The 115,343-nt window shown below is 56.7% G+C and carries 107 protein-coding genes and 1 pseudogene (2 of these 108 cut by a window edge); 56 read left to right on the top strand and 52 right to left on the bottom strand.

What is annotated here, in order from left to right; translation table 11 throughout:
- Positions 1–326: the 5' end (the start) of a DUF2156 domain-containing protein gene (locus MWR57_RS06615; protein ID WP_423124013.1), read on the bottom strand. It extends 577 nt beyond the left edge of the window; the window shows 326 of its 903 coding nt (coding positions 1–326); it begins with the start codon at positions 324–326; its stop codon lies off the left edge, out of view.
- Positions 327–597: 271 nt separating this feature from the next.
- Here MWR57_RS06615 and ispH point away from each other — a divergent pair, with 271 nt between their 5' ends.
- From ispH to MWR57_RS06595, 4 genes are read left to right on the top strand one after another with little or no spacing between them, the layout of a single operon-like run.
- On the top strand, positions 598–1,446 hold the full coding sequence (gene ispH, locus MWR57_RS06610) for a 4-hydroxy-3-methylbut-2-enyl diphosphate reductase (RefSeq protein ID WP_423124012.1): 849 nt from the start codon (positions 598–600) through the stop codon (positions 1,444–1,446).
- A gap of 12 nt (positions 1,447–1,458) precedes the next feature.
- Complete coding sequence (gene ftsY / locus MWR57_RS06605) at positions 1,459–2,505, top strand: signal recognition particle-docking protein FtsY (protein WP_423124011.1); 1,047 nt, start codon at positions 1,459–1,461, stop codon at positions 2,503–2,505.
- Positions 2,502–3,338, top strand: coding sequence for a J domain-containing protein (locus tag MWR57_RS06600; protein ID WP_423124010.1), 837 nt, complete (start codon positions 2,502–2,504; stop codon positions 3,336–3,338). The genes ftsY and MWR57_RS06600 overlap by 4 nt, the downstream gene beginning before the upstream one ends.
- A 17-nt stretch (positions 3,339–3,355) precedes the next feature.
- On the top strand, positions 3,356–4,438 hold the full coding sequence (locus MWR57_RS06595; RefSeq protein ID WP_423124009.1) for a tRNA-queuosine alpha-mannosyltransferase domain-containing protein: 1,083 nt from the start codon (positions 3,356–3,358) through the stop codon (positions 4,436–4,438).
- Here MWR57_RS06595 and MWR57_RS06590 read toward each other — a convergent pair.
- Positions 4,435–4,629, bottom strand: a complete 195-nt coding sequence (locus tag MWR57_RS06590; protein WP_423124008.1) for a hypothetical protein — start codon at positions 4,627–4,629, stop codon at positions 4,435–4,437. The genes MWR57_RS06595 and MWR57_RS06590 overlap by 4 nt on opposite strands.
- 12 nt (positions 4,630–4,641) lie before the next feature.
- Positions 4,642–6,837, bottom strand: coding sequence for a 1,4-alpha-glucan branching protein GlgB (gene glgB / locus MWR57_RS06585; RefSeq protein ID WP_423124007.1), 2,196 nt, complete (start codon positions 6,835–6,837; stop codon positions 4,642–4,644).
- A gap of 342 nt (positions 6,838–7,179) precedes the next feature.
- On the opposite strand from glgB, the gene MWR57_RS06580 reads away from it, so the two are divergent.
- The 9 genes from MWR57_RS06580 to MWR57_RS06540 all read left to right on the top strand — a co-directional run bounded on the left by MWR57_RS06580 (position 7,180) and on the right by MWR57_RS06540 (position 17,134).
- Positions 7,180–7,734: a YqgE/AlgH family protein gene (locus MWR57_RS06580; protein WP_423124006.1), complete on the top strand. Its 555-nt coding sequence runs from the start codon at positions 7,180–7,182 to the stop codon at positions 7,732–7,734.
- Between the two features lie 168 nt (positions 7,735–7,902).
- Positions 7,903–8,772, top strand: coding sequence for an agmatinase (gene speB, locus MWR57_RS06575; protein WP_423124005.1), 870 nt, complete (start codon positions 7,903–7,905; stop codon positions 8,770–8,772).
- Positions 8,769–11,552 (top strand): type I restriction endonuclease subunit R, encoded by a 2,784-nt coding sequence (locus tag MWR57_RS06570; RefSeq protein WP_423124004.1) that lies wholly within the window; start codon positions 8,769–8,771, stop codon positions 11,550–11,552. The genes speB and MWR57_RS06570 overlap by 4 nt, the downstream gene beginning before the upstream one ends.
- Positions 11,553–11,554: 2 nt before the next feature.
- Positions 11,555–13,168, top strand: a complete 1,614-nt coding sequence (locus MWR57_RS06565; RefSeq protein ID WP_423124003.1) for a restriction endonuclease subunit S — start codon at positions 11,555–11,557, stop codon at positions 13,166–13,168.
- Positions 13,169–13,242: 74 nt separating this feature from the next.
- Positions 13,243–14,226 (top strand): virulence RhuM family protein/type II toxin-antitoxin system death-on-curing family toxin, encoded by a 984-nt coding sequence (locus tag MWR57_RS06560; protein ID WP_423124002.1) that lies wholly within the window; start codon positions 13,243–13,245, stop codon positions 14,224–14,226.
- Positions 14,227–14,413: 187 nt separating this feature from the next.
- Complete coding sequence (locus tag MWR57_RS06555; protein WP_423124015.1) at positions 14,414–14,617, top strand: GIY-YIG nuclease family protein; 204 nt, start codon at positions 14,414–14,416, stop codon at positions 14,615–14,617.
- An 88-nt stretch (positions 14,618–14,705) separates the two neighbouring features.
- Positions 14,706–16,181 carry a class I SAM-dependent DNA methyltransferase gene (locus MWR57_RS06550; RefSeq protein WP_423124001.1) on the top strand — a complete coding sequence of 492 codons (1,476 nt, stop codon included), beginning with the start codon at positions 14,706–14,708 and terminating at the stop codon, positions 16,179–16,181.
- A gap of 77 nt (positions 16,182–16,258) precedes the next feature.
- A complete protein-coding gene (locus MWR57_RS06545; RefSeq protein ID WP_423124000.1) occupies positions 16,259–16,657 on the top strand; it encodes a YkgJ family cysteine cluster protein in 399 nt (132 codons plus the stop codon).
- Between the two features lie 6 nt (positions 16,658–16,663).
- On the top strand, positions 16,664–17,134 hold the full coding sequence (locus MWR57_RS06540) for a 23S rRNA (pseudouridine(1915)-N(3))-methyltransferase RlmH (RefSeq protein WP_423123999.1): 471 nt from the start codon (positions 16,664–16,666) through the stop codon (positions 17,132–17,134).
- A 19-nt stretch (positions 17,135–17,153) separates the two neighbouring features.
- Here MWR57_RS06540 and MWR57_RS06535 read toward each other — a convergent pair whose 3' ends face one another.
- The gene (locus tag MWR57_RS06535; protein WP_423123998.1) at positions 17,154–17,375 is read right to left on the bottom strand and encodes a NifU family protein; all 222 of its coding nucleotides are present in this window, start codon (positions 17,373–17,375) and stop codon (positions 17,154–17,156) included.
- 221 nt (positions 17,376–17,596) lie between these two features.
- Here MWR57_RS06535 and rsfS point away from each other — a divergent pair, with 221 nt between their 5' ends.
- From rsfS to MWR57_RS06500, 7 genes are all read left to right on the top strand, one after another.
- Positions 17,597–17,983 (top strand): ribosome silencing factor, encoded by a 387-nt coding sequence (gene rsfS, locus MWR57_RS06530; RefSeq protein ID WP_423123997.1) that lies wholly within the window; start codon positions 17,597–17,599, stop codon positions 17,981–17,983.
- A 25-nt stretch (positions 17,984–18,008) separates the two neighbouring features.
- On the top strand, positions 18,009–19,559 hold the full coding sequence (gene gpmI / locus MWR57_RS06525; RefSeq protein ID WP_423123996.1) for a 2,3-bisphosphoglycerate-independent phosphoglycerate mutase: 1,551 nt from the start codon (positions 18,009–18,011) through the stop codon (positions 19,557–19,559).
- A 209-nt stretch (positions 19,560–19,768) separates the two neighbouring features.
- Positions 19,769–21,160, top strand: a complete 1,392-nt coding sequence (gene thrC / locus MWR57_RS06520; RefSeq protein WP_423123995.1) for a threonine synthase — start codon at positions 19,769–19,771, stop codon at positions 21,158–21,160.
- 116 nt (positions 21,161–21,276) lie between these two features.
- Positions 21,277–22,356 carry an ATP-binding protein gene (locus tag MWR57_RS06515; RefSeq protein WP_423123994.1) on the top strand — a complete coding sequence of 360 codons (1,080 nt, stop codon included), beginning with the start codon at positions 21,277–21,279 and terminating at the stop codon, positions 22,354–22,356.
- 92 nt (positions 22,357–22,448) lie between these two features.
- Positions 22,449–23,273, top strand: a complete 825-nt coding sequence (locus MWR57_RS06510) for a purine-nucleoside phosphorylase (protein ID WP_423123993.1) — start codon at positions 22,449–22,451, stop codon at positions 23,271–23,273.
- A gap of 157 nt (positions 23,274–23,430) precedes the next feature.
- Complete coding sequence (locus MWR57_RS06505) at positions 23,431–24,762, top strand: amidohydrolase (protein WP_423123992.1); 1,332 nt, start codon at positions 23,431–23,433, stop codon at positions 24,760–24,762.
- Positions 24,763–24,998: 236 nt separating this feature from the next.
- Positions 24,999–25,664: a class I SAM-dependent methyltransferase gene (locus MWR57_RS06500; protein ID WP_423123991.1), complete on the top strand. Its 666-nt coding sequence runs from the start codon at positions 24,999–25,001 to the stop codon at positions 25,662–25,664.
- Between the two features lie 146 nt (positions 25,665–25,810).
- Here MWR57_RS06500 and MWR57_RS06495 read toward each other — a convergent pair whose 3' ends face one another.
- From MWR57_RS06495 to MWR57_RS06465, 7 genes are all read right to left on the bottom strand, one after another.
- The gene (locus MWR57_RS06495; RefSeq protein ID WP_423123990.1) at positions 25,811–26,302 is read right to left on the bottom strand and encodes a hypothetical protein; all 492 of its coding nucleotides are present in this window, start codon (positions 26,300–26,302) and stop codon (positions 25,811–25,813) included.
- Between the two features lie 75 nt (positions 26,303–26,377).
- Complete coding sequence (locus tag MWR57_RS06490) at positions 26,378–26,794, bottom strand: hypothetical protein (protein ID WP_423123989.1); 417 nt, start codon at positions 26,792–26,794, stop codon at positions 26,378–26,380.
- Between the two features lie 184 nt (positions 26,795–26,978).
- The gene (locus MWR57_RS06485) at positions 26,979–29,018 is read right to left on the bottom strand and encodes an SEC-C metal-binding domain-containing protein (protein WP_423123988.1); all 2,040 of its coding nucleotides are present in this window, start codon (positions 29,016–29,018) and stop codon (positions 26,979–26,981) included.
- 261 nt (positions 29,019–29,279) lie between these two features.
- Positions 29,280–29,732, bottom strand: coding sequence for a DMT family transporter (locus tag MWR57_RS06480; RefSeq protein WP_423123987.1), 453 nt, complete (start codon positions 29,730–29,732; stop codon positions 29,280–29,282).
- A 179-nt stretch (positions 29,733–29,911) separates the two neighbouring features.
- A complete protein-coding gene (locus MWR57_RS06475) occupies positions 29,912–30,928 on the bottom strand; it encodes a zinc-dependent alcohol dehydrogenase family protein (RefSeq protein ID WP_423123986.1) in 1,017 nt (338 codons plus the stop codon).
- A 165-nt stretch (positions 30,929–31,093) separates the two neighbouring features.
- Positions 31,094–31,774 (bottom strand): hypothetical protein, encoded by a 681-nt coding sequence (locus MWR57_RS06470; protein WP_423123985.1) that lies wholly within the window; start codon positions 31,772–31,774, stop codon positions 31,094–31,096.
- A 218-nt stretch (positions 31,775–31,992) separates the two neighbouring features.
- Positions 31,993–32,409: a cupin domain-containing protein gene (locus tag MWR57_RS06465; RefSeq protein ID WP_100120406.1), complete on the bottom strand. Its 417-nt coding sequence runs from the start codon at positions 32,407–32,409 to the stop codon at positions 31,993–31,995.
- A 151-nt stretch (positions 32,410–32,560) separates the two neighbouring features.
- On the opposite strand from MWR57_RS06465, the gene MWR57_RS06460 reads away from it, so the two are divergent.
- Entirely contained in the window at positions 32,561–32,833 is a 273-nt protein-coding gene (locus tag MWR57_RS06460) for a hypothetical protein (protein WP_423123984.1), read from the top strand.
- On the opposite strand, the gene MWR57_RS06455 is transcribed toward MWR57_RS06460, so the two are convergent.
- From MWR57_RS06455 to MWR57_RS06445, 3 genes are all read right to left on the bottom strand, one after another.
- Complete coding sequence (locus MWR57_RS06455) at positions 32,781–33,050, bottom strand: hypothetical protein (RefSeq protein ID WP_423123983.1); 270 nt, start codon at positions 33,048–33,050, stop codon at positions 32,781–32,783. The two genes, MWR57_RS06460 and MWR57_RS06455, sit on opposite strands and share 53 nt — an antisense overlap.
- A 228-nt stretch (positions 33,051–33,278) precedes the next feature.
- The gene (locus tag MWR57_RS06450) at positions 33,279–34,022 is read right to left on the bottom strand and encodes an SDR family oxidoreductase (protein ID WP_423123982.1); all 744 of its coding nucleotides are present in this window, start codon (positions 34,020–34,022) and stop codon (positions 33,279–33,281) included.
- Positions 34,023–34,091: 69 nt separating this feature from the next.
- Positions 34,092–34,433 carry a MarR family winged helix-turn-helix transcriptional regulator gene (locus tag MWR57_RS06445; RefSeq protein WP_423123981.1) on the bottom strand — a complete coding sequence of 114 codons (342 nt, stop codon included), beginning with the start codon at positions 34,431–34,433 and terminating at the stop codon, positions 34,092–34,094.
- 564 nt (positions 34,434–34,997) lie between these two features.
- Here MWR57_RS06445 and MWR57_RS06440 point away from each other — a divergent pair.
- Complete coding sequence (locus MWR57_RS06440) at positions 34,998–36,245, top strand: integron integrase (protein WP_479723949.1); 1,248 nt, start codon at positions 34,998–35,000, stop codon at positions 36,243–36,245.
- A gap of 51 nt (positions 36,246–36,296) precedes the next feature.
- Here MWR57_RS06440 and MWR57_RS06435 read toward each other — a convergent pair whose 3' ends face one another.
- From MWR57_RS06435 to MWR57_RS06420, 4 genes are read right to left on the bottom strand one after another with little or no spacing between them, the layout of a single operon-like run.
- Positions 36,297–37,157, bottom strand: coding sequence for a metal ABC transporter permease (locus MWR57_RS06435; protein ID WP_423123980.1), 861 nt, complete (start codon positions 37,155–37,157; stop codon positions 36,297–36,299).
- On the bottom strand, positions 37,144–37,923 hold the full coding sequence (locus tag MWR57_RS06430; protein WP_423123979.1) for a metal ABC transporter ATP-binding protein: 780 nt from the start codon (positions 37,921–37,923) through the stop codon (positions 37,144–37,146). Before MWR57_RS06430 ends, MWR57_RS06435 begins: the two co-directional genes overlap by 14 nt.
- A 10-nt stretch (positions 37,924–37,933) precedes the next feature.
- Entirely contained in the window at positions 37,934–38,845 is a 912-nt protein-coding gene (locus MWR57_RS06425) for a metal ABC transporter solute-binding protein, Zn/Mn family (RefSeq protein WP_423123978.1), read from the bottom strand.
- Positions 38,833–39,108, bottom strand: coding sequence for a hypothetical protein (locus tag MWR57_RS06420; RefSeq protein WP_423123977.1), 276 nt, complete (start codon positions 39,106–39,108; stop codon positions 38,833–38,835). The genes MWR57_RS06425 and MWR57_RS06420 overlap by 13 nt, the downstream gene beginning before the upstream one ends.
- Before the next feature lie 222 nt (positions 39,109–39,330).
- Between MWR57_RS06420 and tatA the strand changes: the two genes are divergently transcribed.
- The 3 genes from tatA to MWR57_RS06405 all read left to right on the top strand — a co-directional run bounded on the left by tatA (position 39,331) and on the right by MWR57_RS06405 (position 41,828).
- Complete coding sequence (gene tatA / locus MWR57_RS06415) at positions 39,331–39,525, top strand: twin-arginine translocase TatA/TatE family subunit (RefSeq protein WP_423123976.1); 195 nt, start codon at positions 39,331–39,333, stop codon at positions 39,523–39,525.
- 49 nt (positions 39,526–39,574) lie between these two features.
- Positions 39,575–39,802, top strand: coding sequence for a Sec-independent protein translocase subunit TatA/TatB (locus MWR57_RS06410; RefSeq protein ID WP_423123975.1), 228 nt, complete (start codon positions 39,575–39,577; stop codon positions 39,800–39,802).
- 280 nt (positions 39,803–40,082) lie between these two features.
- Complete coding sequence (locus MWR57_RS06405; protein WP_423123974.1) at positions 40,083–41,828, top strand: eIF2A-related protein; 1,746 nt, start codon at positions 40,083–40,085, stop codon at positions 41,826–41,828.
- 93 nt (positions 41,829–41,921) lie between these two features.
- Here MWR57_RS06405 and MWR57_RS06400 read toward each other — a convergent pair whose 3' ends face one another.
- The 6 genes from MWR57_RS06400 to MWR57_RS06375 form a co-directional block, all read right to left on the bottom strand.
- Complete coding sequence (locus tag MWR57_RS06400) at positions 41,922–42,455, bottom strand: peptidylprolyl isomerase (RefSeq protein WP_423123973.1); 534 nt, start codon at positions 42,453–42,455, stop codon at positions 41,922–41,924.
- A gap of 36 nt (positions 42,456–42,491) precedes the next feature.
- A complete protein-coding gene (leuB, locus tag MWR57_RS06395) occupies positions 42,492–43,571 on the bottom strand; it encodes a 3-isopropylmalate dehydrogenase (RefSeq protein WP_423123972.1) in 1,080 nt (359 codons plus the stop codon).
- A gap of 187 nt (positions 43,572–43,758) precedes the next feature.
- Positions 43,759–44,247, bottom strand: a complete 489-nt coding sequence (locus tag MWR57_RS06390) for a QcrA and Rieske domain-containing protein (protein ID WP_423123971.1) — start codon at positions 44,245–44,247, stop codon at positions 43,759–43,761.
- 56 nt (positions 44,248–44,303) lie between these two features.
- Entirely contained in the window at positions 44,304–44,720 is a 417-nt protein-coding gene (locus tag MWR57_RS06385) for a hypothetical protein (protein ID WP_423123970.1), read from the bottom strand.
- Between the two features lie 22 nt (positions 44,721–44,742).
- The gene (locus MWR57_RS06380; RefSeq protein ID WP_423123969.1) at positions 44,743–45,768 is read right to left on the bottom strand and encodes a helix-turn-helix transcriptional regulator; all 1,026 of its coding nucleotides are present in this window, start codon (positions 45,766–45,768) and stop codon (positions 44,743–44,745) included.
- Between the two features lie 124 nt (positions 45,769–45,892).
- The gene (locus tag MWR57_RS06375) at positions 45,893–46,396 is read right to left on the bottom strand and encodes a Crp/Fnr family transcriptional regulator (RefSeq protein WP_423123968.1); all 504 of its coding nucleotides are present in this window, start codon (positions 46,394–46,396) and stop codon (positions 45,893–45,895) included.
- A gap of 147 nt (positions 46,397–46,543) precedes the next feature.
- Here MWR57_RS06375 and MWR57_RS06370 point away from each other — a divergent pair, with 147 nt between their 5' ends.
- The gene (locus tag MWR57_RS06370; RefSeq protein WP_423123967.1) at positions 46,544–48,448 is read left to right on the top strand and encodes a YgiQ family radical SAM protein; all 1,905 of its coding nucleotides are present in this window, start codon (positions 46,544–46,546) and stop codon (positions 48,446–48,448) included.
- Here MWR57_RS06370 and MWR57_RS06365 read toward each other — a convergent pair.
- Entirely contained in the window at positions 48,344–49,240 is an 897-nt protein-coding gene (locus MWR57_RS06365; RefSeq protein ID WP_423123966.1) for an AEC family transporter, read from the bottom strand. The two genes, MWR57_RS06370 and MWR57_RS06365, sit on opposite strands and share 105 nt — an antisense overlap.
- Positions 49,241–49,445: 205 nt before the next feature.
- Between MWR57_RS06365 and MWR57_RS06360 the strand changes: the two genes are divergently transcribed.
- Positions 49,446–49,763, top strand: coding sequence for a P-II family nitrogen regulator (locus MWR57_RS06360; RefSeq protein WP_423123965.1), 318 nt, complete (start codon positions 49,446–49,448; stop codon positions 49,761–49,763).
- 41 nt (positions 49,764–49,804) lie between these two features.
- Positions 49,805–50,281 (top strand): hypothetical protein, encoded by a 477-nt coding sequence (locus MWR57_RS06355; protein ID WP_423123964.1) that lies wholly within the window; start codon positions 49,805–49,807, stop codon positions 50,279–50,281.
- Positions 50,282–50,498: 217 nt separating this feature from the next.
- Here MWR57_RS06355 and MWR57_RS06350 read toward each other — a convergent pair whose 3' ends face one another.
- From MWR57_RS06350 to glgP, 9 genes are all read right to left on the bottom strand, one after another.
- Positions 50,499–51,782 carry a class II fructose-bisphosphate aldolase gene (locus MWR57_RS06350; protein WP_423123963.1) on the bottom strand — a complete coding sequence of 428 codons (1,284 nt, stop codon included), beginning with the start codon at positions 51,780–51,782 and terminating at the stop codon, positions 50,499–50,501.
- Positions 51,783–51,968: 186 nt separating this feature from the next.
- Complete coding sequence (locus MWR57_RS06345) at positions 51,969–52,343, bottom strand: response regulator (protein WP_423123962.1); 375 nt, start codon at positions 52,341–52,343, stop codon at positions 51,969–51,971.
- A 111-nt stretch (positions 52,344–52,454) separates the two neighbouring features.
- Positions 52,455–52,874 (bottom strand): response regulator, encoded by a 420-nt coding sequence (locus MWR57_RS06340; protein ID WP_423123961.1) that lies wholly within the window; start codon positions 52,872–52,874, stop codon positions 52,455–52,457.
- A 77-nt stretch (positions 52,875–52,951) separates the two neighbouring features.
- Positions 52,952–53,752 carry a response regulator gene (locus MWR57_RS06335; protein ID WP_423123960.1) on the bottom strand — a complete coding sequence of 267 codons (801 nt, stop codon included), beginning with the start codon at positions 53,750–53,752 and terminating at the stop codon, positions 52,952–52,954.
- A gap of 50 nt (positions 53,753–53,802) precedes the next feature.
- Positions 53,803–55,674 (bottom strand): bifunctional acetyl-CoA hydrolase/transferase family protein/GNAT family N-acetyltransferase, encoded by a 1,872-nt coding sequence (locus MWR57_RS06330; RefSeq protein ID WP_423123959.1) that lies wholly within the window; start codon positions 55,672–55,674, stop codon positions 53,803–53,805.
- The gene (locus MWR57_RS06325) at positions 55,671–57,776 is read right to left on the bottom strand and encodes an acetate--CoA ligase family protein (protein ID WP_423123958.1); all 2,106 of its coding nucleotides are present in this window, start codon (positions 57,774–57,776) and stop codon (positions 55,671–55,673) included. The genes MWR57_RS06330 and MWR57_RS06325 overlap by 4 nt, the downstream gene beginning before the upstream one ends.
- Before the next feature lie 22 nt (positions 57,777–57,798).
- Positions 57,799–58,464, bottom strand: a complete 666-nt coding sequence (locus tag MWR57_RS06320) for a CBS domain-containing protein (protein WP_423123957.1) — start codon at positions 58,462–58,464, stop codon at positions 57,799–57,801.
- A complete protein-coding gene (locus MWR57_RS06315) occupies positions 58,443–59,438 on the bottom strand; it encodes a histone deacetylase family protein (protein WP_423123955.1) in 996 nt (331 codons plus the stop codon). The genes MWR57_RS06320 and MWR57_RS06315 overlap by 22 nt, the downstream gene beginning before the upstream one ends.
- Before the next feature lie 296 nt (positions 59,439–59,734).
- On the bottom strand, positions 59,735–62,278 hold the full coding sequence (gene glgP / locus MWR57_RS06310; protein ID WP_423123954.1) for an alpha-glucan family phosphorylase: 2,544 nt from the start codon (positions 62,276–62,278) through the stop codon (positions 59,735–59,737).
- A gap of 323 nt (positions 62,279–62,601) precedes the next feature.
- On the opposite strand from glgP, the gene MWR57_RS06305 reads away from it, so the two are divergent.
- The 19 genes from MWR57_RS06305 to MWR57_RS06215 all read left to right on the top strand — a co-directional run bounded on the left by MWR57_RS06305 (position 62,602) and on the right by MWR57_RS06215 (position 90,058).
- Positions 62,602–63,771, top strand: coding sequence for a deoxyguanosinetriphosphate triphosphohydrolase family protein (locus tag MWR57_RS06305; RefSeq protein WP_423123953.1), 1,170 nt, complete (start codon positions 62,602–62,604; stop codon positions 63,769–63,771).
- A complete protein-coding gene (locus tag MWR57_RS06300; protein ID WP_423123952.1) occupies positions 63,768–65,546 on the top strand; it encodes a chloride channel protein in 1,779 nt (592 codons plus the stop codon). Before MWR57_RS06305 ends, MWR57_RS06300 begins: the two co-directional genes overlap by 4 nt.
- Before the next feature lie 139 nt (positions 65,547–65,685).
- Positions 65,686–67,752, top strand: coding sequence for an ATP-binding protein (locus MWR57_RS06295; protein WP_423123951.1), 2,067 nt, complete (start codon positions 65,686–65,688; stop codon positions 67,750–67,752).
- Positions 67,749–68,360, top strand: coding sequence for a response regulator (locus MWR57_RS06290; protein ID WP_423123950.1), 612 nt, complete (start codon positions 67,749–67,751; stop codon positions 68,358–68,360). The genes MWR57_RS06295 and MWR57_RS06290 overlap by 4 nt, the downstream gene beginning before the upstream one ends.
- A 173-nt stretch (positions 68,361–68,533) precedes the next feature.
- Positions 68,534–68,752 carry a hypothetical protein gene (locus MWR57_RS06285; RefSeq protein WP_423123949.1) on the top strand — a complete coding sequence of 73 codons (219 nt, stop codon included), beginning with the start codon at positions 68,534–68,536 and terminating at the stop codon, positions 68,750–68,752.
- 549 nt (positions 68,753–69,301) lie between these two features.
- Positions 69,302–70,666, top strand: coding sequence for a sigma-54-dependent transcriptional regulator (locus tag MWR57_RS06280; RefSeq protein WP_423123948.1), 1,365 nt, complete (start codon positions 69,302–69,304; stop codon positions 70,664–70,666).
- Positions 70,667–70,909: 243 nt separating this feature from the next.
- Positions 70,910–71,455, top strand: a complete 546-nt coding sequence (locus MWR57_RS06275; RefSeq protein ID WP_423123947.1) for a hypothetical protein — start codon at positions 70,910–70,912, stop codon at positions 71,453–71,455.
- 12 nt (positions 71,456–71,467) lie between these two features.
- Positions 71,468–72,397, top strand: coding sequence for a sulfite exporter TauE/SafE family protein (locus tag MWR57_RS06270; RefSeq protein ID WP_423123946.1), 930 nt, complete (start codon positions 71,468–71,470; stop codon positions 72,395–72,397).
- A 1-nt stretch (position 72,398) separates the two neighbouring features.
- Positions 72,399–73,193, top strand: coding sequence for a TIGR02186 family protein (locus MWR57_RS06265; RefSeq protein ID WP_423123945.1), 795 nt, complete (start codon positions 72,399–72,401; stop codon positions 73,191–73,193).
- 91 nt (positions 73,194–73,284) lie between these two features.
- Positions 73,285–75,873, top strand: a complete 2,589-nt coding sequence (locus tag MWR57_RS06260; protein ID WP_423123944.1) for a PEP/pyruvate-binding domain-containing protein — start codon at positions 73,285–73,287, stop codon at positions 75,871–75,873.
- A gap of 19 nt (positions 75,874–75,892) precedes the next feature.
- Complete coding sequence (locus MWR57_RS06255; protein ID WP_423123943.1) at positions 75,893–76,279, top strand: response regulator; 387 nt, start codon at positions 75,893–75,895, stop codon at positions 76,277–76,279.
- Positions 76,276–77,778, top strand: coding sequence for a sensor histidine kinase (locus MWR57_RS06250; protein WP_423123942.1), 1,503 nt, complete (start codon positions 76,276–76,278; stop codon positions 77,776–77,778). The genes MWR57_RS06255 and MWR57_RS06250 overlap by 4 nt, the downstream gene beginning before the upstream one ends.
- 1 nt (position 77,779) lies before the next feature.
- On the top strand, positions 77,780–80,326 hold the full coding sequence (locus tag MWR57_RS06245; RefSeq protein WP_423123941.1) for a PEP/pyruvate-binding domain-containing protein: 2,547 nt from the start codon (positions 77,780–77,782) through the stop codon (positions 80,324–80,326).
- A complete protein-coding gene (locus tag MWR57_RS06240; RefSeq protein ID WP_423123940.1) occupies positions 80,327–82,909 on the top strand; it encodes a PEP/pyruvate-binding domain-containing protein in 2,583 nt (860 codons plus the stop codon).
- 32 nt (positions 82,910–82,941) lie between these two features.
- On the top strand, positions 82,942–84,468 hold the full coding sequence (locus tag MWR57_RS06235; protein WP_423123939.1) for a DUF202 domain-containing protein: 1,527 nt from the start codon (positions 82,942–82,944) through the stop codon (positions 84,466–84,468).
- Entirely contained in the window at positions 84,455–85,669 is a 1,215-nt protein-coding gene (locus MWR57_RS06230; RefSeq protein ID WP_423123938.1) for a GspE/PulE/PilB domain-containing protein, read from the top strand. The genes MWR57_RS06235 and MWR57_RS06230 overlap by 14 nt, the downstream gene beginning before the upstream one ends.
- A 6-nt stretch (positions 85,670–85,675) precedes the next feature.
- Positions 85,676–87,097, top strand: coding sequence for a sensor histidine kinase (locus MWR57_RS06225; protein ID WP_423123937.1), 1,422 nt, complete (start codon positions 85,676–85,678; stop codon positions 87,095–87,097).
- Positions 87,084–87,452, top strand: coding sequence for a response regulator (locus tag MWR57_RS06220; protein ID WP_423123936.1), 369 nt, complete (start codon positions 87,084–87,086; stop codon positions 87,450–87,452). The genes MWR57_RS06225 and MWR57_RS06220 overlap by 14 nt, the downstream gene beginning before the upstream one ends.
- Before the next feature lie 35 nt (positions 87,453–87,487).
- On the top strand, positions 87,488–90,058 hold the full coding sequence (locus MWR57_RS06215) for a PEP/pyruvate-binding domain-containing protein (protein WP_423123935.1): 2,571 nt from the start codon (positions 87,488–87,490) through the stop codon (positions 90,056–90,058).
- Between the two features lie 12 nt (positions 90,059–90,070).
- Here the strand turns inward: MWR57_RS06215 and MWR57_RS06210 are convergent, their stop codons facing one another.
- The 4 genes from MWR57_RS06210 to MWR57_RS06195 are packed head-to-tail and all read right to left on the bottom strand — an operon-like array spanning position 90,071 to position 92,618.
- Complete coding sequence (locus MWR57_RS06210; protein ID WP_423123934.1) at positions 90,071–90,727, bottom strand: metallophosphoesterase; 657 nt, start codon at positions 90,725–90,727, stop codon at positions 90,071–90,073.
- Between the two features lie 36 nt (positions 90,728–90,763).
- Positions 90,764–91,156 carry a hypothetical protein gene (locus MWR57_RS06205; RefSeq protein ID WP_423123933.1) on the bottom strand — a complete coding sequence of 131 codons (393 nt, stop codon included), beginning with the start codon at positions 91,154–91,156 and terminating at the stop codon, positions 90,764–90,766.
- A gap of 24 nt (positions 91,157–91,180) precedes the next feature.
- Positions 91,181–91,927 (bottom strand): pirin family protein, encoded by a 747-nt coding sequence (locus MWR57_RS06200; protein WP_423123932.1) that lies wholly within the window; start codon positions 91,925–91,927, stop codon positions 91,181–91,183.
- 34 nt (positions 91,928–91,961) lie between these two features.
- Positions 91,962–92,618 (bottom strand): class I SAM-dependent methyltransferase, encoded by a 657-nt coding sequence (locus MWR57_RS06195; protein ID WP_423123931.1) that lies wholly within the window; start codon positions 92,616–92,618, stop codon positions 91,962–91,964.
- Positions 92,619–92,842: 224 nt separating this feature from the next.
- Here MWR57_RS06195 and MWR57_RS06190 point away from each other — a divergent pair, with 224 nt between their 5' ends.
- The 3 genes from MWR57_RS06190 (at position 92,843) to MWR57_RS06180 (ending at position 97,849) form a co-directional block, all read left to right on the top strand.
- Positions 92,843–94,936 (top strand): hypothetical protein, encoded by a 2,094-nt coding sequence (locus MWR57_RS06190; RefSeq protein ID WP_423123930.1) that lies wholly within the window; start codon positions 92,843–92,845, stop codon positions 94,934–94,936.
- A 40-nt stretch (positions 94,937–94,976) separates the two neighbouring features.
- A complete protein-coding gene (locus MWR57_RS06185) occupies positions 94,977–97,148 on the top strand; it encodes a thioredoxin domain-containing protein (protein ID WP_423123929.1) in 2,172 nt (723 codons plus the stop codon).
- A gap of 287 nt (positions 97,149–97,435) precedes the next feature.
- A complete protein-coding gene (locus tag MWR57_RS06180) occupies positions 97,436–97,849 on the top strand; it encodes a chemotaxis protein CheX (RefSeq protein WP_423123928.1) in 414 nt (137 codons plus the stop codon).
- 209 nt (positions 97,850–98,058) lie between these two features.
- On the opposite strand, the gene MWR57_RS06175 is transcribed toward MWR57_RS06180, so the two are convergent.
- The 12 genes and pseudogenes from MWR57_RS06175 to MWR57_RS06120 form a co-directional block, all read right to left on the bottom strand.
- Complete coding sequence (locus MWR57_RS06175) at positions 98,059–98,964, bottom strand: TIGR01777 family oxidoreductase (protein WP_423123927.1); 906 nt, start codon at positions 98,962–98,964, stop codon at positions 98,059–98,061.
- A gap of 42 nt (positions 98,965–99,006) precedes the next feature.
- On the bottom strand, positions 99,007–99,279 hold the full coding sequence (locus MWR57_RS06170; RefSeq protein ID WP_423123926.1) for a GIY-YIG nuclease family protein: 273 nt from the start codon (positions 99,277–99,279) through the stop codon (positions 99,007–99,009).
- Complete coding sequence (locus tag MWR57_RS06165) at positions 99,279–99,644, bottom strand: translation initiation factor Sui1 (RefSeq protein WP_423123925.1); 366 nt, start codon at positions 99,642–99,644, stop codon at positions 99,279–99,281. Before MWR57_RS06165 ends, MWR57_RS06170 begins: the two co-directional genes overlap by 1 nt.
- Before the next feature lie 5 nt (positions 99,645–99,649).
- On the bottom strand, positions 99,650–101,422 hold the full coding sequence (locus tag MWR57_RS06160; protein WP_423123924.1) for a M3 family oligoendopeptidase: 1,773 nt from the start codon (positions 101,420–101,422) through the stop codon (positions 99,650–99,652).
- A pseudogene (locus MWR57_RS06155) lies at positions 101,419–101,673 on the bottom strand (Fic family protein); the annotation flags it as partial. The gene MWR57_RS06160 and the pseudogene MWR57_RS06155, both read right to left, overlap by 4 nt.
- An 82-nt stretch (positions 101,674–101,755) precedes the next feature.
- Entirely contained in the window at positions 101,756–101,941 is a 186-nt protein-coding gene (locus MWR57_RS06150) for a hypothetical protein (protein WP_423123922.1), read from the bottom strand.
- Positions 101,938–102,510: an ATPase gene (locus tag MWR57_RS06145; protein ID WP_423123921.1), complete on the bottom strand. Its 573-nt coding sequence runs from the start codon at positions 102,508–102,510 to the stop codon at positions 101,938–101,940. The genes MWR57_RS06150 and MWR57_RS06145 overlap by 4 nt, the downstream gene beginning before the upstream one ends.
- A gap of 51 nt (positions 102,511–102,561) precedes the next feature.
- Positions 102,562–102,909 carry a DUF3024 domain-containing protein gene (locus MWR57_RS06140; RefSeq protein WP_423123920.1) on the bottom strand — a complete coding sequence of 116 codons (348 nt, stop codon included), beginning with the start codon at positions 102,907–102,909 and terminating at the stop codon, positions 102,562–102,564.
- A 245-nt stretch (positions 102,910–103,154) separates the two neighbouring features.
- On the bottom strand, positions 103,155–103,508 hold the full coding sequence (locus MWR57_RS06135) for a type II toxin-antitoxin system PemK/MazF family toxin (protein WP_423123919.1): 354 nt from the start codon (positions 103,506–103,508) through the stop codon (positions 103,155–103,157).
- Complete coding sequence (locus MWR57_RS06130) at positions 103,502–103,759, bottom strand: ribbon-helix-helix domain-containing protein (protein ID WP_423123918.1); 258 nt, start codon at positions 103,757–103,759, stop codon at positions 103,502–103,504. The genes MWR57_RS06135 and MWR57_RS06130 overlap by 7 nt, the downstream gene beginning before the upstream one ends.
- 212 nt (positions 103,760–103,971) lie before the next feature.
- Positions 103,972–104,502 carry an REP-associated tyrosine transposase gene (locus tag MWR57_RS06125; RefSeq protein WP_423123917.1) on the bottom strand — a complete coding sequence of 177 codons (531 nt, stop codon included), beginning with the start codon at positions 104,500–104,502 and terminating at the stop codon, positions 103,972–103,974.
- A gap of 124 nt (positions 104,503–104,626) precedes the next feature.
- Positions 104,627–105,310, bottom strand: coding sequence for an HNH endonuclease (locus MWR57_RS06120; RefSeq protein ID WP_423123916.1), 684 nt, complete (start codon positions 105,308–105,310; stop codon positions 104,627–104,629).
- A gap of 1,063 nt (positions 105,311–106,373) precedes the next feature.
- On the opposite strand from MWR57_RS06120, the gene MWR57_RS06115 reads away from it, so the two are divergent.
- From MWR57_RS06115 to MWR57_RS06090, 6 genes are all read left to right on the top strand, one after another.
- Positions 106,374–108,212 (top strand): DNA topoisomerase IV subunit B, encoded by a 1,839-nt coding sequence (locus MWR57_RS06115; RefSeq protein ID WP_423123915.1) that lies wholly within the window; start codon positions 106,374–106,376, stop codon positions 108,210–108,212.
- A gap of 2 nt (positions 108,213–108,214) precedes the next feature.
- Positions 108,215–110,278 (top strand): DNA topoisomerase IV subunit A, encoded by a 2,064-nt coding sequence (locus tag MWR57_RS06110; RefSeq protein WP_423123914.1) that lies wholly within the window; start codon positions 108,215–108,217, stop codon positions 110,276–110,278.
- Positions 110,279–110,819: 541 nt separating this feature from the next.
- Positions 110,820–111,905 (top strand): glucosaminidase domain-containing protein, encoded by a 1,086-nt coding sequence (locus tag MWR57_RS06105; RefSeq protein WP_423123913.1) that lies wholly within the window; start codon positions 110,820–110,822, stop codon positions 111,903–111,905.
- Between the two features lie 283 nt (positions 111,906–112,188).
- Positions 112,189–112,404, top strand: coding sequence for a hypothetical protein (locus MWR57_RS06100; protein WP_423123912.1), 216 nt, complete (start codon positions 112,189–112,191; stop codon positions 112,402–112,404).
- A 131-nt stretch (positions 112,405–112,535) separates the two neighbouring features.
- A complete protein-coding gene (locus MWR57_RS06095; protein WP_423123911.1) occupies positions 112,536–113,066 on the top strand; it encodes a V4R domain-containing protein in 531 nt (176 codons plus the stop codon).
- 26 nt (positions 113,067–113,092) lie between these two features.
- Positions 113,093–114,004: a GGDEF domain-containing protein gene (locus MWR57_RS06090; protein ID WP_423123910.1), complete on the top strand. Its 912-nt coding sequence runs from the start codon at positions 113,093–113,095 to the stop codon at positions 114,002–114,004.
- Between the two features lie 6 nt (positions 114,005–114,010).
- Here MWR57_RS06090 and MWR57_RS06085 read toward each other — a convergent pair whose 3' ends face one another.
- Positions 114,011–114,589, bottom strand: coding sequence for a class I SAM-dependent methyltransferase (locus tag MWR57_RS06085; RefSeq protein WP_423123909.1), 579 nt, complete (start codon positions 114,587–114,589; stop codon positions 114,011–114,013).
- 97 nt (positions 114,590–114,686) lie between these two features.
- A protein-coding gene (locus MWR57_RS06080; protein WP_423123908.1) for a M20 metallopeptidase family protein crosses the window boundary here: on the bottom strand, positions 114,687–115,343 show its 3' portion. Its footprint extends 552 nt past the window's final position; 657 of the gene's 1,209 nt are visible here — the last part of the coding sequence; its start codon lies beyond the right edge, outside the window; its stop codon occupies positions 114,687–114,689.

Here is a 115,343-nt window from a genome sequence, read left to right as displayed (position 1 = left end):
CGATCCTCGACAACCACTGCCCCGTTTAAAGCAACATCCGGGAGCCTCTCCTTGGGAAAGCGGTCCGCTCCCGCGATCCGGCTGGTGTATTCAGTGAAAACCTCGGGCAGAGAGACCAAGCCCACCGGGTTTCCCAAGATGGCCAGCCCTGTTTTTGTTTCGGCAAAAAAGAGCAGTGACTCCCTGAACTCGTCGACCCAGATCGGTCGGCTATGGCGCCAGGCAAAAAGATTGGTGAAGGTCAGCTCCGAGATCTCAGGGGGGAACCGTCGGAGATATTCCGTAACAGGCTTTCGGTCATCAAGGGTGAGCGGGCGCAAGTTCATGGGGCTCCTGTGAGAGGGTGGTTAGGATCAGTATAGAGGCGTCGCAGGATTCTCGCAATTGATTCCCTTGCCAGGGGGGCGTTGCTTTTCTTGCAAATACGGAGAAATCCGTATAGATTGTGCCTCTTGTGAAAATGGAAAAAGGCCCTTCGACAGGCTCAGGGCGAACGGTAGGTATCTTGAAATCATTATGGTTTCTTCCGTTCATGCTGAGTCCTTCGACGTTGCTCAGGAGAGCCTTATCGAAGTACCATAGAAAAAAGGTGAACAGATGGAAGTGGTGCTTGCCAAGAACGCAGGCTTTTGTATGGGGGTGCGGAGGGCGGTTGATACCACCCTCGGCATGGTCCAGAAGGGCGAGACAACCATTGCCACCTTTGGCCCGCTGATCCACAACCCGCAGGTTCTGAAGCTGCTTGAGGAGCAGGGGGTGAGGATTCTCACTGAGATTCCCTCCCAGGCCAGCGGCGCCATAATCATCCGGGCCCACGGCATTCCCCCTGAACAGAAAAAGAAGCTTGAAGCCACCGGCGCCAGGGTGGAAGATGCCACCTGTCCCCGTGTTCTCAAAGTTCAGGCCATCATTGCCAGATACAAAAAAGAGGGCTTTGCCACGGTGATCATCGGCGACCGTGACCACGCCGAGGTGGAAGGACTCATGGGCTATGCCGGCAACAACGGGCAGGTGGTGAACAGCGAGGCGGATGTGGCGGCCCTGCAACTTGATGGGCCGTACATCATCGTCAGCCAGACCACCCAGGACGAGCGCCTTTTTGAAAGGCTTAAGGAAGCGATCCTGCAAAAATATCCCCAAGGCGAGGTGTTCAACACCATCTGCGATTCCACCCATAAACGGCAGGAAGAGGTCCGCCAGCTCTGTCAGGAAGTCGAGGCGCTGGTGGTGGTGGGTGGCAAGACCAGCGCCAACACCAAGCGGCTGGGAGAGATTGCCGAAAGTCTGGGTTGCCCGGTGTTCATGGTGGAGTCGGAACAGGACCTCGATTCCCAAATGTTGGAGCATTATGGCCGGGTAGGGGTTACGGCTGGGGCCTCCACCCCGAATTGGGTGATCAGCCGGATTGTGGAAGTGTTGGAGAATATAACGGCGAAAACGCCTTGAGAGGGATGAAGTATGCTGAGTTGGTTTAAGAAGAAAATCGGCGGCGCGCAATCACTGCCGCCGGAACAGGGCGCTGGATCAGAAGCCCTCACGCCTGCCGCGGAAGCTTCGGGGCAACAGGAGGATGGGGCCGGCTTTTTCCTGCGGCTCAAGGATGGGTTGTCCCGCACCCGGAAAACCTTTGTCCGTCAGATTGACGCGCTTTTTTTGGGCAAGAAGCAGATCGACGCCGAGCTGCTTGAAGATCTGGAAGAGATTCTGATCATGGCGGATATCGGCGCCAACACCACCCAGGAACTTCTTGAGAAAACCAGGGAGCAGGTGCGGCGAAACGAATTGGCGGATGGGCAGGCCCTCAAAACGGCGCTCAAGGAGATGATCCTCGGCTATCTCATCAATGCGGATCGGCCCGCGGATCTTGCCCTGCCTGCGCAAACCCCCTTTGTCGTCATGGTGCTGGGGGTCAACGGGGTGGGCAAGACCACCACCATCGGCAAGCTGGCCCATAAGTTCACCCAGGCAGGGCAGAAGGTTTTGCTGGTGGCCGCCGACACCTTTCGGGCCGCGGCCAGCGAGCAGTTGCAGATCTGGGGCAAACGGGTCGGGGTGGAGGTTGTGGCCCAGCAGGCCGGAGCTGACCCATCCTCCGTGGTGTTCGATGCCCTGGATTATGCCAAGCCGCGCAATTTTGACGTGGTGCTGGTGGACACGGCCGGCCGCTTGCATACCAAGGTCAATCTCATGGAAGAGCTGAAAAAGATCAAACGGGTCATGGACAAGAAGATCCCGGGCGCGCCCCATGAGATTCTGCTGGTGCTCGACGCCACCACCGGCCAGAACGCCATTTCCCAGGCGCGGTTGTTCAACGAGGCCGTGGATGTCACCGGCCTGGCCCTGACCAAGCTGGACGGCACAGCCAAGGGCGGCATCGTCATCAACATCTGTCACGAGTTCAATATCCCCATCCGTTTCATCGGCATTGGCGAACAGATGGAGGATCTGCGCGATTTCGAGCCGAACGAGTTTGTCGAGGCCCTGTTTGCCGAGGGTGAGGCATGATCGTGTACCGTTCCCATAAGCCCCCGGGGTGTGGCGGGTTTTTACTGGTTGCTGCCCTGCTTCTGTTTCTCATGGGCGGCGCCCCCCTCATCCTTGATGTGCTGGGATTTCTCTTTTTTACCGGGGTCTTCCTGGTGCTCATGGTCTTTGTCGGGATATGGGGCTTCTCCCAGTACATCCGGCGCATGGCGAGCCGGTACGAACGATCCCAGACCGAAAGCCACAACCAGTTCGTCTTTCTGCTGGTCAATATCCTGATCCGCATTGCCCAGGCGGACGGGGTGGTCACCAAAGCCGAGCTTGCTCCCATTGAGAATTTTTTCCGCGTGCATCTTCGCTACAACCAGAGCCAGATGTACTGGGTGCGCGACCTGATTCAGGACGCGCTTGCCTCCAAGGCCTCCCTCGAAGCGATGCTGGCCGAGTTCAAGAGCCATTTTGCCTACGAGCCCCGGCTGATCCTGGTGGAGCTGATCTATCAGGTGCTCTACACCAATGATCAGGTCTCTCCTCAGGAACTGGCCATGGTGCAGACCATTGCCGATTTTCTCGAGATTGCCGCCCACGATCACCACGCCATCCGCAGCAAGTACGTCGGCCCCGGCCATGGCCGCACCTTCCCCGGCCAGGGGAGGAGCGAGCGCCAGTACTATGAAATTCTCGGCCTTGAGCCGGGGGCAACGCCTGAACAGATTAAAAGTGCCTACCGGAAGCTGAGCATGCAGTATCACCCGGACAAGGTGGCGCATCTGGGCGAGGAGTTCCGGAGGGTGGCCGAGGAGAAGATGAAAGAGCTGAATGAGGCGTACCAACACCTGAAGAAAACAGCCTGATCAGGGGAGGGACAACCGTGAACATCCTTGTCCTTGAGCCCTATTACGGCGGCTCCCACCGGAGTTTTCTCTCCGGCCTGATCCACCATCTTCCCCATAACTTTGACCTGCTGACCCTTCCGGCCCACAGTTGGAAATGGCGGATGCGTCTTGCTGCCCCGCATTTCGCCGCGGTTCTCGCTGAAGATCCGCGCTATGCCGGCAAAACCTTTGACCGGATTCTCTGTTCCTCCCTGGTCGATGTCGCTGCCTTGCGCGGCTTGCTGCCGCCACATTTGCGTGGGGTTCCGTTTCTTACCTATTTCCACGAAAACCAGTTCGCCTATCCGGTGCAGGTGACCGAACCGCGGGATGTGCATTTCGGCTTGACCAATCTCACCACCGCCCTGGCTTCGGACAGGATTGCCTTCAATTCCCACTATAATCTGGATTCTTTCCTCGCCGGTTGCCGGGAGCTTGTGGACAAGATGCCGGACATGTCCTTGTCCGGTTACGAAGAAACGATCCGCGCCAAGGCGGCCATTCTCCATCCGGGCCTGAATTTCAGCGGGGTTGATTCGTGCAAGGACGAGAGGCGGACGGGCAAGGGAACGGTGCTGGTCTGGAACCACCGTTGGGAGCACGACAAAAATCCGGAATTGTTTTTCAATACCCTGTACGAGCTGGCCGGGCAGGGGGTTCCCTTTAGCCTGATCGTGCTGGGCGAGTCCTTCCGGAATCAGCCCCAGGTTTTTGCCCAGGCAAGAGAGCGGCTTTCCGGGCGGATACTGCATTTCGGCTATGCGGAAGACCGGCAGGAGTATTGCCGGTTACTGTGTCAGGGGGATCTTGTGGTTTCCACCGCCAACCATGAGTTCTATGGCATGGCCGTGCTTGAGGCGGTGCGTGCAGGCTGCCGTCCCCTGGTGCCGGATCGTCTGTCCTACCGAGAACTTTTTGCCCCACTCTTTCGCTACGGGGATGTTGACTTTACCGGGAAACTCCTGGCTGCCATGGCGGCGGGAAGGCTCACGGAGGATGAGGCGCATGCCATGACCAGCGGGCTTTCCTGGCCGGAACAGGCCGCTGGTTATAGCCAATGGCTTGAAGCGCAGGGTTAACAGGGGGCGGAGTCGCCGAAGTTTTTTGAAAGGAATTCACATTCGGCCGGGGAGAGATCAAACCGGATCTCCGCTTCCCGGATCACCGCACCCCTTTTTTTCTGCGGATTATGGAGCAACTCTTCGCTCATCCAGCAGATGGCTTTTTTTACCTTGTCGCCCCCGGTCGGTCCCTTGCAGTCGCATCCCATGTCCGTTCTCCTTTATACAGGCTTCACGATGATTCCGCCCAGGGGCGGGACCGAGACCATGATATGGCACGGCGCTTCGCCGAAGGGCTCGGCAATGGCCTGCTTGCGGTCCGGGTTGAACACGTTGCTGCCGCCGAACTCGGCGGTGTCGGTGGAGAGGATCTCCTGGTACCAGCCCGGTGCAGGCACCCCGAGTTTATAGTCGTGCAGCACCTGGGGGGTGAAGTTGAGCAGGCAGACCACATGATCCTTGGGGTCTTTGCCCTGGCGGCAGAAGGCGATGATGCTGTTGTCCACGTCCCTGAAATCCATCCAGCGAAAGCCGTCGAAGGAAAAATCGACCTCCCAGAGGGGACGGGTCTCCTTGTACACCGCGTTCAACTGCTGGACGAATTTCTGCAACTGTTGGTGCATGGTGTTTTGCTCGGTCAGATGCCAGTCCAGGCTCACCTTGCAGTACCATTCGGAGATCTGGCCGAATTCAGCCCCCATGAACAGGAGCTTCTTGCCCGGATGGGTCCAGAGGAAGAAGAAGAGCAACCGCAGGTTGGCGAATTTCTGCCACATGTCGCCGGGCATCTTGAAGAGCAGGGAGCGCTTGCCATGCACCACCTCGTCGTGGGACATGGGCAGGATGAAGTTTTCGGTGAAGGCGTAGAGCAGGGAAAAGGTCAGGGCGTTGTGGTGGTATTTGCGGAAGATCGGCTCCTTGCTGAAATAGCCCAGGATGTCGTTCATCCAGCCCATGTTCCACTTGTAGCCAAAGCCTAAGCCCCCCCAGTTCAGGGGCTTGGAAACCCCGAAGAAGCTGGTTGATTCCTCGGCGATCATCAGAGCCTCGGGAAAGCGGCCGTAGATGATGGCGTTCATGTGCTTGATGAACTCGATGGCATCGATGTTTTCCTTGCCGCCGTAAATGTTGGGGATCCATTCCCCTTCGTTGCGGGCATAATCGAGATAGAGCATGGAGGCCACCGCATCGACCCGCAACCCGTCGATGTGGAACTTGTCCATCCAGAAGAGGGCGTTGGCAATGAGGAAGTTCTGCACCTCCTTGCGGCCGTAGTTGAAAATCAGGGTGCCCCACTCGGGATGCGCGCCCTGCCTGGGGTCTTCATGCTCATACAGCGCGGTGCCGTCAAAGCGGCTCAAGGCATGGCCGTCGGAGGGAAAATGCGACGGCACCCAGTCGAGGATAACGCCGATCCCGTTTTGATGGCACTGGTCCACGAAGTACATGAAATCCTGGGGCGTGCCGTGGCGGCTGGTCACGGCGAAATAGCCGGTGACCTGATACCCCCAGGATTCATCCAGGGGATGCTCCATGATGGGCATCAGTTCGATATGGGTAAAGCCCATCTCCTTGACGTATGGGATCAGGGAGCCGGCCAGCTCCTGATAGGAGAGCAGCCTTGTGGGGTCTGCCGGATCGCGCCGCCAGGAACCCAGATGGACCTCGTAGGTGGACATGGGCTGGTCGTAGCTTCTTAATTTTTTGCGCTTTTTGAGCCAGGCTGCGTCATTCCAGGCATAGCCGTCCAACCCCCAGACAATCGAGGCGGTTTTGGGCCGGATCTCCGAGAAAAACTGGAAGGGGTCGGCCTTTTCGAGCAGCGCGTCCTGCTGGGTCTTGACCTCGTATTTGTAGGGCTCTCCCTGGCCGATGTCCGGAATGAACAGCTCCCAGACGCCGGAATGGCCCAAAACCCGCATCTGATGGACCCTGCCGTCCCAGTAATTGAAATTGCCTAAGATGCTGACCCTTTTGGCGCTCGGCGCCCAGACGCGGAAGATGGTGCCGCTGACGCCGTCGATGGTGACGAGCTGCGCGCCAAGGGTGTTGTAGATTTCGTAGTTGGTGCCGTTGTTGAAAAGATAGCGGTCGTATTCGGACATCTGGGGGAGAAAACGGTACGGATCCTTGAACACATGGTGGTGCTCATCGTAGAAGGATGCTTCAAACTCATAGGGGAAAGGCTCGTTACAATTGGTGATGACAATTTCGAAAAAGCCTTCGGGCCTGGTCTTGTACATCTCCTTTCGTTCTCCGCCGGCTATCAGCCAGCAGGTGTTGGCGTTGGGCTGGAAGGTTCTGATGACCGAGGAGGCGCCGTCGTGGTCCAGAACGTGGAAGCCCAGAACCTGAAAGGGGTCGTGGTGTTCGGAGGCAATGATCCGGTTGATTTCGGAATTTATATCACAGTTCATATGCGTGGCTTCTGTCTGTAGGGGTTATTGGCTTTCGCAAGTTGCCGCACGAGCGGCTAGGGGGCCGTTAGTACTAAAATAATGCCGTCATCGTATGTAACCAAACGGCATAAAAAACCGTAACGAAAAGGTCAAAAAGGCGCAGACCCTTTCGTAACGGTTTCTAAATTCTAGCACGGATCAGTAAGGAAACTCCAACTCTTTTCCGGAACCGGGCTAAATTTGTTGGAAGTACGGGATTTCTTGACTGACAGCCCGGGCAGGTGCTAAGTTGCAGGCGGATTTAAACCGGTCGCTACGGCGATCAACGACACGCAACGCAACCATGGGGCTTTCTCCCGGATGATTGAAACCCTGCAAGGCTATTTTCTCATTGCCACCCCCCAGATGGAAGACCCCCGTTTTGCCGGCAAGGTTGTCTATCTCTGCGCCCATAACGACGACGGAGCCATGGGATTGGTGGTGAACGAGCCCATTACCGATATCAGCCTGGCGGATGTTTTCAAGAGCGCCGATATCCCGCTGCCGCCCGGGCTGATGCCTACGGTGTATCTGGGCGGGCCGGTGGAGGTGGCAAACGCCTTTTTTCTCTACAGCTCCGAGTATCGGGCAGAGCATTTTTTGGCGGTGAGCAAGTCCGTTCATCTCACCAGTGACCCGCGGCTGCTCTATGATCTCGCCGCAGGCCAGGGGCCGCGGAATCTGCTGGTGGCCCTGGGCTATTCCGGCTGGGGGCCTGGACAGCTTGAAGCAGAACTCACCGTGGACGGGTGGCTTACTCTGCCCGCGGATGACGACATCATTTTTCATACGCCGGACAGGTTGCGGTGGCAAAAGGCGGCCCAGCGGCACGGCATCGATATCGCCCTGTTCGGCGATGTGGTTGGTTCGGCCTGAATGACCGGAAGCAAGCAGAATACGGGGGGCGCCCGTGATTTTTTATTATTGACCCGGCGATTAAACACGTCATGCCGAATGCTTTAGTCGGGCATCCACTCCCTTGGATTCCCGCCTTCGCGGGAATGACGGTTTAGATATTTAAGCAACGAAGCAATTGGAAAAACTATGACGCACATCTCGCAATTTCTTGGGGAAGAAGCCGATCTCGGCCCGGAAAAACGCATCGCCATCCTCTCCGCGCCGCTGGCCTCCTCGGTGAGCTGGCTGGGCGGCACCGAGCTCGGGCCGCAGGCGATCATCGACGCTTCCCCGGCCCTGGAGGTGTTTGATGACGAGCTGTTGGCCGAGACCGTGCGGCTCGGCATCGCCACCCGGCCGGTGCCGGATTTCACAGGCCTTGCCGCAGCCGAGGCCTGCCGCCGGATCCAGGCTGGAGTGGCTGCCGAACTTGCGGGGGGGATGTTCCCGGTGTTGCTCGGCGGCGAGCACACCGTGACCGTGCCCGCGGTCAAGGCGTGTCTGGCGAAATACCCGGATTTGCATGTGGTGCAGATCGATGCCCACCTTGATCTGCGCGACCAGTATGATGACAACCCCGACAGCCATGCCTGCGTCATGCGACGGCTCGACGAATTGGGAGTTCCCTTTACCCAGGTCGGCATCCGCTCCTTTTCCAAGGAGGAATACGCGCTCGTCCAGGCCAAGGGGTGGCGCCCATTTTTCATGCACCGCATCCATGCCGAAGCGGATTGGATCGAACAGGTCTGCGCCGAAATCAAGGGGCCGGTGTATTTCACCTGCGATGTGGACGGGTTGGACCCGGCGATCATGCCGGCCACCGGCACCCCGGAGCCCGACGGTCTGAGCTGGCGGCAAACCATCGGCCTGCTGCGGGCGCTTGCCGCCAAGCATCGCATCGTGGGCATGGATTGTGTCGAGTTCTCGCCGCGTCCCGGTGCGGAGCATGCGGCCTTTACCGTGGCCAAGCTGATCTACCGGACCCTGGGGTATGTCTTTCAATCGAAGGCGCCATGAGCGAAAACCAGAATCCAGAACAGAAAGCCCGCGACGCCATTGATGCCCTGTTGCGACAGGCGGGCTGGTCGGTGCAGCACAGCAAAAAAATCGACCTGGCCGCCGGGGTTGGTCAGGCGGTGCGGGAGTATCAGACCGATGTCGGCCCGGCGGATTATGTGCTCTTTGTCGATCACAAGGCCGTGGGGGTTGTCGAGGCAAAACGCGCCGAGGAAGGGCAGCGGCTTACCACCCATGAATCCCAGACCGATGGCTATGCCACGGCCACACTCAGATGGGTTAATAACAAGGAGCCCTTGCCCTTTCTCTATGAAAGCACCGGCATCCTGACCCGCTTTACCAACCGTTTCGACCCTAGGCCCCGTTCCCGCGAGGTCTTCAGCTTCCACCGCCCCGAAACCCTCAAGGAATGGCTGGCCCAGGGCAGCAGCCTGCGCGAGCGGTTGCAGCACCTTCCGTTGCTCAACCCGGATCACCTGCCTGCCAAGGAGTTGCGGTTGCGCGATTGCCAGGAAATCGCCATTGCCAATCTGGAAGCCTCCTTCAAGGCCGACCGCCCCCGGGCTCTGATCCAGATGGCCACCGGCGCGGGCAAGACCTACACCGCCATCACCGCCATCTATCGGTTGCTCAAACACGCCCACGGCAAACGGGTCCTCTTTTTGGTGGATACCAAAAACCTCGGCGAGCAGGCGGAGCAGGAGATGATGTCCTACACGCCGCTCGACGACAACCGCAAGTTCACCGAGCTCTACAACGTGCAGCGGCTCAAATCCTCCTTCGTTGCCAAGGACAGCCAGGTCTGCATCAGCACCATCCAGCGGCTCTACTCCATTCTCAAGGATACCCCGCTGGATGAGGCTGCCGAGGAGATCAACCCGGCGGAGCTGGCCCAGCCCAAAACGCCCATGCCGGTGGTGTACAACGAAAAGGTTCCGCCGGAGTTTTTCGATTTCATCTTCATCGACGAGTGCCACCGCTCCATCTACAACCTGTGGCAGCAGGTGCTCGACTACTTCGACGCCAGCCTGATCGGCCTTACCGCCACGCCGGACAACCGCACCTACGGCTTTTTCAAGAAGAACGTGGTCAGCGATTACAGCCACGAAAAGGCAGTGGCCGACGGCGTCAACGTGGGCAATGAGATCTATGTCATCGAAACCGAGATCACCCAACAGGGCGCGAAGATCAGCGCCCGCCAGCAGGTGGAAAAGCGCGAAAAGCTCACCCGCCGAAGGCGCTGGGAGCAGCAGGACGAGGACGAGGCCTATTCCGCCACCCAGTTGGACCGCCACATCGTCAACCCCGATCAGATCCGCACCGTCATCCGCGCTTTTCGCAACAAACTGCCGGAGATTTTCCCCGGCCGCACCGAGGTGCCTAAGACCCTGATCTTCGCCAAGACCGACAGCCACGCCGACGACATCATCCAGACGGTGCGCGAGGAGTTCGACGAGGGCAACGCCTTCTGTAAAAAGCTCACCTACAAGAGCGAGGAAGACCCCAAGTCGGTTTTGCAACAATTCCGTAATGAGTACCACCCGCGCATCGCCGTCACCGTGGACATGATCGCCACCGGCACCGATGTCAAGCCGCTGGAATGCCTGCTCTTCATGCGCGACGTGAAAAGCCGCAACTACTTCGAGCAGATGAAGGGGCGGGGCACCCGCACCCTGGAGATGGACGACCTGAAAAAGGTCACCCCCTCGGCAATCAGCGCCAAGACCCACTATGTGATCGTCGATGCCATCGGCGTAACCAAATCGCTCAAGACCGCCAGCCAGCCGCTGATCACCAAGCCCAGCGTGCCGCTGAAAGACCTGGCCATGAGCGTGATGATGGGGGCCAGCGATGCAGACACGGTGAGTTCCCTGGCCGGCCGGTTGGCCCGGCTCAACAAGCAACTGAACCCGGATGAGCAGCGGCAAATCCGGGAGGCTGCCGGAGGCATGGAGCTGACCCAGCTCATCGGCAAGCTGTTCGGGGCCATCGACGGTGACAACATCGAGGCCCGAGCCCTGGAGCTGACGGGTCTGCCCGCAGGCAGCGACCCCGGCGACGACAAACGGGAGCAGGCGCAACAGCAACTGGTGCGCGAAGCGGCCCGGGTGCTGAACGGCGATCTGGTGGAACTCATCGATACCATCCGCCGCGACAAGGAACAGACCATTGACCACGACAACCTCGATACGGTGTTGCGCGCCGAGTGGGACAAGGATGCAGCCAACAACGCCCAGGCCCTTACCGACGAGTTTGCCGAGTACCTGAAAGCCAACCAGGACAAGATCGCGGCCCTTACCATCTTCTTCAGCCAGCCGTACCGGAGGCGCGAACTGAGCTTCGAGCTGATCCGCCAGGTGCTGGACAAGCTGAAAAGCGACAAGCCCAAGCTCGCCCCCCTGCGGGTCTGGCAGGCGTACCGCCAGCTCGACGATTACCAGGGCGCCCAGCCCATCAGCGAACTCACCGCCCTGGTCGCCCTGATCCGCCGCGTCTGCGGCATGGATGCCAGGCTGGCCACCTTCGACGACACCGTGCGCCGCAACTTCCAGAACTGGATTATGCAGCACCATTCCGGCTCCGGCGAAAAATTCAACGAAGCCCAGATGGAGTGGCTGCGCATGGTCCGTGACCATGTGGCCAACTCCTTTCATATCGAGCGCGACGATCTGGAGATGTCGCCCTTTGACGGGCAGGGCGGGCTGGGCAGGATGTACCAGTTGTTTGGGGCGCGGATGGATACGCTGCTGGATGAGTTGAATGAAGTGCTGGTGGCGTGAGTATGAAAACGACATACCCTCAAAGTTGGGCGGTCCAGAAACTTGGTGATGTGATGGATGTCCAAGGCGGAAGTCAGCCACCAAAATCCGAATTCATCTATGAACCTCATGGCGATTTTGTTCAATTGCTGCAAATACGAGATTTTGGTGAAAAGACGGTCCCGACCTATGTCCCAAAGAATAAAGTAACCAAGTTTTGTACGAAAGATGACGTGTTAATTGCAAGGTATGGCGCTTCTCTTGGGAGAATCTTAACCGGGTTGGAGGGTGCGTATAACGTTGCACTCGCCAAAACCATTTTTGACAAGAGGCTGTTCTTTAATAAGTATTTATTTTACTTATTGAAGACGTCGGTTCTCCAATCGCCTCTGAAAATGATTTCGCGATCTGCCCAAAATGGATTTGCTAAGCATGAAATTGCGCATGCCCAATTACCCATTCCCCCGCTCAACGAACAACACCGCATCGTCGCCAAGATCGAGGAGCTGTTTTCCGAGCTGGACAAGGGCATCGAGAACCTGAAAACCGCCCAGGCGCAGCTCAAGGTGTATCGCCAGGCCTTGCTGAAACACGCCTTCGAGGGCAAACTCACCGCCCAGTGGCGCGCGGAGAATTCCGTCATTCCCGCGCAGGCGGGAATCCATTCAAACGAAAAGCTGGATTCCCGCCTGCGCGGGAATGACAGTATGGGGGGCGGGAATGACCGGAGGGTTGAAACCGCCGAGGCCTTGCTCAAGCGCATCCAGCAGGAACGCGGCCAACGCTTTCAGCAACAACTCGCCGACTGGGAAGCCGCAGGCAAACAGGGCAGCAAGCCTAAAGCCCCGAAACCCCTGGAACCGCTCACCGCCGAAGAACTGGATGAATTGCCTGAATTGCCGGAGGGGTGGGGGTGGGAAAAGCTTGGAAATATTGCGGAGTTAATTGGAGGCGTTACAAAAGGAAAAAATCTTGATGGAAAAGAAAAAATATCTCTGCCATATCTGCGGGTTGCAAATGTCCAGGACGGATACCTCGATTTAACGGAGATTAAGAATATTGAAGTTGAAACGCGGGACAAAGACAAATATCTATTGGAATTCGGTGATGTTCTTTACACTGAAGGTGGAGACAAAGATAAGCTTGGCAGGGGCGCAGTGTGGCGCAGTCAGATTGAGGCATGCATTCACCAAAACCACATTTTTAGGGCTCGGGTATTTGGTGGTGTAATTATCCCCGAAATTCTTTCGCTATACTCCCAGACAAAAAGCGCGAAGAAATATTTCTTTCGACACGCCAAGCAAACGACAAACTTGGCGTCAATCAACTTAACTGTATTGGCAAATTTGCCGGTAGTCATTGTTTGTCAAAGTGAGCAAAAACAAATCTTGCTAGAAATCGAAGCGCGCCTTTCCGAAGTTGACCAACTCGACCAAACCATCACCACCTCCCTGCAACAAGCCGAAGCCCTGCGCCAATCCATCCTGAAAAAAGCTTTCTCCGGCCAACTGGTGGAACAAGACCCGCATGACGAACCCGCCTCGGCCCTGCTGGCGCGGATCAAGGCGGAGCGGGCAGTAGGTGCAAAAAATGCACATACTGCCGCCAAGTCCCACAAGACGGCAGGGAGGAAGTAATATGCAAGAAATGCATATTGCAAATTTGAACTATACGGAATTTCCGTATAGTTGCCTAATAGTGAGGTGAAGCCATGAGCCAAATAGAAGCGCAAGTCGCTATTTATCAGACTGCAGATGGTCAAGTACAGCTTGATGTGACGCTTGAGCAGGATACGGTGTGGCTATCGCAGGGGCAGATGGTGGAGTTGTTTGGGCGGGATGTTTCAGTTATTTCGCGCCATATTAGCAACGCCTTAACTGAAGGGGAAATTTCCCAAAAAAGCAATTTGCAAAAAATGCAAATTGCAAATTCCGACAGGCCGGTCGTTTTTTATGACCTTGATGTTGTCATCTCGGTCGGTTATCGCATCAAATCGGAACGTGGTGTGCAATTCAGACGTTGGGCAACCAATGTGCTGAGGCAACATCTGGTGCAAGGCTATACCCTGAACACCCAACGTCTGCAAACCCAGCAAGAACATATCAAGCAGCTTGAGCGAACCCTGACCCTGTTTCAGCAAAATCTGATCGAGCAGGCCAGCCTGCCGGAGGCGCGCGGGCTGGTGAGCGTGATTGCCGGGTATGCCCGCACCTTTGTGCTGCTCAACCAGTTCGACAGCGAGCGGCTGCCGCTGGGTGATTTTGCCACGGCGATACGCTATGAAATTCAGCCTGCGGAAGCGGTGGCGGGCATTGCCGCGCTCAAGGCGGATTTGATGGCGAAAAACGAAGCCTCCGAGCTTTTTGGCAACCAAAAGGACGACAGTTTTGCCGGTATTCTCGGCAACATCGTGCAGTCGTTTGGCGGGGAGTTTCTTTATCCCAGCATCGAGGAGCAGGCTGCGCATCTGCTGTATTTCGTCATCAAGAATCATCCGTTTTCCGACGGCAACAAACGCATCGGCGCCTTTCTGTTTATCTGGTTTTTGCAGCGCAACCAGCACCATCTCAAAACCGACGGCGAGTTGAAGATCAACGACAACGCCCTGGCGGCAATCGCCTTGCTGGTGGCGCAAAGCGATCCCGGCCAAAAACAACTGATGATTCATTTGATCATGAATCTGATTCGAGGTTAAGACATGCACAAAATACAAATAATCCGTCATTCCCGCGCAGGCGGGAATCCAGCTTTTAAACCGAATGGCTTCCCACCTGCGCGGGAATGACGGGCGTTTTATGGAAAAACACCCTGCGGTTTATATTCTGACGAGCGGATATAATGGCACGCTTTATATCGGTGTAACCAGCAATCTTGTGTAGCGCATTTGGCAGCACAAAAATGATCTGGTTGAAGGATTTGCAGAGAAATATGCGGTTCATTCACTGGCGTATTACGAATTTCATGAACAGATGCTGTTAGCGATTCAGCGAGAGAAGCAGCTCAAGAAATGGAACAGGCAATGGAAAATAAATTTGATCGAGAAGACGAATCCGACATGGAAAGATTTGTGGGAAGAGTTGCTTTAAACAGAGCAGTCATTCAAAAACTGGATTCCCGCCTGCGCGGGAATGACGGGCATAGTGGACGGAATGACAGCCTATTCGAGGTTAAGACATGACCCCCGCAGCCATTATCTCCAAGGTTTGGAGTTTCTGCACCACGTTGCGCGACGACGGGGTGAGCTATGGCGACTATTTGGAGCAGCTCACCTATCTGATCTTCCTCAAGATGGCGGACGAGTATAGCCGGCCGCCCTACAACCGCAAGGTGGGTATTCCCACCGAGTACAATTGGCAGAGCCTCAAGCCCATGCGCGGCGCGGAGTTGGAGGTACATTACGTGACCCTACTCCGTGAGCTGGGCAACAAGCCGGGGATGCTGGGGCAGATCTTCACCAAGGCCCAGAACAAGATCCAGGACCCGGCCAAGCTCTATCGCCTGATCGACATGGTGAACGAAACCCAATGGGTGACCATGGGCGCGGATGTGAAGGGCGACATCTACGAGGGGTTGCTGGAGAAAAACGCCGAGGACACCAAATCCGGGGCAGGGCAGTACTTCACGCCGCGCGCCCTGATCCGTGCCATGGTGGAGTGCGTGCGGCCGGAGCCGGGCAAGACCATCGCCGACCCGGCCTGCGGCACGGGCGGTTTTTTTCTGGCGGCCTATGATTTTCTGGTGGCTGCCCACCGGCTGGACAAGACGCAGAAGGCCTTTCTCAAGCACGAAACCTTTTTCGGCAACGAGATTGTCGCGGGCACCCGCCGCCTGGCCTTGATGAACATGTTTCTGCACAACATCGGCGAGATCGACGGCGAGAGCATGGTGTCGTCCAACGATGCGCTGGTGGCTGACAGCGGCCAGCGTTTCGACTACGTGCTGGCCAATCCGCCATTCGGCAAGAAAAGCTCGATGAGCTTCACCAACGAGGAGGGTGAGCAGGAAAAAGACGACCTGACCTACAACCGTCAGGATTTCTGGGCTACCACCTCCAACAAGCAGCTCAACTTCGTGCAGCACATCCGTACCATGCTGAAAACCACCGGGCGCGCGGCGGTGGTGGTGCCGGACAACGTGCTGTTCGAGGGCGGCGCGGGTGAGACGGTGCGCAAAAAGCTGCTGGAAACCACCGAGCTGCACACCATCCTGCGTCTGCCCACCGGCATCTTTTACGCCAACGGGGTGAAGGCCAATGTCCTGTTCTTCGACAACCGTGCTGCCTCCAAAGAGCCGTGGACCAAGGAGGTCTGGTACTACGACTATCGCACCAACATCCACCACACCCTGAAAAAGAAACCGCTGCGCTTTGCGGATTTGCAGGAGTTCATCGCTTGCTACAACCCGGAAAACCGCCAGGCGCGCAAGGAACTGTGGAGCGAGCAGGACAATCCGGAAGGGCGCTGGCGCAGATTCGGCTACGAGCAGATCATCGGTCGTGATAAAACCAGCCTGGACATCTTCTGGCTCAAAGACAAGAGCCTGGCCGATCTGGACAACCTGCCCGAGCCGGACGTGTTGGCCGGGGAGATCATCGACAATCTTGAGGCGGGCTTGAACAGCTTTCGGGAAATTGCGGCGGCTTTGACGTAATTGGTGTATGTTTTTGCGCTGAAATGCGCCTGGAACATGGTGCTGGTGAAAAATAAGGCAAGGGCAGGTGATTGAATATGGTTGAGGAACAGGAAATTTTTCAGTGTCGGCAGTGCGGCCATTGCTGTCAGGGCGAAACCACGGTCTCTCTGGACCCCGATGATGTCGCCCGGCTGGTCGCCTATCTGCATCTGCCCATTGCCGAAGTGCAGGAGAAATATCTGCGACTTACCGGCAAGGTGGTGCAGATGAAGATCGTGGATGGTCACTGCATCTTTTTTAACGAAGGCTGCACGGTGCATGAAGGCAAGCCTTGGCGTTGCCGGCAATGGCCCCTGCATCCCAGCATGCTCACCGACCAGAACAATTTCGAGGCCATCCGCCAATCCTGCCCCGGCATTAAAGGAGAGCTCGGCTATGAGGAATTTCGCTCCCGGTTTGCCGAGCTTCTCAAGCAGCAGGATGCGGGAAAGTAGGGGAAGGTGAAGATCATCCTGCCGCTCTTGGGCAAAACCAGGGAGCAGTACCTTGGCGCCGGAATCGATGATTTTGCCGGGCGGCTCAGGCGTTTTGTCCAGCTTGAGCTGCCGGTTTTGAAGGAAAAGAAGAGCGGGGCCAAGGAAGATGCGGCGCGGCTGCAGAACGAGGAAGCGCAAATATTGTTTGGCAGTGTTCCGCAATCTGCCAAAGTCGTAGCTCTGGCTCCGTTAGGACAGCAGCTCAGCTCGGAAGAGCTGGCCGATCTGCTTTGCCGCTGGGAGGATCAGGGGGTGCGGGAGATTGCCTTTTTGATCGGCGGTCCCACCGGCCTTGCGCCGAAGCTTGTTGAAAAGGCGGATTATGTCTTATCGCTCTCGCGGATGACCTTTACCCACGAGATGGCTCGAATGCTGGTGCTCGAACAGTTGTACCGGGCGTTTTCCATCAAGGCCGGAACCGGATATCATAAATAAGGCAACAACTCCGGCCAGGTCAAACGGATTCCACGGAACGGACCTCCGGAACTTCGCCTTTCAAGAATTTTTCAATCCCGTTTTTGAGCGTATTTCTGGACATGGGGCATTCCTTGCAAGCCCCGGTCAACTGGACCGTGACCACCCCGTCCTTGCTCACATCAACCAGGGTCACATCGCCTCCGTCCGCCTGGAGCGTGGGGCGAATCTTTGCCAGAGCCGCCAGAATTCTGTCGCGCATCGTTATTCCTCAAGCTGGATTGTCAGGTGAAAGCGTGTAACAATCTAACACAGCTCTTTCCCGCCGACAACCTTGTAAGCGATCACAGGACGGCGCATCTGCACTGCCCTGTGATTGCTTACGGAACTAACCGATTGCCAGATTAGCCGTTGTTGTAGTATGATAGCGCTCCCATTTTGTTCATGGCGAACCATGGGCGCCTACCCCAACAAGGAGTCACAATGAAAAAGGTCCATAAGGATATTCAGGATGCGTCAAGTATGGAGCTGGCTCGTTTTGCAGCCCTGGCAGCCCTGGAAAAAAAAGCGGAGGACCTGGTCGTTCTTGATGTGCGTGGCCTGTCTTCCTTTACTGATTTTTTCGTCATCATGAGCGGACGCTCCACCCGCCACGTGCAGGGGTTGGCCCAGTCCGTGGACGTGGCCCTGCGTCACAAAAACGTCAAGACCGGCAACACCGAGGGCCTGGGCGAGGGGCATTGGGTTCTGCTCGATTATAACGATGTGGTCGTGCATATTTTTTACAACGAAGACCGCAGATTTTACGATATTGAAGGGCTGTGGCACGACGCACCCAGGGTGGAGATAACCCCGGAAGCAGCGTCCTGAAGCAGATCGAGGCACGGGAGAAACGATGAAAAAGATCACGCCGGTGTTGCTGGCCATTCTCGACGGCTGGGGAATCGGGGAGCCGTGGGAGGGCAACGCCATCCATCTTGCCAGAACGCCCAACATGGACCGCTGGCAGGCCAGTCAGCCCGCCACCACCCTGGTTGCCCATAATGGCGCGGTGGGTCTGCCGGAAGGGCAGATGGGCAACTCCGAGGTGGGGCATCTCAATATCGGCGCCGGCCGCATTGTTTACCAGGATTTCACCCGGATCAACCGGGATATCGAAAACCGGGATTTCTTCAAGAACGAGGAGCTGGCCAAGGTTTTCTGCCGCGCCGCTGGGCAGGGCACGGCGGTGCATCTGCTCGGCCTTGTTTCCGACGGCGGGGTGCACAGCCACATCCGTCATCTCATCGCGCTTTTGGAAATGGCCAAACAACTGGGCCTTGCCAAGGTGTATGTCCACGCCTTCATGGATGGCCGCGACACCCCGCCCCGGAGCGGTGGGGGGTACATGGCTGAGCTTGGAGAGGCCATGAAACGTATCGGCGTGGGCCGGGTCGCTTCGGTGTGCGGCCGCTACTATGCCATGGATCGCGACAATCGCTGGGACCGGGTCTCCCTGGCCTGGCAGGCCATGGTGGATGGCCGGGCCCAGCATACGGCCACGGACGGAGGGGAGGCTGTGGCCGCGGCCTATGACCGCGGCGAAAACGATGAGTTCATCAACCCCACGGTGATCACCAACAACGGGCAGCCGGTGGCTACCATCAACGATGGGGATTCGGTGATTTTTTTCAACTTCCGGGCCGATCGGGCCAGGCAGATGACCCATGTCTTTGTCGACCCGAATTTTGCCGGGTTCCCGGTGCGGCACCGTCCTTGTTTGGCCGAATATCTCACCTTCACGGTGTACGAGAAGGATTTTGCTTTGCCCGTGGCCTTTCCCCCGGTACCCCTTACTCATATTCTGGGAGAAGAGGTCAGCAGTCACGGCTTGCGGCAGCTCCGCATCGCCGAGACGGAAAAATACGCCCACGTCACCTACTTTTTCAATGGCGGCCGGGAAGCCCCCTTTGCGCTGGAGGACAGGGCGCTGCTCCCATCCCCCCGCGAGGTGGCCACCTACGATCTGAAGCCGGAGATGAGCGCGGAAGCAGTGACCGGGGAGCTGCTGCGCCGGCTTGCGGACAACCCGTACAGCCTGGTGGTGCTCAACTTCGCCAACTGCGACATGGTGGGGCATAGCGGGATCATGCCCGCGGCCATCGCTGCGGTCGAGACCGTGGATAGGTGCATTGGCCAAGTGGCCGAGCGTTTCACCGAACTCGGCGGGGTGGTGCTGATCACCGCGGACCACGGCAATGCCGAGGTCATGATCAATAAAAAGACCGGCGGCCCGGTGACAGCGCATTCCACCAACCCGGTGCCCCTGGTCATGCTCGGCAATCAGCCCGGCCTTGGTCTGAAGGATGGCGGCACCCTGACCAATATCGCCCCCACCATTCTCGACCTCATGGGGCTGCCGATTCCGGCTGAGATGGAAAGCGCCAGCCTGCTGGTGCGGAAATAACATAATGATAATTTTCTAAAAAGCCCTTCGACAGGCTCAGGGTGAACGGTGATTTTCTTAATATATTGAAATTCCGTTCGTGCTGAGCCTTTCGACAAGCTCAAGAGGGCCTTGTCGAAGCACCTGCTGTTGTGTAGTGACACGTCCAGAAATAAAAAGGCGGAAAAGTTAGAGTAACGACGAACAAGAGTGTTCAGGGGTAATTTATAATGCAATACATCAGCACCAGGGGCGGCATTGCCCCCGTATCCTTCAAACAGGCCGTGATGATGGGCCTGGCCACCGACGGCGGCCTGCTGCTGCCCACCTCGATTCCCGAGATTTCCGCCGAAACCCTGGTCCAATGGCGCCAGCTCAGCTATCCGGAGCTGGCAACCGCGGTGCTCGGCCTTTTCATCGACGATATTCCTGCAAACGACCTGCGCGAGCTGGTGGCACGATCGTATCAAACCTTCAACCACCCGGAGATCACCCCGCTGGTCAAGCAGGGCGACTGCTACATCCTTGAGCTGTTCCACGGGCCGACCCTGGCCTTCAAGGACGTGGCCCTGCAATTTTTGGGCAATGTCTTTGAGTACCTGCTCAAGGAGTCCGGCGGCAAGATGAACATCCTCGGCGCCACCTCCGGCGACACCGGAAGTGCGGCGATCTACGGGGTGCGCGGCAAGGAGCGGATCAACATCTTTATTTTGCACCCCCACAATCGGGTCAGTCCCATTCAGGAACTGCAGATGACCACGGTCACCGACGCCAATGTCTTCAATCTGGCGGTGCGCGGCACCTTTGACGACGGGCAGGCAATAGTCAAGACCATCTTCAACGATCTGGCTTTCAAGGAGAAGCATCAGCTGGGCGCGGTCAATTCCATCAATTGGGCCCGGATTGTGGCCCAGGTTGTCTACTATATCCATGCCGCGCTCAAGATTACCGCGAGCGCTGGAGTGGACAAGGTTGATTTCTCGGTGCCCACCGGCAACTTCGGCGATATCTTCGCAGGCTTTGTGGCCCGGCGCATGCTGCCCAATCAGATCCGCCACCTGATTCTGGCCACCAACGAGAACAACCTGCTGACCCGTTTTATTTTAAACGGCGATTATTCCCTGGGCGCGGTGGCGCAAACCTCAAGCCCCTCCATGGACATTCAGGTGGCCAGCAATTTCGAACGGTATCTTTACTACTTAAACGGCGAGGATGCCGAACGGACCCGCCAGGACATGGATCGCTTCGCGGTCAGCGGCAGCCTCCAGTTCGACGAGCTTGCCCAGGAACGGGTGCGGGCGGATTTTGCCTCGCGCAGCGTGAATGAAGAGGAAACCATCGCCACCATCCGCGATTTTTACCAGCAGCACGGCTATGTGCTCGATCCGCATACCGCCGTGGGCGTCAAGGCCGGCCTGGCTGGACGTGAGGAGGGAGTGCCGATGATCTGCCTAGCCACTGCCCATCCGGCCAAGTTTGGCGCGGCCGTCGAACGCGCCATCGGCCACGAGCCTGAGCTGCCGCCAAGCCTTGCCGATCTGGCCGACAAGGAAACCCGCTGTGAGGTGATCCCGGCCGAGGTCGGGGCTGTAAAGGCATTTGTCGAGCAGCACGCCCTGTAATTTTTCAGGGGAAGCGGTTTTTTCAAGGGAGACGCGTCTTTTCTCTGCTATAGTGAGACGGATAGATGAGTGGTCGTTGAAAAAAAGCAGTTGGAAGTCAACTGAACGAGGGTGCAGTGAATCCAACCGAACTCCTGCATTTTTTGCGCACGATAGACCTGTTCCATTTCTTTTCCGATGAAGAGCTTGCGGCTTTTCTGGAAAAGGCCAGGGAGGTGCAGGTAGCCAAGGGAGAGATTCTCTTCCATGAGGGCGAGCCCGGGCAGGATATGTATCTCGTCCTGCGGGGCATGGTCAAGATTTTTCGCGGCAACCGGGTGATTGATGTCATCAAGCCCGGCGACTATTTCGGCGAAATGGCCATCATCGAAAACCAGCCCCGTTCCGCCAGCGTCGCGACTCTGGAAGAATCCCTGCTTCTGCAGGTTCCCCTGGCAGTGTTCCATGAGTATTTCTCCCGGCAGCCGAAATCGCTGGTCGCCATGATGCGGACCCTGAGCCAGCGGGTTCGTCGCGATCTTCACATTCTCGGACATGATTATGAGCAGATCAATATCATGGTCCATGATATGAAGAACCTGCTTACTCCCTTTCATCTGCTGGAGGTTTTGGAGAAAACCGTGCCCGGACTTGCCGGAAACAGATATCTTGCCTGCATGGTCAAGGCGCGGGGAGACCTGCTCGTGCTCATGGAAAATGCCCTGGCCCAGGCCCGACGGCGCCAGGTTGCCACCCCGATCCATACCGACTCCTTGGACAAGTTGATCGCTGATCTTCTGGAATCGGCCTGGATGGTCCATCCGGACATTGGCGGTCGTGGGATTCGGGTCGAGGTGACAGGCAGTCTGCCGGAATTCCCTTTTTCTTCCCTCGGTCTCTGCCGGGTGTTTTCAAATCTGGTGGTCAATGCCGCCCAGGCCAGCGAGGCCGGGGGGCTTATTGCCATTGCCCTTTCCCGCGAGGCGGACGAGGCAGTGGTCAAGATCATCGACCAGGGGCATGGTATTTCCGATGAGGTCCGGGAAAAAATCTTCCAGCCCCATTTTACCACCAAGGGCGACGGCAATGGGATCGGCCTTATCTCCTGCAAGCAGATCATCGAAGAAACCCATGGCGGCAGCCTCTCCTTTGCATCCACGCCCGGCCAGGGCACGACCTTTACCATCCGCCTTCCCATCTCCGTTTCAATCGGGTAAACAAGTGCATGCAGCAAGTGGTTCCGGCAAGGCGCTGACCTTGGCCGCGGCCTTGTTGTCTTTTTTTGATCATTCAGCAGGGGCGGAGGGGAATGGAAAGTTTCAAACAGAGGGTTGATGAGGCTGTCGGTTTTTTACGGGACAAGATGGTGGAACCGCCGGAGATTGTCCTGGTGCTCGGCACCGGCCTGAGCGGCCTGGGAGAACAAATTGAATCGCCGCTTGTCCTGCCCTATGGCGGGATTCCCAATTTTCCCAAGGCAACCGTGGCCAGCCATGCCGGTAATCTTATCTTCGGCAGGCTCTGCGACAGGCCGGTGGCCGTGCTGCAGGGCAGGTTTCATTATTACGAGGGGTATTCGGCCCGTGAGTTGACCATGCCGATCCGGGTTCTCGCTCTGCTTGGGGCGAAAACCCTTATTGTCTCCAACTCGGCAGGCGGCCTCAACCCGGCCTTCGCTGCCGGCACCGTGATGGTGGTGCGCGATCATCTGAACTTCATCCCGGACAATCCCCTGCGCGGCCCCAATGTTGACGCCTGGGGTCCGCGCTTCCCAGATCTTTCCGCCCCCTATGACCGGAGCTTGATCGATACAACCCTGGCCTGCGCGGCCAGGGAGCAGATCGCTCAGGTTGCCACCGGCGTCTATGTGGCCATTCCCGGCCCTAGCCTGGAAACCCCGGCGGAAACCCGCTATCTCCGGCAATGCGGCGCCGACGCTGTGGGCATGTCCACCGTGCCCGAGGTGATCGTGGCCATCCATGCCGGGATGCGGGTCTTGGGCCTTTCGGTGGTGGCAAACGTCAATGATCCGGACAATCTCAAGCCCATCATCCTGGAAGAGATCATCGAGGAAACCAAACGGGCGGAAGACCGCTTGACGCGGCTGCTTCTCGCGGTGCTGCCTGAAATTTAGGTAAACGCTCAGCAGCACCACATCTGCTTTGTCATCGCCCGGCTCATGTGCACTAGCACACTTCGCCGGGCTCTTCCGCGCATCTGCGGCACTGTTGAGCGTTTACCCTTTCAGTGATTGAGCCGTGCTTTTTGTTTACAGATTTAGAGAGGGATTCATGAACACTAAAGCAACTCTGCTGGTCTGCGGCCAGATCCTGACCCTGGACCAGAGCAACACCGTGATCGAAGACGGCGCCGTGGCCATTGCCGGCGACACCATTGTCGAGGTGGGGGAGCGGGCAGCCATGCTTGGCAAGTACCCCGGGGCGGAGCAGCTCGTCCAGCCCCACGGCCTGGTCATGCCCGGCTTGGTCAACAGTCACACCCACGCGGCCATGGCCTGCTTTCGCGGGCTGGCCGATGACCTGCCCCTGATGACCTGGCTTACCGAGTACATCTTTCCGGTGGAGGGGAACCTCGATGCCGAGATGGTCTATCACTCTTCGCTGCTTTCCATGGCCGAAATGATCAAGTCCGGCACCACCAGCTTCTGCGACATGTACCTCTTTGCCAAAGAGGTGGCCCGGGCCACGGCGGATTCCGGGATGCGCGGCTGGCTGGGCGAGGTGCTGTACGATTTTCCCTCGCCCAACTACGGCGCGCCGGAAAACGGCATCGTGTACCTGGAAGAGCTGATGGCTCAATATCGCAATCATCCGCTCATCTCCATTACCGTTGACCCGCATGCCGTGTACACCTGCTCCCCGGATCTGCTCAAACGGCTCAAGACCGTGGCGGAAAAGCACGGAGCCGCCTATGTGATCCATCTCTCCGAAACCAGGGACGAGGTGGAGGGGTGCCGGGCCAAATACGGGCACACCCCGGTCATGCACCTGGATGCCCTGGGGATTCTCGACAGTCAGGTGGTGGCGGACCATTGCGTGGTGCTGACCGAACCGGAGATCGACCTCCTTGCCCAGCGGGGCGTTAAGGTGGCCCATTGCCCGGAAAGCAACATGAAACTTGCTTCGGGCGTGGCGCCGATCCCGGAGCTGCTGGCGGCCGGGGTCACGGTGGGGTTGGGCACCGACGGCGCGGCCAGCAACAACGATGTGGATATGTTCGGCGAGATGGACACTGCGGCCAAGCTGCACAAGGTGCATCGCCTCGACCCCACGGTGATGAGCGCCGAAACCACTCTGCGCATGGCCACCCTGGGCGGCGCCAAGCTGCTGGGGGCGGAAAGCCTGATCGGCAGCCTGGAGGTGGGGAAAAAGGCGGATCTCATCGTGCTGGATATGAACAAGCCGCATCTGACCCCGATGTACAACATCCCCTCGCATTTGGTCTATGCGGCCACCGGCGCGGATGTGGCGCATTCGGTGATCAACGGCCGGGTGGTGATGCGGGATCGGAAACTGCTCACCATGGACGAGGATGCGGTGCTGGCTCGCCTGCGCGAAATCGGCGCGCATATCTCCGGGTTGGTCCGGCTGGGGCGGCGATAACCGCCGGGTCAGTAGAAAACAATCCTGATTAGCGCTAATCTTCCGCAAGACGTAATTTGTACATCGGAGAGCCCCTACGAAATGCTCCCTCTCCCCCGTTTTGGTGGGGGAGAGGGCTGGGGAGAGGGGGTACACGGCGGCTGTTCACCCTCTCCCTGACCCTCTCCCTCGAGGGCGAGGGAATTTGCGGAAGATTAACGCTAATCAGGAAAACAATTAATTTGTAAGGGAACTCAATGGATCTGCTGACAAATATCTGGCTGCATATACAAGAAAAAGGACTCGTCCGCACCCTGAGCATCATCTTTAACAGGATGGTCGATTTCCATTTTGACTTCAAATACAAGACCGACACGAGGAATAAAATCAGCCTGCACGATCTCACCGTCACCGGGGAGAACAAGGAGCACGGCTCGTTTTATCAGCCGACCATGGCCCTGTCGTTCAATCGGTTGCTGGAGAGGGTGCCGCTCCCGCCGGAAAGTGTGCTGGTGGATTTCGGCTGCGGCAAAGGGCGGGTCTTGCTGCTTGCGGTGTTGCGGGGGATAAAAAAGGCGGTGGGGATTGAATTTTCCCCGGAACTCTGCGCCATAGCGCACAATAATATCAAGATCGTGGAGCAGGCAACCGGATCGCGATTGGATATCTCGGTGATCGAGGGGGATGTCACCCATTACGAGATCAAGGACGATCAGAATGTGTTTTTCTTCTTCAATCCCTTTGACGATGTTGTTCTTGAAGCGGTTGTGAAAAATATAAAGAAATCGCTGCAAAGAAAACCACGGGAGATTGCCGTCATCTATTACAATCCGGTCCACTCCCACATTCTCGATAATGCGTTTCTGCCCAAGAACGGCTATATTATCGGCGGTGAAGAGTATATGCTCTATGCGAATTGCTGATTCCCATCGAACTTCAGCCACTGTCGCGGGTGGCATGATAACTGGCGGCAACCTCCAATACCAATCGATGCCTCTGCTGTCTAACGTCCGGCTCACCGGACCCGCGCTGTTTGCGGGGTCCGAGTGGAGCTGGTGGTTATAAAAAATTATAATATTTCAAATGGTTGTTTTCTGTATTTCAATTTTTCCCAATCATTTGAACTAGGCACAAGAAATTGAATTATTAGATACTCTCTATCTGGTTGATAAGATACAAGGCAACCTAGAGAGTAATTAAAATTTTCTGATAGAACTAGGTGTTCTATTTTTTCTTTGTCGTGTTTGCTTGAATACTCTTTTTTTGCTTCAATAGCCAAATAGTTGTTTGAGTTACCGCTTTGTCTTTTGTGGACTATTATGTCTGGGCGGATAGGGGTTTGCCCCATCATTTTTTTTGGATCATGTTCATACTTATTATATTCAACATCAACATCAACATCAATATGAGGTAATGATTGTTTAGTAATATACTCGATATATTGAGCGAATTTGTGATTGATACATTCTTCTTTGACAGAACTTTCAATTAATAGATAATCATTTTCACATAATTTTGAGAGTGACTCAATTACTACCTCTTTTAGTTGTGCAGGTGTCATTGTTTTTATTTATAACGTAAAAGTGAGGGGCTGCGCGCTTTTGCGCAGTCCCTCTCGACTGATGGGTTGGGCGTTTTAGACAGCGACATATATGCCGACGGCTACTAAACCACCGCCAATGAACGCGCAAGCGGTAGAGAAAATAAGAATCCCCCAAACAATTTTGTGCAAAGTTTCCCAGCCGTTAGGATTAGCATTTGTGTAAGCGTCACGAATGGCCTTGTAATGAAAGAAAAATACGATGGCGGAAGAAAATGCTCCCAAGAGGAAAAATGACAATGCGCTAAGTGCATAGGATTTGAAACAGCAGTACACGGGCTTGTCGACCAGAGCTTGAATGAAGGCGAGCATAGCTACAACCGCACCTCCATTCAAAAAAGCCAATCCTTTCGCTCCCTGTCCAATGAGATCGTGAAGGCGGTCAGAGACCCTCATCTGTCGGTCATGTTCAAGTTGCTGCGCGAGGAGGGTTTGCTGGCTATCACGTTCCATTTATGTTCCCCTTTGGTAAAAAATGGCGAGCCGGCATGACGCCCAACGTGAAAATCACCGGTTTATCCGGTGCATTTTATTGTTGGAACTATTTGTATTAAATACTTATTCCTTGAAATTATATGGCCCTTTTATCTCTTGTGTTTTGACCTTACATCTGGTCTTTTCTCCAGTATTACGAGGCCTATGGCAAGCAGCATTTCTTGTACTTTTTCCCACTTCCGCAGGAGCAAGGATCGTTTCTTCCAGGCTTGCGTTTCTTTCGTGATTTTTTGAGAATATCTGCCATTTTGCTCGGTGCAGCCATTCGTCGGGTTGCGGCCTCCATAGCCTTATCGTACTGCCACTTGTTTTGTAGGTTTACAACAAACCTTAGTTCTCCATCATAAGGTGACAGGCAGACGCCGAACCAAGTGCCTGCCTTCTGCTTGTACATACGTCTTTGACAATAATCTCGGAGACGTGCCATAGAAATTTCTTTTGGATAGTCATTGCAGTGAACCGTGAAGCCAGTATCGGACTCACCCACGGCGACTGTGAAGTCATGATGTTGGCCATCCTTTTGTGCTTCACCAACGATTTTGTCTATGCCACTACTAATATTGCGAACTGAATCTTCACCGATAGTAAGCAACATGAAGCCCAACGCAATAGTGGCAGGATGAGGCTCTCGCTCAATCGATGTTATTAATCTACCCAGTGAAAGCTTAGAAAGCCGAGTCAAAACACCGTCGGGAGTTGCTTTTCCAGAAAACCCTTCTCGTCGAACCATCATTGCCGCATCGAGGTCTATTGAAAAGTTATCCTCAAGCGTGATCATGTCATATCGGTCCTGTAACCAGAGATTGTATTTGAGATGGTACGAGAGAACTGTGAGCTCGTTTGTTGCCATAAGGCGTCCTGTATATCGCGTGCGACGGTTAACATAGCTCAGCAGTTGTAAAGGAGTAGAAACCATTTCAGTTAGCGCATCGAGCGTGAATATATCCATCACGAAGGGCGGCGCTATTTGGTCCGTTGTTTCAAACTTTAGGAACTGCCTTGCCTGGAACGCAAGAGCAGGATAGTGATCCGACACCACGCAAACGATGTAAATCTCTTTGAATGCGGACAGATTGATCGGGCTCCCATCTTTGGGAACAAATTTGTATTGGGTATTGCCAAGTGCTTTTGCACAGATAAGTCCTTGGTCATAGGCATCTTGAACGCTCTTCTTGAAGTCGTCCTTAATCTGCAGATCATTTCCTTTTCGAGCTTCAAGTGTCAGCTTTTTGGATTTTGCTTGCAACAAAATTGACCGGTTACCAAAGACGACGAGGACATCAATCTCGCCGATACGTTTTCCTTTAGATTCGTAAATTTCGACATTTGCAAAAACGTGTTTGTTGCCGAATACTTGCGATAGGCGTTGCTTACAGAACTCCTCGGTAAATAGTCCTCGGTTTTTGGTTGCTGTGCCCCAATACGCTTTGTCGGAGGTCATCCAATAGTACGGTGACTCATAAAGGGCTTCGAGGATATTATATTGCTGAAATAGAAGGAATGAGCCTGTGCTGGTTGGGATTAGTGGAAATGCGTTAGCAATATTGAAATCACTAAGCGACTGAAATTCAGTGTTTATTTCGCCTTGCGGAACAGCGAAGGCCTTGACAACCGCATCCGCAGTCTCTTCGGTAATACCTGCATGAGCAGCTAGTTCCTCTACAGAAAATTTAAAGCCCTCGATTAGTGTCCAATCTTCGGGAGGTAAATCCACAAAGGAATCAAGTACTCGAGGTATTTTGGTTGCTTGTAGATCGCATATTGCCTTTACCACTTCCCTTGCGGTATGAATCGAGAAATCTTTCGTTTTCTTGATCCATTCATCATCCTTTTGGTATTTTCTGACAGAAAAGTCACGATATTGAAATCCATACGCCGACTCGCTACCGTAGAAGATCGGTTCCCGGAGAGAGTCTCCACTAGCGAATGGATCAAAGCCTCCTTTGATCTTTTCTGGTGTCAAATGTGCGAGCCAGGGTGCGCACATCGCTTCATGAATCTCATGCAAGAGGGTTTCGGTTTTTTCGATGTACTCCTGCAAGGTATCAGGTGCGGGAAGTGAGAGGTCCATCGGACCTTTTAGAGCTAGACCGATCAAAGTGGATATTTCGGTACGGACCAACCTATCAAAGCCGTACAGGTTTTCGAGGTTCTTCGCTTCTAATTTCTCACCGACCTTCACGAGGTTATCCCGGAAGCAAAACCAGCAAATGGCATGAACGTATCCTGGCTGTGTACAAAGAGACGTTAGATCATCAAAGATTTCTTGCTCTCTCCTCACTCTCAATATCCTCAATGATTGTACTGTCGAATTTTGAAAAGTTCACTTCATTCGTTGTGAGCCAACGAGAAGGCTCACCGGAAAACTGGCCGTAGGCCAGATTTTCCGTGTGCAGCCGTTTGTTATGCCTAATTTCTTTATACATAATCGCCTGGATAAAATTTACCACCGAATCAATATTGCTCCGATTAAAAGAAATCCTGCGCCAATTCCTCGTGTAATAGTTATGGGTTGAATTGGCACATTCATAACGCCGAAATGGTCAAATGCGACTGATGTTATTAACTGGCCAACTACTATTAATGCGACAACGGTGAAGATACCCAGTCGGGGTAATAGCAGGATCGAAATAGCTATGTAAATGGCTCCAAACAGACCTCCTGTCCATGACCATAATGAGCTACGTAAAGTCAGGTTGGCAGTCACAATTGGATCTCGCATCAAAAAAATCATAATGAGCATAACGATTGTGCCGCCAAGATAGCTAAAGAATCCAGCCCACCAAGGTGATCCAATTTCAAAACGAAGATTTGAATTGACTGCCTGCTGGATTACAAAGCTTGCTCCTGCAAATAGTGCAATTAACATAAGTGAGATATTCTGTAAGGTTAACAAACGTCTGCCTCCACATTAATTGTTTGTTGCTAAATGACCTTGTGAACACATTTGTATCTTATCTTTTAAGTTCGGCATAACGCGGAGTTAACCGGCGCGCTGTTTTCGCGCGTCCAGGTTAAACGCCTTGTTGGGCGGCCATACGTAATAAAATACCCTTTCCATTACTTTTTCTCGATCTAGAATTCGATCACAATTTTGCCGAAATGCCTGGCTGATTCGAGATAAGAAAATGCTTCCGCTGTTTGATCCAGCGGAAATGTTCTGTCAATAACAGGCTGAATCTTATTTGCTGAGATAGCTTTCAGCATATCTGCAAAATCCTGTCGGCTTCCAACACTCAATCCGTTGATCTTGGCGCGTTTCAGATTCAGTGAAATCAAATTGATCGGACTTTGCACTCCATCCAGAAAGCCCACGACAGAAATATGCCCATCCAGTCTTAGCGCCTCAAGACTTTTATTAAGATTGCTTCCCCCCACAGTTTCAACGACAACATCTGCACCCTCACCATCCGTCATAGCGAATACGTCGGAAATCCAATCGGGTGTTTGCCTGTAGTTAATCAGGTAATTGGCTCCAAGCTCACGAGCCTTCGCCAGTTTCTTGTCATCGCTTGACGTAATGATTATCCTTGCGCCCATCGCTTTCGCAAACTGAAGCGCAAAAATTGAAACGCCGCCGGTTCCATGTAGCAATACCGTATCACCGGCTTTGGTTTTTCCATACGCAAGCGCATTCCAGGCGGTCAGTGCAGCGATGGGAAGCGTGGAAGACTCCGCGAAGCTCAATGATTCCGGCACTTTGATCAGCTCATTGTTGCGAAAAACCTTGTATTCAACAAGTTGTCCGGGTGATGTTCCTGAGCCAGGGCGGGTTTCAAATCTGGAGTTTTCCGGGGTATAACGCCCATCGATCCATTCCGGAATATAAGTCGTCGCTACATGATCGCCCGGCTTGAAGTCCTTGATGTCAGGCCCGACTTCTTCAATGATACCCGCGCCATCCGAAACGGGAATAAATGGGGGCTTGATATTGGGGTTGAGCTGGCCTTTGACCAGAAGGAGGTCGACATAATTGAGCGAGACCGCCTTCATCCTGACAAGAATCATTCCCGGCCCAATATCCGGCGAAGGCGCGTGGGTTATGGTGAGCTTGTCGATACCAAACCCATCTTTGAGAACAACTGATTTCATATTCTTACCTTTCTTAAATTCGCGAGCTTACTAATGACGCCCAACGCAAAGCTAAGACGCGCGCCTAGCAGAGGTTGAGTAAGTTCGTGTTGTAGTGAGTTGGCCGAAGCCGTTAAAACTGGCGTGCTCGCGCGTCGTGCTTGAGCGGATTGTTAGGTGGTTGTTTTAATTCGCTATTTCCAGCATTTCATTGCCACCTTTCTGAAATTCATAGGCGACTTTCTTCAATTTCACTCGGAAATTTTCTTTTTCCAATCTTTTGATGATGGCTTCAAGGTGGCGTGATTTGACAGAACCAAGCTCAAGCACCGGAAATATTTTTACAATTTTAGCCACTCTACATAACTCTTTAATTGATTCAAAATGAAATTTTTCAGTTAATTGCTCACTGTACAGAAATAGGAAATGTGAACAGAGGGCAATATTGAATTTTTTGTCACGGAATGGCAATTGAGGCAGGGAGGCATTTATATACCTTTTTTCTTTTTTGCCTTTCTCATAATCTTTCATGAACTCATTCATTGCTGCCATTCGGATTTTGCCTAATTCCTCGACGGTGGCGATGTGGTTCCAGACAAATTCATTTTGATTTTCCCGGGTTTGCTCGAGAACTGTGTTGTATGTTTCGTCTATTCTTTTTTGAATTTGTTCAGGGGTACATGAGTAGAGTGGATCGACAGAGACAATTGAGCCGTTTTGTTTGTTTAAAATGCTGTTGAAACTGGCTGGGCCATCGCTACACCCTAAAATGGGTTTAGAAAGCTCAGAAGGGGATAATGAGAACATTGAAATGTATTCTTCATATGATCTTCCCCAGGGGACAACTTTGGATAATGTGAAGGACATGCTGTTATTTCTTTTTACCACCTAACGACCCAAGCTCAGCGACCCGGCGCACGGGACGCGTGGATTGCAAACCACGACGTCATGCCGGGTTCGCTGCAGCGCATGGTTATGCGGCACTTGGTTGTGTACTTCATGGGCCTCTACTTTTCTGCTTACGACCAAAGGCGGCTGGTCGCGGTTACATTTTCCTTTCGTGATTATGAGGCGAAACTTTCTATTCAAGGCTTTCGGATGGATCTTCCTTTACCTTTTTCAGCCACGATGAATTCCAGCCATCGAACACCTTCAGTCTTACTAGGGTTCCAATGGGAATGAGTGGTGCCGGCCGGAACGAGTAGGCTGTCACCGGGTTTTAGGGTAATGGGTTCCTTGCCCTCCTGCTGGAAAACTGGTGTCCCAGAAACTACATAGAAGGTGACCGCCGCCGGATGAAAATGGCGACGGTTGACACCACCTGGCTCGTACTTCACATCTATGACTGTGAAGTCCAGATTCGCTGTGCCGTCCACTCCGCGTACTATGAGATCCGTAGGTGTTACCCCAGATTTTTGTGGGATGTCTTTCGGATCTTGTGCGTGAGCTACAGACGCAGCTAGAGCCGCCCCGAATAAGATGAGTTTAGTTAGTCTGTTCATTTTCAATCTCCATTTCGATGAGTGCCGCATAACGCCAAGGATAACCTGGCCGCGCCGAGGACTGGCAGGAAGCAACGCGGAGCTTCACGCGGTCAGGTTAATTTTATTGTTGGGCTATGCCCCTTTCTACTTTATTTAGGAGGTCTTTTTCATGATTAAAACTGTTGGCGATCTGGTGAAGGAATTGGCAGTTTATAATCAAGAAATCGAGGTAACGGTGCTAACATATGCTCATAATGGGCAGAATGGTTTTGGTGTGGGATGCCTTGAGCCTTATAAAAAAGAAACTGGCAAGACTGGCTTGGCCATTATTGCCCTCGGAGAACCGTGCTGCCAGGTGCGCCATGCCCGTTCTGTGTTAGATGCCTTTTTCAATTCTTTCCACCCGACAGCACCCCTCGAAACCAATCAGGACGAGGGGTAGGGTTATCGTCGCTGAGTATGGAAGCAAGTAATTCTAAAGGCTTGATGTCATCCGGGAAGTCGTTATCTAGCTTCTGCGCCTCTTCTACCCAAGATTGCAGTTTTTCTATGATGATTTTCTTATCTATTACTTTTGCCTCATGGAGTGCATTAATGATGATTGCCTGCGACAGAATAGAGCCGCCGCTCAAGTGCAGTAATGTCTCGTTTGATACCATGACACCCTCCTCTTTTTGGGATGTATGTGTGTTTTGAAGCCCAACGTTGAGCTGAGTGGCGCGCCACCTGAAGTTGCCGCTTCAGCGCCGCCGAAGATCACCGCGTCCACTCAAGCGCCTGGTTCGGCGCTCTCTTTTATTTTGATAATCTTTGGGACATGTTACTTTTGGATGTGAAAATGTTCCAGAGGTGTCCGCAACACTATAAACAAGAAGACATTGTTCAAATTAAGGTAAATAAGCTCCGCCACACACAGGGGTGTACGTGCCTGTTACATGGGAACTGTTATCACTTGCTAAAAATGTAATTACATTAGCAACATCTTCGGGGACTGCAATCCTTTGAGTTGGTGTATGCATTCGAACCATCTCTTTAAAATCATCCGGTGCATGTTTTGTTGCGTCAGTAAGTACCAGTCCTGGGGCAACAATATTTGAAGTAATTCCATAAGGACCTAGTTCTTGAGCGAGGTATTTACTAAAACTATCAAGTGCTCCTTTTGCTGAACCGTGAGCAATAAAGCTTGGTACTGGACTTTCAGATAATGTACTGGAGATAAAAATCAAGCGACCAAATTGCTTTTCTTTCATCTTTTCGCCAGCATATTTTGCTGTCACATACGAGGCATGCATTTCGTCATTTAATTTTTGAGAAAATTCTTCCCATGTTTGCTCCATAAAAGGCTTAGCTGTAAAATTCATATTTGCGTTTGATACAAGTATATCGACCCCACCGCATTGGTTGTTTATTTTATCAAACATTGCTTTAACTTGATTGTCATCTCGAACATCTGCCTGCACAGGGAATGCTTCACCCCCATTTCTCTTAATGTCTTCGGCAAGGTCTGTTGCAACCTTAGTGCTGTTCACAAAGTTAATAAAAATTCGATGTCCAGCTTCAGCCAAAGATTTTGCCGTCGCTGCACCAATTCCTCTTGCACCACCAGTAATCAGGGCATTACGTTTTATCATGTCAACCTCCGGATTAGTAAAAATTGTTCTATGTTAATGCTTACAGCATATCGGGGCAAAAAATATCACCTATTTTTGCAGTTTCTTTAGATTCTTTATAGTTTTTGATAAGAGAGACCTAAAGACCAGCATCTCATCCTCAGTCATACCTCGTTGTGCTTCTTCAAGAATTCTCCTAGCTATAACCGCACAATGTTCTGCCGTCTCAAGAACCTTCTGTGTCGGCGTAACGATATTCTGCCTGTTATCCTTCAGGTTCTTGGCTCGTTCAACCCAGCCTCGTTTTTCAAGTCCATTTACCAGGCGACTCACACTTGATTTTTCAAGGCATAGCTGTTCTCCGAGGTGCATCTGAGTCATGGCCCCACCATTAAGCAGCACGATTATGGCTCCCCACTGCTCGGATGTCATGTCGATTCCAGCTTCCTGGAACCGCTTAGCGAGTAGATTGCCAAGCAATCTATTTGTCAAGCCACTTAAATACCCTAAAGAATGATTGTGATTATATGTAAACTTCATACGATAGTTGTATACACAACCATCTGCGCAAAGTCAAATAATTTTGCTACAGGTTAGACTTCTTCTTATTTCTCAGGAAAATTCGATTAATGTGCTGTTAAAGTTAGGGAATGAAGGGGCAAGAGAAAGAAGTTTTCTTGCAACACAATAGTGGAATTGAGCATTTAAAAAAATATAGTTGGTTATTTTGAGCCGCCATGCTTCTTAACTTTGAATTTCTTGAATCAGTCTATCGAACATCTTTACTTTTCCCCAATAATTTTCATGTTCATGGGTACTATCTTCACCGCCGAACTATATTATTATCTAGCGCGAGATTTTGTGACCCTCTTGCCTGCCTAACAACTTTCCTTGCAATAAAATGTAGCCTATTTTATCATTATCTCGCACCGACGCTAGATAACGATAAATGTTTATCATTATCTAGCGCTAGATAATCTCGCTGGAGAATTATCCATGACCTCGCTGCATGATTTCGAAGCGTATCTTACGGATAGGCGGCTTGTCCAGAAAAAACAGCTCCCCTATTTTCTCCGCTGGGTTGCCAACTATCTTTCTTTTTGTGAAAAATCCGCTTCCGTGCCGAGCAACGAAGGCCAGGTGCAGGATTTTCTCCAGTTTATGGGTAAAAACAAGGAAGAGTGGCAGGTCAAGCAGGCGCGGGAGGCGATCCGGCTTTTCCTCTTCCATCTCTCCCGGACAGGCCCGGAGGCAAACGGCGCAACGGCTTCGTCTTCCGCCGCATCTTGGCAAGAGGCGGCCACGCTGATGCGCGAGGCTCTGCGTCTGCGGCACCGTTCGCTGCGGACTGAAAAATCATACCTGCAATGGCTGCGGGTATTTCGAGGGTTTTTGGCGGGGAAACCTCCCCTCGAAATCGACTCTTCGGACGTCAAGCGCTTCCTCAGTTATCTCGCTGTTGAAAAGACGGTCTCCTCTTCGACTCAAAACCAAGCTTTCAGCGCTCTGCTCTTTTTATTCCGGCATGTCCTCGACCGAGATCTTACCGATATCAGTGAAACCGTGCGGGCCGGTTCCAAGCGTCGTCTGCCGGTGGTTTTAAGCCGCCGGGAAATCCAGCGTATCTTCGCGCACCTGCAAGGCGTTTACTTGCTGATGGCCAAGCTGATCTACGGATGCGGCTTGCGGATTCAGGAATGCGCCGATCTGCGCACAAAGGATCTCGACTTTGAGCGGGGCACCCTGACGGTCCGTTCCGGTAAGGGAGATAAGGATCGGGTCACTGTTCTGCCCGAGTCTTTAAAGAATGACCTGTTGCGCCACTTGGACGAAGCTCGTCTCATTTTTGATCAGGACTTCCGCGACGGCAAGGGCGAAGGGGTGGCTCTGCCCGATGCCTTGGCGCGGAAATATCCCAATGCAGGCAGGGAATGGGCATGGTTCTGGGTTTTTCCTGCTCCGACTTTGTCCGACGATCCTCGGTCCGGCAAACATCGGCGGCACCACATCCACATCTCCAACCTGCAACGCTCTTTTAAGGGGGCGGCCCGCCAGGCCGGGGTAGAACGAAACGCCTCGGTACATTCGCTTCGTCACAGTTTCGCCACCCATCTTCTCGAAAAGGGCTACGATATCCGAACGATCCAGAATCTGCTCGGCCACAGCAATCTGCAAACCACTATGATATACACCCATGTGGCGGGCAAAAACCTGCTTGGCGTCACCAGTCCTCTGGATGGGTAGCGGGGGAGATACCAGGGAATTCTGGAAGGCAACATTTTGCCGAGGTGAGTTTTAAACTGCGGAGCGTAACCTGCTGTTCTTGCGGAATTGCCGTACGCAAGCGGCAGCCAGGTAGATCAACCCCGCAATCACGATGATGGTCGGGCCGCTGGGCAGATCGAAGTTGTAGCTGATCGCCAACCCCGAGCCGATGAAACCGATGCAAAACAGGGTGGCCAGCACCATCATCTGCCAGAGCCCCTTGGCAAAGTTGCTCGCCACTGCCGCAGGCAGGGTCAGCAGGGCAATGACCATCACAATCCCCACCACCCGGACCAGCAGCACCACGGTCAAGGCAGTCAGGCAGAGGAGCAGCAGGTAGTACAGGTCGGTGCGCACCCCGCGCAGCCTGGCATACTCCTCGTCGAAACAGACGGCCAGAAATTTATGGTAAAACAGGGTGGCGGTTCCCACCACCAGCGCGTCCAGCACCAGCACCATCCAGAGATCAAATTTCGAGATCAACAGAATATTGCCGAACAGATAGCTCATCGGCTCGATGTAGCCCGGGGTTTTGGCGATGAACAGCAAGCCGATGGCCATGCCGATGGCCCAGAGGGCGCCGATGGCCGTGTCTTCCCGCTGGTTGGCGTGCAGGCTCACCAAACCGATGATGATCGCCGCCAGAAGCGCCGCAGCGATGGCGCCGGACAGGGGCCCGAACCAGGTGATCCCCAGCTTATGCTGGCAGTAGAGCCCGGCCCCGATGCCGCCGAGCACGCAATGGGCAATGGCCCCGGCGATGTAGGTGATGCGGCGGGCCACCACATAGGTGCCGATGATGCCGAAGGAGAGGCTGGCCAGGATGCCGGCGGCCAAGGCGTAGCGCAAAAAGGGGATGGCCGGGTCGGCCAGGGCCTCAAGAAATTCCATGGGTGCAGTGGCCCTCCGGGGAGCAGCGGTGATCGTGGCGGATCATGCGAATGTCGCCGCCGTACATGTTGCGGATCAGTTCGCCGGTCAGCTCGCTGGTGGGGTGGAGCACGACCTGGCGGTTGACGCAGACGATGCTCTTGAAGAACTTCGAGGCAAAGCCGACATCGTGGGTGACCAGCATGACGGTGAGCCGTTCGTTGAGCGTGGTGAGCAGTTTAAAGAGCTGCTCCTCCGAGGCGGCGTCGATGTTGGCCGTGGGTTCGTCCAGGATCAGCAGCTCGCCTTCGGCGGCCAGGGCCCGGGCAATGAGAACCCGCTGCCTTTGCCCTCCGGAGATTTCGGCAAACAGGCGGTCGGCCAGATCCGCCAGCCCCATTTCCGCCAGGGCTGCCAGGGCGGCCTCATGGTCGGCCTTGGCGTAGGCGCCGCAGAAGATCCGGTCCAAGCGGCCCATGAGCACGACATCGAGCACGGTCACTGGAAACTGCGGGTCGTAGCGCGCGTACTGCGGCACATAGCCGATGCGCAAGCGGCTTTTTTCCGGGGGAAGCCCCAGCACCTCAATCTCGCCCCGGTTCGGTTTGAGCAACCCGAGGATGAGCTTGAGCAGGGTGGTCTTGCCGCCGCCATTGGGACCCACGATGCAGAGGGAATCGCGGGCCATTATATCCAAGGTGACATTTTCCAGGATGGGCGTTCCGTTGTAGGCGAAATCAAGATCCCGGATGCGGACGGCTGTTTCCTGCGTGCTGGTGGCACTCATGGCTGTTCCTTCACTGCTGCAGCGATTGGGCGATGGCTTCGGCGCTGGCGGCGAGACTGCGCAGCACCTCCCGGTCCAGGGGGTCGATGGGGATCACGGTTCCGTTGATGGCCCGGGCCACGGTCTCGGCGCTCTTGCGGTCGAATTGCGGCTGAACAAAGATGGTGCGCACCCGCTCTTCCTTGGCTTGGCGGATAAGGGCGGTAAGCTGCCTCGGGGTGGGTGATTTGCCGCTGATCTCCACACTTTTTTGTTGTAAGCCATAGGCTGCGGCAAAATAGCCGAAGGCCGGATGGAAGACGTAAAAGGTTTTGCCCCGGTGCGGAGCCAGGAGACTGGTCAACCGTGTGTCCAGAGCGCTGATCTCATGCTGGAGCGAGGCGAGATTTTTTTGTACAACTTCTCTGCGCTCCGGCATGGCGTCAATCAGGGCGCTAGCCATATTGTCGGCCATGATCCGCAGGTTGTTTGCGGACAGCCAGAGGTGGGGGTCTGCTTCGTTGCCGGAGTGGGCTTCCCTGGCATGTGTTTGGTGATGGTCCGTTTCCGTGGGGGGTAAACGGACGATGCCCCGGGTGGAGTCCACGATGCGCAGATTGCGATTGTTGGCCGTGACCTTGGCCGCAAGCTGCCTCTCAAAGGGGATATCAACCGTGAAAAACAGGCGGGCTCCGGCCAGGGCCGCTGCCTGGCGCGGGGTTGGCTCGAAGGTGTGCGGGTCTTGCCCCTTGCCCACCAGGGTATGCACCTCAATCGCCTCGCCGCCGATTCTTTGGGCAAGATATGCCTGGGGCGGCACAGTGACAAAGATCGCCATCTTCGTCGTTCCTCCTGCTGCCGAAGCGAAACTGGCAGTCCCGCAGGTGAGGGCCAGAAACAGAAGCGCGGCGGGAAAGAGTCTGGAAAGGTTCAATGCCGGCATGGGTTGTCGTTGCTCCCGCAGACAAGATGGACGGCCTTGCACTCCTCGCATTTCTGCAGGGAATGGGTGTTGAGGAATTTGGCCCAGTGGGAGCGTTGCTCGGAAGTGAGAATGCCGGTGCCTTGGCAGAGCGGACAGCCGTTTTCCAGGGCGTTCAGGATGGCGTTTCTGATGAATTCGGATTTGTTGGGCACCGTGTGCAGGGCTTTGGCCAGTGCTTCATCGGCTTTGAAGGTGATGGTTTCCTGTTTTTTATTGCGCATGGTGTTCCCCTGGCTGCATTCCGGTGTGGTCTGATCGTAATACAAAGTATTACCTGTGTAAATGGGGAATGTGTCTTGGCGCGCACCCGGCAGAGCCGGGGAAGGCGATCGAAAAGGAGGGTTGCTTCTTCATCTTCTTATGGTATACATAACTCATATGGTTTTTTCATCGTAGCGTTGTGACATACACATATGTTTGCCGTCAGGTGAAAGGGGTTTTACATGTTTGGACTTGGAATGCCGGAGCTCATCGTTATTCTGGTGATAATCGTCATCATCTTTGGTGCGGGCAAGCTGCCTGAAATCGGCGCGGGAATCGGCCAGGGCATCAAAAATTTTAAAAAAGCCACCCGCGATGCGGACAAGCAGGAAAAAATCGAGGAAAAAGATAAGGAAGGGGGCTCCGGCCCCGCCTGACCTGATACAGCACGCCTGATTGGCGCGAATTTGCAAAAGGAGAATGGATATGTTTGGCTTGGGTACTCCGGAATTGGTTGTTATCTTGGGCATCGCCTTTTTGGTTTTTGGCGGCAAAAAGCTGCCGGAACTCGGCTCCGGCCTCGGCAAGGCTATTTCTTCCTTCAAAAAGGGTCTGCATGAGGTGGAAGAATCCGTGCCGGGCGTGAAAGAGGTTGCTTCCCTTAAGGAAGAAGTCGGCAAGGTCAAGGAGCTGGCCAGCCCATTTTCCAAATAAGCGGGTAACCAGTGTTGGACCCACAAGGCAGGCGGATACTCGGTATCTGTCTGCCTTTTTTTATGCGCAAGATCCTGCTTGTATTCCGGAACGTTCTGTATATACAATGATGCGTTGCCGGCAGAGATGGCACCCTGCCGAGGCGCTTCGTCTTTTTCCGATCCTTGCCATGCAAGAAAAATAGTTTGGAGGTGGCATGACTGTGTTGCATCGCATTTTTTCGCGTTGGGGGATAATTCCGGTGTATCGGGCTGCGGGTGTTGTTTTTCTGGTGGGTTGCATGGGTATTGCGCTTTTCGCCGCCCCCTCCCGCGCCTCGGGAAACCCTGATCTCGTCAAAACCATTCCCGGCCAAAAAACAGACATTATCAATGGGGTGGCTTGTTCCGCCGACGGAAAAAAAATTGCCGCAGCCGGGGATAATGGAACCGTCACGGTATGGGACAGTACTTCCGGCAAGCTTCTGCTCACCTTGGGCAAGGATCTGCAAAGCGCCGATGCCGTGGCCTTTTCCCCGGATGGGCTGTTGCTCGCCGCCGCGGTGGCGGCGGGAGGGCGTCGTGGCAATGCCGTGCAGGTGTGGGATCTGGCAAACGGGCAACTCGTGCAGGACATGCGGGAACATACTCAATTGATCACGGATCTGGCTTTTTCGCCGGACGGCAACCGCATCGCCTCGGTGGGCAACGACAACACCCTCCGGATCTGGAACGTCAAATATGGAACCCTGGAAACGACCCAGAAGGAAACCAAGAATAACCTCCTGGCCCTTGCCTATTCGCCGGACGGCAAAAATATTGTCGCCACCGAAAACTGGGACGGCAAGATTCAGATGTGGGATGCCGTTAATGTGCGCTTGATCCGCACAATTCCGGGGCATGGTGATTGGGTGCTCTGTGTGGCCTATTCACCCGACGGCAAGGAGTTTGTCACCGGCAGCCGCGATGGCTCGGTATATGTTTGGGATGCCGAATCCGGCGCGCGTCTGCGGGTTTTGCGAGACCCGGAGCTCGATCCGGTGAACAGCGTGGCCTATTCCCCGGATGGCCGGTACGTCATGGGTGCCACCCAAAGCAGGCATATTTTGTCCTGGCGGAAAAGCGGGGGCGCGCTGTTCAATTTTTATGAAGGGCATGACCTTTCCGTGACCTCACTGGCTGTTTCCCCTGCCGGAAAACATCTTGTTTCCGGGGGGTTGGATGGCGCAATCCGGGTCTGGACCCCCCCCGGTCAAGGCGGCCCGGATTCCCTCCTTGCCCAGGCCATGAAGTTTGAGGCAGGCACGGATCCCATGGAGCAAGATTTTGGCCAGGCCGCGAAGCTCTATCAGCAGGCGGCGGAAAGCGGCCAGTTGGAGGCCATGTTCCGGCTTGGCGCCATGTACAATCAAGGGAAAGGGGTGGCCAGGAATTTCGATGAGGCCAGGAAATGGTGGTCCCTTGCCGCGGGAAAAGGGCATTCCGCAGCCCGGGCGCAGTTGCAGGCGGAACAGAAGGTTGCCGTGGCTGTGACGCCGCCGCCCCAGGCAAAGAGCGAAGAGGTGCGCACCCAGACAGAGCCCAAACCCTTGGAGCCTGAAGAGAAAAAAACCAAGATTGCGGCAAAGGAACCGGCAAAACCGGAGCCGGTGGTCAAGGTTGCGCCGCCTGCGCCGGTGGCCAAGGATAAAAACGGTCTGTACGAGGAAGGCTTGCGCTTTTTTAAGGGAGAAGGGGTGCCCCGGGATTATGCCCAGGCCCACAAGCTTTTTGTCGAGGCTGCGGCGATGGGACATGCCAAGGCGCAGTACCGTCTTGGCTTCATGTACAGCCTGGGCAGGGGCGTGAAGAAGAGTGACCAGGAAGCGGTCAACTGGTGGCAAAAGGCTGCCAAGCAGAATGATGCCGAGGCCCAGTACTATCTGGGCTACATGTACGAGGTCGGGGGCGGGGTGAAGCAGGATATGGAGGAGGCGAAAAAATGGTATCAGAAGGCGGCGGCCAACGGCAATGTCAATGCGGCGCAAAGCTTAAAGATGATGCCCTGATGTAATTGTGTTGCGGGAGAATAAAAAAAGGCGGGGAAACCCCGCCTTTTTTTATGTCTGGAACCGAAAGCAGAAGCTCCGGCTCATGCCTTCTTATTCCGCCTGGGGAAGCTGGGGGAAACGCATGCTGATCGCGAGATTCCAGGTCTTGAGCTTGTCCTTGGTCTTTTCAAAAAGTTCGGCCACATCCCCGTCGATGATCACCGTGGTGATGGTGTCGCCCTGTTTGATGCTGTTGATCACTTCCTGATCCTTGTCGCTGGCGACTTCGCCGAAAACCGTGTGTTTGCCGTCCAGCCAGGGGCAGGGAACATGGGTGATGAAAAACTGGCTACCGTTGGTGCCAGGTCCGGCATTGGCCATGGAGAGGATGCCCGGCTTGGTGTGGCCGAGGCTTGCGTCGAATTCGTCCTCAAAGTCATAACCCGGGCCGCTGGTGCCGGTGCCCTTGGGGCAGCCGCCCTGCACCATGAAATCCGGGATTACCCGGTGGAATTTGAGGCCGTTGTAAAAGCCGCGCCGGGCAAGATTGGCGAAATTCGCCACGGTTACGGGGGTTTTATCGGCGAACAGCCGGAGGGTGATGGTGCCTTTGCTCGTGGTCATTGTGGCGGTCAAGTCGCTCATGGTGGTCCTCGTGATTTGGTAGAGTTATCTAAGATATTACTTCTGCAATTCTGTAACTATTGCGTCGCCCATGGCAGCGGTGCCAATAGCCTTGCTCTTGTCTACGGCAATGTCCGGGGTGTGCACGCCCTTGTCCAGCACCGCGGCAACCGCCTTTTCGATGGCGTCCGCCGCTGCGCCCTGATCCAGGCTGAAACGCAGCATCATCGCGGCGGAGAGGATCTGGGCGATGGGGTTGGCGATGCCTTTGCCGGCAATGTCCGGGGCGGAGCCGCCCGCGGGCTCGTAGAGGCCGAAGCCTTTTTCGTTGAGGCTCGCTGAGGCGAGTAACCCCATGGAGCCGGTGATCATGGCGCATTCGTCGGAGATGATGTCGCCGAACATGTTGCCGCAGAGCATGACGTCGAACTGGTGGGGATTTTTGACCAGTTGCATGGTGGCGTTGTCCACATAGATGTGGTTCAGGGTTACATCCGGGTATTCCTTGGCGATCTCGATGACCACCTCCCGCCAGAGCACCATGGTGGTCAGCACATTGGCCTTGTCCACCGAGGTGACGAGCTTGCGGCGCAGCCGGGCGGCGTCAAAGGCGCGGCGGGCGATGCGTTCGATCTCCCAGCGGTGGTAGACCATGGTGTCGTAGGCCTTTTCGTTGGGGCCGGAACCTTCCCTGCCCTTGGGCTGGCCGAAGTAGATGTCGCCGGTGAGTTCGCGCACGCAGAGGATGTCAAAGCCGTCCCCCACGATATCGGCGCGCAAGGGGCTGGCCGCGGCCAGGGATTTGAAGATCCGGGCCGGGCGGAAGTTGCAGAAGAGCTCGAAATGTTTCCGCAGCGGCAGCAGGGCGGCGCGTTCCGGCTGCTGGGCCGGGGGCAGGGATTCCCATTTGGGGCCGCCCACCGAGCCGAAGAGGATGGCGTCGCTGGCCTCGCACACGGCAAGGGTCGAGGCGGGCAGGGCCTCGCCGTGGTTATCAATGGCGCAGCCGCCCACATCCGCGTGTTCATAAGCAAGGCTGAAGCCGAATTTTTGCTGGACCGCGTCCAGCACCTTGATCGCTTCCTGCATGACTTCCGGGCCGATGCCGTCGCCGGCCAATACTGCTATCTTTTTCATCTGGCATATCCTTGGGTTGTATTAGGAGCCGTTTTGGTCGCCGGGAGGACGACCGTGTTCTCTTCCAACGGCTTGGGTTCTCAGGCACTCCCCTTGCGAGGGAATGTACGGGGCAACACCATACCTGATCAGGGTAAAGATGCGCAAGATCAATGTGGTTGTTCCCGTGAAACCCTTTCTAGCAGGATCAGCCAAAGGGGTAGGCGACATACACCCGGTTGGCGATCAATTGAGCCGGGTAGTGCGGCAGATTGCTCTTGGCCGGTCCGGCCAGCACCCTGCCCTCCAGGTCAAAGATGCCGCCGTGCCCGCTGGCGCAGGCAAGTATCCCCTGCTCGGGCAGTAAAATTTCGTAGCCGGCGTGGGTGCATTGCGAGGAAAAGGCGGCGACGCGTGTCTCCGAGACCCTGGTGACGAGGAGCGGTTTTTCCTGCAGGGTAATCTCTATCTTCAGGCCGCTGCCGATGGTTTTGAGTGCCTGATAGCGGTTTTCCCCCAGATCAAGAACAAGTTTGCCCTGTTCGATGACAAGATCGGTGAGTCGACGTTCCTCTTCTTTTTCCCGGGTGCAGGCGCAGGCCAGGGCGGTGAAGGAGGAGAGCATGACCAGCAGTCTTGCGGAGCCGGAGAGAAATTTCCGGCGATTCAGCAGATCATCAGGGGGCATATTTCCCATGCGTTTCGCTCGGGTTTTCAGGCGCGCCTTTCGGGTAGTGCAAGGCGCGCGGCAACTCATGGCCTGATCGGCAGATGGGTCAGCCGTCCGCTGGCCGGATCCTTGTAGCGGATCTCCCCGCTAATCGCGCCATCTGGCACGGGACGCAACAGGCGCAGGCTCAGGAGGTAGCTTCCCGGGCTGACCTTGGTCAGCAGCCATTTCACCTCGCCCTTATTGGCATCGTACTGATGGAAAGCGGGCGAGGCAGTTTCGATTGCCGTGCCGGGTGGCAGGTTCTGGATGACAATCAGGGTGCTGGGGGCTGGGCCGGCAACGGTGATCCGTAACTGGATGTCCTGCCCACCGCTGCTCAAGTATTGGCCGCTTACCAGAGCCTCGCCCGCCCGCAGGGGCATCGGCATGGCCAACAACAGGAACAATGCCAGGAAGAGCAAGCCAGGCGGGCGGGAATGGTGTTTTGTAGCCGTCATGTGTGTTCCTCCTGGTGGATGATCATTGGAGAATATCATAGCCGCGCGTCTCCTGGTTCCATCTGTAGCCTTTGGCGGTCCAGATCTCCTCGATCAGTTTTTTGCCGAACTGCAACCCTTCAATTCCTCCGTATATCTCATACACGGAAAGCAGCTCCTCGTCGTCTATCCGGCCATCGCTGTTGCTGTCCGCCCAATGAAAGGGGCTCGCCTGCAGGGAGTCGGTTCCGGAAATGGGGATGCTGGGATTGTCGTCCGAGCGGACCGTGACGCCGCCGCTGAATTGATGGGCGGTTTCCATCTCGGTTTCCGGCTGGAGCTTGGCGAGATAGCTGTACACCGCCTGCTCGCCGCTGATCTTGTCAATCCACTTGAGAACCGGTGGGTCGCTTGCCTGGGAGACAAACCGCGGTTTGCCCTGAGCCGGGATGCAGTCTGGGGGCAGGGTTTCCTTGAGAATCAGGGAAAACGGCCTGGTGGCGCTGGTTGTCACCTCAATGACAACCGGAAAGGGAATGCCCGGGGTTGCGTGTTCCGGCACGATTCTGTAGGCCGCCACCTGGCTCTCGCCTTCGCTTGGCCCATACCACCGCAAGATGGCGAGAATCGCAAGGGCAAGCAGGATAAAACCAGCGAGCCGGACAGGGACGGGGAAAGAGGCGAAACGGGCTTTAAACGATGCGGCTTGCGGCGCTGCCGGGGCAAGGGCTGGAGGGGGCTCGGGTTCGGGGGGCTGGGGCACGGGCTCGTCTTGCTTGGGCGGTTCGGAACTTTGGAGGGATGAAGGTTCTGTTGGAGATGCGGGTTGACCGTGGTCAACAATGTCAGCCACCTGGGTTTCCAGGGCTTCTGCCAGTTTGAGGGCGTTTTCTTTTTTGATGTTGGGGTAGCGGCGGTTTTCCCAGCGGGAAATCGTATCGGTGGTGACCCCGACCACCGTGGCGACATAGAGCTGGGTTAACCCTTTTTCTTCCCGGAGCCGCCGGATTCTGGCGCCGTCGATGTTGACCATGGGGACGCCGCCGGCCAAGGGCTTTGTTGAATCCATACCAGGTGTCCTACAGGTTGAGTTTCGGAGGTGACGAATGAAGCGGCATACTACCAAATCCTCAAGGGAAGCAAAAGCCCCTTGTGGCTTGAGCGGAAATATACCGCAACCCCGGGCCGGGGAGTTATCGCTGGTTTTTTTTCAGCCGGTCAAGCTCCGAACGCACCCTGACCAGCTCCTCGTTTGAAGCGCGCAACCGCTGGGCAATGACCTCGGTGAACAGGCGGTACATGACGGAGACAAAAAGCGCCTGCTCCAAGGGCTCGGCAGCCTCGCTCATGAAGGAGGCGTCGATGGCCAGGCAAACCGTGGGGCCGATGGCCTGCACCGAGGCGGAGCGGGCCTTGCCGTCGACGGCGGCCAGTTCGCCGAAGGCGCCGCCGATCTCTTCTATCCTGGCGATCTCCTTGCCGTGTTTTTCCACCCGCACCGCCCCGGAAAAAAGGATGTAGACCCAGTTGTCGTACGCCCCTTCCGGGGTGATGATTTCGCCGTCTTCAAAGGTCCGGATCTTGCTGAGGCGCAGAATATGCTTGATGTATTTTTCGCTCAGCGAGCCGAGGAAGGGAAGCCGGTGCAACTTGTCCACCAAAAAGCCGCGGCCTTCCAGATAGGGGGATTCCTGCATGGGGATGTCTCCGGTATGTTGGTCCATGGTGCAGGTGAAGGCAAAACCTGCTTGCCCCACAGTGTCTACTTTATATCATAATGGAATTGGATTATAAACAGAAGGGATCCCGGCTCAATTCATTTCCCGGGAAGAGGAGAAAAAATCTTGGCGCACGAAACAACAGGCAACTTCCTGCCGGCCTCCCGGGCGGAGATGGCTGCACGAGGCTGGAAGCAGGTTGATGTGGTCCTGGTCACCGGGGATGCCTATGTGGATCATCCCTCATTCGGGGTGGCCCTGATCGGCCGCCTGCTCGAGGCCAACGGCTACCGGGTGGCCATTCTCTCCCAGCCCCGTCACCATCTCCCCGATGATTTCCGGCAATTCGGCGCGCCACGCCTTTTTTTCGGCATAACCGCGGGCAACCTGGACTCGGTCGTGGCCAATTACAGCGGCAACGCCAAGGTCCGGGACCGCGATGACTATTCCCCGGGCGGCAACCCCTATTTCGGCGATCAGGCGGAAAAAAAGCTGCGCCGGCGGCCGGACCGGGCCACCATTCTGTACAGCAATCTTGCAAAGGCCGCTTTTCCGGATGTGCCGGTTGTTCTGGGGGGGATCGAGGCGTCCCTGCGCAGGTTCGTGCATTACGATTATCAGCAGCAGCGGTTGCGGGGCTCGGTTTTGACCGACGCCAAGGCGGATCTCCTGATCTATGGCATGGGAGAGCGAGCGGTGCTGGAGGTGGCGGCCCGGCTTGCCAAGGGCCTTGATCTGGCCGGTATTCCCGGCACCTGCGAACGGTTGAGCCACAAGGAAATGGCGGCCCGCCGGATTTCCGCGCCTCTGGTTCTGCCTTCCTGGGCGGAAATTCAGGCGAAGCTGCCCCTTTTCCTTGAGGCGGAGCTGATTGTGGACCGTCAGGCCAGGGCATATAATGATGCGCCTCTGCTGCAGTACCAGCAGGCCGCCTGGGTGGTGCAGCACCAGCCTGCCCAGCCGCTGGATACGGCGGCACTGGATGGGCTGTACAGCCTGCCTTTCAGCCGCATCCCACATCCTGCCTGCGGCGATGTCCCGGCCTGGCGGATGATCCGGGACTCGATCACCATTGTCCGCGGGTGTTGCGGCAATTGCTCATTCTGCGCTATCTCCCGGCACCAGGGGCCAAAGGTCATCAGCCGGAGCAAGGAATCCGTGGTGCAGGAGGCGCAACGGCTTGCCGGGCGGAAGGATTTTTCCGGCACCATCAGCGATCTGGGCGGCCCCACCGCCAACCTGTACGGCACGGGCTGCAGCAGTCCGCAGCCATGCACCCGTCATGATTGTCTGTATCCCAAGGTGTGCAAATTCATGAAGATAGACGAGCAGGCGCTGCTTGGCCTGCTGGAGGCGGTGGAAGGATGCGGCGGGGTCAAGCATCTCTTTGTCTCCTCCGGGTTGCGGATGGAGCTGTTGAGCAGGACGCCGCGGTTGTTGCGCAAACTCCTGCTGCACCATACTCCGGGGGCGATGAAGATTGCGCCGGAACACACCGAGGACAAGGTGCTGCGGCTCATGCACAAGCCCGGTTCCGCGGTGCTGGAGGAATTCCTCGCCCTGTGCCGGGAAATCGGCAAAAAAGCGGGGAAGAGTTTCCATTTCACCCCCTACCTGATTGCCTCGCATCCTGGCTGCACCCTTGCCGACATGGAGAGGATGGCGGTGCGTCTTGCCGCGCTCGGTCTCGCTCCCCGGCAGTTTCAGGATTTCACCCCCACGCCGGGAACGATCTCCACGGCCATGTATGTCACGGGCTTGGATTGCGAGAAAATGGCGCCACTTCCCGTGGCCAAGAAGGACAGCGAACGGCGCGCCCAGCGCCAGGCCTTGGGGTTCCAGGGTGATGATCTTGCGAGCTCGCCAGGAAAAAGCCGGCAACCTCCGGGCCCGGGCCACATGCGGCCCGGGGCAGCGCGCGGTCGGTCAGAGAAGCCGGGAGAGCAGCGGCAGGGTAATAAAGGAAAGAATGATGCCAAGGCCGATCAGGGCCGCGGTAAGCTTCGGAGAAAGACCGGCCATGATGGCTAGAGCGCCTGCGGAAACCATGGGCGGCATCCCTGCCTCGAATACGGCCACCCGGGCGGCAAGGGTGTCAAGCCCCAGGATGCGGCAGAAGAGCAGGGCGATCAGCGGCGCAACCACGAGCTTGATACTCAGTCCTGCCCCCAGGGGTTTGAGCGTTTCCGGGCTGAGGCGCAGGGTGAGTTGAAAGCCGACCGCGACCATGACCACCGGGACGAGGGTCCCGGACAGGGCGTTGAGCAAGGCCAGCAGTGGCGGGGGGAAGGTCAGGGAGCGGCTGGCAAGGGCCACAATCAGGGCGATGAATGGCGGAAAGCTCGCGACCCGGGTAAGCACCGAGGCAGGGGTCGGTTTACTCCCGCTGCCATAGAGGGCCAGCACCACGGCCCCATAGGTGGCCAAGGCCAGGAACGAGCCAAGCTGGTCATAGAGGAGAGCGTAGGGGATTCCCTCGTCTCCGAAAAAAGCCCGAACCATGGGAATGCCGAAAAAGGAGGTGTTGCCCAGGGGAATCAGAAGCAGAAGGACGCCGACGCTCTCTTTTTCCCAGCGGAGAAACTTGCCCAGGGCAATGATCATCAGGGCGGAAGCGGCGAGCATACCCCAGGGCATGATGACCGGTACAAGGATGTCCCCGGAAAAAGCAAGCTGCGGGACCTTGAGCAGGATAAGGGCCGGAAGGGAAAGGGTAATGGCAAACAGGTTGAGCACCTGCGCGGTTTCCTTGGGGAAACTGGGAAGACGGCGCAATCCCATGCCCATGAGCAAAAAGGAAACCGTGAGAATGAAATTTTCCATGACTGGGTTGCGAGGCTCTCGGAAAAAACAGGGGAAGCAACCTCCCCGGGAAAGGATATTTTTTTGCGCGGAGGCCAAGATTTCTTGACAACAACTTGTGGCCGCTCGATACTTAATCTTACAACCGCACTATATTTTGGAAATTGACCGGTGTCAATTTCGTTCTGGGATGCCGCTTCGGCATTTCAGCAGAGAAGGGGGATGTATGGAAAATGTGAATCCGAACCTGATAACCTGTATAGTTCAGCGCGGCGAGGCAGACCGGGTGGTGAAGGCGGCCATGCAAGCCGGCGCGGAAGGGGCGACCCTCTATTATGGCCGCGGGACCGGCATCCGCGAAAAACTCGGCTTTGCCGGGATGTTCATCAAGCCGGAAAAGGAAATCATTCTGATCATCACCAAGAATGAACAGACCGACGCGGTATTTGACGCAGTGGTCAAGGCGGCCGGCCTTGAGAAAAAAGGGCAGGGTTTCGCATTCCTCCATAAACTTGACCGCGCCATCGGCTTTGTGGACAAATGAGTTCCCGGCTGGCTGGATCAACGCATATGGTGTGTGCATAGATGGGCCGATATTTCTTTATTTCCGGCTGCGTGGTTGCGGTTCTCCATCTCGCCGAGCTCACCTCTTCCGAGGCGCTTGCCCAGTTGGTCGCCCTCCTTGCCGCCCATCAAACAGTGTTTCTCGCTTCCGGCCTGCTCGGGGCTCTCGCCCTGGTCTGCGCGTCGCTGCTTTTCGGCGGAATTGGTTTTTTTAATATCCTCTATATAATGGCCAAGGTGGTGAATGGACTGGCGCAGCTTCTTCTTTGCGCCATGAGCCTGGCCTCGCTGCTCTTCTGGTTTGATAATCCCGGGGTGAATCTCTGGCTGGAGGCCGGAGGCACCCTCTCTGTTGTCCTGTACGCCTGGCTGTACGGCGCGGCCTTCAGTCTGCGCATTTTCGACTTCAACTATCCGATCAAAGATGTCCTGCTTTCCTATAGTGTTCTGCCCTTTGCATGCATGGCGGTGTTCTGGCTCGGTGGATTTGTTCTGTAACCAGAGCCTCTTGCAAAAAAAGAGGGAAATCCCCTTCGACAGGCTCAGGGAGAACGGTATATTTCTGAAATCATTATAGTTTCTTTCGTTCATGCTGAGCCCGTCGAAGCATAACAAAGCATTTTGCAAGAGTTTCACCAGACTTCAAAAAAAACGCCGTTGGTCACGGGACCAGCGGCGTAAGTGGCTACAGGGAAATGGGGTTCTTTGTCTGGGATCAATCGTCGAAATCACCGGCCGGACCTTTGTCGGTACCGAGGCTTGCTGCCCGGTGGGCGATCTTTTCTCCGGTCCATTGGGCCGGATCCTCAATGCGGCCGACCTTGGGCCCCATGTCGTATGAGTTTTTCTCCATAATGGCCTTGATTCCCAGAGGCGCGCTGTCCTGGGCGTTGAAGACGTTGACCAGCAGATTGTAGACAAACTCCTCCACCCGCCGCACCATCCGTTCCCGGACCGCTTTGGGCTGGCCCATGAGCTTCGGCTCAAAGGGCAGGTTCAGGCTCTTGTAGTTGCCCTTTTTCCAGCCGTTTGCCTCGGCGTAACCAACCATCTCCCGCCACATGTTCTCGGTGACTCCGGCATCCTTCACCTTGATGAAGTTGCCGTCCGCGTCCAGGATGGCATTGCCGTAATCGTTCACCTGCAAGCCCCAGGAAACCATCTGCAGGGCCGTGGCCACATTGGCCTTGGTGGTGGAGGTTTTGGCGGCGATTTCCCGCAGCCTTTCTGAGCTGTTGCCCGAGGTGCCGTGCTGGGCGCCGGAGACATGATACGGCGCGAGGCCGGCATGGACTTCGGCGGTGAGCCCCACCTGGATGCCTTGGCCGCTTTCCTCGATGCCGTGGGTGGTGCCGTTGTTCAAGGCGATCCAGTCGGGGAAGATGTTGTGGGCGTTGAGCCCCTGGATGAGGAAGAGCGCCTCCGCCGGGGTGGAAAGGCCTTGGTCGCCCTTGATTTCGCCGATTTCGGTTTCAAGCCCTGCCCAATCCGGCACCAACTGGGCCAGGGCCAGGTTGGTTAAAAGGTTCTTGTCGTCCGGCAGATGCGAGGCGTCGATGGCAATGGAGGTGATGCCCGCCTCGAAGATGGTGGGGATCTCCACCTTGGCGAAATCAAGGTCCGTTTCCTTCTTGATTCCGTAATGGTCGGCATGGATGGCCACCGGCACGGTGATACCCAGCTCGTTCATGGCCTGGTCCACTTGCATGGCCATGTTCCAGTAATTCACCGGGCAGTAGGCGTTGGCCCCGCCCTCGGAACGCGCGATTTCGATGATGATCGCGGCGTTGGCCCGTTGCGCGGCAAGCAGGGCCCCGCGGATGATGAAGTTGTTGCGGCCGTTGGCCGCGATGGTCATGGCTTTACCCTTGGTTCGCAAGGCCCGGTCGATGACCTTGCCGCTGACGATCAGCGCCTGGGAGTGAGGGAAGAGCTTGACAATATTGGGCGGCCGGCCGACGGCGAGAGCCTTTGCAAAATCTGCCTGGGAGACAGACATAAGGAAACCTCCTTGCTGTGCTGGTAGTCTTTTTGGATTATGTCCGAGGGTATTGGCGTATTATAGTGGATACAAGGAAAGCGTCATCAAAAAAATCAAGGGGAGAATGCGGGAAGGAAAATGGAGCAATTGCTCTTTTCGGGACAGCGAATAGCAGGCCCGGGCGAACACAGCCAGAGCCGCAAATCACAGCAGGGTTTTCAGCCGTTCGATGGTGGCCTGGGTGATGGGCTTGGGGATAACGGTTTCCACCGACGGCCTGCCTGAAACCTCAAGCAGTTTGCCCGGGTCGTCGAAGCTGGTGATGACGACGACCTTTGGCTCTTTTTTGAGAAAGCCCTTCTGGAAGGCGTCCTCAATGATGGTGAGAAAGGTTTCGCCATCCACCACCGGCATGACGAGATCGAGGAGAACGATATCCGGCTGGTATTTGAGGTAGCGAAATATTGCTTCGGTGCCGTTTGCCGCCTCAATGAGCTGGCACCCCGGCATATGTTGGAGCAGGTGATTCTTGAGAATGGTTCTGGCGGTTATTTCATCATCGACGATGAGTATCTTCATGCAACCCCCCCGAGGGATACAGGCTTTGTGGTCCGGAAGCGGGAATCGGTCAATTTTGCGTATTGTTATTATAATACATATCGGCAGGTTTGGGAATGAACAGCATTTTCTTTATTGCCGTAACAGGGTGGTGGTCAGTTCCGGAAACCAGGCGCTGATGAAGTCTGCCGCATGCCAGTTTTCCCTGAGCCGTGTTTTGGGGATAACCGGAATATTCAACCCGGTTCCGGCCAGCGCTGCCGTGATTTTTGCCAGGGGGGTGCCGCTGAAGAGGACAAAGCGAATATCCTGCCGCTGCTCCGTAATGAGGAGTTTGGTGGCCAATTGTATTCCATCCATAACCGCCATTTCATAATCGCAGAGGATGTTGGGTATTCCCTGTGCGACCACAAGGTCGTATGCCTCCTGTCCGTTTTCCGCTTCATGGATGTTTTTGGGCGCAACTCCGGCCCCCTCCAGGCGCAACCGCGCAATCATGCGGATAAATTCAGCATTGTCGACAATCAGGATGCTTGAATAATCTGGATGCATGCATGCCTTCGGGGATTCTTTTTCGCGGCGGGAAACGGGATCCCCGTGGTTGAAAATCAAGGGGTGGCTGTTCAGCGCTATTGGTTATTCCACGTCATGGTGAGTCGATGTGTTACGATTTCGCGCAGCAAGTCATGGGCGGCGACCACCCTGTGCCAGGCCGGCTCAATCCCGGTCTTGTTTCCCTGGTGGATGCAGTCTTCCAGCTCTTTGCTCACCGTGGCGAGCTTTTTTGCGGTAAAGATTGCGGCCGAGCCCCTGAGGCTGTGGCAGCAGGCCAGTATCCCCGCCCGGTCACCCGAGGCCATAGCCTTGTCAAGACGCTGGAGCTCCGTGTTGGTGTCGGCAAAGAAGGCCTTGGCTATCCGGCAGAGGAGAGTTTCGTCACCGTAGGTGGCGAGCAGGGCCTCGAAATCCAGGTCGAGAAGCGTTGAGGGGGGCGTGACGGCAGGCGCAGGCTTTCGTCGGGTGCCGCCCGCAGGGGCAAGGTGCGTTTCAATGGCCGCGAAAAGCTGGTCCGGGTCGAAGTCCTTCTCCGCATACCCGTCGAACCCTGCGGCTAAAAACCGTTTCCGTTCGGTCGCGCTGTCGGCCGTGAGGGCGATAACCGGAATGGCCCGGCAAGCCGGTTTTTCTTTGAGCCGGCGCGTGGTTTCAAGCCCGTCAATGCCGGGCAAGCCGATATCCATCAAAATGATCTGGAAATCGCAATCCGCGGCAAGGATCTCCAGCGCGGCTTCGCCGCTGGTGGCGGTAACTGCCTGCCAGCCGCGCTCGGCAAGGATGGCGGTGAGGATCTCCAGATTGAAATCCACATCCTCGACCACCATGATTCTGACGTTTTTTTGGGTATCATTTTCCGCAAGCGGGGAAACCATCTCTCCCTCCGTAGCCTTTATTTTTACCCCCCCGTGGACATGATAGCCGATCAGAAATCGATCTGGAAGCTGTAAACGTCTTCCTCCAGGCTGCTTTTCACGGTGAAGCCGCAATGGAGGAAGATGGCCTGCATGCGTTTGTTGTCCCGGAGCACCTCGGCGGAAAAACCTCCAATGCCGTTTCGTTTGGCGATGGTGACCAGATGCCGGAAGAGAAAGGAGCCGATCCGCTTGTTCTGCCATTCGTCGCGGACGATAAAGGCCACCTCGGCCCGGTTGGTTTTTTCGTCCAGGTAGTAGCGGCCGATGGCGATGATCTCCTCGCCGTGCGCCTCGGGCACGGTGCCGACAATGGCGGCGTCCTTGCGGTGGTCGATGTAGACGAAGTTCTGGATCTGCTTGTGGCCGAAGCGCTGGCTGTGGGTCATGAAGCGGTAATAGAGGGTTTCCTGGGATAACGCGTAGAGGATATCCCGCATCCGGGGCTCGTCGGTGAGATGCACCGGCCGGAAATTGATCTGGGTGCCGTCTTCGAGCAGCATGGTGGTGTTCATCTCCTGGGAGGCGATCATGAAGCGGCCTTCCACCTCGCCGAGATCCTGGCGAAGATATTTTGCCTCGATGGCCTCCCGGAAGAGTTGTTCCCGGAAATTTGGGTGGGCGATGCTGATCAGGGCAACGGCCCGTTCCTGCACGCTCTTTCCGTGCAGGTAGGCAATGCCGTATTCCGTGGCCACGTAATGCACCTCGCCCCGGGTGGTGACCACCCCGGCCCCCGGGGTTAACCGGGTGACGATGCGGGAGATGGTCTTGTTCTTGGCCGTTGATTCCAGGGCGATGATGGGCTTGCCGCCGATGGAGCGGGCTGCGCCCCGGTTGAAGTCCACCTGGCCGCCGATGCCGGAATAGAAGAGGGAGCCCAGGGAGTCGGCGCAGACCTGGCCGGTGAGGTCGATTTCCAGAGCCATGTTGATGGAGACCATCTTGTGCTGCCTGCCGATGATGTGGGCGTCGTTCACATATTCCGTGGGCCTAAAGCAGAAGAGGGGGTTGTTGTCTATGTAGTCGTAGAGCCGCTGGGTGCCCATGCAGAAGCTGGCCACGATCCGCCCTTTGTCCGTGGTTTTTCGGCTGCCGGTAACAGCGCCCGATTCCACCAGGTCGATGATGGAGTCGGTGAGCATTTCCGTATGGATGCCGAGGTTTTTCTTGTCGCGCAAAAATTCCACCAGGGCGTGGGGAATGCGGCCGATGCCGAATTCGATCGTTGATTCGTCTTCGATCAGGGCGGCGATATGCTCGCCGATGCGGCGGGTGTCCTCGGACACTTGCGTGGATTCCCGTTCGATGATGGGGCTTGCCGCAGGCACCAGAATGTCGAGGTCGTAGATGTCGAGAAAGCTGTCGCCCAGGGTTTTCGGCATCAAGGGGTTCACCTGGGCGATCACCAGGGAGGCGTTTTCCGCCGCGCTTTTGACGATGTCCACCGAGACGCCCAGGCTCACCTTGCCGCGCATGTCCGGGGGGGTTACCTGGATGAGGGCCACGTCGATGGGGAGCTGGCCGGAGTTGAACAACTGGGGAATGTCGGAGAGCAGGGTGGGGGTATAGTTGCCCAGTCCCTGCTGGATGTGCTCCCGGATGTTGGCGCCGATGAAAAAGCTGTTCACCGAAAAGCAGTCGGCCAGGCCGCGGCTGGCGTATGGGGCATCGCCCTTGGTCAGGAGCTGGATGATCTCCACGTCGGCCAGCTCGCTTGCCCGTTCGGTGAGAGCCTTGACCAGCAAGACCGGCTCGGCGCAGGCCGTGCCGATGAAGACCCGCTGGCCCGGCTTGATCTTGGCTGCCGCCTGGTAAGGCGTGGCGATCATGTCGCTGTATTTTTCCTGCCAGTCGGGATCGTAATTCTTTGCATTGCTCATCGCGCCACCTCAAAGCTCTGCAAGGTCATTCTCGCATCCGCCACCACCGGCTCGGTGCCGGTTTCCCCAACGATGAAGGGGTTGATGTCCAGTTCGGCAATCTGCGGGAAATCGGTGGTCAACTGGCTGATCCGCTGCAAGCCGTTGGCAATGCCGGCAAGGTCCACGCCCTTGTGGCCGCGTTTTCCCTTAAGGATTTCGTAGGAGCGGGTGCTCATCAGCATCTGGATGGCCTCTTCGTTGGTAATGGGCGCGAGATAAAAGGTGACGTCCTTCATTACCTCGACAAAGATGCCGCCCAAGCCGAACATGAGCATGGGGCCGAATTGGGGGTCGCGGTTCATGCCGATGATTACCTCAAGGCCGCGGGAGAGCATCTTTTCCACATAGATCCCTTCGATCCAGGCCTCCGGCGCCCGCTGGGCAATGCGGAGCATCATGAGGTCGTAGGCGTCCGCCACCGCATCACCGCTGGTCACGTTGAGCCTCACCCCGCCGAGATCGGATTTGTGGATGATGTCCGGGGAAACGATCTTCATGGCCACCGGATAGCCGATGCGCTCGGCTATTTCCATGGCCTCGTCCACATTGGTGGCCAGATACCCCTGGGGAATCTGGAAGCCGTAGGCCGCCAGGATGCTCTTTGCCTTGACCTCGCCGATCTGCAGTCGGTTGGTCCGCAAGCGGCGGGTGATGATGCGCTCCACCCGGCGCCGGTTTACCGGGAAGCGGGCCACCATCCTGGGCGGGCGCTTGCGCCAGGCGCTGTATTCCGCCATGGCCTTGAGCGCGGCCACGGCCCGTTCCGGGGAGGGATAATCGGGCAGCCCCGCGGCCACCAGCTCATCGCGGCCCGGCATGACCTCGGCCCCGCCCATGAAGGCGACAACCACGGGTTTGTCTCCCTTGTGGCAGCCGGCAATGGCCCGGGCGGTTTCCGCCGGTTTGGTCATGGCCTGGGGGGTGAGGATGATGACTATTGCGTCCACGGCCTCGTCTTCCTGGGCCGCCTCCAGGGCGGCCACATAGCGGGCCGGTTCCGCATCGCCCAGCACATCGATGGGATTGCCGATGCTGGCCGCACTGGGCAGTTTTTGGCGCAGAGCGCTGGCGGTGTTGCGGTCCAGGGTGGCCACGGTCATCCCTGCTTTTTCCACGGCATCGGCGGCCATGGTGCCCGGGCCGCCGGCATTGGTGATGATCAGCACCCGCTTGCCCTTGGGCAGTGGCTGCATGGCAAAAAGAGCGCCATAATCGGCCAGGGCCTCGAAGTTGTCGGCCCGGATGACCCCGGAGCGCATGAAGGCTGCGCCATAGGCGATCTCCTCTCCGGCCAGCACCCCGGTGTGGGAGGAGGCGGCCTTCTGCCCGGCCACGGTGGTGCCGGCTTTCAAGATGATCACCGGCTTTTTGCTTGAGGCCTCGGTGGCCGCCTTGACAAACTCGTCCCCGCAGGCAATGTCTTCGAGATAGGCGATGATCACCTTGGTTTGCGGGTCGGCGGCCAGGGCGATCAGCAGATCACCTTCGTTGAGGTCCGCCTTGTTGCCCATGCTCACCATCTTGGCGATGCCGGTATGGCGGGCGGCGGCCAGGTCCAGCAGGGCGGTGCAGATGGCGCCGGACTGGGAGATAACCGAGATGCACCCAGGTTGCGGCATGCGGCTGGCAAAGGAAGCATTCATCCGGTGCTCGGTGTTGATCAGTCCCAGGCAATTGGGACCAAGCAGGGGCACCTTGTGGCTTTGGCAGAGTTCGGCGATCCTGCGTTGCAGTTCCGCGCCTTCCGCGCCCGTTTCCTTGAAGCCGGAACTGATCACGGCGATCGCCCCGGCCCGGGCCTCGAGGCAATCCCGCACCGCCTCCAGAACCATGCCGCTCGGCAGGGCGATGATGCAGAGATCGATTTTTTCTTGTGTCTTTTTGATCTCGGCCAGGCAGGGCAAGCCCAGGATTTCCGGGGCGGCCGGATTCACCGGGATGATCCGTCCGGCATAGTTGCCGGCCAGCAGGTTGGCGACAATATCGTGGCCGACCTTGCCCGGGGTGCGGGAGGCGCCGAGCACGGCGATGGATTCGGGATAGAAAAGCGGGGTGAGCATAATGTTTTCCTGTAAAGGATTACTACCCGATAAATTCGGGGATTTTCGGCAGGACCACGGAAAAGCCCGCCTCGCCCAGGGCTTGGTGCACGGCGCTGATATTGTAGGTGTTGACCCGCAGATAGATGCGTTCCGGCGCGGCCTCCTCCGGTTCGGTGCGGATCAGGCGGGTGAAGCGGATGCTGTGTTCCTCAAGCACCTTGGCGATGCGGGAAAGCGGTTTGCGCTTGCCGTCGTGTTCCACCACGATCATGGCGCTGCCCCGTTCGCCCAGGCCGAAAAGGCGGCGATAGGCAGCCATGAGGTCGCGCGTGGAAAACATGCCGATGACCCGCTGCTCCTGATCCACCACGGGCAGGGCTCCGATCTTCTCCCGGTCGAGGAGGATCAGGGCGTCGTCCAGGGTGGACATGGGGGTCAGGGTGAAAAAGGCGCGGCTCATGATGGCGCTCACCGGGGTCTGATCGAATTCCGAATGGCAGGCTTTGAGCCGTTCCTTGGGAAGCACCGAGGAGGGGGCGGCGGAGCGCAGATCCCGGTCGGTGACAATGCCGATCAACCGGTTTTCGCCATCCACCACCGGCAGATGGCGGAATTTGCCCTTTCCGAGAATTTCCCGCACCGCGGGGAGAGTGGTTTCCGGGGAAATAGTCACCGGGTTTCTGGTCATGTGCTGGGTGATGAACATGGTTCTTCCTCAATACTGTGGTTGCTTAAAGCGGTGAGATAGGTGGCCGTGCTGTCGGCCAGGCTTTCCAGGTGATAGCCGCCTTCGAGAATGGACAACAGCTTGCCCTGGCAGAATTTTTTCGCCCAACCAGCCAGGTGTTCCCCGAGCCTGCCGTAGAGTTCCGTGGAGTAGGCAAGGCCGGACATGTCATCGTCGCGGTGTCCGTCAAAACCCGCGGCCACGATGATCCGTTCCGGTGCGAAGGCGGCGAGGGCCGGTTCAACCCTTCGGGCAAAAGCGTTGAGCACCAGTTGGTCGTCCGCCCCGGGAGGCAGGGGGATATTCAGGGTGGCGCCGCGCCCCGGTCCGGTGCCGGCTTCTTCCGCATAGCCGCTACCGGGAAAGCTGAAGGTGGGATGCTCGTGCAGGCTGAGGTAAAAAACGTCAGGGTCTTCCTCAAAGGCGCTTTGGATGCCGTTGCCGTGATGGGCGTCAAAATCGAGGATCAGAATGCGCTTGCGGCCATACTGCTGCTGCCAGTAACGGGCGGCCACCACGCAGTTGTTCAAAAAACAGAAACCCAGGGCCAGGTTGCTTTCCGCGTGGTGCCCAGGGGGGCGCACCGCGCAGAACACCAGATTTTCCTCGCCTTCGAGCAGGTCGATGCCGGTGAGACCTGCTCCCGCCGAGAGCAGAGCAGCCTCGTAGGATTCAAAGCAAAGCTGGTTGTCCGGATGGTCTATATGGGTCTTGCCGGAAAGGGCGCACTCTTCCAGGCGAAAGAGGTAATGTTCGGCATGAAAGGTTGTCAGCCAGCACCGTTCCGCCTTGCGGGGTTCGATAATGGTGAGCCGGTCCTTGAGCGGCGAGGCCTGCAGCTTGGCCAGCAACGCAGTGAGGCGGTTCGGCGCTTCCGGATGCTCACCGCCGCCGGTGTCGTGGGCAAGATACAGGGGATGGGTGACAATGGTTATCGGGCGGGAGACAGGCACAGGGTATCCTTCCGAAAAATTCCCCCCCTGGCGGGGGAGGGTTAGGGTGAAGGGAGCCTTGGGCACAAAGTTACGAGTATAGGCCCTCTAGGTATTGTTACCTAATTATGTGAAAATCGCACGGGGAAAATGCTCAGGTGGAAATTTGCAGGCCTATTCTTGCGCAAAGGCGATACAGCATTGTACATGGCATTGAACGGAGGGAATGCCGGGAGAGTGTAATCTTTCGTCACCCACTGCCACGATGGCGACGACCGCGAGGACCTCAGAAAGGATGGCTGCCAATTCCTCCCCGTTCATCGTTGCCACAGGATATGGGCGGCTTCCAAAGGAACCGCAATGCCTGCGCGGTGCGGCACCACGCGCGTTGTATAGTCCTGGGCCGGTCGTTTTGCCTGAACCTGGGCGCCATAGACGTAGCCGTTTTCCGCGCCAACCAATTGTGGCCCGCGGGTCATCTCCTTGCGCACATGCGCAAAGCCGTTGCCTCCTTCCGCATATAACTCGACCCGTACCGCATTCGGGTCGAGGCCGTTCAGATAGACTTGAACCTCGAAGACATGCCGATTCCCTTTCTGCGTAATCTTTGTCTCGCCGAAGCGCAGGTTGCTCCACCCTCGATCCAGGCCGTCCCGCCAGTTCACTATCTGTGCCCCCATTTTCCCCTGATCCGTGGCGCGCTCACGGTAGGCCGCGGCGGCAGGGAGATAGTAATCCTCGGTATACTGGCGTACCGTGCGATTACTGGAAAAATGAGTTGTCAGGTGTGCCATGCTCTCGCGTATGCGTGCGACCCAGGCAACAGGAATACCGTTCCGGTCACGGTTGTAAAACTCGGGGATCACCTCTTGCTCAAGGAGGGAGTAGAGCGCTTCGGCTTCGACTGCATCCCAGTCTGGGTCGCTGTCGTGCTCCTTGCCGTCACCCAGCGCCCATCCCACTTCCGGGGTGTAGGCCTCCGCCCACCAGCCGTCCAATTCCGAGAGATTGAGGCCGCCATTGACGAGCACCTTCATGCCGCTGGTTCCACACGCCTCCCATGGCCGCCGGGGTGTGTTGATCCAGACATCGACCCCCTGGACAAGGTGCTCGCTCAAGAGCATGTTGTAGTCACTGAGGAAGGCCACATGCCGGCGGGCTTCGGAATGCCGGATAAACTGCGTCCACTGTCGAATGAGGGCTTGGCCTTCCAAGTCGGAAGGGTGGGCCTTGCCAGCTATAATGAGCTGTACCGGACGTTGCGGATGAGTCAACAGGCGCAGCAGCCGCTCCGGATCGTGCAGCAGCATATTGGGTCGTTTGTAGGCGGCGAAGCGACGGGCAAAACCCAAGGTCAACACGTTGGGATCAAAAAAATGTCCCGCCTCCGCCACCTCTTCGGGCGAGGCGCCGGAGGCAGTCAACTGTCTCGACAAGCGGTCGCGCACATAGGCCACAAAAGATTGGCTGGCGTCGAAGCGAAATTGCCAGAGTCTGGCGTCGGAGACGCGGCGTATTTCGTGCCCCAGGGTTTCCGTTGTCCCCAGCCAGCGGCACTTGCCGCAGGTTTCCGTCCACAGGTCATCCGCCTCTGGGGAGTCCCAGGTCGGCATGTGAACTCCGTTGGTGACGTGGCCGATGGGCACTTCCTCCTCGGGCCAGCGCGGGAAGAGCGGCTCAAAGAGATGTCGGCTCACCTGCCCATGCAAACGACTTACGCCATTGACCGCCCCGCTCCCGTGGATCGCCAGATAGGCCATGTTGAAACTCTCAGACGGATCATCCGGATTCCGGCGACCGAGCGCCAGCAGGTTGTCCAGGGTAAGGCCGAGCTTTGCCCCGTATCCTTCAAGGTACTGCTCTATAAGGGCCGGAGCAAAGCGATCAAAGCCGACCGCCACCGCAGTGTGCGTGGTGAACAGATTGCCCGCTCGCGTAACGGCCAGAGCCACGTCAAAAGGCTGATCTGTTTCCGCCATGAAATCCCGGGCGCGTTCCAACACGGCGAAGGCCGCATGGCCTTCGTTGAGGTGACAGACTTCCGGCTGGAGGCCGAGCGCGCGGAGCAACCGCCACCCGCCGAGCCCGAGCACCAGCTCTTGTTGCAGCCGCAACTCCGGTCCGCCTCCGTACAATTCGCTGGTAATGCCCCGATGCGTGGGGCAATTCGCGGCGTCATTGCTGTCCAGCAGATACAGCTTCACGCGACCGACCTGAACCTGCCAGGCACGCAGCCAGACCGAGTACCCGGGTAAGGCGATCTCTAATCGCAACCACTCCCCATTCGGTTTCCGCAAGGGGATGATCGGCAATTGCCCGGGATCGTTGTACGGAAAAATGGCTTGTTGCGCGCCGTCCTTGTCGAGCACCTGGCGAAAATAGCCTTGTTGGTAGAGCAGCCCCACGCCGACCACCGGAACGCCCAGATCGCTGGCGGTTTTGAGCTGATCGCCGGCCACATTGCCCAAGCCGCCAGAATAGATTGGCAGGGCTTCGCTCAACATGAATTCCATGCAAAAATACGCCACACAGGTCAGGGGCGTTTCGGGATGGCCGTGTTGAAACCACGCAGGCGCCTCCTCCGCCTGTTTTTTGGCCTGCACCAGGGCATCGATTTTGTTGCGGAAGATCGGATCGGCCAGCACTTCCTGGATCTTCTTCCTGGAGACGGTCTGCAGGATATCCCAAGGATGATGAGTCAGTTTCCACAGCACCGGATCAAGCTGCCGCCACACCTCGTCGGTGGCATGATCCCATGACCAACGCATATCCAAGGCAAGCTCGGTCAAGGAATCAAATCCCGCGATGTCCGTGGGTAAAAAACTGTAACCCAACTTGGTGACCGGTATTTTCTTGGTCATGGATTTTCCTCCAAGCCTTCTCTGCTTGCCTGTTAGGGAGAAGCAAAGACGATGGCGTTGTGCCGTCTGATGGTGTAGTGGGTCTCAATGTCTTGTATTTTCCGGCAATTCAGCGTGCCTTGTCAAGGGAAAGCGGGATTACGGGACGAAGGTATGCAGCCTTGATATCTTTTGTGGAATCGATCCAGCCTGCCGGATGATTTTTTTTTGTGTGCGATTGGGAGGCTGATTGCAGCGTAATCACGACAAGGCATTGTGTGGATGGGATTGCTGGGATATACTTCACTATCTTTTAACTTACGACACCATCGGATCATCCTGCCATGCGCCATGTTGCCACCCCGCATTTGCTTGCCTTGAAAAATCAGTTGGACGCCCTGGAGGCCGAGCGTTTGTCGCCGTTTGCCAGCCTGAGCAAGGATGGCCTTCGGCGGCGCCTTGAGGACGGGCAGGCCGAGGACCACCGCCAAGCCTTTGCCGTGGATGGCGACCGGATTCTGCATTCGCATGCCTATACGCGGTATATCGATAAAACCCAGGTCTTTTACATGGTCAGGAACGACCATATCACCCACCGGGTCTTGCATGTGCAGTTGGTCTCAAAAATCGCCCGGACCATCGGCCGCTATCTGCGGCTGAACGAGGATCTCATCGAGGCCATCGCCCTGGGCCATGATATCGGGCATCCGCCCTTTGGCCATGACGGGGAAAAGGTTCTGGACGCCCTGTGCCGCGGGCATGGGCTGCCTTCGTTCCAGCATAATCTGCAAAGCGTCCGGTTTCTGGAGCGCATCGAACGGCAGGGCAGGGGGTGGAACCTGACTCTGCAAACCCTGGACGGCATCATGTGCCACGATGGGGAGATCCACAATCGCCAACTTGCGCCCCAGCGCGGCAAGACCTTTGCCGACCTTGACCGGCATGGCGCGGCCAAGGGGCAAGATCCTCGCCATGAGCTGATTCCCATGACCATGGAAGGCTGCGTGGTCCGGTTTTCCGACACCATTGCCTATATCGGCCGGGATATCGAGGATGCCATCGAATTGAAGCTCATCAGCCGGGAGGATATTCCCCTGCGCTGCCAGAAGCTCTTCGGCCGGACCAACGGCAGCATTGTTTATCGTTTGGTTACCGACCTGATTGCGGGCGGCATCGAGGATGGAGCCATCGCCTTCAGCGAGGAGGTTTCCGAAGGGCTGAAGGCGATGAAGGGATTCAACTACGAACGGATCTACCTGAACCCGGCCATCAAGAAGGGGCTGGCCAAGATTACCACCTGTTATAAGGTGTTGTTCGAGTCCTGCCTTGACCAATTTGCCAGGCCGGAGCATCATGGGGAAATGGTTGCGAATTTTTTGCATGAACAGGGGCGGGAGTATGTCGAGGGCAGGCAGCCTGCCGCCCTGGCGCGGGATTTCATCGCCGGAATGACCGACAAGTATTTTCTCCGCCAGGCAAGGCGGTTGGGTTGCGAGACCCCGGAAAAAACATGAAAACGAAAATCAGAAGAATCCTGCCGGGGGAGAGTTTTCGGGTTCTCGCCATTGCCGCCTGTATCGGGCTGATGGCCGGGGCGGCGAATATCCTCTTTCGCACCACCGTCGGTCTGGTCCACGAGACGATTTTTGTCGGCGGCTCCGAACTGCTCGGTGTGGCGCAAGGCGGGTTGTATCTCCTGCTCCTGCCGCTGATTCCCCTGTGCGGCATGGTGCTGCTCATTCCCCTTTCCCTGCTGTTTCCCGGCGAGATAAACGGCTACGGCTTTCCGAAATTCTTGCGCCAGGTCAATCTGGAGGGCGGCATTGTCCGCTTTCGCACCATTCCCCTCAAGATCCTTTCCTGCGCCCTCACCATCGGCTCCGGCGGTTCCGCCGGGGTCGAGGGGCCCATTGCCCAGGTGGGCGGAGCAGTGGGCTCGCAGGTGGGCCAGTTTTTTCGGGTTTCCGGCAGCCGGATGAAGGTGTTTATCGCCGCCGGTTGCGCCGGCGGGGTGGCGGCCATGTTCAACGCCCCCATTGCCGGGGTCTTCTTCGCCGCCGAGATCGTTCTGCTCGGTACCTACGAAATCGGCTCCTTTGCCGCCCTGGTGATCTCCTCGGCCATGGCCACCGTTGTTTCCCGAGGGTACTATGGCGGCTCTCCCGCCTTTCCCATCCCCGCCTATGAAATAGTCAATTCCCTGATCGAGATCCCGCTCTATTCGCTGATGGGCGTGGTCATGGGCTTGGTGGCCGTATTGCACATCCATGTATTTTATACGATCCGCGACCGTTTTGCCGCGCTCTCCCTGCATCCGCAACTCAAGCCCCTGGTCGGCGCCCTGGGGCTCGGCGTGCTGGCCATGGGCTTTCCCCAGATCATGGGCGACGGGTACCATTATCTGGAAGAGGTGCTTGCCGGGCACGGTGTGTTTTGGGTGATGGTCGCGCTGATTTTTTTAAAGATCGCGGCAACCGCCCTAACCTTGGGCTCCGGCGGCGCGGGCGGGGTGTTTGCTCCGGCGCTTTTTATCGGCGCCGTTACCGGCGGGGCTTTCGGTTCCGCGGCCCATTCCCTGCTGCCCCAGTATACCGCCAATCCCGGCGCCTATGCCGCGGTGGGCATCGGCGCCTTTCTTGCCGCCGCCACCCATGCGCCGCTCACCGCCATCTTTTTGCTCTTTGAGATGACCGGCAACTACCTCATCATCATCCCCATCATGCTCTCCAGCATCATCGGCACCGTGGTGGCCTCCCGCCTGAATCCCGATTCCATCGACACCGTGGATTTCAGCCGCGACGGCATCGATCTCCATGAAGGCAGGGAGATCTCGGTGATGAAGTCCATCAAGGTCGGCAGGGTTATCAGCGAGGATGTGGATTTTATCAGCGAGCAGGCCAATGTGGACCAGTTACTGACCATCTTCAGCATGGCCAGGGACAGCTTCTATTTTCCGGTGGTGGATGAAAGCGGCAGGATGACCGGGGTTGTCTCGTTGCAGGATGTGAAGAGCATTCTCCACGACGAGGAGTTGCGGCTTTCCGCCCGGGTGGGCAATATCTGCACCCGCAAGGTGGTGGTGCTCACGCCGGAAGACAACCTCCACACCGCCATGGCCCTCTTTGATGCCAAGGGACTGGAAGAGATTCCGGTGGTGGAAGCGGAGGATAACCGCTGGGTGGTGGGGATGCTCAAGCGCCGCGAGGTCATCGCCGCGTACAACAAAGAGGTCCTCCGGAGGGGAATCAGCGAACGGGTTGCCCCGGTTTCCTCTGTTTCCGCGGAATAGCGAGGGTTGGTTAGGCGTTTTTTGTTCTTTGACTTTCCTGGTCAAGGACTCCTATAATCAAAATACAGTTTTTCTATTTTTTGGTTTCTCTGAGAGGGAAGGCTGTTCTCAGGCGTTTGTCAGACGGGAGAAGCGCCCCATGCCCAAAAAGATTCTGGTGGTGGACAACCACCCGCTCATCCTTGAACTCCTTTCCAGTTTTCTAGAAAAGGAGGGGCATGCGGTGCGCGTTGCCCAGGATGGCCTTTCCGCTCTTGATGTCCTAGACGATTTTACCCCGGACATCATGTTTATCGACCTGGTCATGCCCAACATCAGCGGGGACAAGCTGTGCCGCATTGTTCGCGCCATGCCCCATCTTCAGGATGTTTTCGTGGTAATCCTTTCCGCCATTGTCAGCGAAGGGGAAACGGATTTTCTTTCCTACGGCGCCGATGCCTGCATTGCCAAAGGGTCGGTCAAGAATATCTTCCTCCATGTGCAGGAACTCATCGCCGACTCCGGGAAACGGGCAACGCGGGAGTGGGAGCCGCGGATTTTCGGGCTTGAGGGGATCTGTCAGCGGGAAATCACCAAGGAACTCTTGCATTCGCAACGGCATCTGGAGCTGGTTCTTGATCACATGTCCGAAGGCGTGGTCCGGATTACCCGAGAGCAGAAGATCATCTATGTAAACGCCAGCGCCGTGGATTTGTTTGAGCAACCGGAAGAAAAGATCTTGGGCGTGAATTTCCCCGGCCTTTTTCAAGAGCCGTATGCCTCCTCGGTGCGTCATCTGGTTGAGAATGTTAATCATCATTCTGTTCATGTCGGGGAGGATGAGGAAATTCTTCTCGGGCACAAGCGACTCCTGCTCCATTTTCTTTCCATTCCGGAAGACGAAAACGGGGCGATCCTCGCCCTTGTTCGTGATATTACCAAGAGCAAGGAGGATGAAGCGCGGATGCGGGAGTATGGCGAGCATCTTTCCGGGCTGGTTGAGGAGCGGACCCTCAGCCTGACCGAGACAAACAAACGGTTGCAGAAGGAGATTGTCGAGCGGACCAAGGTTGAAAAGAGCCTGGCCAGAGCGCATAGTAGGCTGCTTACCGTGCTCGACAGCCTTGACGCCATTATTTATGTGGTCAACATGACCAGCTATGAAATACTTTTTATGAATCGTCATGCCCGGGAGACCTTCGGGGAAGGGGCAGGGCGGATATGCTGGACAGTCATGCAGTGCGGTAAGGACGGGCCTTGCGATTTTTGCAGCAACGAAAAGGTAATGGCCATCAACGGCGTCACGCGGGACAGGGGCGGCGGCGTTTACGTCTGGGAAAATTGCAACAGCATAACCGGACGCTGGTATGAGCACCATGACCGGGTTATCAAGTGGGTTGGCGATCTTCGGGTAAAACTCAGTATCGGCACGGATATTTCGGAGAGGAAGAGCGAGGAGAACCAGGAACGGGAATTGCGGGAATTGCTGGAGGAGCGGGTCAGTCAACGCACGGCGGAGATAGAAAAAATTCACCGGCAGTTGCTCCATGCGGAGAAGTTGAGCGCGGTGGGCAAGCTGGCCGCTTCCATCGCCCACGAATTCAATAATCCCATCTGCGGGATTCGCAATGTGCTGGACGGTTTGAAGCGGCAAAGCTGCCTGGAAGGGGAAAATCTTCAGATGGTGGAACTTGCCATCCGTGAATGCGAGCGCATTGCCAAGCTCACCAAGGATTTGCAAAGTTTCAACCGGCCGACCAGCGGCATAGAAACCCGGGTGGATGTGCATGCCGCCCTGGAGGATATTCTCTTGCTCTGCCGGAAGAACCTCAAGAACAAGGGGATTTCGCTGCTTAAGGAATTCGCTTCGTCATTGCCGAGGGTCCAGGCGGTGGAGGATCAGCTCAAGCAGGTTTTCCTGAATCTTCTCACCAACGCCGAGGAGTCTATAACCGGTAAAACCGGCACAATAACGGTGCGAACCGAGGGCAGGGGAGGATTTGTCGCGGTGCAGTTCCAAGACACCGGCCACGGTATTGCCCAAGAAGATCAACCCAGGATTTTTGAACCGTTTTTTTCCACAAAGTCAGCGGCCAAGGGCACCGGGCTTGGCCTGGCGGTAAGTTACGGTATCGTGACCAGGCATGGCGGAACAATCGAGGTTGAGAGTGCCATTGGCATCGGCTCCATCTTTACCGTTCTTTTGCCGGTGGAGGGGCGGACATGAAAGAAAAAACTGGCCAATGGCGGAAAAACATCCTCCTGGTCGATGATGAAGAGATCATCCGTTGCACCCTGCGCCGGGATATCGAGGAAATGGGATATGGCGCCACGGCGGTTGCCGATGGGAAAACCGCGCTTGCCGCCTTGCAGGAAAATTACTACGATCTGGTGCTGACCGACCTGTGCATGGAAGGAATATCGGGAATAGAAGTTCTCAAAGGGGCAAAGGCCAGGAGCCCGGAGATCGGGGTGATCATCCTCACGGGCTTTGGGGATATCTCTTCTGCCATTGAAGCCCTGCGAAACGGGGCTGATGATTATCTGCTCAAGCCCTATGCCTTTACGGATCTGGCTCTGCGCCTGCGGAATTGTTTTGAAAAACAGGAGATGAAAAAACGCCTGAAGGTCTATGAAGGTTTTTTGCCCATCTGCTCGGTATGCAAGAAAATCAGAAACGACAAGGGGAAAGAGCCTGGCAGCGGTGACTGGCTGAGCGTCGAGGAGTATATGCAACGGGAAGCCGGGGTTCTGGCTTCGCATTCCTATTGTCCGGATTGTTACGAGAAGGCCATGCAGGAGCTGGAATCCTACCAGTCTGCCCACAAAAAATAGGGAGGTGTATCCGGCAAGAGCGTACTATCTTTTGTCTGTTCGTGAATTTTTTTCCTGTGCGGAAAGCAGGGGAATGCCCCGTATTTTTTCCGTATTGTGCTTGAGGGATGCCATGTGATAGGGTTCTGCAATTCTGCAACCCAAGCGGTAACCCAAGCGGTAGGAAAAGTTGAATGGACGAAAAGAAGAAGCCCCTCGCCTCTCTGTGCAAAAAAGCGCATGCCTGCCGGGATGCGCATAACTATTGCCGGCCGGCTTTTCCCATTGACGGCGATAGTTTTTATTTTGTTGGCCAGGGGGAGAAGGATTGCCCCTACCAGCGGAAATATGGCAGCCTGTACACCTGTGACTGTCCGGTACGCATAGAAATCTATCAGCGCTACAAAATCTGACCGCCCCCGTCGTTGCCTTCCCTCCCCGTTTTCGGTTGAGTCTCAAAAAAATTCTGTAAGCCCAGCCTCCTGTTTGCCCAAATCTAGAGGGTTCCTCCCTGCGTCAGGCAGCGGCAGACGTTCTCCTGCCACTGTTCGATCTGTTCCCGGTGGAGTGCCGCCGAAGATTCCATTCCGCACACCGTGCAGAGCACTGTGGCGTTGTGTCAGCGTCCGGTAAGAATCGACTCGCCCCCGCAGAAGAGGCAGGCAAGGCGAAGCTGTGGACATTCTGTTGCGGGGGCGGTGGTGTCTGCTTGGTTGTTTGGGGGCATGGGCATGCTCGGCGCATATGTTTCAGGGGTGTTGGCAGGGAGAGGAAGCCATAAAAATACGCCAGGTCTTCAAGAAAACCAAGGTGTTTTTTTCTGTCTCAGTGAAAGCAGTGCGCCATTCTCTTTCCGTAAAATTCGCTTTGCAAGGTGACGGAGAGCGTGCTAGTCTGGCCAAGCCTCTGTTGTTTGAGATGCGTAAGTCCGCCTCCGCTACTTTCTTGGAAAAACCTGGCTCATGACAGAAAACGTTCCGCAAAAAATCCGCATCTATATCCTTGACGATGAAATAGTCACGGTCCGCCGGCTGGTGCAGGCCTTGGGCAAGGATGGCTATGAGGTCGAAGGCTTTGTCTCCGCTTCCGAGGCCATGGAGCGGTTTTCGGAAATACCCGCGGAGGTTTTGGTCACGGACGTTCGCCTCAACGATGCCGACGGCCTTGACATTCTCCAGCGGGTCATAGCTTTGGCCCCGGCGACCAAGGTTATCCTGATGACCGGCTATGCCTCGGTCGACCACGCGGTCCGGGCCATGAAGGCCGGAGCCTATCACTATCTCGCCAAGCCTTTCCGGCTTGAGGAGCTGCGCAATGCCGTGCGTGACGCCCTGCAGGATGCCGGCGCGGGCGGAGGTCTCGAGCCTGAGCCGGGAAGTGGCGACCGCTTTGCCGGGATCATCGGCTGTTCCCCGGCCATGCAGGAGATATTCAAGACCATCCGTCAGATCGCGCCGCTTAACTGTAACGTGCTCATTCAGGGGGAGTCGGGCACCGGCAAGGAGCTGGTGGCCAGGGCGCTCCACAGCGCCAGCGGACGAGGCCGGCAGCCCTTTATCCCCTTCAACTGCGGGGCCTTCAGCGAAGAGCTGGTGGCCAACGAGCTCTTTGGTCATGAAAAAGGGGCTTTTACCGGCGCGGTGAGCACCAAGCTAGGATTGCTGGAGGCGGCCAACGGCGGAACGGTTTTTCTCGATGAGGTTGGCGAGATGCCAATCCCCATGCAGATCAAGCTGCTGCGGGTTATCCAGGAACGAACGCTGTTGCGGGTGGGGGGCATCGCCCCGGTCAGCATCAATGTGCGGCTCATTGCCGCAACCAACCGGGATATTGAGAAGATGATCGCCGCCGGAGAGTTCCGCCAGGATCTGTTTTACCGTCTCAAGGTGGTGATGATCAATATCCCCCCCCTGCGCAAGCGCCAGGAGGATATCCCGTTGCTTGTGGAGCATTTCGTCTCTTTTATCGCCGAGCAGTTCGGCAAGCCCGTGCCGGAAATCGGCGCCGATTTTTTGGGGGCGCTCTCGTCGTATACCTTCCCCGGCAACGTCAGGGAGCTGCAGAATATCGTGGAGCGGGCGGTGGCTCTTTCCCGGGAATCGGTGCTCACGGCCAGGGATCTCCCGCCGGATATCTTTTTCGCCGAAACCAAACCCTCGGTTCCGGAAAAAAACACTCACCACCTGAAGGTTTTGGAGCAGGAACACATCACCGAGGTCTACCGCCGCACCGGCTTCAACCAGACCGAAACCGCCCGCCTGCTCGGCATCTCTCGCACCACCTTATGGCGACGTCTCAAGGCGCTCAATCTGTTTTCCGGGAAATAGCCGGTTTTTGCGTTTCCTTTCCGCAGTACTGTTTCCCTTTGAAACATCTGTTGCACCTATTAAAAATCATTTCAAAACAAGGAGTTACTTGTTTGCCGTTTCAGATGTGAACAGTTTTCTTTGCTCTTTCCCCCCCAATTTCTTGAAAAAACACACAGAAACAAGATGATGACTACTGTGGCATGATTCATGCTAGCTTGCGGTGCCGTAACGATTGCCTGCACAGGCATCCGAGGAGCATCCATGGAAGCTGGTATCGCACTCCTCCTGACTGGCGCCGTCGCCGATCCATCCGCCGTTGTCCATGCCGTTGAGCTTGCCCGGCGGACCACGGGAATTCTGCACACCGCGTACAAGGCGGAGCGAAAGGGTGAAGAGGCCAGCGAGACTCAGAAACAAGCTGTTTCTTTGCTCTCAACGCTTGGCGACCAGGCAGGGGTAAGGATTCATACGCACATCCTGGAAAGGTTGACAGGGGAGCCCCTGATCCGCTTTCTCTGCGCGCACCGGATATTCTGCCTTGTTCTCGGGGTTACTGACCGGAAAGGCTTGAAGCGTAAGAGCGCTTGGGTCAACCTGCTTCGCAAGCAGCTTCAGACAGAGAAAAACTGGTATCTGCCGGTCCTGTGGTCTGTTATCATGACTCCATGGGACGCATCTACCCTTGAGTGCGTTATTTTCGAAATCAACGGCCGGTCCCGGGCTGTGATGCCGGGGGGATCTTCCCTGGCGGATGGTGAAAGGGCCGACATTTTTTCAACAGTATTGCAACACAACAAGAATGAGTAAGGGAGGAAGAAGATGTACATGTATTTGCCAATAGCCCTCACCAGCGTAAATTATCTGGTGGTAATGGGCCTGGGACTGGCGGTCGGGTTGTTATCCGGCCTCTTTGGTGTGGGCGGAGGGTTTCTCATGACCCCGCTCCTGATGATGGTCGGCATCCCGCCGACAATTGCGGCGGCAACGGACGCCAACCAGATCGTGGCGGCTTCCGCTTCCGGAACCATTTCCCACTGGCGCCTCGGCAACGTCGATTTCAAGATGGGCCTCTATCTTTTGATCGGCGGGTTTGCCGGCGGAGCGGGCGGGGTACAGGTTATCAAATTACTGCGCGCCACTGGCGGCGCGGATTTTCTCATCAAGATGACCTATGTGGTTATGTTGGGTGGAGTCGGCAGTTTTATGTTCGTTGAAAGCCTCAATGCCATGCGGAAAACCAAGAAGGCTTCAGCCACATCTGCTCCGGCGGCTGCCCCGAAGGAAAAGAAGGGCGGCTTCTTCGCGGCCCTGCCCATGCAGACCTATTTTGAAAAATCAGGGGTCACCCATTCGGCCCTGGTCCCGCTTTTTCTTGGCACCTTTGTCGGCGTGCTTGCCGCAATCATGGGAGTCGGCGGCGGCTTTCTCATGGTGCCGGTAATGATCTACATGCTGCGGATGCCCATGCATGTAGTGGTTGGAACCAGCTTGTTCCAGATTCTTTTTACCTGCATTGAGGTTACCTATCTCCAGGCCTACTCCAATCACACGGTTGATTTCATCCTGGCCATTATTCTTCTGGTGGGTTCCGTGTTCGGCGCTCAGATCGGCACCGTTCTGGGTCGTAAGCTCCATGGCGATCAGTTGAAAATTCTCCTTTCCATCATCGTACTTGCCGTCACCGTTAAGATTGTTCTCGAGCTGGTGATGGAGCCTTCCATTCTTCTTTCCTATGCGGGAGGCCACTAAAATGAAACGTGCCATCATGAATTCCACTCGATTTTTCATGGCCATGGCTCTGGTGCTGTTCGGCCTTGCCACCGTGTCTGTTCCCGCGGCCCAAGCGCTTACCTGCTCGGTCACTCCGGACAATATTCCCATAACCTTCACCTATCATGGAGCGCAATTGGCAATCACCGGCCAGAGCGCGAGCACCGACGACCTGATCGTCACCATCACCAGCGAACCTGTTGATACTGCCTTGAGAAACTATGAAAAGGTAGGCGGGCTGGTCTGGATGAAAAAGGGGTCCCTTGAATTCAAGGATGCACCGCGCGTGTATCTGTTAAGCAGCACCGCCGATCTCAGCCGTATTCTGGACGCAGCGGAACTCAACCAGAATCTGCTCGGTTTTGAAGCCCTGCGCGGACATATCCGGATTGAAGACAGCAAGGGGAATCCCGCGGACGGAAAATGGTTCGACGAGTACCTCAAATTCAAGAAGGAGGAGAATGTCTACGACATGCGGGAGGGGGCCATTGTCCGCCAGCATGGGGAAAATGGCAACACCTATACGGTGGACGTTGCCTGGCCGTATCAGGCGCCTCCGGGAATATATACGGTGAATGTGGTTGCCGTCAGGAACGGCAAGGTAGTGGAGCGGGCTTCGGCCAATATTGAAGTCAAGAGCACAGGGATGGTTGCGGCCCTGTCAAAAATGGCCGTTGATCAGGCTGGATTGTATGGCATCATGGCTGTTATTGTCGCTCTGCTCGCCGGCTTGGGTGTGGGCGCGATCTTCAAGAAGGGTGGCGGTAGCCACTGATTTTATTTTTTAGTTTTTTTTTTAGTCGGCGTGGGGTAGAAAAAGAGAACCTTATCTACTCTCCACGCCGATTTTTTCAGGAGCGCAACGCATGGCCCTCCGTGATCTCCTGAAAGGATTTCCCTTCCAACGCTGGCTCACGCCAAAGGCCTGCCGGCCTCTGCCCCTGGTCTTTTCCCAGTTTCGCGAGGTGCTCAAGGCGAACAACCAGGCCCTTGAGATCATCGCCGACATGGGGGAGAAACTGAGCGGCGAGTATCTCTTCGATCTCCGCTATGTGGAAGCCACGGTCGAGGAGATGATCGCGGCCATGCGTCGAGCCATTGGCGCGATCAACATCCTGACCCAAGACCAGTGCGCAACGCTCCACGAGGTTTTTGCCTCCATGGAGGCAAGGGTCCGGGCCATTCTCACCAAGCGCGACGATAGGGAAGGCCCGCCCCTGCTTTGGCTTGCGGAGGTCGAGACCAGGCATTGGCCCCTGGTGGGCGGCAAGGCCGCGCATCTTTCCGAGTTGCTCAACAACCCCAAGGTTCGCGTCCCGGAAGGGTTTGTTATTACCAGCCGCCTGTTCCACGATTTGCTTGATCTGAACGGAATCCGCCCCGAATTTGATCTTTTTGAACAGGCGTTGGCAGAGTCCGACATCAATGAAGACCAACTTGACCTGCTGCGTCAGGCTTTGCAAAAAAAGGTGCTTAGCGCCGAGCCGCCTTCAGGATTTCTTGATGCCTTGGCCGGGTTTCTGAAGCGTCTCGCGGATCTGGGCGGTCCCCCGCTTTTTCTCGCGGTTCGCAGCAGCGCCCAGGAAGAGGATATGGATTTTTCCTTTGCCGGGCAGTTTCATTCCGAGTTACAGGTCCCACCCCAAGCAGAGCCGGTGTATCGCGCCTATCTCCAGGTCGCGGCCAGTCTTTTTGGCGCCAAGGCCATCCGTTACCGGCGGCAGGTCTTCCCCGAAGGCGGACCCATGTCCATTGCCGCCTGCTGCCAGCGCATGATTCCTGCCCGCGCCAGCGGCATCATCTATTCCGTTGATCCCATGGAACCCGGCTCGCAGAAAATGGTGGTGGTGGGCGCTCTGGGACAGGGGCAGGCGGTGGTCGAAGGGCAGGTGCCCACGGATTTTTTCAGACTCAGCAAGGAGGAGGCGCCGCGGATTGTTGAACAGATAATCGCCGCAAAACACGAGGCCTTGCTGGCGACGGGGGGCATGGACGGCGGGCTTGCCATGCAAGAGGTGCCGGAGGGGCAAGTCGAGGCCCCTTGTCTTGACGAGCCGATTCTTCTGGAGCTTGCCGCCGCTGCCATCCATCTGGAAACCTTTTTCAAAAGGCCCCAGGACATCGAATGGACCTTGGGGCAGGATGGCGTTCTCTACATTTTGCAATCCAGGCCTCTGTTGATCACGGAGAGCGCAAGGGAGAAGCATCTGCTTTCCGAAAAACTCGAAGGCTATGAGCTTATCGCGGCGGATTCCGGACGGGTGGCCCAGCAGGGCATCGGCGCCGGTCCGGCCTTTTGGGTGGAGACCCTGGCCGATCTCAAGGAGTTCCCCGAGGGCGCGGTGCTCATCAGCCACCGCGATTCCTCCCAATTCGTCCAGGTCATGCACCGGGCCTCGGCCATTGTCACCCAGGTGGGCAGCCCGACAAGCCACATGGCCACCCTCTGCCGGGAGTTGCGGGTTCCCTGCCTGGTCGGGGTTTCCGATATCATGGACAAGGTGGCGAATGGCGAGGAAATCACCGTGGACGCCGAGGATCGCCGGATCTACCGGGGCAGGGCGGTGGAACTGCTTACCTACCAGGCGACCACCACCATGGACCTGCACATGGCCCCTGAGTTTCGCATGTTGCGCCGGATTCTCCGGGAGGTTTCCCGGCTGAATCTGGTTGACCCGCTGATGCAGGAATTCAGTCCCGAAGGCTGCAAAACCTTCCACGATGTGCTGCGTTTCATCCATGAAACCGCGGTACTGCATCTGGTGGAGCTGGGGCGGGATGACCGCTGCCTGCCCGGCGGCTTGGCAAGGCGGTTGGATCTGCCCATTCAGGCCGGGATTCTTGCCATCGACATCGGCGGCGGCATTGCCCCGGACGCCCCGCGGGATCAGATTCCCTTTTCCGCCGTCCGCTCGATTCCCTTCCGGGCCATTCTCCAGGGCATGCTTTTCCCGGGGGCCTGGCACCAAGAGGCCATGCAGGTGAGCTTTCAGGACATGATGCACAGCATGATGACCACTCCGCAGGACACTCTTTCCGGGCAGTACACCGGGCACAACATCGCCATCATCAGCGAAACCTATGTGAACCTCTGCTTCCGTTTTGGGTATCATTTCAATATCATCGACGCCTTTTGCCACGATGTGGAGCGCGACAATCATATCTATTTCCGGTTTCTTGGCGGGGCCACGGACATTGCCAAGCGTTCGCGGCGGGCGACCCTCATCGCCACCATCCTTGAGGCCTTTGATTTCAGCGTGAAAACCAAGGGGGACCTGGTGATTGCCCGCACCGGCAATCTGGCGCAACCGGAAATGGAGCGCACCCTCGATATTCTTGGCCGGTTGATCGGTTTCACCAGGCAGTTGGACGTGCAGATGACCGACGACCAGGCCGTTGCCAGGTATGCCGAGGCGTTTCTCATGGGTGATTACGGTATTGTCGCCGGTAAATAATAGCAGGGAGGGAGAAGCAATGAGTGAGACGAACATGCGGCTGCTGGTGGTGGACGACGAACCCATTGTCGGCAAGCGGCTCAAGCAGGTGTTCGGCAAGATAGGTTTCGCCATTGAGACCTATACCGATTCGGTGGCGGCCCTCGCGGCCATGGCGGAAAAACCATTTGACATCGTGGTGACCGATCTGAAGATGGAAGGGATTGACGGCATCGAGGTGCTCAAAAGGGTCCGGGCCATGAATCCTGAAACCCGGGTGATCATCATCACCGGCTATGCCTCGCCGGATACGGCGGAACTGGCGGACCGGGAAGGGGTATTTGCCTTCCTGGCCAAGCCTTTCCGGCTGGATGAGCTGAAGCAGGTTATTTACCGCGCCATGGAAACCGACGGACTGAAAGCATGAGTCCCACTCTCCCTGCCTCCCAAGACCCAACCGATCAGGCGGAAGGTGCTCCGGCCCCGTCCCCTTGCCGGTTCCTCTTCCCCGGAATCCGTTCCATCCGGGGGAAACTCCTGGTCATGATCTCCATTGTCGCGGGCCTTGGCATCATCGCCACGGCCACCGCCAGCTTTGCCCTGTGGCGCATGGAGGATAAGATCCGGATCATCGAGTCGTTTTATGAGCTGAACCAGAAAGTGCTCGAGATCCGGCGGCATGAAAAAAATTATTTCCTGTTCAATGACCGGAAGGATTTGCTGAACGCCCTGGATTATGTGGATCAGGTCAGGGCGTCCATCGTCGCGGTGAAGGCGGTTCTTCTTGAAAACAAAAGCGAGCTGGAATTGCTCTACGACGAGGAGCTTGGCCGGTACGAAACCATTTCCCGGCAACTCCTGCGGGACGAATTGTCTCCCCGGAACAAACAATCCCTGGAGAATGCCCTGCGCAAACACGGCCAGAACATCACCAAGAGTATCTTCGAGATGGATACCAAGGCGCGGATCCGGGTGGAGCGCGAGGTCGCGGGCTATCAGAAAACCGCGGTGCTCATTCTCGCCCTGGCCGTGGGGCTTGGCTCCGTGCTGATTCTCTATATGATGCGCTGGATCATGCGGCCTCTTACCGCCATCCGCGAGGCCTCGTCCAGGATCAAGCAGGGGGAGATGAGCTCCATTCCGATGAACAGTGACATCCAGTGTTCGGTGGAAGGGATCGAGCTGGTCAATTCCCTGAATCTCATGCTCCAGGCCCTGAATGCCAAGCAAAATCAGTTGGTGCAGTCGGAAAAATTGGCGGCCATCGGCAAGGTCACCGCCGGCATCGCCCATGAGATCAACAATCCGTTGAACAATATCTCCCTCACCGCCGAGGTGCTGCTGGAGGATCTTCCCAACCTGGCCTGCAGCGAACGGATGGACATGGTGCGCGACATTCTGGTCCAGTCCGACCGGGCCCGGGAGGTGGTGCATCATCTGCTTGAGTTTTCCCGGACCCGCAAGTCCAATATCATGGTGCCGGTTGATCTCGTGGCGCTGATGGAAAGCTCCATTGCCCTGGTGAAGAATCAATTCCGCCTGGGTGGAATCGTCCACAATTTCCACCATCCCGATGAGCCGGTGCTGATCAGCGGCACCCCCAATCATTTGCAGCAGGTACTGGTCAACCTGATGCTCAACGCGGTCCAGGCCATGCAGCCCGACGGCCGTCTTGATCTTGCCGTGAGCGCCCAGGGGCAAGAGGCGCGCGTCGTGGTCAGCGACACCGGGGCGGGCATCGCCCCCGAGGCCTTGACCCGTATCTTCGACCCGTTTTTTACCACCAAGAACGAGGGGACCGGGCTAGGCCTCTCCTTGAGCTACGCCATCGTCAAGGACCATGGCGGCGACATCGAGGTGAAAAGCGAGCCGGGCAGGGGCACGACCTTCACGCTCATCTTTCCCCGCCTGTCCAAGGACCTCTGAGATGGCTTTTCCCTCTAATCCTTTCTCCAGCGCGGCAAAGGCAGATCATTCCTCGTTCGCCGCCTCCTTCCGGCTTTTTCGCCGGTTGCTTACCCTGAACAACGCGGTGTTGGAAAAGATCGGCCGCATGGAAGGGGCCCTGGCCGGAGAATATGTCTTTGACCGGAAATTTTTAAGCGAGGCGGTGGCCGGGTTGAACGAGCTGGTGCGGGAAGTGGTCTCCTGCCTGGGCAGCCTGACCAGCAACCGCTACCTTGTCCTGTACGACTGCTACGAAGAGATCGCCGGCAAACTTTCCGGCCTGGCCCTGGAATATGCCGGTCCGTATGACTCTCATCGGACCTTGACCTATGATCTGCTCAACAGCGATTTCGAGGAGCTGGTGGGGAGCAAAAACGCCACCTTGAGCGAGATTCGCAACCGGCTGCATCTTAGGACCCCGGATGGTTTTGCCATCACCGTTGCCGCCTACCGCGAATTCATGGAGGCAAACGACCTTTTTGCCCGGATCGACGCCATCCGCGCTGCGCCGGGCAGCAGCCGCAAGCACAGCGAACGCATCGCGGGATCGCTGCGGCAGGCCCGCTTTCCGGAACAGTTGGTGGCGGCGGTGCAAGACGAGCTGGCCCAACTGCTCAAGCGGGCTGGGGGGGCGGTGCCCCTGGCAGTCCGCTCAAGCGGGATGGGCGAGGATGCCGCAACCCGCAGCTTTGCCGGGCAATTCCATTCGGTGCTCGAGGTGCGGCCCGATCTGACTTCGGTGCTCGACGCCTACCGGCGGGTGATCGGATCGCGCTTTTCCGTCGCGGCCCTGGAGTATCTCGGGTCAACGACCGGCAGCAGGGAAGTCCCCATGGCAGCCGGGGTGCAGCCGATGATCACCTCCCGCGTCGCGGGGGTAACTTACAGCCGCGACCCGGAAGCACCCGAGAAGAACCAACTGCTCATCACTTCCCTGCGCGGCGCGGCCCATGATCTGGTGTCCGGGCACAGACAGGCCGACCGGTTTGTCATGAGCCGGACCTGGCCTTTCACGCCGCTGACCAGCGAAATCGTCATGCCGGATTCATTTTTAGCCGCCAGGGAAGCGTTCGATCTGCTACCCAGCGGTCTGCGGCGCGGCTCGGCAACCCTCGCGCCCAAGGAGCTTTCCAGGCTTGCCGAGCAGGCCCTGTTGCTGGAAAAAACCTTTGGCGAGCCCCAGGATATCGAGTGGGCCTTGGAAGACGAGCCGGTGATCCTGCAAAGCCGTCCCCTGTCCTTGCCCGCCAAACCGCCGCCGCTTCCCGGCGAGCTGGCCGCCGAGCTGGCCGCGGCCATCCCGTTGATGTCTGGCAAAGGGCAGGTCGCCCACCTGGGCATTGCCGCGGGAAGAGTGGTGCATGTCGATCAGAACACCGACCCGGAACAGTTTCCGGTGGGGGCCATCGCCGTGGCCCGTTTCCCCAGCCCGCAACTGAGTCCCATTGTCTGGCGGGCCGCCGCTATCATCACCGAAATCGGCGGCCCCACCGGACATCTGGCCACCATTGCCCGGGAATACCGGACTCCGGCCCTGTTTGGAACCGGCGAGGCGGTAAAGCTTCTCGCCGAGGGGGCGGAGGTTACGGTGGATGTGGAAAACAAGCAGGTTTACCAGGGGATCATCGCAGGGCTGGTACGCTTGCATGATGCTGAACAGGATGACTACCGCAGTTCGCAGGAGCTCCGGATTCTCCGCCGCATCCTGCGTTGGGTGGCCCCCATCACCCTGGCCGATCCGACCTCCGTTGACTTCAAGGCGGAAAACTGCCAGACCTTCCACGATATCCTCCGTTTTGCCCATGAAAAGGCCATTGACGCGCTGATTCATTTTCATGCCGAGCAGAGCGGCTCCCAAGAGGAACTGAGCCGGCCGGTGCAACTGCCGATCCCGCTTAAATTGCGGGTCATCGACCTGGGCTCGGGATTCAAGCCGGAAGTGCCCAGCAGTGGAGCAATCGGCATGGAGATGCTGAACAGCCGGCCGCTGATCGCCATTCTTCAGGGGTTTCTCAAGGAGGATCAGGCTGCCAGGGAGCCGGTGGTGCTGGGACTCAGGGATATTCTCTCCGGGATCGGCAAGCCGCTGGCCCTGCTCACCGGCCCGGCCTATCCCGGGGACAACCTGGGGATCATTGCCGAGCATTACTGTAATCTCTGCCTGCGTCTGGGGTATCATCTCAACGTGGTGGACGCCTACATGTCGCCGGACCCGGACAACAACTACATCTACTTCCGTTTTGCCGGCGGGATGGCGGAGAAGGCCAAACGCGAGTGGCGGGCCCGGTTGATCAGCGCCATTCTCTCCGGCCTCTATTTCAAGGTGGAGCGCACCGGCGACCTGGTGATCGCCAAGGCCAGGAACCTTGATGTCCCGAGGATGGAGCGGGTGCTGGTCCGGCTGGGCGAGCTGATCTCCTTCACCCGTCAGCTTGACGTGCGGATGCGCGACGAGGCGGCCATCGAAGAGTTTTTTCAGCGTTTTCTCGTAAGCATCAGGCAGGAGCAGGCAGGGGAGGAGGGGTAGGTGCGCCGCTGGTTCAGCCAAAAAATCGCCAAGTTGCGGGAGGTTCGCCAGCAGCGGAAAACGGATTCGCAACACCTGCTCAAGGCGCGCTACCATGTGTTCCGTTCTCTTCTTGCCGGCAACAACCGGGCCGTGGATTGCCTCACCGAGATCAGCATCCATTTGCGGATGCAGGGGGACCCCGCAGGCCTTACGAAGCTTGTCCTCCGGCTCGTCGAGGAAACCGCCGAGATGGTCGCCCAACTGGAAACCCTGGCCGGCAGCCGCTACAGGGGGCTGTTTGCCGTTCATCAGGCAATCGCCAAACGCGTTCAGGATACGCTCGCCCGTCTTGCCTCACCCGAAAATCGTCCCTGCGTCTTGCCGCTGGCCCAAATCCACGGCGGCCTCAAGGGCCAAACCGGCAATAAGGCCGCGGCCCTGGCGGAATTGCGCAAGAATGGCCTGCCCGTGCCGGACGGCTTTGTGGTTACCCTGGCAGGCTGCCGCTTTTTTCTCGAACACACCGGACTCTCCCTGGAATTGGTCCATCTTCTGGCCACCCACGGCGCGGATAAAGAAAAGCATGTTTCCGGTGCCATTGCCGCCAAGGTGCAAGGTTTGATCACCCAGGCGTCGATCCCTCCGGCCCTGGCCGAGGAAATCACGGCGGCGGCCCGCACATTCCTTGAAAACGGCAAACCGTTGGCGGTGCGCAGCAGCAGCATCAGCGAGGACGGCGGCCGCCATTCCTTTGCCGGACAATTCAGCTCGGTGCTCAATGTCCGCGATGAGGCGCAGTTTCTCACGGCATTCAAAGAGGTGGTGGCCAGTAATTTCAACGCCCGCAGCCTTGCCTACCGGCTCAACGCCGGGCTGGACCCCCTGCGTTTTGACATGGCGGTGCTGTGCCTGGAGATGGTGGAGGCCAGGGCGGCAGGCGTGCTGCTGACCCGCTCTCCCCAAGAGCCGGAAAGCGGGTTGATGCTGGTCAGCGCGGTGCCCGGCTTGGGCGAGGCCGCGGTTTCCGGCAGCGCTGCCGCGGATCTCTATCTGGTCGGCGCGGACGGCAAGGTGGATTGGGAGCGTTCCACCATCGCCAGCAAGGAACGCCTGCTGGTCTGCGAGGAAGCGGGCGGCGTGGCCTGGCGCGAGCTTGGGCCGGAGGCCCGCCTACAGCCGGTGCTCAGCGAGGCGGAACTGCAGGCCCTGGCCGGGTGGGGCAGGGAACTGGAAAGGCGCGAGGGTCTTCCCCTGGACCTGGAATGGGCGGTGGACCGGACAGGGGCGGTGGTCATTCTCCAGGTGCGGCCCATGACCACCATGGGCCTTCCGGCTACGGACGACCGGCGGGAAGTGTCCCCGGTTCTGGCGCAAGGGGTAAGAGCCTCGGGGGGAAGGGCTGCCGGCCGGGTCCTGGTGGTGAAAGGGAGAAAGGATTTCGAGAACATCCCCCAGGAACCGGTGGTCCTGGTCATGCAGCAGAGTTTTGTCGAAGCGGTCAACCTCCTGGGCCAGGTGGCGGCGGTGCTGGTGGAGTTGGGCAGCCCGGCCGATCATCTGGCCTGCGTGGCCCGTGAACAGCAAACTCCGATGGTGTGCGGCGTGCACGATGGTTCCACTCTCTTGCCTGACGGGCAGTGGATCACCGTGGACGGCAACCAGGGCAGGGTGTGCGAGGCCAGCCCCGAAGAGATCAGCGCCGCGGAGAAGGCGTGGCAACATGGCCCGCCCGGTGTCCGCAGGATGCGGGTGCCCTTGCCGCCGCTGCATCGGGAGCTGCAGGAACTGGTTACGGTGCTCCACCTCACCGATGCCTACGGCCCCACCTTTTCCATTGTCGAATGCAAATCGCTCCATGATATCGTCCGCTTTGTCCATGAAAAAGCGGTGTTGTCCATGTTCCATGCCGGAGACGAGATGCTGGAGGAAAACCTCGGCGTGGTGCATGCCATCGATTCGCCGGTGCCTTTCTTTGTCAGCGTCATCGATATGGGCGGAGGAGTGGTTGTGACCGGACCAAAACGCCGGAGAATTCCGCCGGAAGCGGTGGTTTCCCACCCCTTTCAGGCGCTGTGGCAGGGGATCACCACCCCTGGCCTGCATTGGGGGCCGCCGCCCGGCGGGACGCCCATGGGCTCGGTGATGTCCTCCTTTATTACCGACCAGAAGTCGGAGCGGCCCATCGGCATGCCCAATTACGCCATGGTCAGCCGCGATTACTGCAACATGAATGCGCGCATGGATTTTCACTTCATCATGATCGACGCGGTTGCTTCCCCGGAGCCGCGCAGCAACCATATCAAGTTCCGCTTCAAGGGCGGCGGTACCTCTCTTACACGGCGGCGGCGGCGCGCCCTGTGCATCGGCGAGATCTTCGAGCACTATGGCTTTTCCGTGAATGTCAAAGAGGATCTGGTCAACGCCTCGCTACAGGGGGCGGCCAGGGAGGCCATCGAGGAAAAGCTGGTGATGGTTGGCAGGATTCTGGGCTTTACCAGGCTGCTGGATGCGGCCATGGGCGACGATGCGATGATCGGCAGGGTGGCTCGTGCTTTTATGGAAGGCAATTATGCACTGTCCGGGCTGATGGACAAAGAATAAGTTGTGCGGGCGGTTATATGAGAACAGGATTGATGCGAGGGTTGGATAAATATCAAGCGCTGGCAGGGCTTGGAGAGCGGTATGGCTGTTCATGGGTGGAGTATCAGGAATCGGTGACCGGCCCCCAGCTTCTTTTGTGGAAACTGGATATGGCGCAGCTTCGGGCGGAAGGCTGGTTTCCGCGTGCCGTTGATGAGGGCAGGGCCACGGTGATCACCACCGAGCCAAGTGCCGCACTGGCCGCCAAGGTCTGCAAGACCCTCGGCGTGCAGGAGATCGAGTTCCAGGTCACCCTGCCCGACGACCTCATGCGCATCCTTGAGCACAATCAGGATCTTAACCCCAACTTTCCCTCCACGGGGGGAAGAACTCCGCTGGCCAAGGTTCGCACCTATCTGGCAGGCCGCCGTTCCCTGTTCGCCCATTACCGGACCTTGCTGGCCAAGAGCCGTACCGGCCTTGCCTTTATCCGCACCGGTCTTTCCTTTATTACCATTGCTTTGCTCTTTTTCAGGCTGGTGGGGGCCGGGTATTACCTCTTTATGGAGGTGCCCCTTTTGATCAGCGGGATCATCATGGCGTATGACGGGCTCAAATGGTATCTGCCTGCCCGGGCTATTTACGCGACGCTTCCTCCTTGTGTCGATAGCGGTGCCACTGGCGGAACTACTGTTCTTGAGACATGTGACGAATACCTTGCCCCGGAGTTTCGTCGCAGCGATCCAGTGGTGGGAGCCAAGGCACAACGGGACAAATGGACCAGTATGTCTCCGGTGATGCGGCGTCGCTTTCTGGCCAGTGATCGCACTGACCTGGCGGAAGAGCGGACGGTGCTCGCCTGTTTCCGGACCAGGATGGCCAAGGTCCGTACCGGTCTTGCATTCACCCGAACCGGCTTTGCTTTTGTCAGTCTCGGCCTTGGCATGTTGCGGCAGTTTCAGACCAGCCGCTGGCTTATCTTTGATCTCGGGCTCATCGGCATCGGCGCTGTTATGGCGTTGGAGGGATTTTTTTGGTATCTGCGCGGCCGGAATGCAGGGGTGGAAGGGCTGGCCTCGGTGCGTCAAAAGGGCAGTATGTCCACTATTTGGGATTATTTTTTCCCCCACAGCCATGTTTTGCCCGGTGTCGTGAAAAATCCCATGGCCCTGCCAGTGAAGAGCTCCCATGCCCCGGGTATCTGGGCCACCACCGGGGTTGCGTTGGAGCGGACTGTGCTGGCTGAACGTCGTAACGTCATGGCCCGTCTGCGGACGGTCATGGCCCGAGCCCGTACCGGTTTCGCCTTTATCCGCACTGGCTTTAGCCTGTTTTCCATTGGGGTGGTATTTTTGCTCTTCTTTAAAGATACCGGCGGCACCGGTTGGGCGGTATTTAATTACTTGATGATAGTTTTAGGCCTTTTTCTTGTGGCAGATGGTTTTGCCTGGAGCGTTCCGGCCGAACGGACTCGCCGTCAATTTCCATACTGCTATGGTGATATGGAAATTACCATTCCCGATTACGGTATACCTGCACGATTCTGGAAAACCGTGGTGTTCAGCAATGACGAAGCCTAAGACGGAGATCTTGATGCAGCCTTATGCCGGAGTAATCATGTCCGGACCAGGGCTGCTTGAAGAGGCAGCCAAAGCGGCAGTGTTGCGAGGGGTGCCTGTATCCCGAATTCTGCATATCGAATATGGGGTGCCGCGGGAGAATTTGCTCGCTGCCCTGCGGGATTACTACCATTGCGCCGCCATTGAATACGACGAGCGTCTGCCCATCCCTCCCGAGTTGCTCAACGACCTGTCAACCAGTCAGATTGGGCAAAGCGATTGGTTTCCGGTGATCAAGGACGCCGACGGCACCATCGTCATTGCCGCCTGCGACCCATCGGATCCAGCCATGCGTTCGGAGGTGGAAAAGACTTTCGGCCCAGCGCCCTATGAGTTCCGGGTGGCTTTGCAAGACGATATTTCCTGGTATATTCAGGATTTTCTTCATGCCAAGCCTGGAGGGCTCATCGGTACCGAACGAACCGGGCTGGCCTTCTGGCGAAATACCATGGCCCAATGGCGGACCAGGCTGGCCTGCTATCGCACCGATCTGGCTCGGGCCCGCACCGCTTTGGCTTTTGTCCGGACCGGGCTCGCCCTCGCCGCCATTTCCCGCACCCTCTTGAGCAGCGAAGGGTATGCGGCTCATCCTTTTTTTGCCTATGGCGCCTTGACCGTCGGGTTGTTTTTTCTTGTGGTTTCCTTGCCCACCTATTTCCGGGTGCGGCGTTCGCGTCTGACTCCGCCCCGGGATCAGACCCTGGTGGAGGTGAGTGGTGCCACCTTGAGTTTTTTGGAGAATTACCAGAGTATTGAGCATGCCGAGTCGGAAAAACGGATCAAGGAAACCATGTTGGCGCGCTTAGGAGATCTGCTTGGCAATTACTGCACCATTTTGTACCCCTTGCCTGCCAGCCGGGAAAGGACCCACCTGGCGCGGGAACGGAACGTGCTCGCTGCCCAGCGCACCATCGCGGGCTGCTACCGGACCATCTACGCCCGGGCCCGAACCGGTCTGGCCTTTATCCGTACCGGCGTCTCCTTTATGAGTCTCGGTGTCGGGTTGATCGGCTATTTCGGCCTGGGCTTCAAAACCTTTTTTGATGGGATGCTGATCGTTATCGGTCTGTTGATGATCGTCGATGGAGGGCTCTGGTACCTGCCGGTTCGCAAGGAACAGGCGGAGTTGCCCAGAACACGAAGCGGTGTACTGGCGGGGTGAAGCGGCATGAAAATCGAACATAAGATCTATCTTTCCAACGCGGTCCATATCTTGCTCATCGTGCTGATCGGCATGTTTGCCTTGCAAAATCTCAACGAGATTCTGACCAAGTTCCGCTTTACCGTGATTGCCGAGGGGCTCAATGCCAACTTTCTTGAGATGCGGCTGGCCGAGAAAAACTATTTCCTCTACGGCGATAACGAGGCGTTGAGCAATATCAAGATTCGAATCGACCAGACCCGCGAGACCCTGCTGCAGGTACGGCCCGACATCATTCGGGCCGTGGGGGCGCAGAAGTATACGACCCTGCAGGATCAGCTTTACGCCTATGCGCAGTTGGTCGATTCGAGCAGCAAAGCCAGTCATCGGGACGGTGCGGTTCAGCAGAAGCTGCGGGAGGCGGGCCAGAGTCTCAAAACATTTTCTGAAAATATCACCGCCCTTGAGAGCGACCGGATCGGCGCGATCATTGTCCGCTCCAAGAATATCCTGCTCTATTCTTTCTGGGCGGTGGTGCTTTTCGCCTTTCTCTTCAGCAATCTCATTGTCCGAAACATCGGTCAGTCGCTGCGCAAGGTGGTCGATCTCACCCGGACCATATCCACGGGTAATTACCGCAAGATCGAGGAAAACCCCTCCAACGACGAGATCGGCGCGGTGATCAACGCCATCAACGCCATGGCCGAGGAGCTGCACAAACGAGAAAAAGAGATCGTCCAATCGAAAAGGCTCGCCTCCATCGGTGTGCTGGTGGCAGGCGTTGCTCACGAACTCAACAACCCGCTCAACAATATCTCCATGCTCGCCCAGACCTACGCGGAGGTGTACGATAGACTGAGCAAGGAGGATAGGATAACCTTCATGGAGCGGGTGGATGAGGAGGTCGAGCGGCTGCGAGTGATCATTCACAATCTGCTTGATTACGCCAAACCAAAGGAACAGCATCTGGCCAAAGCAACCACCAATCAGGTCATCCAGAAGATCCTGGCCCTGGTCCAGAATATGCTTGATGTCTCCAATATCAGGATCAAGCTCATCCTGGCCGACGATCTGCCCGATATCTACATCGATGAACACCAGATCCAACAGGTGCTGGTCAATATGGCCACCAACGCCATCCAGGCCATGGGCAAGGGTGGCGAACTGCGCATTGCCTCCCGTTATCTGCCGGACCATGACGAAATCGAGATCGAGATCGGCGACAACGGAAAAGGCATTGCCCCGGAGTTTCTCGACCACATCTTTGATCCGTTTTTTACCACCAAGGAAGAAAGCGGCACCGGCCTGGGCCTGTGGGTCAGCTACGGGATCATTAAGAACCACCAGGGAAACATCCGGGTGGCAAGCCAGGTCGGAGTCGGCACAACCTTTATCATAACACTGCCCAGTTGCAAAAAGTTAAAGAGGTGTACAGATGGCGAAGCATAGCATTATGGTCATTGATGATGAAAAAATCGTGGGGGATATGGCAAAACTCTCCTTCGAGCAAGACGGCTACGAGGTGGAGACCTTCCTCAATGGCGAGTCTGCCCTGGAACGTCTGAAGGAAAGGCGCTTCGACGTGGTGGTCACGGACTTGAAGATGAAGGGTGTGGACGGCCTTGAGGTGCTGCGCACCGTCAAGAAGCTGTACCCTGGGGTCAAGGTGATTATGATCACCGCCTTTGCCAACCTTGATGTGGCCATTGAGGCTTTGCGGGATGATGTGCACGATTTCTTCCCCAAGCCGGTCAAGATCAAGGAGCTGAAGGCTTCGGTCAAGAGAGCTCTTGGGGAGGAGTGAGCCCTGCCGGGTGATGCCCCGCGTAATCACTGACCATGAAAAAACCTTTTTTCCGCAGACTCAAAGAGGTGTTTGCCCCCGGGCAAACCGAAGCCTCCAGCGACCTGACCACGCATTTCCGCGACTTCCAGGCGGTGCTCGACGGCAACAACCGCGCCTTGGAAGCCATGACCGAGATGGGGGAAAAGCTCGGCGGCGAGTATCTCTTTGACGTCAATTACACCCGGAGCGCCTACGCCACTCTGTTTTCGGCAATCTCCGGGGCGCTCGACCATTTTAACTTGCTGACCGATGGCCAATACCCCCAGCTTGCTGGAACCCTGGCCCGTATCGACACCTTGGTGCAGCGGATGTTGCGCGGGGGTGCCTCCCTTTCCAGCCCCTTGGTGGTCTTTTATCCGGAAATCACCTGGGACCAGGCCGAGGAGGTGGGGGGTAAGAATTACCACCTGGCCGAATTGGCTAATGCCCTGCATCTCCGTATTCCCCATGCCTTTGCCATCACCACCACCGCCTTTACCGTTTTTTTGCACCATAACGGCTTGGAGGCGCGTCTTGCCGCGTTGGCCGAGGCCGATACCGCTACCCTTGCCGAGGTGCGCACCGCCATTCTCGCTGGCGGGTTTCCGGAGGATTTCAGCGCGGCGTTGGGTGCGGCTTTGGAAAAGCTGCGGGACCGGCTTGGCCACAACGCAACCTTGGCGGTGCGGAGCAGCGCCGAGGAGGAGGATGGAGAATATTCCTTTGCTGGCCAATTCGAGACGAGGCTCAATGTTCCCTGCACGGTAGAGGCCGTGCAATCCGCCTATAAGGAGGTGGTGGCCAGCCTTTTTCAGGCCAATGCCACCAGCTATCAGCGCCAGCTTGGCTATGATCTCGGGACGCTGAAGATGGCGGTGGGCTGCGTGGCCATGATCGACGCCAAGGCCAGCGGGGTTATTTATACAGCCGCGGCAGGCAAGGACAGGAGCAGGATGGCGATCAGCGCTGCCTGGGGGCTTGGGCCCGGCGTGGTCGACGGCCTGACCGATGCCGATCTCTACACCGTAGCCAAGGAGGAGATGCTCCGGGTCGTCGAGCGCCGCATCGGCGCCAAGGCGCGGATGGTGGTTAATCTTGGGGGCTCCGGTATTGCCACCGTGGAAACCCCGGCGGAACAACGGCCATTGGCGTGTCTCAGCGAGCCCCAAGTGCTGGAGCTTGGCAGACAGGCCCTAGCCATCGAAAAGTACTACAAAGGACCCCAGGATATCGAATGGGCCATGGATGCCCAGGATCGCTGCTATCTCCTCCAGGCCCGGGCCCTGCGGGTGGAAGATCCGGCCGAAACACCGGCAAGCGCTGACACATCCGCGGCGACCGGCTATCCGGTGCTGCTCCGCGATCAGGGAATCGTGGTGCAGCGGGGCGCAACCGCAGGCACGGTCTTTATTCTCCAGCATCTCGACGAACTGGAGAAGATTCCCAAAGGCAGCATCCTGGTGGCCAAGCACGATTCTCCCCATTTCGTGCAGGCTATTCCCATCCTGCACGCCATTATCACCGATATCGGCGTGCCCACCAGCCACATGGCCTCGATCTGCCGGGAATTCAACATCCCCACCGTAGTCAATACCGGTTCCGCCACCTCGGTGCTGCGTCACGGCCAGGCGATCACCCTGCAGGCGGGCGAGGGCAGCGAGGTTGTCGTGTATGAGGGGATCGTCCAGAGCTTGCTCCGGGAGGAGCGGCAAACCGCGGCCAAACTGCGGGAGCTGTATGAATTCCGGCGCCAGAAATATATCATGCGATATATTGCCCCGCTCCATCTGGTGAACTCCCTGGAGCAGGAATTCACCCCGGAAAAATGCAAAACCGTGCATGATCTTGTCCGCTTCATGCATGAGAAAGCGGTGCAGGCCCTGGTTGCCAATGCAGAAGGGCAAGGGAGGGGTTTCCATAGGTTTTTCGGCACCAAGACAGCCGTGCACCGGTTGGCTCTGCCGATCCCGGTCCAAATGCTGGTGATTGATCTGGGAGGCGGTCTGCGCAGCACAACCGGCCGCAAGGCACCGGGCTTTGACGAGGTGGCGTCCGTGCCCTTGCGGGCGGTGCTTGCCGGGATGCTTGCCCCAGGGGTCTGGCAGAATGAAGGGGTACCCCTGCGGGGGGCCGATCTGCTCTCCGGCATGACGCGGGCGGCGGATGTTCCCGGCGGTGCGGCCATTATGGAAAACGTGGCCTTGGCAAGCTCGGAATATGTGAACATGAGCCTGCGCTTCGGTTACCACTTTAATATGCTGGACTGCTATTGCAGCGACACCCCCCGCAACAACCACATCTATTTCCGTTTTGTGGGCGGGGCTGCGGCCATCACCAACCGTTCCCGCCGCATCCAGCTCATGGCCCAGGTGCTGGCGGAACAGGGCTTTGCCCTCAAGGCCAAGGGCGATCTGCTGGTCGGCCGCCTTTCCGGCTTGAACCGGCAGGAGATAGAAGGGATTCTCAATCAGTTGGGCCGGTTGATCGGCTTTACCCGGCAGCTCGATGCCCGTCTTGATTCCGACGAGATGGTGACCATCCTTGCCCGTCGCTTTGTACAGGGTGATTACCGGATCACCCCCTGAGCGGGGCAAAGCTCAGGCGGCGTGATGAAAGCGCAGCCCGGGCAGCTCCACGGCGGTGAGGAGATTGCCGTAGGCCGCGCCGGTGTCGATGCCGGTGCGGAAGGGCGTGAGCAGCGGGGTGGCAAAGGGGGTATGGCCGAAGATGACCCGTTTACCGTAATCCCGCTCCTCTGAAAGAAAAGGCTCCCGGACCTCGCAGAGATCGGAGATATCCTGCTCGGCCAGGGGCTGGCCGTGGCGCAGACCGGCATGCACGAAGATATATTTTTCCGTTTCCCAATAGGGCAGCAAAGAGAGCAGGAAATCCCGGTGCTCCGAAGGCATGAAATCGAGGGAGGTAAGTGCGGCGAGGCTTGCGCCGCCGTAGCTTTCCAGGGTGTTTTCCAGTCCGAGCCGCCGCAGGTAGGGGAGCAGCGCCTGGTCACTGGTCCGGTGGTATTCCAGCAGCAGATACTCGTGGTTTCCCATGAGCGAGACAATCCGTACTCCATCGGCGCGTAGTTGGCAGAGCTGGTCCAGCACTCCCTTGACATCGGGGCCGCGATCCAGGTAATCGCCCAGAAAAACCAGGGTGTCGTGCCCGCGCTCGAAGGGGAGACGCTTGAGCAGGTGTTCGAGCTTGGCGGCGCAGCCGTGGATATCGCCGATGGCAAAAATTTTTCCGGTCATGGGCGCTGTTTCTTGCAGTGGCATGAATATTCAGCTTCAGGCGCAGTTTTTGTACCAGAAAGACGCCGCCATGCCGTAGATGAAATTCAGGAGCAGCACGAGAAGCGGGGTCAGGAGCCCGGCCTTGAGCCCCATCAGGCCCAGGCCCATTTCCGGGAAGACCATGACCAGCATCATGGTGGTGGGGACCAGGCTCATGAGGATGCCGCGCAGGGCTGTTTTTTGCCGGTACAACGGCAGGATCAGCAGCATGGCCCATATTCCGCCCCAAACCAGCCGGGGATAGAGCCAGGAGGCGGTGAATTGCGGCCGCAATCCGACGCCGAGCCAGGCCGTAATCCCCACCTGGCCCAAAACCCAGATATTGACGCTGTCGATGAGTGCGCCGAGGGCTCCGCCGGTGAAGGCGCCGCTGATTTTACGTACCATGGGGGAGTTCCTTTGTGGATGGAGTTAGAAGCGTCCGCCTTGCAGGGTTTTTTTGTCATAGCCCCAGCCCCGGCAGGTGGGCAGGTCGATGAGGATGAAATCCGATTTTTCTTCCGCCTGCAGCATAAGGTTTTTTTCCAGGTCTATTCTGGCCTGATATTTTGGCAGCAACCGGGTCCGGTTGACCACCAGTTTTCCCGAGGTAAGATAGAGAAAAATGCGGCGGTCTTCCGTGGTCTCGTAGCTGATGGCCCGGCCGGGATCGAGCTCCCCACGGTAGATGGTGGCGGAGCTGTGAAAGCGCACCACATTTTTGTGGCGCTGGCCCGAGGCCAGGGGCAGCAGTTGGTTGCGCCACTCTTCTTTTTTGAAACTGCGCTGGTCATAGGTCGGGCGCAGACCGTGTTTGTCCGGATAGATCCAGATCTGATAAAAATGGGCCGGCGCCTTGCCGCTGTTGTATTCCGAATGGCTAAGGCCGGTGCCCGCGGACATGCGCTGAACATCGCCGGCCTTGATGACGCTGGTGTTGTTCATGCTGTCCTTGTGGGTGATCTCACCGTCAAGGACAATGGTGATGATCTCCATTTCCTCATGGGGATGGGTGGGGAAACCCGTGCCGGGCACCACCACGTCATCGTTGAATACCCGCAAGGGGCCGAACTGGATGTTGTCCGGCGTGTAGTAGTCGGCAAAGGAAAAGAGCCAGTAGGTTTTGAGCCAGCCGAAGTCAGTGAAATGGCGGCCATCCCCGTCAATGGTTGCAATCATCTTTCCCCCAGTGTCTTGCACACGCGTCTGTTGTTCATGCCTTCCGGCACCAGGCAAGAAATATGGGATACCTCCGCATTGCGCTGTTTTCCCCTGGCTTTTCAATGGTGTGAATCTCTTGCACGCCGATGTCCTGGCCGCCGTTTCTTGCCAGGATGTCCCGGACCGTATCCGGGTTGATGCCGTGGTGGGCCACGCCGCTGTTGTCTTCATGGAAGGAGCCGTCTTCCGTGATCAGATCGGCAACGGCCAGATAGCCCCCGGGTTTCAGGGCCGCGAAAAACCGGTGCAACAGTGGCTCGATCTCCGGGATATGGTGCAGGGTCATGCTGCTCAGCACCAGGTCGAAATTCTCAACGGGCAAAGGGTGTCTGGTCAGATCATGGACGCGGGTTTCGATGTTGGTGATCCCTTCTTCCGCGGCTTTTCGGCCAAGGACCTCCAGCATCCCCGGCGAGGTGTCGACGGCCACGATGGCGGCGACATGCGGGCTTATGGTTCTGGCGACCATGCCGGTTCCGCAGCCGTATTCGAGAACCCGCATGGCGGGGGCTAAGGGGATCGCTTGCCGGATGGCCTCGGCCACCTTGCGGGCCAGGGCGACGCGCTGGGGTTTTTCTTCCCATGCCGCGGCGGCGTCATCGAAGCGTTTTACGTTGTCGGCACGGAGGTGTTTCGGGGCAAGGGCCATTGGCGGGTATTCCTCTAGGTTGCTGTATTGACGTGGGCTGGCGGACGAACCGGTTGCCCTCGCTTGATCAGGTTGCAAAGTAATCATTGTTTGAGATCTCGGCCAGCTTTTTTCCGTTCGGGGGAAAACTGGGGTGGTGGTGGCAGCGGAAAAAACGTACAATGGCATAATGCGACAGGGCACTCACGGACAAAGAACACAAGGCGCTTGGGCAAAGAAATAGCATGAAAGAGATCGATCACTCCACTCTGCTGGCGATTCATCCTTTAACCTATCAGGGGGAGCAGGCTCTTCCGGGCCGGTGGTCCGCGTTTTTCAAGGCCTTGCGCAACCTCCTGGTTCAGGTGGGGATCGAAGCTCCGGACAGCAGCGAGGATCTCCTGCTTGTCTATTATGATGAGCCATTCGCCGCCCTGAGCACCTTTTTCGAAAACCTGCAATCCCTCAAAAAGCAGCAGTGGCAACCCCAAATGGGCGCGGTTCCCATTCAGGTTATCGTGCATCTGCACCGGAGAAAAGATCCGCCCGTTGATTTTGGCGAGGCCACTGCCTCGGTCTGGGGGGTGTTGCAGCCGGAAACCCTGTATGTGACCCGGGCGTTGAAGCTGCAATGGAATCTTCTTTTTGCCGGCAAAAAAATGCCTGCCCATCAATTCACGGATGCCGGAGACGGGTTGTTTCAGTTGAGCTTTTCCGGCGATCTCAGCGAATTGAAGCGGGAACGCCTTTTTACCGGCCGATTCCTCGCGGCCAAGGGAGCGAGTTCGGAGTGTTTTTATTGCGGCATGGCCAATCACGCTCCGGCTCATTGCCCCAGTAAACAGTTGACCATGGAAACCCGGGGCCTGGACCGGGTTGGCTACCTCTCTTTCGCAAAGATCGACACCCTGTTTAAGCAGGTCATGGCCGAGCAGAAAAAGATGGCGGAACTGTTGGCCACCAATATCGATGGCGCCCAGATCCGCAACGATCCCGCCTTGCAGGTCTATGTCGCGTATTTCGACATGTATCTTATTTATCAGCCTCGTTTCCTGAGTTATGCCGCTTTTTCCCTGTTGTCCTCCTGGGACGGCATCGGGAAAATAGACCGGGTAAAGGTTGACAGCCGAAACCTGCATTCCGGCTTTGATTGCCTGCGGGTCGGCAAGTACAAGCAGGCCCTTGATTTCTTGAAGGCGGAAAGCCAGGCCTTGGGAGGAAAGCAGTTCTACGCCACCCTTGGCTTGGCTTTCATTGCTTTGGAGCGGGGCCGGATGGGGGATGTGGCCCATTTTCTGCAAATAGCAAACAGTACGGCCGGCACGGAAAAAGAGAAAATCTACATCAGCCTCCTTACCGCCAGATTTCACAGGCTGGCTGGCCACCCTTGGAAGGCGGAGCAACTTATCAGCTCGGTGGCCAATCTCTATGTCGATTGTGCGGAGGTCCAATACAGTCTCATTCAGACCAGGGTTCATGAGGGTCAGGGGCAGCAGCAGATGCAACTGCTGCGCAAGCTGGCCTCGGGGGATCGCCGGTATTTCATGATCGCCCTCATGGACCCGGCCATGCTGCCGGCCAACACCATGGTGGAGAACGTTCTTTCCGGGCTGTATGATCAGAAAAACAAGGAGGCCGGGGAAAACCTGGCCGATGCGAAGGAGGCTTTCGCAGAGTTGCAGGCCTGGTTCGGCGGGGAAGAAGACGAGGAGATGCAGAATCATCTCTCGGTGCTGGCCAATCTGGAAGAACAGTTCCGGCGTCGCGCCGTCTATGATGTTCTTGATATCGCGGACCGGGCCAAATCCTTGAGCATGGTCTGTCCCCGCCTGCGCGAGGCAAGGCTTGAAGAGCTGAATGTCCGGGTGGATGCGGCTGCCTTGACCTGGTCGGAGTACAATACTTTCTGGCAGGAATATCCCTATAAGTCTTTTTTCAGTGATTTTAAAACGCTCCTTTTTGCCGGCAAAAGAAAGTTTGTCGAAGCCAGAAGCATTGCCGGCGAAAGTCTGGCAACGGCCAAGGCGCGGCTGCAGGCAGGCAAGGAGGAGGTCGATCTCCTGACGGGGTTGGTTGACCGCATGTTGAAGTTGAAAATTGCCCTGGACACCCTGTCGATGTTTTTCAAAAAACTGGTTGTGGCGGAGATGGTATTCAGCGGGCTTGCCTTTGTGCTGCTGCCGCTTGTCACCATCGGGCTTTCGGGCGTGCTCGACCCTGAAATCCTCCGGATGGTGAAAAATCCCCAGTTCCAGAAAGCCACCATGGTTGTGTTGACCCTGTTCATGGCGCCGTTTCTTGCCCTGGCGCTTACCATCCGTTCGATGTCCGAACAGTGATGGGTTTCATAGGATTTTTTTGCGCGGCAAGGGGGATTCAATGGCAGCCAACATGACCATGCAGACCTTTATCGACCAGCAGCAGGCCCTGGGCAAAAAGCCCAACCGGCTTGTCAGTGAAAAAAGTCCCTATCTCCTCCAGCATGCCTTCAATCCCGTGGCCTGGTATCCCTGGGGAGAGGAATCCTTTGCCTTGGCGTGCACGGAAAATAAGCCGATTTTTCTCTCCATCGGCTATTCCACCTGCCACTGGTGCCATGTCATGGCCCATGAATCCTTTGAAAACCCGGAGACAGCGCGGATTCTCAACAAGGATTTCATCTGCGTCAAGGTGGACCGGGAGGAACGCCCCGACCTTGACCAGATTTACATGGCAGCGGTGCAGGCTTTAACCGGGCATGGCGGCTGGCCCATGTCGGTGTTTCTTACCCCCGATCTGCGCCCTTTTTATGGGGGCACCTATTTTCCGCCCGAGGGAAGGCACGGACTGCCCGGCTTTGCCGAGGTCCTCGCGGCGGTGCATGATGCCTGGGGCAACCGGCCCGGGAAGGTTCTGGAGTCGGCGGCCAATATTACCGAGCATCTCCGCCGCAAGGGCGAGGATGGCCGGGCGGAAAAAATCGATCCAGAGGCGTGCGCCAAGGGTTTCCGACAGCTTGCCGCGGAGTACGATGCCGAGTTCGGCGGCTTCGGCCTGGCGCCCAAGTTTCCCCGGCCCGTGGTTTTCAATTTTTTGCTGCGCCATGGCGCGCGCACCGGTGAGTCCCAGGCCGTGAACATGACCTATGTCACCCTGCGCAAGATGGCGGCGGGCGGGATGTACGATCATCTCGGCGGCGGCTTTCACCGGTATTCGGTGGATGCGCAGTGGCGGGTGCCCCATTTTGAAAAGATGCTCTACGACCAGGCCCAACTCGCGGTTGCGTATCTCGAAGCCTTCCAATCGGGGCAAGATCCTTTTTATGCCAATGTTGCCCAGGATATTCTTGACTATGTCTTGAGGGATATGACCAGCCCGGAAGGGGGCTTTTATTCGGCGGAGGATGCCGACAGCATCCAGGCCGGAAACCCCGAGGTGCATGGCGAGGGCTTGTTTTATCTCTGGACCGGAGAGGAGATTCTCGCCGTTCTCGGCAAGGAGCATGGCGAAATCTTCTCCTTCCATTACGGCGTGCTTGAGGCGGGCAACGCGCTTGACGACCCCCATGCTGAATTCGCCGGTAAAAATATCCTCCATGTCGCCCATCCCCTTGCCGAAACTTCACGCCGTTTCCGCCTCCCGGAGGAGGAGTTGTCCCGCCTGTTGGAACGCAGCAGGGAAAAACTGTTCACAGTGCGGGCGCAGCGGCCAAGGCCGCATCTCGACGACAAGATCATCACTTCCTGGAATGGGCACATGATCAGCGCCCTTGCCCGGGCAGCCCAGGTGCTGGGCGAGAAGCGCTACCTTGCCGCGGCGGAACGGGCCGCAACCTTTATCCGGGCCAGACTGTATGACCTGGCTACCCACGCGCTTTTGCGGCGTTACCGGGATGGGGAGGGTGGCCTTGCCGGGCAGCTCGACGACTATGCCTTTCTGGTCAACGGTCTTCTCGACCTCTATGAGGCATCCTTCGATATCGCTTGGCTGCAAATGGCCATGGCCTTGACGGAAAGCCAGATTGCCCTGTTTGGCGACGAGGTCCGGGGCGGATTTTTCGAGACCAGCGGCTCGGATGGTTCCGTGCTGGTCCGCCTCAAGGGTGATTATGACGGGGCCGAGCCCACGGGCAATTCAATGAGCGCGCTCAATCTCCTCCGGCTTGGCTGGATAACCGGCAATGCAGAGTGGCTCAAACGGGCCGACGCGACCATCGAGGCCTTTGGCGGGCAGTTGAATGAGTATCCTTCCATGCTGCCGCAGATGCTGGTGGCCCATGATGTGCAGAAAAATAAGCCTCGGCAGTTCCTGGTTGTCGGCAAACTTAATCGGCCAGACACCGAGATCATGCTCGCCATGATCCGCAAACGCTTTTTGCCCGGCAAGATCGTCTTGCTGGCCCATGGAGGGGAGGATCATTTTCTCAGGCAATACCAGCCGATTTTGGCGGATCTTGATCCCCGGGAAAATAGAAGCACGGTGTATCTCTGTGAAAATTTCAACTGCCAACTGCCAATCTCCGATGTGGCTGAATTGGCAAAAAGGCTCGATGCCATGGAATGCACGCCGTAATCCTGCCGGAACCGTAGAACGAGGAAATAACTCCAACCCTATGCCCGAGGGATTTTCTCCGGTTCGGCAACCCTGCGAAAATCCTTCTGTTTTTCTTGACTTTTTTTTAGGCTCACGCCTAATAATGGTGTAGGATATGAGACAGATGCCCTTTTGTCAGGGCTTTCATCACGGATGAACAGGGCGTTCCGTTTTTTTTTGATGTTTGAACGAGACTTGACAGGGAAATTATGAAGGCTGAATATCTGAATCCTTTTGTGCATGCCACCAAAAATGTTCTGGAGACCATGGCTCAGACCAAATTGACCGGGCAGAAGCCGTATCTCAAGGAAGGCGTGTCCACCTACGGCGATGTGACCGGCATTATCGGCATGGCCTCCGAGAGTGTCGAAGGCAGCATGACCATCAGCTTTCCGTCCGCCTGTATCCTGCAAATCGTTTCCCGCATGCTCATGGAAGAGCCCAAGGCAACCATTGACCATGACATTGTCGATGCGGTGGGTGAGATCACCAACATGATCTGCGGCGGCGCCAAGGCGGAATTCGGCAAGCTGGGGATGAGTTTCAACCTTGCCACCCCGACCATGGTCACCGGCAAGGGGGTGGAAATCCACCATCACTCCGATGTGCCGATTATTGTTCTCCCGTTTCAGACAGACTGCGGCACCTTTGTCCTGGAGGCCAATCTCGCCAGTAAATAAGGGCTAGGTGAAAGGTGAAGGGCTAGGTGAAAGGTAAAAGGTAAAAGGTAAAAGGTAAAAAGGGGGCAGCAATTTTTTTATTCCTGTGCCGAAAAATCCTTGCCGAAGGAAGAGGAAAAAGTTTCCTTTAGCCTTTAGCCTTTAGCCTTTAGCCTTTAGCCTTTAGCCTTTAGCCTTTAGCCTTTAGCCTTTAGCCTTTAGCCTTTAGCCTATTTTTTCAAAATATCCTCAAGCGCTGATTGCAGTGATGGAAAGCGGAAAGAAAATCCATTCGCCGTCAGCACTCCCGGCATCATCCTGCACCCCTCAAGCACCACCGAACTCATTTCCCCTAGAACAAGGCGAACGGCAAGGCCGGGAACCCCCAAAAAAGTTGGCCGGTGCAGCACTGTGCCCAGGATCCGGGTGAATTCACCATTGCGCACCGGAGCGGGCGCGCTCAAGTTTACCGGGCCGGCAATTTCGCTGTGTTTCATGCAAAAAAGGATGGCGCTGGTGAGGTCGTCCAGGTGAATCCAGGGAAACCACTGACGCCCATGCCCCAGTTTCCCCGCCACCCCGAGGCGAAAAGCGGGCAGCATCTTGGCCAGGGCGCCGCCGTTTTTGCCCAGCACGACACCGATGCGCATGGAGATCACCCTGGCCTTGCCTTGCGCCCTGTTTGCTTCTTCTTCCCACCTCTTGCAAACCGAGGCGAGAAAGTCGCCGCCCGGCAAACCATCTTCGTATTTTTCTTCATCGCCGCACAAGCCGTAGAACCCCGAGGCGCTGGTGTTGATCAAAGTGACGGGCGAGGCGGGATGATCCGGAAGGGCCTCAACAATGTTTTTGGTCGCGGCAATCCGGCTGTGCAGGATCATCTCCTTTGCCGCCGGAGTCCAGCGGGTGAAGATGCTTGTGCCGGTGAGGTTGATGACCACGTCCTGCCCGGCCAGTTCCTCTTGCCAGGGGCCGGGGACGAGCGGCGAACCGGAAACCACCCGGATGCGCGGGGCGAGATCGCCCAGTTTTTTCGGGCTTCTGGCCAGGGCGGTCACCGCATGCCCTCCCTGCAAAAGTTTTCGAATGAGGGCTTGCCCCAGGAAACCCGTGCCGCCTGCGATGAAGATTTTCATGGCTCTCTCCCGGTTATGAGATTGTGCGGTTGGCGTGCGGTTCTATGTGCCCGCTGCACCCTTGATGAGCGCCGTTTTTTCTGCCCGGCTCATTCTCTTGATCGTGCCTTCCCGTTGGGTGGCCTGCGCCCTGGAGGCGGCCTCTTCCGCGTAGATCAGTCGCACCGGTTGCCGGCCCCGGGTGTATTTCGCTCCCTTGTCAGAAGAGTTGTGCTCCGCCACTCTCCGGTCCAGATCCTTAGCGATGCCGCAATAAAGGGAGCCGTCCTGGCAGCGGACCAGATAGACAAACCAGGCGGCTTTGGAAACTTCCATCAGCCGCCAGCCTTTTTTGCCTGATAGCCAAGGCGGATCAGCTCCGCCAGCACCACCTCCCGGTGGTCGCCCTGGACCTCGATAATCCCGTTTTTCACGGTGCCGCCGCTGCCGCAGCGCTGCTTGAGCTGTTTGGCAAGTCCGGTCAACTCCGGTTCGGGCAGGGGCAGCCCGGTGATAAGGGTTACGCCGCTTCCCTTGCGGCCCTTGGTTTCCCGCGAGACCCGGACGATGCCGTCGTCCTTTGGATTGGGCCTTTTTTGCCCGCAACTGCACTGGGCCAGGGGCTTTTCGCATTTCGGGCAGGTCCGGCCATGCTCCGTGGAATAGACCAGGGAGGAACTGTTGGCTGATTTCTTCCGCATTCCCATCATTCAACCATCTGCAACATTTCGTCAATGGTGGTGAGCCCGCCGAGCCAGAAGGCCGGATCGTCCAGATTAACGCCAAAGGGCTTGAGCAGCTCGGCCGGGGTATTGCTGCCTCCGGCGCGCAGCAGGTCGAGGTATTTGGGCACAAAGGCACCCCCGTCTTCCTTGTAGAGGTTGTAGAGGGCCAAAACCAGCAGTTCGCCAAAGGCGTAGGAATAGACATAGCCAGGGGTGCTTAAAAAATGGGGGATGTACGACCACCAGATCCCGTAGTCCTCCCGCAGATTGACCGAGTCGGCGAACATGGCCCGCTGGGTGGTGAGCCAGTGGCTGGCCAATTGTTCCGGGGAGAGTTCGCCGCTCTCCCGCCGGGCATTGTGCACCGCGTGCTCAAAGCGGTTCATGGAAACCTGGCGAAAGACCGTGGCAAAGATGGATTCGAGCTTCTGGCAGATAAAGGCCCGCCGTTCCGCAGGAACGGTCAGGAGCTTGACCTGGGAGTTGAACAGGAGCAGCTCGGCGAACACCGAGGCGGTCTCGGCCAGGACCAGGGTGGTGGAGGAGTTGTAATAGCCGTTTGCGGCGGCCAGGTACTGGTGCACCCCGTGCCCCAGTTCGTGGGCCACGGTGGAAATGTCGCGCAGGCTGCCGGTGTAGTTCACCATCACATAGGGGTGCACCTCGGGCACGCAGGGGTGGGCAAAGGCCCCGCCGCGCTTGCCTTCCAGAATCGGGGCGTGAATCCATTTTTTTTCAAAGAAGTGACCGGCGATTTCCCCCATCTCCGGGGCAAAGTCATGAAAAGCGGTAAGAACCATCTCCTTGCTGGTATTCCAATCCACCAGGGTTGTGGGCAAGTGGGGCAGGGGAGCGTAGCGGTCATAGTCGCACAGCTCTTCCAGGCCGAGGATGCTCTTTTTGAGCCGGTAGTAGCGCTGGACCATGTCGTACCGGCTGGTGACCGCACCCACCAGCACCTCCACGGTCTGGTCCTCCAGCTCGTTATACAGGTTCATGGAGCTGACCCAAGAGTCGTACTTGCGGAGCCGGTCGTCGATCATCTTCTCGGCCAGCAGGGTATTGAAGATGTGGGTCAGCACATGGAGCTGGCTTTTGAGTCCTTCGGTAAGCTCGTCGGCAGCCTGGGACCGTACTTCACGCTCCGGGCTGTAGAGATCGGTGAGCACCTCCTCTTCGCTGCGCTGCCTTTCCCCGAATTTCAGATGCCCCATGACCTTTTCAAAGAGGTTGGTCCAGGAGGAGCGGCCCACCGGCGCCTTTTCGATGAGCAGGGTTTCCTCGGCCATGGACAACAGATGTCTGGCATAGCGCCGCATGCTCTCCAGGTGATGGCGGTAGTGGGCAAGGGTTGTATCAGCCAGCAGGGCGCTGGCTGCGGAGTCTTCGACCTTGCTCCATTCCAGCTCAAAGAATACGGTCTCCCGACCGATCCGGCTGCCAGCCTCCTTGATTTTTTGCAGGAAGGCACCGGCCGGGGCGTTTTGGATCTGGGTGGTGAAGTTGAGAAAGGCAAAGGTGGCAATCCTGCCCATCAGGGTTTCGAGCTTTTCCAGGCGCAAGACCAGGGTGAGAAGCTGGGTCGCGTCAAGGCTTGCGACCTTGGTCGCGAACTGCTCTTTGAGGGACTTGGCCTCCTGTTCGCACCAGGCGATGTCGGTTTCGATTTTTGGGTCATCAACGCCCTGGTAGAGATCGGCCAGTTGCCAGAGAATCTCGGCGGTGCCGAGCTGTTCGTTTAAGGTGGTACTCATGGTTGTGCTCCTTTGGTTGCCTGCTGTTTTCCTTTTGGGGTCAGACGGTATTTTTGCAGGCGGCTGTTGGGCTTGCCGGGGATGGTCATTTCAATCAGGCCGTCGGTCAAGGCCGGTTTGAGATAACGCTCACGGAAGGATTTGCGGTCCAAAAGGCCGAGGGCGGCTTGCAGCGCCTCGCGGCTCATCTCTCCCTGGATTGCCGACAGCAGCTCGCCGACTTGGGGGGTGACCTGGGGCGTTACTTGGGGGCGGAGGTGATTACGGCGGCCCGATTCAATATCTCCGGGGTGATGGTGTAGGGCGGCTGATAGGCGCTCATGCTCTGACCGCTTAGTAAGCGTTTTCTTTTGATTCCGGCGCATCCTCACCCGCTACGACCGGCTTGCCGTCTTTCCAGGTGACGGCGTACTGGCCCAAACGCCGTTTCTTCTCCAGGGTTTTACCAACTGCCTGTCGGAGTGATTCCAATTGCTTCTGCCCTTCCGGGGATGGAGTGTTTTTACGCTTGGCGTTCATCTTTTGGACTCCTCAATCAGAAACTGATAGTAATCTTCATGCACTATATCGCGATTATTCTTGCGCTGCTCAAAAATCATCACCGGACTCTCGCCGTCGTTCATGAAACAGGTGCAGACATCGACCTGATAGCTGAAATCGTTGAGCAGGTGGCGCAGGCTGCGGGGAAAGCGCCGCTCGATATCCGCCACCGGGATGCTGTGCCCGCCGTGCGCGACCCTTTCGGCCACGCGCAGTTTCGACATCTCGACGCTGGGCAGGGCCAGATAGGTCAATTCCACCCGCCAGCCGTCCCTGCGCAACTTTTCGACCAGGTGCAGATAGGTCCGCCCCGCCAATGTAGTTTCAAAGGCGAAGTCTTCACAGGCCGCAACACATTCCTCGATTTCTCGCAGAAAGAGGCGACTGGCGGCCAACAATTCCCGTTCCGGGGCCAGGGGCGACAGCCCGGCGGCGATCAGGTCGGCGTTGATGAAGTGGGTGCAACCCGCCACCTTGGGGAGGTATTCCAGGGCAAAGGTGGTTTTGCCCGCGCCGTTGGGACCGGCAATGATCCAGCAGATGGGCATCAGGCTGCCTCCATTTTTTTGAGATAGGCCCCAGTATGCGCCATAGACAGCTTATCCGAAGAAGCAGCAATACTCGTCGCGACCCACCACTGTTAAAAACGCCTCAAGATTACGGGCTTCCGGATGAGGCTCGTAGCCATGCCATTTGAGATCCTTGCGCATCCAGAATATCCGCCACAGATTTTTCGTTCGCACAAAGGTGGCCTTTGCGACTGGATGCTCAATCTTCTCCTTCGGATTTCGCCAGCTTGGGCGAATCTCGAAGATTTCAACGCTGTGCCCGGTTATCCTGTAGCCGAGGTCGAGTTCGGGCCGTATGTGCGGCGGAGGGCGATGACTCGCCATGAACTTCTCAATATCTCGCTCACAGCGTTTCCGTTCGATATCGTTGAATGCCATGGGTTGCCTCACCTTAAAAATGGTGTAACTGATCACAGGGTAAAAAAAGCCAAGCTCAACGCTGTCTCCTAACTGTAAGCGATTACAGGGTGCGGCAGATGCGCGGCAGAGGCCTGAGAGCTATCCCAGCGGAGCTGGATAAGAGCTCCCTAAGCCCGATTTTGGGCAAAGGGCTCTAAACATATGGTATGCGAACAGGTCGATAACAAAGCAGATGTCGTGCCCTGTGATCGCTTACAAAATGGTTACACTTCTCGCGGTTCGGTGAGCAGCTTTATGCCTTCAAGGATCTCACTGAATCTTCTTTCCGAGACCTTGCCGATTTTTTCAGTCAAGTCGCCTTTGTTGACCGTGTATATTTGAGAAATATTCACGACACTTTTCTTGGAAAGGTTGGCTTCTCCTTCATTCAGTAAAACATTGCCCGGCGCCAGAGCTCTTTTGATGTTTGAGGTAAGGGCACAAACGACTACCGTATTGATTTTGCTCGCGTTAAATAAATTATTCTGGATAACGATATGAGGATGACGATAGCCTGGCTCAGACCCGGAGGGTTCGCCAAGATCAACCCAATAGATTGCACCTTGTTCGATTACCAAGGCTCTTGCTCCATGATTTTGCCGTGTTTGGATTTCATGGACGAAGAAATTTTCCGTTCTTCCTTGTCCGGGTGGTCAGCATATGCATCATTGAGTTGGGCAAGCAGCGTATGATTTTCTTGTTTTTTCAAATAATCCTTCACCGCGAGGGTAAACAGCCGGCTGCGGGAAACATGCAGTTCGTTCGCAAGCTTATTGACCTTGTCGAATAATTTTTCATCCAGGGAGATAGCTGTCTTGACTCCGGGCATAATTCACCTCATGCATTGTGTGATTATATTATGCAGTTAGTTTATACCGTTGTCAATACTTGTTGGGGGAGCGGGAGTTTTGACGCCACGGGTCAGTGGCGCTGCGAAGCGGCGTCAACTGCACCGTCTTGTTGCGATGCGTCTTCCACATACTTCTTGTAGCCCGTAGGATGCGGTGAGGAACGAACCGCATCGATCGTGCACCGCTCGCGTTATTCACCACCACAAACATCGCTGTCCGGTTCGCTCGCCCAATCCTCGGAACACAAACCTTTCCTGACGTAATCATGGAAACTCGAGTAAGGCCATGCCTTAACCTGCTCAACCCAGCCGTGCTTTACCGGATTCCAATGAATATACTCGACATGGCGCTCAAAATCGATCTCATCCCGGAGCAAATGCTCCCAATAGCGCCGCTGCCAAATACCCCGCTCTCCCCTGTTCATCCGGCTCGATGATCTTCTTTCGGTGGTCGGCAAAGCGCGGGAGAATCCAGCCTTGATCAATGCCCACCTCGTTTTGAAATCGGCGTCTCCATGCGGCAAGGTGAATATGCAATGGAGATGCTCTGGAAGAACCATAATGGCATCGATTGAGAACGGATGCGCCCGTTTTACTTCCTGGAATGATTGCCGGAGCACATCGATATTTTCCGCGAGAATCCGATTGCCCCGGCGTTCAGCACAGTTGACGGTGAAAAAATACGAGCCACCAGTGATCTTTGGCCGCCGATATTCAACCATAGGTTCCCAAGGTTGTTGATTGTTTGGGGAAGGGGAACTCGATCGATGCGGTTCGTGCCTCACCGCATCCTACGAACTAATATCGAAGAACGCGGCTTCCCGGCGGTCAGGTCGGCTAACTTTGTTAGCCCTTTATTTTGCAGATAACGTTGTTATGGTAATGGATAAAATCGGGGTGGACATTTACGAATAAAGCTTGGCCGATTTTTATAGCTCCATAATCAAGTTTCACATGGCAATTCGGGCAGACACACACAATATTACTGGGGTGGTCTGGGCCGTTGTGCGGATTGCCTAGCGGCTTTACGTGGTGTGCCTCGGCGTAGGGAGTGCTGTCTCCAAGAAGAATGCGTACGTTACAGATTTGGCATTCGTAATTTCTGTCTGCTTTTATGCGCCGCGCTAGCGCAGTGTCTCTAAGTACACGGTAAGTTGTTACAAGATGCTTTTCGGTTTCTTGGGGCTCGTTTATATCTGAGGCCAAAGGGGTAGCGTGTGCCGCAATGAAGAATAGATTAACTCGGGATGAATCTGAATTGCCGCAAGACTTGAGAATCCAGTTTTTTAAATCATGCGATCCATCGTTAATCCATGCTGCAATTAGACGGTCAATTTCAGCGGCGCTCAGTGTATAAGGCGTGTTTTTGCCAACTAAGTGAGCAAAAACCGTGTTCTTCTCTACGCCACGAGAAGCAACATGAGTTATTGCTTCTTGCCTCCAAGCGCTAGCTATTTTATTGGGGCTCTGCCGCGCTATGCCGCAGACAAGATCCAATACCTCCAAGCTATCGGCAATTCTTTGGCTCATTCTCTATGCTTTGATTGGTTAGGCATAATGTTAGACGTAATCGGCCCCTGTTGACGGACTTGTTAGCATGAATCTCAAGGCTGCTGATCTCGAACTGTACGAGCGATTGTATCCAGTGCCCTTGTAAGTTGAACGCCGACGCGATCCCAGGCTAATTTTGCGGCCCTATCTCCAGATGCGTAGCCCCACATGTTCGACTCACGATGCTCGGCGACAATGGGCAAGGTGAATGCCACAGGCGACTGGCCTCGATTGTCTTGCACCTCCAAGTCAAGCCATGCTGCCCCATTCCACCAGCCCTCCCCAGAGAATGATCCAGCTACAACTGTTTGTTCGGATGAGACTGAACCGACAACCGGTCCCCAAGGACCTGTTGCGCCTACCTGTGCAGAGCCGACAGAATTTGCAAAAGCTGTCGACGAGACCAAGCGACTGCCAAACGATGAGCCCAAAGTGACTATTCTGACTCGGACAGAGACTCTGCCGGCCAACGTTTTCGCAAAGTAATCCGTCCACTCCAACGATGAGCCATAAATGCGGCTTAGGTCGGCTTTAAGGGTAGCGGCTGCATCTATCGATTCGGTGTTGGCGCGCCCGTCATACACGGCGGCGAAGATTGGGGGAGAAACTGCAAGTTCAGTTCTCGGGGAAGCCGTGATGGATGGCAAAACCGTTCTTTCTGTGGCGCAACCGGCCAGTATCGCTAGAATGGCAAGTGTGGATAAAAGATAACGAGTTTTCAAAAACATAGCACTCCTCCAAAGATGGCTAACATTGTATTAGACCGAATGGGCCAACAAGTCGATAGGCAGTATGCAACATGAGGATACCTGATGGCCACGGAAAACTAAACGATAAATAGGAGCATCGATTTTTTCTGAAGCCAATACTTCTAAGCCATCTTCCAGGCCGCACAGGCAACCTGTCACCTGCAATCGGCTATGGTATAGGCATCCGGCAAAATATCATTGCGGCGGCAGACAAAGAACGATATACAAATGGAAATCAATTTCCCCCTGCTTAACCCGATCATTAAATCCTAAACCTTGCAGCCAGATACCCGATGAGCGCACCCAGTTCCGATTCCGCATCCGTCTACGACGAAAGCAAGATCAAGACCCTCAGTTCCTTGGAGCACATCCGTTTGCGGCCCGGCATGTATATCGGCCGGCTCGGCAACGGCAGCCATCCGGACGACGGCATCTACATCCTCCTCAAAGAGGTGGTGGACAATGCGGTGGACGAGTTCATCATGGGGGTGGGCAAGCGGATCAATGTGGATATCGGGGCGGACGGCGTGGTCAAGGTGCGGGATTTCGGGCGCGGCATTCCCCTGGGCAAGCTGGTCGAGTGCGTGAGCGTGATCAACACCGGGGCCAAGTACAACACCGAGGTGTTCCAGTTTTCCGTGGGGTTGAACGGGGTGGGCACCAAGGCGGTCAACGCCCTGTCCGACCGTTTCGAGGTAACCTCTTTCCGCGACGGCAAATTTGCCAGGGCCACCTTTGCCAATGGCGAGCTGATCGGGGAAGAGCAGGGCGACACCAACGAAAAAAACGGCACCCTGGTCTCCTTCCATCCGGACCCCAATGCCTTTGAAGGCTATTATTACATGCGGGAGTTCGTGCGTAAGCGGTTCTGGCGCTATGCCTACCTCAATGCCGGGCTCAAGATCTACTATGAAGGCGAGTGCTTTCATTCGGCCAACGGGCTTTTGGACCTGCTGGACAAGGAGATCGCCGACACCCAGCTCTACGAGCCCATCCATTTCAAGGATTCCACCCTGGAGTTTGCCTTTTCCCACACCGAGGGGTATGGCGAAACCTATTTCTCCTTTGTCAACGGCACCTATACCAACGAAGGCGGCACCCATCTTTCCGCCTTCCGCGAGGGGATACTCAAGGGGGTCAACGATTTTTCCGGCAAGAAGTTTTCCGGCGAGGATGTGCGGGAAGGGGTAGTGGGGGCCATCGCGGTCAAGGTCAAGGACCCGATCTTCGAGTCGCAGACCAAGAATAAGCTGGGCAACACCGAGGTCCGGGGCGATATCGTCAATAAGGTCAAGGATTTTGTCTGCGATTTCTTCTACAAGAATACCGAGCTGGCCGAGATCATCATCGACAAGATCCAGCAGAGCGCCAAGATCCGCAAGGAACTCCAGCACGTGCGCAAGGAGGCCAAGGCCAAGGCCAAGAAGGTCGCCTTAAAGATCCCCCAGCTCAAGGATTGTAAGTACCATCCCAGCGCGGAAAAGCCCTCGGGCCCGGACCGCCAGAACATGCTCTTTCTCACCGAGGGCCAATCCGCCTCCGGCTCCATCGTCAGCTCCCGCGACCCCATGACCCAGGCGGTTTTTTCCCTCAAGGGCAAGCCGATGAACGTCTACGGCCAGCCCCTGACCTTGTTGTACAAGAACGACGAGATGTACAACATGATGCGGGCCCTTGATATCGAGGATTCGGTGGACGCGCTGCGTTACGACAAGGTGATCATGGCCACGGATGCCGATGTGGACGGCTTACATATCAGAAATCTGCTGCTTACCTATTTCCTGCATTTCTTCGAGGCCCTGGTCAAGCGGGGGCATGTTTACATTCTGGAAACCCCCATCTTCCGGGTGCGGACCAAGGAGGAGACCATCTACTGCTATTCGGAAAAGGAGCGGCAGGCGGCGGAAAAGAAGCTGGGCGGCAAGGGCAAGAAGGCGGTGGAGATCACCCGCTTCAAGGGGTTGGGCGAGATATCCCCCAAGGAGTTCAAGCAGTTCATCGGCCCGGACATGCGGCTGCAGCAGGTGAATATCGACACCCTGAGCGAGGTGCCTAAGCTGCTCTCCTTTTACATGGGCAAGAACACCCCCGAGCGCAAAGAATATATCATGGATCATCTGGTGGTCGTGTAATCATGGAAACCTCCCATTACGGCGAGCTGCACAAGCTCTTTGACACCAACTTCCTGGACTACACCTCCTACGTTATCCGGGAGCGGGCCATCCCCGACGTGGCTGACGGCTTAAAACCCGTGCAGCGCCGCATCCTCCAGACTCTGTTCAACATGGACGACGGTCGTTACCACAAGGTGGCCAACGTGGTGGGCGACTGCATGAAGCTCCACCCCCACGGCGATGCCTCGATCTTTTCCGCCCTGGTCAACCTGGCCAACAAGGGCTATCTCATCGACCGGCAGGGCAACTTCGGCAACATCTTCACCGGCGACCAGGCCTCGGCGGCCCGGTACATCGAGTGCCGCCTCTCGCCCCTGGCCCGGGAGACCATGTTCAACAAGGATCTCACCGAGTTTACCGACTCCTATGACGGGAGGATGCAGGAGCCGGTGGCCCTGCCGGCCAAGATTCCCCTTTTGCTGATGCAGGGGGCCGAAGGGATCGCCGTGGGCATGGCCACCAAGATCATGCCCCATAATTTCTGCGAGCTGCTGGAAGCCCAGAAGAATATCCTCCGGGACGAGCCGTTTACCTTGTATCCGGATTTTCTCCTCGGCGGGGCCATCGATGTTTCCGGCTACGAGGACGGTAACGGTCGTATCCGCTGCCGGGCCAGGATCGAGGAGAAGAACGAGAAGACCATCACCATCAAGGATATCCCCTACGGCACCACCACCCAGTCTCTGATCGAGAGCGTGGAAAAGGCGGCGCGGGCCAACAAGCTCAAGATTTTAAGCATCAACGACTACACCGCCGAGGAGGTGGAGATCGAGATCAAGCTGGTGCGCGGCATCTATGCGGCGGACACCATCAAGGCCCTCTACGCCTTTACCGACTGCGAGGTGCCGATCAGCCCGAATCTCACCGTGATCCTGGACAACAACCCGGCGGTGCTCACGGTGAGCGAGGTGCTGCGCCAGAATACCAAGAAACTGGTCGTCGATCTGGAAAAGGAGCTGACCATCGAGCATGGGAGGCTCAAGGAAAAGCTCCACGCCCATCTGCTGGAGCAGATCTTCATCGAAGAGCGGCTCTACAAAGAGATCGAGGAGTGCAAAACCTACAAGGCGGTGGTCGAGACCATTGGCGCAGCGCTGCTGCCCTACCGGGACAAGCTGGTCCGGGAAGTAACCACCGAAGACATCGAACGGCTGCTGGAGATCCGGATTAAGCGCATCTCCCGCTACGACCTGGACAAAAAGAAAAAGGACATCAAGGAGGTCCGGGACCATATCAAGGCGGTGGAGAACCATCTTAAGGACATGGTGGTGTATACCATCAATTATCTGGACGATCTCCTGAACCGCTACGGCCATCTCTACCCGCGCCGCACCGAGATCGCCACCTTCGGCGAGGTGGAGGTGCGCAAGGTGGCGCTCTCCAACCTGACCATGGCTTATGACAGGGAAACCGGATTTTTGGGCCATCAGGTCAAGGCGAGACCTGAGGATTGCTTCCCCTGTTCCGAATACGACAAGCTGCTGCTCATTTTCCAAAACGGCATGTACAAGGTCATCAACGTGATCGACAAGCTCTTTGTCGGCCATGATGTGCTCTGGCTCGGCAAGGTCGATGAAAAACGGGTGTTCAACATTCTCTACCGCGAGGGTGTGCAGAATCTCTGCTATGTCAAACGGTTCCAGAGCCCGAAGTTCATCCTCGAAAAGGAATACCGCCTCTTCCCGGAGCACAAGAATTCCGCCATCCTCTTTCTGAGCACCGGTGACGGGGGCAGGGTGCGGGTGCATCTCGCCCCGTCCAAGCGCGCCCGCCATAATTTTGTTGATTGCAGCTTCAGCGAGGTGCTGATCAAGGGGGCCTCCGCCCTGGGCAAACGGGTTTCCGACCGGCCGGTGCGGCGGATCGCCGAACTGCCTGCCGAAAAGGAGCCTGCCGCAGCGGCGGAGGTGCAGCCGACCCTTTTTCCGGCCAAGGAGGGTGAGGTCGCGCCCCAGGCTGTCACGGGGGGGGGCGAGTCTTCCGGGGCAGCGGCAAGCGACGCCCCGGCGGCCGAAGTGGAATAAACCCCTGGCTGGGGTGTCCGCGGCGGCACTATTGGTGTCGATTGCCGGCAATCACCAGACCTTCTTCAACTCAGGTCATTTCTCCTTCGCACGATGATTGTGAATGAACGGCGCTAGCCGCGCTGGCCGCACTGCTTCGCGGCTGAAGCCCTTCTGCGTGATCCGCAAGCATTTCAACTGAGTATCTTTTTTTTTCATCGCTTTGCCATCTCTCGGCAGCAAAGACCGTGCTTGTTTTTTTCCATCCTAAAAAAAAAATCGAGGGTGAAAACCACTGGAAATCGTTACGTAATCTTCGGTGTTTAGGTATTATTTTAAATGCTACAATAATACTATTTGTTGTGTTTTTATTTTCTATCTATACTATGGAAAGTATATAGCGGCGGCAAAGTGGTCGGTTGGTGTGATGTTTTGCTTGCCTTTGCACGAAGCATCTGGTATGTTCGCCTACCTCTTCGGGACAGGAAGAGGGGGAACAACGGCAGCGGTCAGGGAAGAGCGTTTGCTTTCTTGTAATGCGTTTGCACAGGTGGAGGACTGTATGGACTACCTTGCATCAAACCGTCCCCCGGACGTAACCCCAGAGCAGGACAAAGTTGTGGTTGTAAAAAAGAAAGTAGTTGCAGCAAAACACGATGCAAACCCGATGTTTTTTGGCAAGAAACCCGTGGATTCGGGAATGGTGCGGATGGTTTCCGGATTGTCCCTGGTCATGCTCTTTTTTCTTGTCGCCCTCCTGACCCAGCCTTCCTCGGTATTTATCCGCTTTCCCCAGCGGTTTCAGTCCGTTCCCACCATCGAAGTTCATTCCGCCCAAGATTTGCTGGATCAACTCAAGGCGAATAATTTGTGGGAAGTGGAGCCATTTTCCGAGGTTCCCGCCGTTTTGGTCAGCAAGTTCCCCGGGGACATGCCTTCCCTCGATGCGGCCACCCAGAAAAAGGCGTTTTTGCATGTTCTCCTTCCCGCGGCAATGATCGCCCTGTCCGAGGTTGAGGAAGAGCGGGCCGATCTGGAGAAGATTCTGGCAAAATTCCCCTCCCTGCCCAAACGCTTGGATTTCGGCGTGCGTGCGGAAGAGTATACCCGGCTTGTGGGCTTGAGCCAGAATGAGGTGTTTTTTCTTCGGAACCTCTGCCGCAAGTACCGGGCCTATGAGGTTGCCGATCTGCGCCGCCGCATCAGTCCGGTGCCGGTGAGCCTGATCATGGCCCAGGGCGCCCTTGAATCCTCGTGGGGCGGTTCCCGTTTTTCCCTTGAGCGAAACAACCTGTTCGGCGTCTTGGCTTGGAACAATGCCGAACATCTGGCTGACGGCCGCGAGGATGGCAAGGCTTACTCCGGCGTGGCATATGCTTCCCTGCTTGATTCCGTTCGTTCCTATATCCTGATGCTCAACCGGGTTCCAGCATACAAGGAACTGCGGCAGATCAGGGAAGAAACCATGGATTCCCTTGCCCTGGCCAACGGCTTGCACCTGTATTCCAATCGGGGAACCGAATACATTGCCGATTTGACCCTGCTTATCAAAAGCAATGATCTGCAGGTATACGATCAGTGCGTTCTTGCCGGCAAGGGCGGCGGGTTGGGCAGGATACGGCTGGCAAGCCTGGAATTTCCTCGCTGAAGAACCTGTCGGACCGCGGCTCTCCATTCTGAACAATACACGACCCCAATCGGGCAATCGTTTCGACTGTATCTTCCCTCAGTGATGAAAACCGCAATCTTCCCCTGCTCACGGAAGATTGCGGCGGGCTCCTGTTTACGCACCTGCCTGCTCTTGCCCGCAATCGGAGCATGATGAGGCCCAAGCAAGAACCGCCAGGGCTTCCGTAGTTTTTCCGTATTGTGCATCCGGCAATCCTTGGGCTATAGTGCAACGAATCAACCGGCCAGCTCTGGAGATCACCGTGGCAATGCCCCCTGAAACGAAATCAGATTGCGAATATTCAGACTCCTGCGATTTCTTTGTCACGATCATGGCAAGCGTGCCGCAATTTTCCGCCAATATCCAGGGCAAATACTGCCACGCCGATTTCCGCGATTGCGCCAGATATGCTTATGCCAAACAGCATGGCAAGGGGTGCGTCCCCGAGGATCTCTTTCCCAACGCCTCGCATTTTTAGACTCTCCTTCCCACATTCTTCTTTTTCCCCCTGCCATTGCTCCATTGCCTTTTGCCAAGTGGATATGCTAGCATTATTGCATGCGGCATGGCCCGGTTTGGGCATCTATTCAAGGCAAAAGAGGCACGGCGATGTTCAAGGAAGAGCGAAAGGCTCCACAGTTTGACTGGTCACATCTCGGCGACATCGAATGGGGACGTCCCAATCTTGGCCCGCAAACCGCGGTCGCTGTCTACCGGTTGATGCAGTTCACCCTGCGCGACGCGATCATCTCCCACACCGATGTGGCAACGGCCAACCGTATTTTTTATGACGCAGGCCTGAGCGCGGGAAAGGCGATCCATGAACATCTGCTCCGCAACACCCAGGATTTTGACCGGTTCATTGCCGTGCTCCAGGAAACATTGAGATCCTTTGCCATCGGTATTCTGCGGGTTGAGAGTTCCGATTTGCTCAAGCACCGGTTTGTGCTCACCGTGGCCGAAGACCTTGATTGCTCCGGTCTGCCCATGAGCGATGAATTGGTCTGCACCTTTGATGAAGGTTTTATCGCCGGGCTGTTTTCCGCCCACTTCGGCAAGCAATTCACGGCAAGGGAGACGGATTGCTGGTGCACCGGCGACCGGGTCTGCCGCTTCGAGGTCGTGCTTGTCGATGCCTAACGTGAAAAGCTAAGCCGGATACACACATGGAGCACGAGAATATCGAAAGGCTGGACAGGATCAGCAGTCATCTCCATGCCCTGCTGCATAATGAACAACCCGCGCTCCTTGACCTGACAGGGCACAAGGAGGATGAGATTCGCCAGGTGGGAGAATTCGTCAACGCCCTTACCGAGGCCCTGTCCGCCCTGAGCAAGGCTGCGCACCACCTCTCCATCGGCGACATGGATGTGCGGATTGCGGCCGATCTTCCGGCTTGCCACCATCTCAAGAACCTGCAGGCAACCCTCCGGCATCTTACCTGGCAGACCGGACAGATCGCCAAGGGGGATTTTTCCCAGCGGGTGGAGTTTTTAGGCGATTTTTCCCACTCCTTCAACTGGATGGTCGAGCAGCTTGAAGCCTACCGGCAAAGGATTCTCGGCCAGAACCGCGAACTTGAGCGTCTGGCCACCACCGACCCGCTGACCGGGGTGTATAACCGCCGCTATCTCATGGATTTCGCCACCAAGGAATTTTTGCGTTCGCAACGCTACTCCCATGTCTTTTCCGCGATCCAGATGGATATCGATTATTTCAAGAAAATAAACGATACCCATGGCCACGCGGTCGGCGACGAGGTGATCAAGGCCTTTACCGTCACGTGTCAGGAGGTTCTTCGGGAAAGCGACGTGTTGGGCCGGGTAGGAGGGGAGGAATTTTCCATTATCCTGCCTGAAACCGACAGGGAAGGGGCGTTGATCGTCGCGGAACGGATTCGCCAGGTTATCGCCGATTTGAAGGTATGCGCGGAGGAGCGGATTATCCGTTTTACGGTCAGCATCGGGGTCACCCATCTTCGGCAAGAGGATGCCGGTCTGGAGGCTGTGCTGAGAAGGGCGGACGAGGCCCTCTATCTTGCCAAGAACGGGGGGCGGAACAAGGTGGTCACTGCCTGATGGGTGTTATGGCGCCGCGATTTTCCGCCAGATCGGCAGGGAGGGGCTGAGCCTTTCGAAACGGCGATCCTGCTCGATGGCGTCGCTGTTTTTGTGGTTGGCAATGAGGAGAGCCCCGATCTTCATGGAGTCTTCAATGAGCTTTTCAAAACGGAGCTGCTGAACGCGCCCGGAAAAGGGCCGGTAGTAGTAGATCACCTCGTACTCGCCGAAGTTTCCGTACTTCCAGATATCCGCCTGGGCAATTCGATCCTCGCCAATGAGCTTGGCTGCAATCGGGAAGGAATAGTCATCCTTTTCGATGCCGTACACCTCAAAACCGAACTGTTCGGCAATGAGCAGCACGTTGCCTATCCCGCAGCCCACATCCAAAAAACGGGGCATGGGCGCGGGCGGTTCATCCCGGTCGAGCCCAAGAAAATCGCTCACAAAACGGAGCTGGGCAAAGATCTGCCTGGTGTCCATGGCCACAAAGGGGTATTCGCAGTCGGTGTCGTTGCGGGTTTCCCTGGCGGCATCCCGGCTGTAAAACCCGACAAACCGGTTGATGACGTTAAAAAAAATATCGTGCTCTTCGTTTTCCATGGGTCTTGTGAAAAAATGATTAGGGAATTGGTGGACGAAAACCGTGTATACCACGGATTGCCGTCGAATTCTCCGGGAAAGTTTCCTGGCGCGGGGATTATTCGCTATCGTGCGCCGAATCGAGCATCTCGCCCAGATGTTCCAAGGCGCGGATGGCGGTTTGCGCGAGAAAATGAGCGCCCGTCGGCAGAACCGCTTCGTCAAAATCAAAGCGGGGGCTGTGGGCCGGAGCATCGTGCAGCTCGGTGTGTTTTGCGCCAAAGCGCACTAGGCAGCCGGGAATCCTTTGCAGAAAGAAGGAGAAATCCTCTCCGCCCAGGCTGGGCTGGGGCTGGCTCCGCACCTTGTCCGGCCCGACAATTGTAGCGGCGACCTCCGCGGCGATGCGGGCGGCGCCCGGGTCGTTGATCACCGGCGGGTAGCCCTCCGCACAGGTGAAGGAGGTTGCCACCCGGTGGAGCTGCTCCATGGCAAGGGTCATGCGTTGCAGGCTGGCGAGGCAACCGGCGCGGGTTTCCGGGCTGGTGGTCCGGAGAGTGCCTGTAAGAATCACCTCCGAGGCGATCACGTTGGCGGCGGTGCCTCCGTGGATGGTTCCCACGGTGATCACGGCAGGGCAACAGGGGTGGGTTTCGCGGGCGACGATACCCTGGAGGCTGGTGATGAGCTGGGCCGCGGCCAGGATGCAGTCCGAGGTTTCCTGGGGCTTGGCGCCATGCCCGCCCGGGCCGCGGATCTCGATGGTGAATTCGTC

Source organism: Hydrosulfovibrio ferrireducens (genome assembly GCF_046883345.1).
In the GTDB taxonomy this organism is placed as follows: domain Bacteria; phylum Desulfobacterota; class Desulfobulbia; order Desulfobulbales; family Desulfurivibrionaceae; genus Thiovibrio; species Thiovibrio ferrireducens.
This window is presented reverse-complemented; position numbering and strand designations above follow the sequence as displayed.

Bases quoted from the DNA above. Each gene is read 5' to 3' on its own strand.
- ispH (WP_423124012.1), top strand. From the start codon at position 598: ATGGAAGTGGTGCTTGCCAAGAACGCAGGCTTTTGTATGGGGGTGCGG.
- ftsY (WP_423124011.1), top strand. From the start codon at position 1,459: ATGCTGAGTTGGTTTAAGAAGAAAATCGGCGGCGCGCAATCACTGCCG.
- MWR57_RS06600 (WP_423124010.1), top strand. From the start codon at position 2,502: ATGATCGTGTACCGTTCCCATAAGCCCCCGGGGTGTGGCGGGTTTTTA.
- MWR57_RS06590 (WP_423124008.1), bottom strand. From the start codon at position 4,629: ATGGGATGCGACTGCAAGGGACCGACCGGGGGCGACAAGGTAAAAAAA.
- glgB (WP_423124007.1), bottom strand. From the start codon at position 6,837: ATGAACTGTGATATAAATTCCGAAATCAACCGGATCATTGCCTCCGAA.
- MWR57_RS06580 (WP_423124006.1), top strand. From the start codon at position 7,180: ATGATTGAAACCCTGCAAGGCTATTTTCTCATTGCCACCCCCCAGATG.
- speB (WP_423124005.1), top strand. From the start codon at position 7,903: ATGACGCACATCTCGCAATTTCTTGGGGAAGAAGCCGATCTCGGCCCG.
- MWR57_RS06570 (WP_423124004.1), top strand. From the start codon at position 8,769: ATGAGCGAAAACCAGAATCCAGAACAGAAAGCCCGCGACGCCATTGAT.
- MWR57_RS06565 (WP_423124003.1), top strand. From the start codon at position 11,555: ATGAAAACGACATACCCTCAAAGTTGGGCGGTCCAGAAACTTGGTGAT.
- MWR57_RS06560 (WP_423124002.1), top strand. From the start codon at position 13,243: ATGAGCCAAATAGAAGCGCAAGTCGCTATTTATCAGACTGCAGATGGT.
- MWR57_RS06550 (WP_423124001.1), top strand. From the start codon at position 14,706: ATGACCCCCGCAGCCATTATCTCCAAGGTTTGGAGTTTCTGCACCACG.
- MWR57_RS06545 (WP_423124000.1), top strand. From the start codon at position 16,259: ATGGTTGAGGAACAGGAAATTTTTCAGTGTCGGCAGTGCGGCCATTGC.
- MWR57_RS06535 (WP_423123998.1), bottom strand. From the start codon at position 17,375: ATGCGCGACAGAATTCTGGCGGCTCTGGCAAAGATTCGCCCCACGCTC.
- rsfS (WP_423123997.1), top strand. From the start codon at position 17,597: ATGAAAAAGGTCCATAAGGATATTCAGGATGCGTCAAGTATGGAGCTG.
- gpmI (WP_423123996.1), top strand. From the start codon at position 18,009: ATGAAAAAGATCACGCCGGTGTTGCTGGCCATTCTCGACGGCTGGGGA.
- thrC (WP_423123995.1), top strand. From the start codon at position 19,769: ATGCAATACATCAGCACCAGGGGCGGCATTGCCCCCGTATCCTTCAAA.
- MWR57_RS06510 (WP_423123993.1), top strand. From the start codon at position 22,449: ATGGAAAGTTTCAAACAGAGGGTTGATGAGGCTGTCGGTTTTTTACGG.
- MWR57_RS06505 (WP_423123992.1), top strand. From the start codon at position 23,431: ATGAACACTAAAGCAACTCTGCTGGTCTGCGGCCAGATCCTGACCCTG.
- MWR57_RS06500 (WP_423123991.1), top strand. From the start codon at position 24,999: ATGGATCTGCTGACAAATATCTGGCTGCATATACAAGAAAAAGGACTC.
- MWR57_RS06495 (WP_423123990.1), bottom strand. From the start codon at position 26,302: ATGACACCTGCACAACTAAAAGAGGTAGTAATTGAGTCACTCTCAAAA.
- MWR57_RS06490 (WP_423123989.1), bottom strand. From the start codon at position 26,794: ATGGAACGTGATAGCCAGCAAACCCTCCTCGCGCAGCAACTTGAACAT.
- MWR57_RS06475 (WP_423123986.1), bottom strand. From the start codon at position 30,928: ATGAAATCAGTTGTTCTCAAAGATGGGTTTGGTATCGACAAGCTCACC.
- MWR57_RS06470 (WP_423123985.1), bottom strand. From the start codon at position 31,774: ATGTCCTTCACATTATCCAAAGTTGTCCCCTGGGGAAGATCATATGAA.
- MWR57_RS06465 (WP_100120406.1), bottom strand. From the start codon at position 32,409: ATGAACAGACTAACTAAACTCATCTTATTCGGGGCGGCTCTAGCTGCG.
- MWR57_RS06460 (WP_423123984.1), top strand. From the start codon at position 32,561: ATGATTAAAACTGTTGGCGATCTGGTGAAGGAATTGGCAGTTTATAAT.
- MWR57_RS06455 (WP_423123983.1), bottom strand. From the start codon at position 33,050: ATGGTATCAAACGAGACATTACTGCACTTGAGCGGCGGCTCTATTCTG.
- MWR57_RS06450 (WP_423123982.1), bottom strand. From the start codon at position 34,022: ATGATAAAACGTAATGCCCTGATTACTGGTGGTGCAAGAGGAATTGGT.
- MWR57_RS06445 (WP_423123981.1), bottom strand. From the start codon at position 34,433: ATGACATCCGAGCAGTGGGGAGCCATAATCGTGCTGCTTAATGGTGGG.
- MWR57_RS06440 (WP_479723949.1), top strand. From the start codon at position 34,998: ATGACCTCGCTGCATGATTTCGAAGCGTATCTTACGGATAGGCGGCTT.
- MWR57_RS06435 (WP_423123980.1), bottom strand. From the start codon at position 37,157: ATGGAATTTCTTGAGGCCCTGGCCGACCCGGCCATCCCCTTTTTGCGC.
- MWR57_RS06430 (WP_423123979.1), bottom strand. From the start codon at position 37,923: ATGAGTGCCACCAGCACGCAGGAAACAGCCGTCCGCATCCGGGATCTT.
- MWR57_RS06425 (WP_423123978.1), bottom strand. From the start codon at position 38,845: ATGCCGGCATTGAACCTTTCCAGACTCTTTCCCGCCGCGCTTCTGTTT.
- MWR57_RS06420 (WP_423123977.1), bottom strand. From the start codon at position 39,108: ATGCGCAATAAAAAACAGGAAACCATCACCTTCAAAGCCGATGAAGCA.
- tatA (WP_423123976.1), top strand. From the start codon at position 39,331: ATGTTTGGACTTGGAATGCCGGAGCTCATCGTTATTCTGGTGATAATC.
- MWR57_RS06410 (WP_423123975.1), top strand. From the start codon at position 39,575: ATGTTTGGCTTGGGTACTCCGGAATTGGTTGTTATCTTGGGCATCGCC.
- MWR57_RS06405 (WP_423123974.1), top strand. From the start codon at position 40,083: ATGGGTATTGCGCTTTTCGCCGCCCCCTCCCGCGCCTCGGGAAACCCT.
- MWR57_RS06400 (WP_423123973.1), bottom strand. From the start codon at position 42,455: ATGAGCGACTTGACCGCCACAATGACCACGAGCAAAGGCACCATCACC.
- leuB (WP_423123972.1), bottom strand. From the start codon at position 43,571: ATGAAAAAGATAGCAGTATTGGCCGGCGACGGCATCGGCCCGGAAGTC.
- MWR57_RS06390 (WP_423123971.1), bottom strand. From the start codon at position 44,247: ATGGGAAATATGCCCCCTGATGATCTGCTGAATCGCCGGAAATTTCTC.
- MWR57_RS06385 (WP_423123970.1), bottom strand. From the start codon at position 44,720: ATGACGGCTACAAAACACCATTCCCGCCCGCCTGGCTTGCTCTTCCTG.
- MWR57_RS06380 (WP_423123969.1), bottom strand. From the start codon at position 45,768: ATGGATTCAACAAAGCCCTTGGCCGGCGGCGTCCCCATGGTCAACATC.
- MWR57_RS06375 (WP_423123968.1), bottom strand. From the start codon at position 46,396: ATGCAGGAATCCCCCTATCTGGAAGGCCGCGGCTTTTTGGTGGACAAG.
- MWR57_RS06365 (WP_423123966.1), bottom strand. From the start codon at position 49,240: ATGGAAAATTTCATTCTCACGGTTTCCTTTTTGCTCATGGGCATGGGA.
- MWR57_RS06360 (WP_423123965.1), top strand. From the start codon at position 49,446: ATGGAAAATGTGAATCCGAACCTGATAACCTGTATAGTTCAGCGCGGC.
- MWR57_RS06355 (WP_423123964.1), top strand. From the start codon at position 49,805: ATGGGCCGATATTTCTTTATTTCCGGCTGCGTGGTTGCGGTTCTCCAT.
- MWR57_RS06350 (WP_423123963.1), bottom strand. From the start codon at position 51,782: ATGTCTGTCTCCCAGGCAGATTTTGCAAAGGCTCTCGCCGTCGGCCGG.
- MWR57_RS06345 (WP_423123962.1), bottom strand. From the start codon at position 52,343: ATGAAGATACTCATCGTCGATGATGAAATAACCGCCAGAACCATTCTC.
- MWR57_RS06340 (WP_423123961.1), bottom strand. From the start codon at position 52,874: ATGCATCCAGATTATTCAAGCATCCTGATTGTCGACAATGCTGAATTT.
- MWR57_RS06335 (WP_423123960.1), bottom strand. From the start codon at position 53,752: ATGGTTTCCCCGCTTGCGGAAAATGATACCCAAAAAAACGTCAGAATC.
- MWR57_RS06330 (WP_423123959.1), bottom strand. From the start codon at position 55,674: ATGAGCAATGCAAAGAATTACGATCCCGACTGGCAGGAAAAATACAGC.
- MWR57_RS06325 (WP_423123958.1), bottom strand. From the start codon at position 57,776: ATGCTCACCCCGCTTTTCTATCCCGAATCCATCGCCGTGCTCGGCGCC.
- MWR57_RS06320 (WP_423123957.1), bottom strand. From the start codon at position 58,464: ATGTTCATCACCCAGCACATGACCAGAAACCCGGTGACTATTTCCCCG.
- glgP (WP_423123954.1), bottom strand. From the start codon at position 62,278: ATGACCAAGAAAATACCGGTCACCAAGTTGGGTTACAGTTTTTTACCC.
- MWR57_RS06305 (WP_423123953.1), top strand. From the start codon at position 62,602: ATGCGCCATGTTGCCACCCCGCATTTGCTTGCCTTGAAAAATCAGTTG.
- MWR57_RS06300 (WP_423123952.1), top strand. From the start codon at position 63,768: ATGAAAACGAAAATCAGAAGAATCCTGCCGGGGGAGAGTTTTCGGGTT.
- MWR57_RS06295 (WP_423123951.1), top strand. From the start codon at position 65,686: ATGCCCAAAAAGATTCTGGTGGTGGACAACCACCCGCTCATCCTTGAA.
- MWR57_RS06290 (WP_423123950.1), top strand. From the start codon at position 67,749: ATGAAAGAAAAAACTGGCCAATGGCGGAAAAACATCCTCCTGGTCGAT.
- MWR57_RS06285 (WP_423123949.1), top strand. From the start codon at position 68,534: ATGGACGAAAAGAAGAAGCCCCTCGCCTCTCTGTGCAAAAAAGCGCAT.
- MWR57_RS06280 (WP_423123948.1), top strand. From the start codon at position 69,302: ATGACAGAAAACGTTCCGCAAAAAATCCGCATCTATATCCTTGACGAT.
- MWR57_RS06275 (WP_423123947.1), top strand. From the start codon at position 70,910: ATGGAAGCTGGTATCGCACTCCTCCTGACTGGCGCCGTCGCCGATCCA.
- MWR57_RS06270 (WP_423123946.1), top strand. From the start codon at position 71,468: ATGTACATGTATTTGCCAATAGCCCTCACCAGCGTAAATTATCTGGTG.
- MWR57_RS06265 (WP_423123945.1), top strand. From the start codon at position 72,399: ATGAAACGTGCCATCATGAATTCCACTCGATTTTTCATGGCCATGGCT.
- MWR57_RS06260 (WP_423123944.1), top strand. From the start codon at position 73,285: ATGGCCCTCCGTGATCTCCTGAAAGGATTTCCCTTCCAACGCTGGCTC.
- MWR57_RS06255 (WP_423123943.1), top strand. From the start codon at position 75,893: ATGAGTGAGACGAACATGCGGCTGCTGGTGGTGGACGACGAACCCATT.
- MWR57_RS06250 (WP_423123942.1), top strand. From the start codon at position 76,276: ATGAGTCCCACTCTCCCTGCCTCCCAAGACCCAACCGATCAGGCGGAA.
- MWR57_RS06245 (WP_423123941.1), top strand. From the start codon at position 77,780: ATGGCTTTTCCCTCTAATCCTTTCTCCAGCGCGGCAAAGGCAGATCAT.
- MWR57_RS06235 (WP_423123939.1), top strand. From the start codon at position 82,942: ATGCGAGGGTTGGATAAATATCAAGCGCTGGCAGGGCTTGGAGAGCGG.
- MWR57_RS06230 (WP_423123938.1), top strand. From the start codon at position 84,455: ATGACGAAGCCTAAGACGGAGATCTTGATGCAGCCTTATGCCGGAGTA.
- MWR57_RS06225 (WP_423123937.1), top strand. From the start codon at position 85,676: ATGAAAATCGAACATAAGATCTATCTTTCCAACGCGGTCCATATCTTG.
- MWR57_RS06220 (WP_423123936.1), top strand. From the start codon at position 87,084: ATGGCGAAGCATAGCATTATGGTCATTGATGATGAAAAAATCGTGGGG.
- MWR57_RS06215 (WP_423123935.1), top strand. From the start codon at position 87,488: ATGAAAAAACCTTTTTTCCGCAGACTCAAAGAGGTGTTTGCCCCCGGG.
- MWR57_RS06210 (WP_423123934.1), bottom strand. From the start codon at position 90,727: ATGACCGGAAAAATTTTTGCCATCGGCGATATCCACGGCTGCGCCGCC.
- MWR57_RS06205 (WP_423123933.1), bottom strand. From the start codon at position 91,156: ATGGTACGTAAAATCAGCGGCGCCTTCACCGGCGGAGCCCTCGGCGCA.
- MWR57_RS06200 (WP_423123932.1), bottom strand. From the start codon at position 91,927: ATGATTGCAACCATTGACGGGGATGGCCGCCATTTCACTGACTTCGGC.
- MWR57_RS06195 (WP_423123931.1), bottom strand. From the start codon at position 92,618: ATGGCCCTTGCCCCGAAACACCTCCGTGCCGACAACGTAAAACGCTTC.
- MWR57_RS06190 (WP_423123930.1), top strand. From the start codon at position 92,843: ATGAAAGAGATCGATCACTCCACTCTGCTGGCGATTCATCCTTTAACC.
- MWR57_RS06185 (WP_423123929.1), top strand. From the start codon at position 94,977: ATGGCAGCCAACATGACCATGCAGACCTTTATCGACCAGCAGCAGGCC.
- MWR57_RS06180 (WP_423123928.1), top strand. From the start codon at position 97,436: ATGGCTCAGACCAAATTGACCGGGCAGAAGCCGTATCTCAAGGAAGGC.
- MWR57_RS06175 (WP_423123927.1), bottom strand. From the start codon at position 98,964: ATGAAAATCTTCATCGCAGGCGGCACGGGTTTCCTGGGGCAAGCCCTC.
- MWR57_RS06170 (WP_423123926.1), bottom strand. From the start codon at position 99,279: ATGGAAGTTTCCAAAGCCGCCTGGTTTGTCTATCTGGTCCGCTGCCAG.
- MWR57_RS06165 (WP_423123925.1), bottom strand. From the start codon at position 99,644: ATGCGGAAGAAATCAGCCAACAGTTCCTCCCTGGTCTATTCCACGGAG.
- MWR57_RS06160 (WP_423123924.1), bottom strand. From the start codon at position 101,422: ATGAGTACCACCTTAAACGAACAGCTCGGCACCGCCGAGATTCTCTGG.
- MWR57_RS06150 (WP_423123922.1), bottom strand. From the start codon at position 101,941: ATGAACGCCAAGCGTAAAAACACTCCATCCCCGGAAGGGCAGAAGCAA.
- MWR57_RS06145 (WP_423123921.1), bottom strand. From the start codon at position 102,510: ATGCCCATCTGCTGGATCATTGCCGGTCCCAACGGCGCGGGCAAAACC.
- MWR57_RS06140 (WP_423123920.1), bottom strand. From the start codon at position 102,909: ATGGCATTCAACGATATCGAACGGAAACGCTGTGAGCGAGATATTGAG.
- MWR57_RS06130 (WP_423123918.1), bottom strand. From the start codon at position 103,759: ATGCCCGGAGTCAAGACAGCTATCTCCCTGGATGAAAAATTATTCGAC.
- MWR57_RS06125 (WP_423123917.1), bottom strand. From the start codon at position 104,502: ATGGTTGAATATCGGCGGCCAAAGATCACTGGTGGCTCGTATTTTTTC.
- MWR57_RS06120 (WP_423123916.1), bottom strand. From the start codon at position 105,310: ATGAGCCAAAGAATTGCCGATAGCTTGGAGGTATTGGATCTTGTCTGC.
- MWR57_RS06115 (WP_423123915.1), top strand. From the start codon at position 106,374: ATGAGCGCACCCAGTTCCGATTCCGCATCCGTCTACGACGAAAGCAAG.
- MWR57_RS06110 (WP_423123914.1), top strand. From the start codon at position 108,215: ATGGAAACCTCCCATTACGGCGAGCTGCACAAGCTCTTTGACACCAAC.
- MWR57_RS06105 (WP_423123913.1), top strand. From the start codon at position 110,820: ATGGACTACCTTGCATCAAACCGTCCCCCGGACGTAACCCCAGAGCAG.
- MWR57_RS06095 (WP_423123911.1), top strand. From the start codon at position 112,536: ATGTTCAAGGAAGAGCGAAAGGCTCCACAGTTTGACTGGTCACATCTC.
- MWR57_RS06090 (WP_423123910.1), top strand. From the start codon at position 113,093: ATGGAGCACGAGAATATCGAAAGGCTGGACAGGATCAGCAGTCATCTC.
- MWR57_RS06085 (WP_423123909.1), bottom strand. From the start codon at position 114,589: ATGGAAAACGAAGAGCACGATATTTTTTTTAACGTCATCAACCGGTTT.